The 115343-nt window shown below is 46.0% G+C and carries 124 protein-coding genes, 2 tRNA genes and 1 pseudogene (1 of these 127 running past the window's edge); 39 read left to right on the forward strand and 88 right to left on the reverse strand.

Features of this window, described 5'->3' with window-relative positions:
* Window positions 1–40: 40 nt before the first annotated feature.
* From CHH60_RS08880 to CHH60_RS08895, 4 genes are all read right to left on the reverse strand, one after another.
* Complete coding sequence (locus CHH60_RS08880) at window positions 41–1348, reverse strand: site-specific DNA-methyltransferase (protein ID WP_141236944.1); 1308 nt, start codon at window positions 1346–1348, stop codon at window positions 41–43.
* 62 nt (window positions 1349–1410) lie between these two features.
* Window positions 1411–2097, reverse strand: coding sequence for a hypothetical protein (locus CHH60_RS08885; RefSeq protein ID WP_095358903.1), 687 nt, complete (start codon window positions 2095–2097; stop codon window positions 1411–1413).
* A gap of 232 nt (window positions 2098–2329) precedes the next feature.
* Window positions 2330–3079, reverse strand: a complete 750-nt coding sequence (locus CHH60_RS08890; protein WP_095358904.1) for a hypothetical protein — start codon at window positions 3077–3079, stop codon at window positions 2330–2332.
* 452 nt (window positions 3080–3531) lie between these two features.
* Window positions 3532–4143: a restriction endonuclease gene (locus CHH60_RS08895; protein WP_095358905.1), complete on the reverse strand. Its 612-nt coding sequence runs from the start codon at window positions 4141–4143 to the stop codon at window positions 3532–3534.
* A 362-nt stretch (window positions 4144–4505) separates the two neighbouring features.
* Here CHH60_RS08895 and CHH60_RS08900 point away from each other — a divergent pair, with 362 nt between their 5' ends.
* The gene (locus CHH60_RS08900; RefSeq protein ID WP_095358906.1) at window positions 4506–5069 is read left to right on the forward strand and encodes a hypothetical protein; all 564 of its coding nucleotides are present in this window, start codon (window positions 4506–4508) and stop codon (window positions 5067–5069) included.
* 253 nt (window positions 5070–5322) lie between these two features.
* On the opposite strand, the gene CHH60_RS08905 is transcribed toward CHH60_RS08900, so the two are convergent.
* From CHH60_RS08905 to CHH60_RS29750, 3 genes are all read right to left on the reverse strand, one after another.
* Window positions 5323–5808, reverse strand: a complete 486-nt coding sequence (locus CHH60_RS08905) for an ArpU family phage packaging/lysis transcriptional regulator (protein ID WP_095358907.1) — start codon at window positions 5806–5808, stop codon at window positions 5323–5325.
* 85 nt (window positions 5809–5893) lie between these two features.
* Window positions 5894–6019 (reverse strand): hypothetical protein, encoded by a 126-nt coding sequence (locus tag CHH60_RS30210; protein WP_255247875.1) that lies wholly within the window; start codon window positions 6017–6019, stop codon window positions 5894–5896.
* A 2-nt stretch (window positions 6020–6021) separates the two neighbouring features.
* Complete coding sequence (locus CHH60_RS29750) at window positions 6022–6198, reverse strand: hypothetical protein (protein ID WP_176476019.1); 177 nt, start codon at window positions 6196–6198, stop codon at window positions 6022–6024.
* 200 nt (window positions 6199–6398) lie between these two features.
* Here CHH60_RS29750 and CHH60_RS08910 point away from each other — a divergent pair, with 200 nt between their 5' ends.
* On the forward strand, window positions 6399–6830 hold the full coding sequence (locus CHH60_RS08910) for a hypothetical protein (protein ID WP_095358908.1): 432 nt from the start codon (window positions 6399–6401) through the stop codon (window positions 6828–6830).
* Between the two features lie 59 nt (window positions 6831–6889).
* Here the strand turns inward: CHH60_RS08910 and CHH60_RS08915 are convergent, their stop codons facing one another.
* The 10 genes from CHH60_RS08915 to CHH60_RS30215 all read right to left on the reverse strand — a co-directional run bounded on the left by CHH60_RS08915 (window position 6890) and on the right by CHH60_RS30215 (window position 13372).
* Window positions 6890–7723 carry a hypothetical protein gene (locus tag CHH60_RS08915; RefSeq protein WP_095358909.1) on the reverse strand — a complete coding sequence of 278 codons (834 nt, stop codon included), beginning with the start codon at window positions 7721–7723 and terminating at the stop codon, window positions 6890–6892.
* A 27-nt stretch (window positions 7724–7750) separates the two neighbouring features.
* Window positions 7751–8164 carry a RusA family crossover junction endodeoxyribonuclease gene (locus tag CHH60_RS08920; protein ID WP_095358910.1) on the reverse strand — a complete coding sequence of 138 codons (414 nt, stop codon included), beginning with the start codon at window positions 8162–8164 and terminating at the stop codon, window positions 7751–7753.
* A 138-nt stretch (window positions 8165–8302) separates the two neighbouring features.
* On the reverse strand, window positions 8303–8539 hold the full coding sequence (locus CHH60_RS08925) for a hypothetical protein (RefSeq protein WP_095358911.1): 237 nt from the start codon (window positions 8537–8539) through the stop codon (window positions 8303–8305).
* Window positions 8540–8553: 14 nt separating this feature from the next.
* The gene (dnaB, locus tag CHH60_RS08930) at window positions 8554–9933 is read right to left on the reverse strand and encodes a replicative DNA helicase (protein WP_255247876.1); all 1380 of its coding nucleotides are present in this window, start codon (window positions 9931–9933) and stop codon (window positions 8554–8556) included.
* 13 nt (window positions 9934–9946) lie between these two features.
* Window positions 9947–10285 carry a hypothetical protein gene (locus CHH60_RS08935; RefSeq protein ID WP_095358912.1) on the reverse strand — a complete coding sequence of 113 codons (339 nt, stop codon included), beginning with the start codon at window positions 10283–10285 and terminating at the stop codon, window positions 9947–9949.
* Window positions 10272–11225, reverse strand: coding sequence for a hypothetical protein (locus tag CHH60_RS08940; protein ID WP_095358913.1), 954 nt, complete (start codon window positions 11223–11225; stop codon window positions 10272–10274). The genes CHH60_RS08935 and CHH60_RS08940 overlap by 14 nt, the downstream gene beginning before the upstream one ends.
* Window positions 11226–11230: 5 nt before the next feature.
* Window positions 11231–11425: a hypothetical protein gene (locus CHH60_RS08945; protein WP_095358914.1), complete on the reverse strand. Its 195-nt coding sequence runs from the start codon at window positions 11423–11425 to the stop codon at window positions 11231–11233.
* Complete coding sequence (recT, locus tag CHH60_RS08950; protein WP_095358915.1) at window positions 11422–12279, reverse strand: recombination protein RecT; 858 nt, start codon at window positions 12277–12279, stop codon at window positions 11422–11424. The genes CHH60_RS08945 and recT overlap by 4 nt, the downstream gene beginning before the upstream one ends.
* A gap of 9 nt (window positions 12280–12288) precedes the next feature.
* Window positions 12289–13236, reverse strand: a complete 948-nt coding sequence (locus CHH60_RS08955) for a YqaJ viral recombinase family nuclease (RefSeq protein WP_095358916.1) — start codon at window positions 13234–13236, stop codon at window positions 12289–12291.
* A gap of 13 nt (window positions 13237–13249) precedes the next feature.
* Complete coding sequence (locus CHH60_RS30215; protein WP_255247877.1) at window positions 13250–13372, reverse strand: hypothetical protein; 123 nt, start codon at window positions 13370–13372, stop codon at window positions 13250–13252.
* Between the two features lie 184 nt (window positions 13373–13556).
* Between CHH60_RS30215 and CHH60_RS08960 the strand changes: the two genes are divergently transcribed.
* Window positions 13557–14171, forward strand: a complete 615-nt coding sequence (locus tag CHH60_RS08960) for a hypothetical protein (protein WP_095358917.1) — start codon at window positions 13557–13559, stop codon at window positions 14169–14171.
* 5 nt (window positions 14172–14176) lie between these two features.
* On the opposite strand, the gene CHH60_RS30220 is transcribed toward CHH60_RS08960, so the two are convergent.
* The 7 genes from CHH60_RS30220 to CHH60_RS08995 form a co-directional block, all read right to left on the reverse strand.
* The gene (locus CHH60_RS30220; RefSeq protein WP_255247878.1) at window positions 14177–14560 is read right to left on the reverse strand and encodes a hypothetical protein; all 384 of its coding nucleotides are present in this window, start codon (window positions 14558–14560) and stop codon (window positions 14177–14179) included.
* Window positions 14561–14637: 77 nt separating this feature from the next.
* Window positions 14638–14868 carry a hypothetical protein gene (locus CHH60_RS08970; RefSeq protein ID WP_095358918.1) on the reverse strand — a complete coding sequence of 77 codons (231 nt, stop codon included), beginning with the start codon at window positions 14866–14868 and terminating at the stop codon, window positions 14638–14640.
* A complete protein-coding gene (locus tag CHH60_RS08975; RefSeq protein ID WP_095358919.1) occupies window positions 14865–15137 on the reverse strand; it encodes a hypothetical protein in 273 nt (90 codons plus the stop codon). The genes CHH60_RS08970 and CHH60_RS08975 overlap by 4 nt, the downstream gene beginning before the upstream one ends.
* Before the next feature lie 10 nt (window positions 15138–15147).
* On the reverse strand, window positions 15148–15663 hold the full coding sequence (locus tag CHH60_RS08980; RefSeq protein ID WP_062319444.1) for a hypothetical protein: 516 nt from the start codon (window positions 15661–15663) through the stop codon (window positions 15148–15150).
* Between the two features lie 92 nt (window positions 15664–15755).
* Window positions 15756–16001, reverse strand: a complete 246-nt coding sequence (locus CHH60_RS08985) for a hypothetical protein (RefSeq protein ID WP_095358920.1) — start codon at window positions 15999–16001, stop codon at window positions 15756–15758.
* Window positions 16001–16318 (reverse strand): hypothetical protein, encoded by a 318-nt coding sequence (locus CHH60_RS08990; RefSeq protein ID WP_095358921.1) that lies wholly within the window; start codon window positions 16316–16318, stop codon window positions 16001–16003. Before CHH60_RS08990 ends, CHH60_RS08985 begins: the two co-directional genes overlap by 1 nt.
* A gap of 34 nt (window positions 16319–16352) precedes the next feature.
* Window positions 16353–16598: a helix-turn-helix transcriptional regulator gene (locus tag CHH60_RS08995; protein ID WP_095358922.1), complete on the reverse strand. Its 246-nt coding sequence runs from the start codon at window positions 16596–16598 to the stop codon at window positions 16353–16355.
* 148 nt (window positions 16599–16746) lie between these two features.
* On the opposite strand from CHH60_RS08995, the gene CHH60_RS09000 reads away from it, so the two are divergent.
* From CHH60_RS09000 to CHH60_RS09025, 6 genes are all read left to right on the forward strand, one after another.
* The gene (locus CHH60_RS09000) at window positions 16747–17082 is read left to right on the forward strand and encodes a helix-turn-helix domain-containing protein (protein ID WP_095358923.1); all 336 of its coding nucleotides are present in this window, start codon (window positions 16747–16749) and stop codon (window positions 17080–17082) included.
* A gap of 30 nt (window positions 17083–17112) precedes the next feature.
* Window positions 17113–17808 carry a hypothetical protein gene (locus tag CHH60_RS09005; protein WP_095358924.1) on the forward strand — a complete coding sequence of 232 codons (696 nt, stop codon included), beginning with the start codon at window positions 17113–17115 and terminating at the stop codon, window positions 17806–17808.
* Between the two features lie 78 nt (window positions 17809–17886).
* Window positions 17887–18507, forward strand: coding sequence for an ImmA/IrrE family metallo-endopeptidase (locus tag CHH60_RS09010; protein ID WP_255247879.1), 621 nt, complete (start codon window positions 17887–17889; stop codon window positions 18505–18507).
* Between the two features lie 14 nt (window positions 18508–18521).
* Window positions 18522–19724 carry a tyrosine-type recombinase/integrase gene (locus CHH60_RS09015; RefSeq protein ID WP_255247880.1) on the forward strand — a complete coding sequence of 401 codons (1203 nt, stop codon included), beginning with the start codon at window positions 18522–18524 and terminating at the stop codon, window positions 19722–19724.
* A 155-nt stretch (window positions 19725–19879) separates the two neighbouring features.
* Entirely contained in the window at window positions 19880–21220 is a 1341-nt protein-coding gene (locus tag CHH60_RS09020; protein WP_095358925.1) for a multi antimicrobial extrusion protein MatE, read from the forward strand.
* A gap of 35 nt (window positions 21221–21255) precedes the next feature.
* Window positions 21256–22434, forward strand: a complete 1179-nt coding sequence (locus CHH60_RS09025) for an MFS transporter (protein ID WP_095358926.1) — start codon at window positions 21256–21258, stop codon at window positions 22432–22434.
* A gap of 129 nt (window positions 22435–22563) precedes the next feature.
* Here CHH60_RS09025 and CHH60_RS09030 read toward each other — a convergent pair whose 3' ends face one another.
* Window positions 22564–22761: a cold shock domain-containing protein gene (locus tag CHH60_RS09030; protein WP_056700251.1), complete on the reverse strand. Its 198-nt coding sequence runs from the start codon at window positions 22759–22761 to the stop codon at window positions 22564–22566.
* A gap of 163 nt (window positions 22762–22924) precedes the next feature.
* On the opposite strand from CHH60_RS09030, the gene CHH60_RS09035 reads away from it, so the two are divergent.
* The 5 genes from CHH60_RS09035 (at window position 22925) to CHH60_RS09055 (ending at window position 26999) form a co-directional block, all read left to right on the forward strand.
* Window positions 22925–23158: a hypothetical protein gene (locus CHH60_RS09035; protein ID WP_095288024.1), complete on the forward strand. Its 234-nt coding sequence runs from the start codon at window positions 22925–22927 to the stop codon at window positions 23156–23158.
* Between the two features lie 3 nt (window positions 23159–23161).
* A complete protein-coding gene (locus CHH60_RS09040) occupies window positions 23162–23347 on the forward strand; it encodes a hypothetical protein (protein WP_095288025.1) in 186 nt (61 codons plus the stop codon).
* Between the two features lie 197 nt (window positions 23348–23544).
* On the forward strand, window positions 23545–25335 hold the full coding sequence (pepF, locus tag CHH60_RS09045; protein WP_095358927.1) for an oligoendopeptidase F: 1791 nt from the start codon (window positions 23545–23547) through the stop codon (window positions 25333–25335).
* Window positions 25336–25473: 138 nt separating this feature from the next.
* Window positions 25474–25857 (forward strand): LapA family protein, encoded by a 384-nt coding sequence (locus CHH60_RS09050; protein ID WP_095358928.1) that lies wholly within the window; start codon window positions 25474–25476, stop codon window positions 25855–25857.
* 101 nt (window positions 25858–25958) lie between these two features.
* On the forward strand, window positions 25959–26999 hold the full coding sequence (locus tag CHH60_RS09055; RefSeq protein ID WP_095358929.1) for a M42 family metallopeptidase: 1041 nt from the start codon (window positions 25959–25961) through the stop codon (window positions 26997–26999).
* A 104-nt stretch (window positions 27000–27103) separates the two neighbouring features.
* Here the strand turns inward: CHH60_RS09055 and CHH60_RS09060 are convergent, their stop codons facing one another.
* The 9 genes from CHH60_RS09060 to CHH60_RS09100 form a co-directional block, all read right to left on the reverse strand.
* Window positions 27104–28042: a hypothetical protein gene (locus CHH60_RS09060; RefSeq protein ID WP_095358930.1), complete on the reverse strand. Its 939-nt coding sequence runs from the start codon at window positions 28040–28042 to the stop codon at window positions 27104–27106.
* A 149-nt stretch (window positions 28043–28191) separates the two neighbouring features.
* Entirely contained in the window at window positions 28192–30123 is a 1932-nt protein-coding gene (locus tag CHH60_RS09065) for an ABC-F family ATP-binding cassette domain-containing protein (RefSeq protein ID WP_095358931.1), read from the reverse strand.
* 67 nt (window positions 30124–30190) lie between these two features.
* Window positions 30191–30769: a TetR/AcrR family transcriptional regulator gene (locus CHH60_RS09070; protein WP_095288031.1), complete on the reverse strand. Its 579-nt coding sequence runs from the start codon at window positions 30767–30769 to the stop codon at window positions 30191–30193.
* Between the two features lie 13 nt (window positions 30770–30782).
* Entirely contained in the window at window positions 30783–31592 is an 810-nt protein-coding gene (locus CHH60_RS09075; RefSeq protein WP_095359220.1) for a DUF92 domain-containing protein, read from the reverse strand.
* A 225-nt stretch (window positions 31593–31817) separates the two neighbouring features.
* Entirely contained in the window at window positions 31818–32591 is a 774-nt protein-coding gene (locus CHH60_RS09080; RefSeq protein ID WP_095358932.1) for an ABC transporter permease, read from the reverse strand.
* Between the two features lie 17 nt (window positions 32592–32608).
* Window positions 32609–33385 (reverse strand): ABC transporter ATP-binding protein, encoded by a 777-nt coding sequence (locus CHH60_RS09085; protein ID WP_095358933.1) that lies wholly within the window; start codon window positions 33383–33385, stop codon window positions 32609–32611.
* Between the two features lie 25 nt (window positions 33386–33410).
* Window positions 33411–34457 carry an ABC transporter substrate-binding protein gene (locus tag CHH60_RS09090; RefSeq protein ID WP_255247881.1) on the reverse strand — a complete coding sequence of 349 codons (1047 nt, stop codon included), beginning with the start codon at window positions 34455–34457 and terminating at the stop codon, window positions 33411–33413.
* 21 nt (window positions 34458–34478) lie between these two features.
* Window positions 34479–35927, reverse strand: coding sequence for an aryl-sulfate sulfotransferase (locus tag CHH60_RS09095; RefSeq protein ID WP_095358934.1), 1449 nt, complete (start codon window positions 35925–35927; stop codon window positions 34479–34481).
* Between the two features lie 51 nt (window positions 35928–35978).
* Window positions 35979–36536: a MarR family winged helix-turn-helix transcriptional regulator gene (locus CHH60_RS09100; protein ID WP_095358935.1), complete on the reverse strand. Its 558-nt coding sequence runs from the start codon at window positions 36534–36536 to the stop codon at window positions 35979–35981.
* 354 nt (window positions 36537–36890) lie between these two features.
* On the opposite strand from CHH60_RS09100, the gene CHH60_RS09105 reads away from it, so the two are divergent.
* Window positions 36891–37298, forward strand: coding sequence for an SHOCT domain-containing protein (locus CHH60_RS09105; protein ID WP_095358936.1), 408 nt, complete (start codon window positions 36891–36893; stop codon window positions 37296–37298).
* A gap of 110 nt (window positions 37299–37408) precedes the next feature.
* Here CHH60_RS09105 and CHH60_RS09110 read toward each other — a convergent pair whose 3' ends face one another.
* The 6 genes from CHH60_RS09110 to hemE all read right to left on the reverse strand — a co-directional run bounded on the left by CHH60_RS09110 (window position 37409) and on the right by hemE (window position 43890).
* Window positions 37409–38041 carry a fumarylacetoacetate hydrolase family protein gene (locus CHH60_RS09110; RefSeq protein WP_095358937.1) on the reverse strand — a complete coding sequence of 211 codons (633 nt, stop codon included), beginning with the start codon at window positions 38039–38041 and terminating at the stop codon, window positions 37409–37411.
* A gap of 51 nt (window positions 38042–38092) precedes the next feature.
* A complete protein-coding gene (locus CHH60_RS09115) occupies window positions 38093–38836 on the reverse strand; it encodes a glycerophosphodiester phosphodiesterase (protein ID WP_095358938.1) in 744 nt (247 codons plus the stop codon).
* A 34-nt stretch (window positions 38837–38870) separates the two neighbouring features.
* Window positions 38871–40295, reverse strand: coding sequence for a CapA family protein (locus tag CHH60_RS09120; RefSeq protein WP_095358939.1), 1425 nt, complete (start codon window positions 40293–40295; stop codon window positions 38871–38873).
* A 163-nt stretch (window positions 40296–40458) separates the two neighbouring features.
* Window positions 40459–41883 carry a protoporphyrinogen oxidase gene (hemY, locus tag CHH60_RS09125; protein WP_095358940.1) on the reverse strand — a complete coding sequence of 475 codons (1425 nt, stop codon included), beginning with the start codon at window positions 41881–41883 and terminating at the stop codon, window positions 40459–40461.
* Entirely contained in the window at window positions 41883–42833 is a 951-nt protein-coding gene (hemH, locus tag CHH60_RS09130) for a ferrochelatase (protein ID WP_095358941.1), read from the reverse strand. Before hemH ends, hemY begins: the two co-directional genes overlap by 1 nt.
* Window positions 42826–43890 (reverse strand): uroporphyrinogen decarboxylase, encoded by a 1065-nt coding sequence (gene hemE / locus CHH60_RS09135; RefSeq protein WP_095358942.1) that lies wholly within the window; start codon window positions 43888–43890, stop codon window positions 42826–42828. The genes hemH and hemE overlap by 8 nt, the downstream gene beginning before the upstream one ends.
* Window positions 43891–44084: 194 nt before the next feature.
* Here hemE and CHH60_RS09140 point away from each other — a divergent pair, with 194 nt between their 5' ends.
* A complete protein-coding gene (locus tag CHH60_RS09140; RefSeq protein WP_095358943.1) occupies window positions 44085–45296 on the forward strand; it encodes an MFS transporter in 1212 nt (403 codons plus the stop codon).
* Window positions 45297–45385: 89 nt separating this feature from the next.
* Here CHH60_RS09140 and CHH60_RS09145 read toward each other — a convergent pair whose 3' ends face one another.
* The gene (locus tag CHH60_RS09145; protein WP_095358944.1) at window positions 45386–46591 is read right to left on the reverse strand and encodes a cytochrome P450; all 1206 of its coding nucleotides are present in this window, start codon (window positions 46589–46591) and stop codon (window positions 45386–45388) included.
* Between the two features lie 435 nt (window positions 46592–47026).
* Here CHH60_RS09145 and CHH60_RS09150 point away from each other — a divergent pair, with 435 nt between their 5' ends.
* Window positions 47027–48241 carry an asparaginase gene (locus CHH60_RS09150; RefSeq protein WP_095358945.1) on the forward strand — a complete coding sequence of 405 codons (1215 nt, stop codon included), beginning with the start codon at window positions 47027–47029 and terminating at the stop codon, window positions 48239–48241.
* Window positions 48242–48800: 559 nt separating this feature from the next.
* Here CHH60_RS09150 and CHH60_RS09155 read toward each other — a convergent pair.
* Complete coding sequence (locus CHH60_RS09155) at window positions 48801–49433, reverse strand: O-methyltransferase (RefSeq protein ID WP_095359222.1); 633 nt, start codon at window positions 49431–49433, stop codon at window positions 48801–48803.
* Window positions 49434–49674: 241 nt separating this feature from the next.
* Here CHH60_RS09155 and CHH60_RS09160 point away from each other — a divergent pair, with 241 nt between their 5' ends.
* The 4 genes from CHH60_RS09160 (at window position 49675) to CHH60_RS09175 (ending at window position 54463) form a co-directional block, all read left to right on the forward strand.
* Window positions 49675–50826, forward strand: coding sequence for a THUMP domain-containing class I SAM-dependent RNA methyltransferase (locus CHH60_RS09160; protein WP_095358946.1), 1152 nt, complete (start codon window positions 49675–49677; stop codon window positions 50824–50826).
* Window positions 50827–51029: 203 nt separating this feature from the next.
* Entirely contained in the window at window positions 51030–53024 is a 1995-nt protein-coding gene (locus CHH60_RS09165) for an LTA synthase family protein (protein ID WP_095358947.1), read from the forward strand.
* A gap of 81 nt (window positions 53025–53105) precedes the next feature.
* On the forward strand, window positions 53106–53510 hold the full coding sequence (locus tag CHH60_RS09170) for a cytidine deaminase (protein ID WP_095359223.1): 405 nt from the start codon (window positions 53106–53108) through the stop codon (window positions 53508–53510).
* Window positions 53511–53725: 215 nt separating this feature from the next.
* Entirely contained in the window at window positions 53726–54463 is a 738-nt protein-coding gene (locus CHH60_RS09175; RefSeq protein WP_095358948.1) for a DsbA family oxidoreductase, read from the forward strand.
* 147 nt (window positions 54464–54610) lie between these two features.
* Here the strand turns inward: CHH60_RS09175 and CHH60_RS09180 are convergent, their stop codons facing one another.
* The 3 genes from CHH60_RS09180 to CHH60_RS09190 form a co-directional block, all read right to left on the reverse strand.
* Window positions 54611–55516 (reverse strand): prenyltransferase, encoded by a 906-nt coding sequence (locus CHH60_RS09180; protein WP_095358949.1) that lies wholly within the window; start codon window positions 55514–55516, stop codon window positions 54611–54613.
* 300 nt (window positions 55517–55816) lie between these two features.
* The gene (locus CHH60_RS09185) at window positions 55817–56647 is read right to left on the reverse strand and encodes an aldo/keto reductase (RefSeq protein ID WP_095358950.1); all 831 of its coding nucleotides are present in this window, start codon (window positions 56645–56647) and stop codon (window positions 55817–55819) included.
* 179 nt (window positions 56648–56826) lie between these two features.
* Window positions 56827–57108: a hypothetical protein gene (locus CHH60_RS09190; protein WP_095358951.1), complete on the reverse strand. Its 282-nt coding sequence runs from the start codon at window positions 57106–57108 to the stop codon at window positions 56827–56829.
* Between the two features lie 228 nt (window positions 57109–57336).
* On the opposite strand from CHH60_RS09190, the gene CHH60_RS09195 reads away from it, so the two are divergent.
* Complete coding sequence (locus CHH60_RS09195; protein WP_141236945.1) at window positions 57337–57708, forward strand: hypothetical protein; 372 nt, start codon at window positions 57337–57339, stop codon at window positions 57706–57708.
* A gap of 79 nt (window positions 57709–57787) precedes the next feature.
* On the opposite strand, the gene CHH60_RS09200 is transcribed toward CHH60_RS09195, so the two are convergent.
* The 10 genes and pseudogenes from CHH60_RS09200 to CHH60_RS09245 form a co-directional block, all read right to left on the reverse strand.
* Window positions 57788–58009: a DUF1450 domain-containing protein gene (locus CHH60_RS09200; protein ID WP_095288055.1), complete on the reverse strand. Its 222-nt coding sequence runs from the start codon at window positions 58007–58009 to the stop codon at window positions 57788–57790.
* A 21-nt stretch (window positions 58010–58030) separates the two neighbouring features.
* Window positions 58031–58333, reverse strand: a complete 303-nt coding sequence (locus CHH60_RS09205) for a heme biosynthesis protein HemY (protein WP_095288056.1) — start codon at window positions 58331–58333, stop codon at window positions 58031–58033.
* Between the two features lie 149 nt (window positions 58334–58482).
* Window positions 58483–58734, reverse strand: a complete 252-nt coding sequence (locus CHH60_RS09210) for a hypothetical protein (RefSeq protein WP_095358953.1) — start codon at window positions 58732–58734, stop codon at window positions 58483–58485.
* A 148-nt stretch (window positions 58735–58882) separates the two neighbouring features.
* Entirely contained in the window at window positions 58883–60115 is a 1233-nt protein-coding gene (locus CHH60_RS09215) for a M14 family metallopeptidase (RefSeq protein WP_095358954.1), read from the reverse strand.
* 237 nt (window positions 60116–60352) lie between these two features.
* Window positions 60353–61162, reverse strand: coding sequence for a glutamate racemase (gene racE, locus CHH60_RS09220; RefSeq protein WP_095288100.1), 810 nt, complete (start codon window positions 61160–61162; stop codon window positions 60353–60355).
* A gap of 229 nt (window positions 61163–61391) precedes the next feature.
* Complete coding sequence (locus CHH60_RS09225) at window positions 61392–61787, reverse strand: YtxH domain-containing protein (protein ID WP_095358955.1); 396 nt, start codon at window positions 61785–61787, stop codon at window positions 61392–61394.
* A 182-nt stretch (window positions 61788–61969) separates the two neighbouring features.
* Complete coding sequence (locus tag CHH60_RS09230) at window positions 61970–62935, reverse strand: DUF4261 domain-containing protein (protein WP_176476021.1); 966 nt, start codon at window positions 62933–62935, stop codon at window positions 61970–61972.
* Between the two features lie 11 nt (window positions 62936–62946).
* Window positions 62947–63408 carry a DUF86 domain-containing protein gene (locus tag CHH60_RS09235; RefSeq protein ID WP_095358957.1) on the reverse strand — a complete coding sequence of 154 codons (462 nt, stop codon included), beginning with the start codon at window positions 63406–63408 and terminating at the stop codon, window positions 62947–62949.
* A gap of 175 nt (window positions 63409–63583) precedes the next feature.
* Complete coding sequence (locus CHH60_RS09240) at window positions 63584–63871, reverse strand: Dabb family protein (RefSeq protein ID WP_095288062.1); 288 nt, start codon at window positions 63869–63871, stop codon at window positions 63584–63586.
* A 250-nt stretch (window positions 63872–64121) separates the two neighbouring features.
* Window positions 64122–64505 (reverse strand): annotated as a pseudogene (locus CHH60_RS09245) (phage holin family protein); the annotation flags it as partial.
* A gap of 447 nt (window positions 64506–64952) precedes the next feature.
* Here CHH60_RS09245 and CHH60_RS09250 point away from each other — a divergent pair.
* Window positions 64953–65549: a helix-turn-helix domain-containing protein gene (locus CHH60_RS09250; RefSeq protein ID WP_095288064.1), complete on the forward strand. Its 597-nt coding sequence runs from the start codon at window positions 64953–64955 to the stop codon at window positions 65547–65549.
* A 220-nt stretch (window positions 65550–65769) separates the two neighbouring features.
* Here CHH60_RS09250 and CHH60_RS09255 read toward each other — a convergent pair whose 3' ends face one another.
* Window positions 65770–66918: a sn-glycerol-1-phosphate dehydrogenase gene (locus CHH60_RS09255; protein ID WP_095358959.1), complete on the reverse strand. Its 1149-nt coding sequence runs from the start codon at window positions 66916–66918 to the stop codon at window positions 65770–65772.
* A gap of 158 nt (window positions 66919–67076) precedes the next feature.
* On the opposite strand from CHH60_RS09255, the gene CHH60_RS09260 reads away from it, so the two are divergent.
* A complete protein-coding gene (locus CHH60_RS09260; protein ID WP_095358960.1) occupies window positions 67077–67268 on the forward strand; it encodes a hypothetical protein in 192 nt (63 codons plus the stop codon).
* A 116-nt stretch (window positions 67269–67384) separates the two neighbouring features.
* On the opposite strand, the gene CHH60_RS09265 is transcribed toward CHH60_RS09260, so the two are convergent.
* Window positions 67385–67469 (reverse strand) — tRNA-Leu (locus CHH60_RS09265).
* Between the two features lie 218 nt (window positions 67470–67687).
* On the opposite strand from CHH60_RS09265, the gene CHH60_RS09270 reads away from it, so the two are divergent.
* The 3 genes from CHH60_RS09270 to CHH60_RS09280 all read left to right on the forward strand — a co-directional run bounded on the left by CHH60_RS09270 (window position 67688) and on the right by CHH60_RS09280 (window position 70496).
* Entirely contained in the window at window positions 67688–68881 is a 1194-nt protein-coding gene (locus tag CHH60_RS09270) for an adenosylhomocysteinase (protein ID WP_095358961.1), read from the forward strand.
* A 41-nt stretch (window positions 68882–68922) separates the two neighbouring features.
* Window positions 68923–69915 carry a Gfo/Idh/MocA family protein gene (locus CHH60_RS09275; protein ID WP_095358962.1) on the forward strand — a complete coding sequence of 331 codons (993 nt, stop codon included), beginning with the start codon at window positions 68923–68925 and terminating at the stop codon, window positions 69913–69915.
* A 218-nt stretch (window positions 69916–70133) separates the two neighbouring features.
* A complete protein-coding gene (locus CHH60_RS09280) occupies window positions 70134–70496 on the forward strand; it encodes a winged helix-turn-helix transcriptional regulator (protein ID WP_095288069.1) in 363 nt (120 codons plus the stop codon).
* Between the two features lie 80 nt (window positions 70497–70576).
* Here CHH60_RS09280 and CHH60_RS09285 read toward each other — a convergent pair whose 3' ends face one another.
* From CHH60_RS09285 to CHH60_RS09305, 5 genes are all read right to left on the reverse strand, one after another.
* Window positions 70577–72196 (reverse strand): sensor domain-containing diguanylate cyclase, encoded by a 1620-nt coding sequence (locus CHH60_RS09285; RefSeq protein ID WP_095358963.1) that lies wholly within the window; start codon window positions 72194–72196, stop codon window positions 70577–70579.
* A gap of 165 nt (window positions 72197–72361) precedes the next feature.
* Window positions 72362–73105 (reverse strand): spermidine synthase, encoded by a 744-nt coding sequence (locus CHH60_RS09290; RefSeq protein WP_255247883.1) that lies wholly within the window; start codon window positions 73103–73105, stop codon window positions 72362–72364.
* A 232-nt stretch (window positions 73106–73337) separates the two neighbouring features.
* A complete protein-coding gene (locus CHH60_RS09295; protein ID WP_095358965.1) occupies window positions 73338–74240 on the reverse strand; it encodes a LysR family transcriptional regulator in 903 nt (300 codons plus the stop codon).
* Between the two features lie 57 nt (window positions 74241–74297).
* Complete coding sequence (locus CHH60_RS09300; protein ID WP_095358966.1) at window positions 74298–75035, reverse strand: SDR family oxidoreductase; 738 nt, start codon at window positions 75033–75035, stop codon at window positions 74298–74300.
* 19 nt (window positions 75036–75054) lie between these two features.
* A complete protein-coding gene (locus CHH60_RS09305) occupies window positions 75055–75339 on the reverse strand; it encodes an Atu4866 domain-containing protein (protein WP_095358967.1) in 285 nt (94 codons plus the stop codon).
* A 160-nt stretch (window positions 75340–75499) separates the two neighbouring features.
* On the opposite strand from CHH60_RS09305, the gene CHH60_RS09310 reads away from it, so the two are divergent.
* Entirely contained in the window at window positions 75500–76432 is a 933-nt protein-coding gene (locus tag CHH60_RS09310; RefSeq protein ID WP_095358968.1) for an AraC family transcriptional regulator, read from the forward strand.
* 74 nt (window positions 76433–76506) lie between these two features.
* On the opposite strand, the gene CHH60_RS09315 is transcribed toward CHH60_RS09310, so the two are convergent.
* A complete protein-coding gene (locus tag CHH60_RS09315; protein WP_095358969.1) occupies window positions 76507–76941 on the reverse strand; it encodes a MerR family transcriptional regulator in 435 nt (144 codons plus the stop codon).
* Window positions 76942–77149: 208 nt separating this feature from the next.
* Here CHH60_RS09315 and CHH60_RS09320 point away from each other — a divergent pair, with 208 nt between their 5' ends.
* A complete protein-coding gene (locus tag CHH60_RS09320; RefSeq protein WP_095358970.1) occupies window positions 77150–78031 on the forward strand; it encodes an SDR family NAD(P)-dependent oxidoreductase in 882 nt (293 codons plus the stop codon).
* An 87-nt stretch (window positions 78032–78118) separates the two neighbouring features.
* On the opposite strand, the gene CHH60_RS09325 is transcribed toward CHH60_RS09320, so the two are convergent.
* On the reverse strand, window positions 78119–78637 hold the full coding sequence (locus tag CHH60_RS09325) for a MarR family transcriptional regulator (RefSeq protein ID WP_095358971.1): 519 nt from the start codon (window positions 78635–78637) through the stop codon (window positions 78119–78121).
* Between the two features lie 137 nt (window positions 78638–78774).
* Window positions 78775–79335 carry a nitroreductase family protein gene (locus CHH60_RS09330; RefSeq protein ID WP_095359224.1) on the reverse strand — a complete coding sequence of 187 codons (561 nt, stop codon included), beginning with the start codon at window positions 79333–79335 and terminating at the stop codon, window positions 78775–78777.
* Between the two features lie 290 nt (window positions 79336–79625).
* On the opposite strand from CHH60_RS09330, the gene CHH60_RS09335 reads away from it, so the two are divergent.
* Together CHH60_RS09335 and CHH60_RS09340 are read left to right on the forward strand one after the other, a co-directional pair.
* Entirely contained in the window at window positions 79626–80789 is a 1164-nt protein-coding gene (locus tag CHH60_RS09335) for an oxalate decarboxylase family bicupin (RefSeq protein ID WP_095358972.1), read from the forward strand.
* Between the two features lie 78 nt (window positions 80790–80867).
* The gene (locus CHH60_RS09340) at window positions 80868–82007 is read left to right on the forward strand and encodes a zinc-dependent alcohol dehydrogenase (RefSeq protein ID WP_095358973.1); all 1140 of its coding nucleotides are present in this window, start codon (window positions 80868–80870) and stop codon (window positions 82005–82007) included.
* Between the two features lie 116 nt (window positions 82008–82123).
* On the opposite strand, the gene CHH60_RS09345 is transcribed toward CHH60_RS09340, so the two are convergent.
* From CHH60_RS09345 to CHH60_RS09380, 8 genes are all read right to left on the reverse strand, one after another.
* A complete protein-coding gene (locus CHH60_RS09345) occupies window positions 82124–82909 on the reverse strand; it encodes a class I SAM-dependent methyltransferase (protein WP_095358974.1) in 786 nt (261 codons plus the stop codon).
* A 162-nt stretch (window positions 82910–83071) separates the two neighbouring features.
* Entirely contained in the window at window positions 83072–85039 is a 1968-nt protein-coding gene (locus tag CHH60_RS09350; protein ID WP_095358975.1) for a PTS fructose transporter subunit IIABC, read from the reverse strand.
* Between the two features lie 86 nt (window positions 85040–85125).
* Window positions 85126–86037 (reverse strand): 1-phosphofructokinase, encoded by a 912-nt coding sequence (pfkB, locus tag CHH60_RS09355; protein WP_095358976.1) that lies wholly within the window; start codon window positions 86035–86037, stop codon window positions 85126–85128.
* A gap of 2 nt (window positions 86038–86039) precedes the next feature.
* Window positions 86040–86786 carry a DeoR/GlpR family DNA-binding transcription regulator gene (locus CHH60_RS09360; RefSeq protein WP_095358977.1) on the reverse strand — a complete coding sequence of 249 codons (747 nt, stop codon included), beginning with the start codon at window positions 86784–86786 and terminating at the stop codon, window positions 86040–86042.
* 266 nt (window positions 86787–87052) lie between these two features.
* Complete coding sequence (locus CHH60_RS09365) at window positions 87053–87427, reverse strand: hypothetical protein (protein ID WP_141236946.1); 375 nt, start codon at window positions 87425–87427, stop codon at window positions 87053–87055.
* A gap of 242 nt (window positions 87428–87669) precedes the next feature.
* Window positions 87670–89097 carry an NAD(P)-binding domain-containing protein gene (locus CHH60_RS09370; RefSeq protein ID WP_095358979.1) on the reverse strand — a complete coding sequence of 476 codons (1428 nt, stop codon included), beginning with the start codon at window positions 89095–89097 and terminating at the stop codon, window positions 87670–87672.
* 394 nt (window positions 89098–89491) lie between these two features.
* Window positions 89492–90445, reverse strand: coding sequence for an SDR family NAD(P)-dependent oxidoreductase (locus CHH60_RS09375; RefSeq protein ID WP_176476022.1), 954 nt, complete (start codon window positions 90443–90445; stop codon window positions 89492–89494).
* 120 nt (window positions 90446–90565) lie between these two features.
* Window positions 90566–91087 carry a TetR/AcrR family transcriptional regulator gene (locus CHH60_RS09380; RefSeq protein ID WP_095358981.1) on the reverse strand — a complete coding sequence of 174 codons (522 nt, stop codon included), beginning with the start codon at window positions 91085–91087 and terminating at the stop codon, window positions 90566–90568.
* A 395-nt stretch (window positions 91088–91482) separates the two neighbouring features.
* Between CHH60_RS09380 and CHH60_RS09385 the strand changes: the two genes are divergently transcribed.
* From CHH60_RS09385 to CHH60_RS09395, 3 genes are all read left to right on the forward strand, one after another.
* Window positions 91483–91902 carry a MarR family winged helix-turn-helix transcriptional regulator gene (locus tag CHH60_RS09385; protein ID WP_095358982.1) on the forward strand — a complete coding sequence of 140 codons (420 nt, stop codon included), beginning with the start codon at window positions 91483–91485 and terminating at the stop codon, window positions 91900–91902.
* Between the two features lie 28 nt (window positions 91903–91930).
* Window positions 91931–92581 (forward strand): nitroreductase family protein, encoded by a 651-nt coding sequence (locus CHH60_RS09390; protein ID WP_095358983.1) that lies wholly within the window; start codon window positions 91931–91933, stop codon window positions 92579–92581.
* An 89-nt stretch (window positions 92582–92670) separates the two neighbouring features.
* On the forward strand, window positions 92671–92967 hold the full coding sequence (locus tag CHH60_RS09395) for a putative quinol monooxygenase (protein ID WP_095358984.1): 297 nt from the start codon (window positions 92671–92673) through the stop codon (window positions 92965–92967).
* 188 nt (window positions 92968–93155) lie between these two features.
* On the opposite strand, the gene CHH60_RS09400 is transcribed toward CHH60_RS09395, so the two are convergent.
* Window positions 93156–95186, reverse strand: a complete 2031-nt coding sequence (locus CHH60_RS09400) for a YheC/YheD family protein (protein ID WP_095358985.1) — start codon at window positions 95184–95186, stop codon at window positions 93156–93158.
* Window positions 95187–95428: 242 nt separating this feature from the next.
* Entirely contained in the window at window positions 95429–96913 is a 1485-nt protein-coding gene (locus tag CHH60_RS09405) for an amidase family protein (RefSeq protein ID WP_095358986.1), read from the reverse strand.
* Between the two features lie 189 nt (window positions 96914–97102).
* On the opposite strand from CHH60_RS09405, the gene CHH60_RS09410 reads away from it, so the two are divergent.
* Together CHH60_RS09410 and CHH60_RS09415 are read left to right on the forward strand one after the other, a co-directional pair.
* On the forward strand, window positions 97103–98605 hold the full coding sequence (locus tag CHH60_RS09410; RefSeq protein WP_095358987.1) for a hypothetical protein: 1503 nt from the start codon (window positions 97103–97105) through the stop codon (window positions 98603–98605).
* A gap of 914 nt (window positions 98606–99519) precedes the next feature.
* Window positions 99520–100734 carry a helix-turn-helix domain-containing protein gene (locus CHH60_RS09415; RefSeq protein WP_095358988.1) on the forward strand — a complete coding sequence of 405 codons (1215 nt, stop codon included), beginning with the start codon at window positions 99520–99522 and terminating at the stop codon, window positions 100732–100734.
* A gap of 636 nt (window positions 100735–101370) precedes the next feature.
* On the opposite strand, the gene CHH60_RS09420 is transcribed toward CHH60_RS09415, so the two are convergent.
* Together CHH60_RS09420 and CHH60_RS09425 are read right to left on the reverse strand one after the other, a co-directional pair.
* Window positions 101371–101844, reverse strand: coding sequence for an NUDIX domain-containing protein (locus CHH60_RS09420; protein WP_176476023.1), 474 nt, complete (start codon window positions 101842–101844; stop codon window positions 101371–101373).
* A gap of 10 nt (window positions 101845–101854) precedes the next feature.
* Complete coding sequence (locus tag CHH60_RS09425) at window positions 101855–102700, reverse strand: AraC family transcriptional regulator (RefSeq protein ID WP_095358990.1); 846 nt, start codon at window positions 102698–102700, stop codon at window positions 101855–101857.
* 241 nt (window positions 102701–102941) lie between these two features.
* On the opposite strand from CHH60_RS09425, the gene CHH60_RS09430 reads away from it, so the two are divergent.
* Both CHH60_RS09430 and CHH60_RS09435 read left to right on the forward strand, forming a co-directional pair.
* Window positions 102942–103487 (forward strand): RNA polymerase sigma factor, encoded by a 546-nt coding sequence (locus CHH60_RS09430; RefSeq protein ID WP_095358991.1) that lies wholly within the window; start codon window positions 102942–102944, stop codon window positions 103485–103487.
* Complete coding sequence (locus tag CHH60_RS09435; protein ID WP_095358992.1) at window positions 103462–105111, forward strand: DUF4179 domain-containing protein; 1650 nt, start codon at window positions 103462–103464, stop codon at window positions 105109–105111. Before CHH60_RS09430 ends, CHH60_RS09435 begins: the two co-directional genes overlap by 26 nt.
* Before the next feature lie 217 nt (window positions 105112–105328).
* Here the strand turns inward: CHH60_RS09435 and CHH60_RS09440 are convergent, their stop codons facing one another.
* From CHH60_RS09440 to nrdR, 4 genes are all read right to left on the reverse strand, one after another.
* A complete protein-coding gene (locus CHH60_RS09440; RefSeq protein WP_095358993.1) occupies window positions 105329–105850 on the reverse strand; it encodes a MarR family winged helix-turn-helix transcriptional regulator in 522 nt (173 codons plus the stop codon).
* Window positions 105851–105898: 48 nt separating this feature from the next.
* The gene (locus CHH60_RS09445; RefSeq protein WP_095358994.1) at window positions 105899–106708 is read right to left on the reverse strand and encodes an alpha/beta hydrolase; all 810 of its coding nucleotides are present in this window, start codon (window positions 106706–106708) and stop codon (window positions 105899–105901) included.
* 296 nt (window positions 106709–107004) lie between these two features.
* Window positions 107005–107077: transfer RNA gene (locus CHH60_RS09450), tRNA-Ala, on the reverse strand.
* 186 nt (window positions 107078–107263) lie between these two features.
* Window positions 107264–107731 carry a transcriptional regulator NrdR gene (gene nrdR / locus CHH60_RS09455; protein WP_095288107.1) on the reverse strand — a complete coding sequence of 156 codons (468 nt, stop codon included), beginning with the start codon at window positions 107729–107731 and terminating at the stop codon, window positions 107264–107266.
* Window positions 107732–107844: 113 nt separating this feature from the next.
* Between nrdR and CHH60_RS09460 the strand changes: the two genes are divergently transcribed.
* A complete protein-coding gene (locus CHH60_RS09460) occupies window positions 107845–108069 on the forward strand; it encodes an alpha/beta-type small acid-soluble spore protein (RefSeq protein ID WP_095288108.1) in 225 nt (74 codons plus the stop codon).
* A 155-nt stretch (window positions 108070–108224) separates the two neighbouring features.
* Here CHH60_RS09460 and CHH60_RS09465 read toward each other — a convergent pair whose 3' ends face one another.
* From CHH60_RS09465 to pstB, 7 genes are all read right to left on the reverse strand, one after another.
* The gene (locus CHH60_RS09465; RefSeq protein ID WP_095358995.1) at window positions 108225–108788 is read right to left on the reverse strand and encodes a lytic transglycosylase domain-containing protein; all 564 of its coding nucleotides are present in this window, start codon (window positions 108786–108788) and stop codon (window positions 108225–108227) included.
* Window positions 108785–109381, reverse strand: a complete 597-nt coding sequence (gene coaE / locus CHH60_RS09470; protein ID WP_095358996.1) for a dephospho-CoA kinase — start codon at window positions 109379–109381, stop codon at window positions 108785–108787. Before coaE ends, CHH60_RS09465 begins: the two co-directional genes overlap by 4 nt.
* 9 nt (window positions 109382–109390) lie before the next feature.
* Window positions 109391–110146: a manganese efflux pump gene (locus tag CHH60_RS09475; RefSeq protein WP_095358997.1), complete on the reverse strand. Its 756-nt coding sequence runs from the start codon at window positions 110144–110146 to the stop codon at window positions 109391–109393.
* A gap of 192 nt (window positions 110147–110338) precedes the next feature.
* Window positions 110339–111169 carry a DNA-formamidopyrimidine glycosylase gene (gene mutM, locus CHH60_RS09480; protein ID WP_095288112.1) on the reverse strand — a complete coding sequence of 277 codons (831 nt, stop codon included), beginning with the start codon at window positions 111167–111169 and terminating at the stop codon, window positions 110339–110341.
* A gap of 114 nt (window positions 111170–111283) precedes the next feature.
* On the reverse strand, window positions 111284–113938 hold the full coding sequence (polA, locus tag CHH60_RS09485; protein ID WP_095358998.1) for a DNA polymerase I: 2655 nt from the start codon (window positions 113936–113938) through the stop codon (window positions 111284–111286).
* 222 nt (window positions 113939–114160) lie between these two features.
* The gene (gene phoU / locus CHH60_RS09490; RefSeq protein ID WP_095288114.1) at window positions 114161–114820 is read right to left on the reverse strand and encodes a phosphate signaling complex protein PhoU; all 660 of its coding nucleotides are present in this window, start codon (window positions 114818–114820) and stop codon (window positions 114161–114163) included.
* Window positions 114821–114884: 64 nt separating this feature from the next.
* Window positions 114885–115343, reverse strand: the 3' portion of a protein-coding gene (gene pstB / locus CHH60_RS09495; protein ID WP_095358999.1) for a phosphate ABC transporter ATP-binding protein PstB. The gene runs 297 nt beyond the window's last position; 459 of the gene's 756 nt are visible here — the last part of the coding sequence; the start codon falls outside the window, past its right edge; it ends in the stop codon at window positions 114885–114887.

Raw genomic sequence — 115343 nt, forward strand, 5'->3', positions numbered from 1 at the left:
GTTAGCTTAACAAGATTACTTTCAGCAATGACATAGTTTCTTATATAACTACATTTTCTCTTCGCTTAACCAAAGCAGGCTCAATGCCTGTCACTTCCTGGTACCGCTGTTTTATGACATCGCAGAACTTCGGATCGATCTCCATCGTTCTGCAAAGGCGGTCCATCTGATCACAAGTCATCAGCGTGGACCCGCTGCCTCCGAAGAGATCCACAACGATATTCCCAGGTCGGCTGCTGTTCTTAATTGGTATGGCCAATAGTTCCAGCGGCTTCTGCGTTGGATGAACGTACTTGCCAACATCCCCGCGGGATACTTCCCAAACCGTTGATGGTTCAGCTTCTTCAACGGGTAGACCTGCTCGCCAAACTGTGCTTTGCCGGCGATCCCCGTACCACGATGGGGCCTTCTTCTTCAAGTGGGCATAGAAAACAGGTTCATGCTGCCAACGATACTGCGACCAACCGAACGATGCCGCATTCTTAACCCATACACACTGACTCCGCACAACAATACCTGCAGCATTCATGGCATCTTCGAATTCTCTCTGATAGGACGAAGGATGGAAAACATAAATACCTGCTGCGGGATCCATCAAACTGGCATAACGTTCAAAAACGGCATGCAAAAAGCCCACAAATTCCTCTGCAGGCATATTGTCATTTTGTATGCTGCTGCGACCGTCGGCAGCCAAACGCGCCGAGTCACTCTCGATAGCAACGTTATAAGGTGGATCCGTCACAACCAATGCCGCCAGCTCTCCATCCATCAAACAGCCGACATCCTCTACACTGGTCGAATCTCCACACATCAATCTATGTGGACCAAGCTGCCAGATATCCCCCCGCTGCGTCTCAGGTACCTGGATATTATCCAATGCACCTTGAACATCGAAGTCATCCTCAACCACTGGATCCTCAATCTCTGTATCCGAAATCGTCCCAAACTCTGCGATTAGGTCCTCGAACTCCTCCTGGTCGAAGCCTGACAGTGTCAAATCTGCCCCGCTCTCCTGCAGCTCGTCCAACAACCTGCCCAACGCCTCATCATCCCAGCGTCCTGATACTTTATTCAACGCGATATTCAGGAGCCGTTCCTGTTGATCGTCGAGATCCACGACGGAAACCTGCAGCTCAGTGTGGCCCTGCTCATTAACCATGATCTTATAACGTTGATGGCCACCGACCATGTTTCCTGTACGTTCATTCCAGACGATCGGCTCCACATAACCGAATTCTTCGATGCTACGCTTCAGCTTTTCATACTCGGGATCGCCTGGCTGAAGGTCAACCCGTGGGTTATACGCTGCTGCATTAATCTGATCGATCGGCACGATTCTGATGTTCATGTCTTCGCACTCCTTTAAAAAGAGGTGACTCTTTTGAGAATCACCTCTGTTACGTTAAAAATTTAGTCAAGCCATCTTGTATATGTGTTATCTGGTATCCCGGGTTGCTTATCTTTATAGGCACGCATCATACACATACTTGCCTCACCAGCAAAATATGAAGTGTATTTACCAGCAGGATGTCGATATCCTTCTCGATGGAGCCAAGCATGATGTAGTGAGCCTGCAAGCGTTAATGTACCTACAGAGGTATTACTCAATGCCTTGGGATTTACAATAACCGATAGCGAGTTTGTTTCAGGATCAGAGGCATTTAGACCTTTTATTGTAAAGTTCTGCCCAGTAGGTTCCTGATATTTTATATAAGCCTTGGCTACTCTGTTAAATCCATTTGCTTGAATCTGAGTCGTAAAACCAGCCATCTGAACCTCTGCTGCGGCACGGCCGTTAGACAATCTGTCTTGGAACCATACAGGGGATAAATTAAAACGAGCATACTTATTAACGCAGTTTGCATAACTCGAAATCTCCCCTTCATTTATCTGCTCTTGATGCTCCAACCAAGCGAGAAGTACAATACCGATCATTTGTCTTAAACGCGTTACTTGGGTATCAGTAAATCGAGTGTCTACATAAAAAGTCATGCTTGCAGGCATAGGGTCTTCCGTTGGTGCAACAGGCACCGTAACACGTATAACCCTATACTCAGGATGTATAAAATCTGTTCCCTTATTAATTAGATCACCCATAACCTACCTCCACTTTCATGATAGGCCATTGTATGTTTAGTGTAGGATTTCGGGTTGGGCCGCCGGTCTATTTGTGTTGAGTTGGTTTCAACGTTTGGGTGACCATCTGATTCGTTCATACGCTCACTCAGTTGCTGTTCTCCGCTCGTCTATGGAATGATTCCTGTATTCGGTTAGGCAGGCTTAGCATGGCTCACATTCTGTTGTATGAGAGCAAAAGAGAAAAGCACCTTTAAGGCGCTAATTTCGAATGATCAATTTTGTTAGGATAAGTCCAGCCTACTTGTTTCATATCATATTCAAATAATACTGTTTTTAAATCATTGTTTATAGAATATAGAACTTCCTTTCTGTTTATATAATCTCTAAATATTTGTAACCTTTCACCTATAAGTGTTGAATAGTTGAAAATAACTTTTTCTAATATAATTTCTTTCCCCTGGTCTCCTCTTAAGGGTTGTAAGGGTATAAATATCTCTACGCCCTTCTCTATTACCCCGACGTTTACATTTAAAGTTTCTTCATCGTATACTCCGCTCCTACAAATAGAAGCATCTATAGAAATGCTACAGTTGAAAATTAATTCAGGAATACCAAAGTGAGCAATTTTTAAATAGCCTACTTTTATCCCACCGTATTGATCAATTTCAGCTTCTTTCAGAAGTAAATCATAACCTTCTGTTCTTATTACTCTGCTATTCTCATGAGTAGTAACACCTTTTAACATTAAAGTTGCGTTAAAATCCTGAATATCCACGTATGATCTGTTTTGTTCAATATTCTTTTCCTGATCAATCTCCCTTTGTTTTTTAAATTGATAAAGAGCAATCAACACCGCTCCAATCAAACCGAGGAAATTTGCCAAAAAGCCTAGCCAGTCACCTGTATCACCGTTAAGTCCCGGTGCTTTCCAACTAAGCAAACCATAATTAATGACTACTGGTATTAATAATATCAGAATGATTAATTTCAATAATTTCAAAGTAGACTTTATCCCCCTCGTATTATTATGAGGAATATTTTACCTCCCTAATACAAACTGGTCTACTGCAAAATTGTTTAACTCCATCCCATCTGCCCCATACACAACCTTTGCATTTCTCTGGCTGCTTGTTGGGTCGTGCTCGTTTCCTTTTACGTCTTCTGCTGCTAATCACTTCAATTCCTCCAATAAAAAAAGCCGATCCAGTGAAGGAACGACTTTAAATGTGATATGTATGTTGTTGGTGTTGCGTCCTAAAAGCACGCGCCCGAAACGGTCGCCGCAAAAACGCTGCGCTCTTTGCTTTAAAAGCATACGTACTTTGTAACTATAGAGAAAGAACAAGACCATTTTAACGAAGACACAAAATCAAGGTCAATTTTTGATTTGTCCTTCATCAGCGAAGAAACAAATACCATATATGTTTTACTCTTTATTGCTCATTAATTCGATTATGCACTCGTCTTTACACTTCCTGATTTCTTTGAAGCAGATAGTTTCTCTTTCATAACCAGAAGCATTTCTACCAGTTCATCCCGGCTAATAAGTCTGACTCCGTTTGACTTCGCAAGCTCATAAGCCTGTTGAGTAAAATTACTGTTGGTAATAACCCATGCACCAGATGCTTTATAGTGTGCCTTAGCCCCCTGAACTTCTTGAACAGCTTTCAACCCTACATTCTTTTTATAACGCTTGGCTTGAACCACAATCCGTTTCCCATCTTTGGACATAATCAGATCTGCTCCAAAGTCACCTGCTGCCTTTGTAACTTCAGCCTTGTAGCCCTGGGAGCGAAAAAGATGTCCAAGATAATGCTCAAACTGTACCCCATCCATTTTATCGATCTCAGCTATGCCAGACCGCTTCAGTCGCTCAGCACGTTTCTGTTGGATAACGACCATTATAACAATAACTCCAATGACACCCAGCAATCCGACAACCAATGATGCTTGCCATGATCTTGTTACCGAATAGGTTCCAATAATTCCTCCCAACATCGCCATACCAGCTAACCCTTGGAACAATTCTTCTTCCTGCTTCGCCTTACTCTTCCTTCTTGCCATCATTTCTTCCCCCAAGTATGTATATTGTCCTGAACACAATTCGACACTTGGGACTAATTTCCTGCCTTGTATAGAAAAAAGCGAGAAGAGGAACGCCCCAGTCATATGCCGCCTCGTGCGGCTGTGTGTTTCATTCTCGCTTAATTTCCACAATACAAATATATCACCTAAAAAGTCCAACGAAGTGCCATTCTTCATTCAAAAATAGATTATTAATCAGTCACTGATTTAATAGCGAATAGTTCCTTTATGTAAATTCTATGTAAATTTATATATGAATCTACCTAAATTTTGCAACCATAGATTTCTAATGCTATAATATTCCTGTAACAACCAAATTCTATGAAAAGAGGTATGAATCTATGAAAAAGGTTAAGCAACTGGGAATCGCATCATTATCTGCACTCTTGTTGTCCTCATTTACTCTACCCGCTTTTGCTAGCGCTCAAGTTGCGAATGGAAATTCTACTAATTCGGGAACACAAATCGAATTACCATCTGGCCCAATCAATCTAGACAAAAGAATTGAACTTGAACTTAGACAAGTAGATTACGATACTCTCTTTAGAACGGTTGGCGCTGAGCTTGGTATTACATCAACTTCAGGCGATGTTACTACACAAGGTTGGAAGACAAAACTAGCAAAAGAAGTAGCACAAGAATTGATCAAAAAACTCAAAAACGTTGGGTCACGTGCTTGGAATGAACAGATTAAAGTATACGTAGACAAATTGCCATTGACAGCTGGTGCAAAAACTACTCTTAAAACATATCTTAGTTACCAGGTACTCATGCAGGCATTGGATATTATGGTAGACTTCACAGGAACTGCAGAGGATGGCCTCTCTAACGCATTACAATCGGTTGGTATTCCGGCATGGTTAAGCGATCCAGCTGCTAGAGCTATTGTATTCTTCCTACTGTAAAACACCAATATTTAAGGGGGACTAAACGTGTACATACTTCCATTGATCATACTAATAATTACAGGTTTAGTATCCATAATTGATATTTTATTCGGCTTAAAAGAATCGGGCGAAGGTATCAGAATATTTGTCAACGTCTCGCAAGCTCTATTCTTCTTGTCGATACTATTCTTTGTAATAAAGATGCCTACCCGAAAGAAGTAAGCATCGAAAAAGGAGAGCTGGATAAACAGCTCTCCTTTTTTTCGATACGTTAACATACGAATTCTTGGCTTAGCTGAGTATCTTCCGCTACTTCCAATTTTAATGCAGCCGCTAAAATACTAATTGCCTCATTCTTTAATCTTCTGAATGTACTATCGCTAATTCCCATCTCTCCGCAGCTGATGTAATCAAACTCACCTTCATTATCGAGAAAGCTCCGCTGAATGACCTCTCGTTGAACTGATGATAGTCTCTCCATTGCCAAACTGAGGAGACGGTCTTTTTCCTTCAGTTCAGCTTCCTTGTCCACATTATAAATTGCGATTCGTTCGGTCTGTTTACTAATTGCATTTGTAGATTGGTGTTCTCTATATACATATGCCTGCGTGATCTGTGCCTCGCGACGGATGAAACCGATCTGCCGGTACTGCCGAACAGTTTCCAAATATTCCTCCACAGCGCGGCGAGTAGCTTTTTCGTCGATCGGCAGTATGTTAAACGTCAGTTGTAAGTTGTTTTTTCGTCTTTTCCCCATTATGATCCCCTCACCCGTGGTATAATTTGGTGAGGTATTTTCGATGTGTCCCCCGCCGTGCCGCCAAGCTTGCGGGGGATATTTGTTATTCCGGAATGACTTTACTGCAGAACAGATCCCACTCCGCTTCACAGTCTTCAGCACTCCATCCACTTACCAGTTCTTCCGGATAACCATATTCCAGAAGTAAAGCTCTATGATCTCGTTGCAAAACTACCACTCACCTCCGCGCCTGCTGTACTTCTGGCTGCCATTTAACTGCCTTGGTGCCGTTACGCTTTTTGGTCCCTTGCTTGGATGCTCAGGTGGATGCTCAGCCCCTATTGCCTTCAGGTGTTGCTCTATCCGTTCCTTGGTCCACGTTTCCGTCTTCACGCTTCTGTAATTCATCATTAGATCCTCCAATGCCTTCCTGCAGATCAGTTAGTAATGTATAAGCAACCGCATTGCGTTGATGATCGTTGCTTTTCTGTTTAATTCACTTTTAATTTTCAGAGACTTTTCTATTAATTCTAAAGAATTACCACATTGCGGAAGAATCTATCGAATTGCCACATAATATATACCAAAACTTATTGGGGGTATGTTTCATGGCGAGACTGCTAGATGCTCGAACCTCTCAAAATGCAAGCTATGGTAATACAATCTCAATCCCCTTACCAGCCAACACTCCTGTTGCTATCGGAGAGGTTGGCCTAGATGCAACTGACGCAGATGGAAACATACGCGTACAATTATCTGGTATAGCCGAGCTCGCGTTCCCTACGACCCCACCATTTGACTCCGTGATTGCATTTTCTATTGGACGAGGTACTGATTCGCTTGTTGCCTACGCCTTGTATTCGGTCAGTGTCTCAGAAGCAAACCCGAACGCTGTACAAGTCGTCACCATTAATGCATCTGATTTTGATGTCCCATTACCACCATCAAATGAATTGGTTTACACCTTATATCTTTTTTGCACAGCTGATGCCACTCGGATAGGTATGGAGAGTTTTAATGCTGTTGCATACTCGGATTAGTTCCGTCTAAACTAATCACCCCGGCCAACATTGCCGGGGGATTTTGTTATGCGGAGAGGTTACGCTACCCCGCTGCCTGCCATTGCTTCCTTAACACGTTCCTTATACTTGGTTAGCTTGCTGCTGAACTGGCCAGACGTTAGACCAACGCTATTCGCGATTTCGCGCCATGTAACACCTTGGTCCCGCTTCTGTTCAAAGAGATTAGGGAAATCAAGTGGCATATCAGGGAATGTAGGACGCTCTGTGATGATGTATTGTTCAAGAGCATCTTTGTCGATTTCACCCGAAGCCCCTTCTGGACCTCCTTCTGTTTCCTCAGAGGTAAAGTCCATTTCCTTCGGCTCTGATTGCCCTTGGCTGTCATCTTTCATCCATTCTGGAATATCATCACCGTATGGATCGTTCGGATCAGTAACGTAACCTTCAGAAGGCTGTTGTTCGGACGCTTCTGCGCCGTCTTCATCAGTTTTTTGGTCTTCACCTTCCGTTTGCTCCTGGGAAGCTCCTTCGGCTTGCTCAGCGCCCTTTTCGTCCTCCTCCTGCTGTTCTGGCTGCTTGTCTTCTCCGTTGAACAGTTCCGCTTGATTCTCATCCCGTTCTTCTTCGCCAGTTCCTTCAATTCGAGTTACTACTCCAGACGCATCTGTTGTTACGCGTCGTCCTCCATCCCATTTGCGATACATATCGTCCCGACCGTCCTCATCAAAATCAAACGCAGCCTGCGGATCTCCCAGAATAACGTGGATCTCTTTGTTCAGGCATCCAGTCAGGAACTGAAGGTTTTGCTGAGCCACTTTGTGAGGAATCGTTAATTTCAGTTCCACATCTTTATCACCGAATACAATTTTCTTGTCCGTAGTTGCCATAAATTTTGCGAAATCATTTGCCATGATTGTTCATCCCCTCAAATTTTATGATTATGAATAGTCCTTGATCTTCACTTCGATGCGTGGCCTGATGCTATATCTCTTTTGAGCAAACACCTCCACCACCTGGCTATCGTCCTTCCAGATAACGCCTTTGAGCGCGTCCTTTACGCCCTTCAGATAATTGTCCACGTCCGGCTTACTCACTGGGCGGATCTCACCGTTCTCAGCCAATGCTGCTTTCTTCTTGCTGAAGGACTTAGGTATTGAGCGATACACGGTAAGCACCATTCCAAGCGGCCCTTCCAACAATGTAGCGGGTGCATGTTTAGCTGCCGCTAGCCGTACATAGTCTTTGTAATCCTTGGACTTCTTTGGATCATAAAGCCGAACGAAACCTCCCTGCGTTGATGCTCTAGGTCGCCCCTGCGCAACTGGCTCTCCGTACACAGTGAAAGTGATCATGCGCGCCGCCGTCCTTTCATTCTTTCCTTCCTCCGTTGTCGTGCCGGCAACATGTCCCGTTTGATGACAAACACCTCGGCCAGCTTTCGCCCGTCATCGCCCCGGACAACGTAACTTAAATGCGTTTGGTGATGTGAATCAATTAGCTTTTGCATGAGGCGCCTCCAGCTCAGGCCATTTGCCTGCAATTGCACCAAACTCAGCAATCCCCTCCAGGAGCTCAGTTTGATCAATTCCCGCAAATTCGGTCTGCAGCTCGTCTTGATCGGGAACTTGTCCCGTCCGGACGAAGCGATGCTTCATGTATTCGTACACTGACCATCTGGTCCATGGACTTCCCATTGGGCACGGACTTGGTCTCGTTGAATTCCCCATATCGCCGTTCCTCCTTACGCATACTTCCGTTTCTCTATCTTTCGGGGCTGCTGCTGTGGTGGCGTTGGCCCAAATGAATCGTTATGAGTCCGTTCGTAATTCACAAACTTATTAAACTGCTTCAGGAACACCAGCTCCACGGTACCAACTGGGCCATTCCGCTGCTTTCCGATGATGATCTCGATGATGTTCTTCTTTTCGGATTCTTGGTTGTAGTAGTCGTCCCGGTACAAAAACGCTACGATATCCGCATCTTGCTCAATTGAACCCGACTCCCGTAAGTCGGACATCATCGGACGCTTGTCCTGGCGTTGTTCTACTGCTCGGCTGAGTTGAGAAAGGGCAACCACAGGAACATCTAATTCGCGGGCCAAATGCTTCAACGTCCGGCTGATCATGGACACTTCTTGTTGGCGGTTCTCGCCAGCCTTTCCACGTCCTCCAGCAACTTCAATCAGCTGCAGGTAATCAATCATGATCAGAGCTAAACCTTTTTCCTTTTTGAGTCTCCGGCACTTGGAACAAATGTCTTGAATGGTGATCCCTGCCGAGTCGTCCACATAAATATTCGTTTCAGCCAGTATGCCGACAGCTTTGGCCATATCGATCCAGTCCTTATCTTGCATGTCGCCCATCCGGATCGAACTGGCATCAATGTTTCCCTCGGAACTGACTAAACGCTGAGCAAACTGCCGGTCGGACATTTCTAAGCTAAAGAGTGCAACTGCTTCGTCTGTCTTCTTTGCCACGTTTTGTGTGATGTTCAGGGCAAACGCTGTTTTCCCAACAGAAGGTCTGGCTGCTACGATGATCAGATCACTACGCTGCAATCCGCCTGTGATGCTGTCCAAGTCTTTAAAACCAGTGTGCAACCCGTTGACGATACCGTTCTTGACGTTGTATGCCCGCGTCTCCACGTCATCCACAAACCTCATCAGCACATCCTTGATTGGCTTGAAATCATGCTTGGGTGCAGCACGATCAGCTATCTTGGCTTGCGCTTGTTGTGCGCTTGCCAGCAACTGTGGGACCTCTGTTCCGGAAGCAGCTTGTTGAACCTGCAGAAGGCTGGTCTGGATGAATTCTCTGCGGATCGCCATGTCTTGCAACTGCTCAAAGTAATAGCCGGCATTGGCTGTCGTCGGAACGCCTTGAGCCAGCTTGGCGAGATAACTGACCCCGCCTATGTCTTCCAGTTCACCTTTGTCTTTCAACCGTGAACTCAGTGTTACAAGGTCGACTGGCTGCTTAGCCTCGGCCAGCTCCGCAATCGCAATGTAGATTAGGCGATGAGCTTTGCCATAGAATGCATCGTCCGATAGTCCTTCTGCCTGCTGCATAACCTCATCGGGCTTTAAGAGCATCGCTCCCAGCGCTGATTGTTCGAACTCCATGCTGTGTGGGAGATCAATTCCCATTCCGAAGTTTTGCAAGTAAACCATCCTTCCACCCCGGTGGCGGCAGTGTCGCCTTTGCCCGGTTCGCTTCTCGTTGCTCCAGGTAAGTCCTAGTCGTTTCTAATTCCCGTTTCCGTGCTGCCTGATCTGCAGCAAATCCTCTGATCTCGGAGATCTTGGGATAAAAACTGCTAATTTTGATATGCCGCTCAACGTTTTGAACTGCCGTTTCAAATGGGAAATCCTCCAGCTCCTTCAGGTGCCGATCGATGTTCTCTTCACTGGTGATAAAATTCGGGTATTCATCGCTGATTAACATGAACAATCGAATCACTTCAGCCCTTTCCACGTGCCTCCTCCTCTCTCAGCATTTGTTGCAAACGATTCTTATTTTGCTGCTGCCGGTTTAATCCACGAGGACGAGCAGCTGATTGTGTTTGTGGGAAAGCAACGGTCTTGTTAGGTTGCTGCTGCATTGCCAGATGGTTTGCCCAGGCTTCCTCGATACCCTCGACGTAGTATAAAAAGCTCTTGGGGAGCTTGAAGCTGTCTCCCTCACGAATACGTTTTGCCTCAAGTAGGCTTGCCATAGTTCGGATGGTAAAAGGGTTAGGCGTACCTCCGGCGACCATCTTACCCATGGCTGAACGTTCGTTTGAAGAGACGTGAAATTCAAGCTTGTTGTGCATCTTGCAATAGGCATCTAGTAATCCGACCATTCCATCCTCTCCGGAAGGAACGGGATTCAAAATGTCATCCCACGATTCGTCATTAGTAGTTGTAGTAGTAGTAAGATCTTTAATATCTTTTAGATCGGACATATTTGTCTGATCACTATCCAAAATGGGTGGGTGATCGGACATTTCTGTCTGATCACTTTGCGACTGATCGGACAAATATGTCTTATCACTGCATTCGTGATCGGACACTTTTGTCTGTTCACTTTCGACTGATCGGACATTTTTGTCCGTTCTCTTTTTCGAATTTCGGACCTTCAATATCAATCCTCTGGGAGCGCGTGTCACATCAATGTACTGATGTGTTTCAAGTGCATCCATCCAGCGACTAACGGTTTTGTCATTGACTCCGAAGTATCCAGCAATCTCAGACAGCTTCATTGGCTTGCCACCCAGGACAATGCCCCAGACAGTTCCCTCCTTCTCCTGCTCCATTGTTGTGGAGCTGATGCACCAGAGGAAAAGCCAAATCGCGCTGCCTATTTTCTTGTAGTGGTCTGGCTCCAAGAGTCCGGAATACATCGGAAACGGGTAACTGCCTTGTTGAGGCATGTGAGTCATCCCCTGTCGTCCCTTAAGTAGATCGTTGGGTATTTAGCACGTACAACGGTAAATCCGGGATAAGCCCGTTCAAAGTAATCGCGAACCTCGCTCTTAAACTTTGTTGGATCCGAATCCATAAGCCTCCATATTCGATCACCGATCATACTGCGTAAGAACGGTTGACCGGTGATCGGTTCATGGTTACTCATTCAAATTCAACTTGCTTTGAATCAGTGTTCTCTCCCACACTTTCAGATGAGCTACTTTCATCTGGTTCGCCAGGCGTAATGTCGATGAATGAATCGTCAGAAGGTGTAATGTCCTTCCGGCTTGTTTCGTCCTGCGTCACAGCAGAAGCAATCTCTACACTGATCGGCAACCACTTCCAGCCAGCACGCACGACTGTCTTCTTGCACATTTCTGTGTAATCAGTCACCCATGGGCCATTGTTGGAAGCCTTAGAACGTTTCCGATGGGCTTCAATCTCGCTGATCGGCATGTAATGAATGAAATGACCACCGTCATTGAACTTGGCCACCATATAAGCTCCAATGATTTTCCCAGATTCAACTGGCTTGGAGTCCTTCCGCAAGAACCACGGCACGTGTTTCAGATTCTCTTCAAGACCGTATGTCAACTCTATGAAGTCATTTTCATAGACTTCGTGCGCAGAGATGGATTGAATGTTTCCTGACCGTCTGGCCAAATCTATCATGCCCTTGTAACCGATGATGAACGTTGCTTCTTTGCCGTATGGGATGATGTAACAATGACCGATCAGTCCAGGCTCCAGTCCCAATTGCGCGGACTGCATAACGGCTGCCATCAAAGAAGGTATTGAACATTCCAATAGTTTCGGATTAGTCCGGATCGTGGTAAGCGCGATTCGACTTAGCCGTTCGATGTTCATATGCTTTGGCATGGCTTCGGCTATCTGTGATTCCATCCTCTTCAGGTAAGCAGCGATTGTTTGTGATGGATTCGCAGCGGGAGTATTATTGCCCGCTGCCTTGCTCTGGATCTTACTCTCCAGTGATGTTCCGTTTCCTTGTGTCCGTGCCATAGGGCCTCCTTATTTCACCAAGAACCGTCTGGAAGACGTGGTGTTCGCGTATTTTTCGTACAGGTCCGGTTGATCTTTCTTCAACCGCTTGGTGTCTATTCTGGTGGATTCGCTCGACTTCCAGGTCAACAACGTTTCACCGTTGTGTATGGCCAGCTCATTCTCTCCCATAATCGACTTCAGCTCGTTCTCATACCTTTTGACTTGCTCTGCTGCAGCGGCAGCATCTTCTTTTGCCGCGAGTAGTTTGCGAACAAGTCCAGCTTGTTGATCATCTAAGATGACTTCGCTTGCCCGCGCGGATACTGGGTAAAGCTGATTCAGCAGATTTGCAGATGCTTCGCTGCCATCGATCATTGGCGGTATGCCAGGCACTACATGTCGGTTCCAAAACTCGTCCTCGATCTGTATGAGCGAATCAATAATCCGGTCATTTCGTTCGACCAACTTGTATTGGAACTTCTGGCCTCCAATAAGGACTGCAAAATACCCATAATCGACACCCAGAACAGCCATATAATGCTGCAATTGAATAGCATATTCATCAGGTACCTGCTCATCCTCCCACTCACTCATCTTGTAGGCACTGGCTGTCTTACATTCCAGAATCCCGAGTCCGCGTCCACCCTTATCCAAGATCAGCCGGTCCACGTTACCCAGCATGAACTTGTGATTCGGATGCTGATAAAGCTTGTTACTGCGTTGAACCCGTAATCCGGTCTGAACGGTGAATTCCCTGGCTACAACATCTTCAAGCACGTTGCCCCAATACGCTGCCTCTCCAGCCTCATCTGGCTCAATCTGTCCAGTTTTGTCCAGAAACACCCCAACGGGTGATTTATATCGATTTAGGCCAGCGACTGCAGATGCATCCGAACCGCCGATACCTTTACGGCGGATCTTCAGCCATTCATCACGGGCCATGTTCTTTGTACTAGCCGCAATATTCATTGTCATGTTCGTTCCTCCCTCAGATAAAATCGTGAATGCTCATGCCCCGATCAGCGAGTTCATCGCTAATTCTGGGATAATCAGAACCGTAGTCCTCAAGACTTTCACGTTCATCCGAATGAGATTCATCAAACTCAGACATGTGCATCCTCCTTGTTCAGAACAGCCACCCATGATAAGATGACCGTGTACTTATATTTAATTTTCAATGTTAGATGGCCGCCTGCACGCGGCCATTTTTCTTTTTTGTACTCAATGCTTGTCCTCCGAACTTCTGCTAAAATGGAGTTGTCACACAGTATCTTAGTAGAGAGGAAGCAATGCCTATGGACAAAATCCCAATCAGTTTTACACAATTCATGGAGTTCACTACAAAGCAATCTGGTCCGGCTAAAGTTTCAACTGTTCGTAGAGTCAAATACAGTGAGTATTCTCCCGCAACTGATTACTGGAGAGATTTAAGGCTTGCAATAAGAGAAGTTCATGAAAAAAACTATTCAATAGATTACTTAGATCACATAGTTCAGAAAGCCAATGATAAGAAAAAAGCTAATTATGCTGACACCGTTGAACAGTATAAGAAGTTCGTTAAAAACAAACATATTGAATGGTTTCAACCAGGAGATGCTCATTGGAGCTTCAATGATTTATTCATTCGCTCCACTCCTGAGCTCGGTCTATTCATAGACGGAAAACCTCATTTGCTAAAGTTGTATTTTAAAGAGCGAAGCGAAAAATTAGATAAGCGAAAAGCAGCTTCCCCGTTAACTCTCATGACAACTTCTGAACGAGCACATAATGATCAACAAGCATCGATATCATTGCTGAATGTTATGAAGTGTAGGGTGTTTGAATCGACGCCTAATGATGTAACCAGCGACCGTCTTCTTTCATTACAGGGTGAAGCAGCTCATTTCATTCAAATTTGGAATAGTCTTTAAACTTGTTACATTTCAGCCAATTCACCTTGAATTTGAGCGCAGGTACAACAGATGAAGCGACCATTTTCGAGTTCCAGTTCAGCAGCTTCTTCACATAAGCAACAACTTTGTTGGGCCGTCGTTCCAGTGGCGGCTTTCAACTCCTCCACATCCACATCTTCCGAATCATGAACCACAATCTGTCGGTAATCGACGATCACCGGAGCGTTCTCAACGCTAGTGATTAGATGGCTATTTTCATCCAAAACATAATATTCCGAATGAATATGATCCTCGTATTCCTCGCCGACCTGTTTGATCTCGATGACCTCGCGGCCATCAATCTCAGTACCCACTTCAAAAACACGAGTAGGGTTGCTTACTACAGTTAACCGATGAATGATTTGCACACATTGTCCTCCCTTCATATGTACTGCGGTTTCCCGCGACGCCTCACGGCGTTTCGTCCACTACCGCAGTGGACTCATCAGGCGGTAATTTGCTCTATTGCTTTGACTGCTTGGGCCTTGTAAACAAGCGGCAGCTCTTGTAGACTCTCAGCTGCATTCTGCCAACGAAGGAACACGGAAGTTCGCTCGATGCAATAAGCATCTAAGTCGGCCACCACTACTGCAGCAGGTATCTGGCTGTTTGCTCGTAGAGCCAAGGTGGAAGCTACATAATTATCGATGATCATTTTTGCCGTTTGTTCGCTCATACCGATTCCCCCTTGCGTTTTGAATGGGGAGACGATAAAATGTGTAACACAAGAGACTTCAACCAAGTTCTCAACGTAAGTGTCCGCCCTGCCAGGCGGGCATTTTTCATTTCTGCTTCCGCGAACCGAATCATTCGGTTTAGATATTCTTCTGCGTTCGTCATCTTTCCAGGTAACATTCTTTCAGGCTGTTTCTTGATTAGCTTCAGGTTATGCTTTGAATTTCTGCCAGCCTGCAATACCTCTTTTGCCAACTGTTCACGAGACATCCAATCAACCTCACTTCATATATTTTTTTGCCTTCAGATCGGCTCGATGTTCTTTCCAGGTAGCAAACCAGCTGAAGGAATACTCCTTGCACAGCACTGCAGCGAAATGCGTTAGTGCAGTGATCGCTTCGACCGTTTCCATCAGCAGCCGTTTCATGATCAATCGATCTGATTCAGTGAGCTGGTCGCCCGTCTTGTTTATAGGTGCCTCGGATGATAAAGCCAGGACTTCCTTTACTTCTTCCACCGTCTTGAACAAAACTGATGCTCTATGTAAATCCACGTTGTCCAGCCAGGGAGCAAAAGCACCGCCTGTGACTTCCCCCGCTGCTGCGATGTAAAGTTGGCCGTCATCGTAATGTTCGACTGCACCACGCATCAGCTCTTTTGAAGGCTTTCTAGTGCCTTTAATCACTTTTCCAATCTGTGAGCCATCCATGTGAACTGCTTCTCCTGCTTTTGCCAGAGTATCGCCAGTACGTTTGAGAACTTCGCCCAACGCACTGGGAAAATGTCCAATTGTCATACTTGTTATGTCTCCTTTGTCCGATTTAGTTAGATGAATCTGGACAGAGGGCTGATGTAATATTGTGTTGTAAGGTCTTCCCCCAATCCCCTTCATCGTCCGCCGGCAGCCGGTACAGCTACGGCGGTTTTTCTTATATGCTCAAGGTGAGCGTGGGTTGTTTCCTTTAAGGTGTTTAATTCGTCAAACGTAATGTCTTCCGGGTTGTCCGTATGCCGACCGTTATATAACGTTTGCTGGAGCGCTTCATCCGGTTCTATGCCTTTTAATAAGACTCGTATAGCTGCTCCTGCGGCGCATGCTGCAGGTGAGGTTTTCTTGTACCAATGTAGCGACATTAGGCCACGCCTCCTCGCTGCTCCCAATATCCTTTGGCATTGGCTTTCACCCACTCTGTGTGATCGTCGATCCAAGCCATGAGTGAATGAAACGGTACTCTCGGATGACCAAACTCTCTGATCACTGGGAAGTCTTCTCTGTTAAGAAGTTCAGCTGCTTTTGTGGCGCCGATTTTTAGAAACTCCATTAGCTGCTTCTTATCCATCAAGGTTGGATGCGTCTGGGAAGAAGCAAACGGTGATTGCTCAATTGCCTTTTGTACAGCCGACATAATCATCTGTTCCAGTTCACTCGGATTGACTTCAATCTTGAACATAGCTGTGAGTCTCCTTTCTTATTGAGCAACTAACTTAAGCACCTGCTCTTTTTGTAGAGTTTTTGTCCGAAACTTCGCGTAACGCGTAGCGACTAGCTAAAAAAATTTCCTCTTTTTCTTTTTTATAAAGTTGGGCTATTTGTTCAGCACGTTTCGAACTAACTTGTCGTAAACCATTTTCTATTTGTGATAAATATCCAGCTGAAATACCTAGCTTTTTAGCAGCATCTTCAAGGCTCATTTTGGTATCTAGACGAGCCATCTTTACGGAACTTTTCATAAAATGCCTCCTTTCAAAACTTTGCATAACGTGAAGTTAAATTTATATTACATCGCATTTCGCAAAGTGTCAACGCGTATTGCAAAGTTTTATATAATTTATTTTCATTACGCAAAGTGCAAAGTATAATGAATGTGGGTGATGCGCTATGTTCAACGGAAAAAGACTGCGTAATTTACGCAAAGAGAAAGGTCTGACAATGAAGGACCTTGGAAAAACATTTAGTTTGGCAGAATCAACTATTTCAGGATATGAAAATGAAACACGTAAACCGGATCTTGAAACAGTGGACAAGTTTGCTGATTTCTTCGAGGTATCGGCTGACTATCTAATGGGTCGTTCCGTTTCAAAAGCCCCCTCTGGTGGGAGTGCATACATGGATGGCGGTAAAGGTTGGACGGATGAAGAAAAAGAAGTAGCGAATGCAGCAATTCAAGCTTGGAGAGAAATGAAGAAAAAGCAACAGGAGCAGCAAGATAAATAGAATTATTGTAGATCGTTACGAGGTGAGATTTTGCAGGAACTATTCACAATTTTATTCTTAGTTGGTTTTATTGCATTTTTCATATTTTTTATTCTTACAGTTTTAGCAGTTAGAAAGAAGAACGGAAAAGCAAAACTACGTTCTATTCTCACAGGGGTATTTCTTGTGATGTGTTGCGTTGGCCTTTATGGTATTCCAATACCGGTTGAGAGTCCTACCAACGCCGGAAATGAACAATCTACTGTTATTGATCAGCAAGAAAACCAACCGCCCCTCTTCAATATGACAACAGATGAGTTCAAGACTGCATTCAATACAATCGTGGGTAAATACAGATTGAATGATCTTGGTATAACCAAACTCGATATAACAGAGTCACAAGAGACTGATACCAGTACTTTCAATTATAATTTTACTGATGAATTAAGTATGGTTGGTGTTCTAAGTCCAGATAAAAAGATACAAGAAATGATTCTCATCGGAACTGGTGGCTTCGGCGAGAAGACTGGTGCAACACTGATGACAGCGATGGCCACACTTATCATGACAAGCAATAGCGAATACACATATAACGATGCTCAAGATGTTATAAAAGATATGGGTTTACTTAATAGTGATATAGACCTTAATGACTTTGATGGAGCGACTGTTAGGAACGGTTATAAATATCGATATAAGATACAGGACAACAATATCTCTACTTTTGGTATCACAGCTGCTAAGTAAGTCTCTCAAGCCCTTCTGGGCTTTTCTTTCACACTACAGACCGAACATATGTACTGATTTATAAGGGGAAATGGCATTATGATTCCATATTATGAACCAACAGATACAGAACTGTTGATATGTGATTTATACCAAGTGTTAGAAATCAATCATCCACATGAACTGGATATTGATCAAATAGCCTCCCTGTGGGGAGCGGATATCATTTATTACAATGGGAAGCCAAAATCTCACTGGGAAGGTTGGGGAAGTGTTATTTTCCTGAACAAAGATGCGCCGGTTATACAGCAACGAGCTGATTTTTTCCATGAGCTCGCACACATTGTTCGGCACGAAGGGCACCAGGATGATATGCCAGAGCTCTTTGTAGATCTCCAAGAGGTCCAAGCAGCCAACTTCAGATTGATCGCCTCTATGCCCTATTATCTTCTTCCTACGCCGTTAGAGATGACTTGGGGTGAATATATCGGAATTCTTGCAGAAGAGTTCAGAGTGCCCCTTGAGCTCGCTGCAGACCGTGCTGAACAAATTGCCTCCAGGTTACACGAAGAATATCACACCTACCGTGAAGATGTTGAGATGATGAAAAGTAAAATTCAGATGGCCGTCTCTCTATTTCGTTCATCACAACCCAAGCAACCTTCAAACGAGTCAAGACGTCTCCTTCGGCAATTAAGAAGTCAGACTGGTGAATTTTAAGGAGTTGAAGTTCCGTGGCATCTTACACCAAAATTAAAGCAAATAATAAACAGGGCTATAAGTGGATTTGTACTTTGGAAGGTCCTCCGGATCCAATGACGGGGAAAAGAAAGCAAATACCTCGAAGAGGTGATACTCAGAAGGAAGCATTAGCGCGGGCACAAGAGTCTCTTAAAGAGTATATTAAGAGCCAACAAGGTCTAACGGTTCAAAACAAAATCACCTTTGAAGAAGCAGCCTATGAATGGTTAAGAGCTTACTCAAAAACCAAGGTTAAGAAGAAAACTATAGAAACTAGGCAAATCTCAATCAATGTACTACTCCACTACTATGCTAAAACACTAATTAATAAATTGACATATAAGAACCATGAAGACCTAGTTAATAATATGCATGATAGAGGGTACTCGATAAGCACAATCAAAGGAGCTCATTCTGTTGCAAACATGATAATGAAATATGCACTTAAAAATAAGTGGGTAACTGAGAATCCTTTCAAAGAAGTTCAACTTCCAGCAAAGTTGTTGACTGTAGAGGAAATTGAAAACGACCCAATTGAAGAGAAATTTTTAGAAAAAGATGAATTAGCTGAGTTTTTGTTGACAGCAAAAGAGCATGGTTTATACTTGGACAATGAAATCTTCCATCTGTTAGCCTTTTCTGGATTAAGATCGGGCGAACTATGTGCTCTAAAAGATAGTGACTTTTTCTTTGATACTAATGAGATACGAGTCACCAAAACTCTCTACTACCCAAAAAACAATATGCGCTTAGCTACTTTGACTCCTCCTAAAACTACAGGTTCAGTTCGGAGGTTTGATGTTATTGAAAGCGTGATGGTTGCATTACAGAATCATATTAATCGTTTGGTAGAGATTCGAGAGTTCAATAAAAAAAGCACAACAGATTATCATAATAATACTTTTGTCTTTGCACATTCAAACGGGTATCCGATCTTACCTGCTAATATAATTACTCGCATGCATAGATTATTAAAGAAAACATCAATTAAGAAAAAGGCCACTCCTCATATTTTTCGTCATACACATGTATCAATGCTTGCTGAGGCAGAGGTCGACCTGAAAACGATTATGGACAGAGTCGGACACGAAGATGCAAAAACGACTCTGAAAATATATACGCACGTCACTAAAAAAATGAAAAAGAACGCTACTGAAAAAATAAAGATGCATTATGCAGACATAGTTCAGATTTAATTAATTTGCAGGATTCGTGATTTTTTTCGTGATTTTTTATTCAGCTAATAGTAATACAAAGTCAATAAATGCTTATTATATAAGGTTTTTCACAGATCGTTATCATTTTTATGAAATATACTAAGCATATTTCATCCATCAAAGGAGTCGTTGACATGATGTCAAGTGAGCCTCTCTCGTGGAGACGGTTATTTGCTTTTTTTGTACCGCTCGGCATATCCGCCTCTTTGGTTACCATTTCTCACGTAATTATTAATAGTACACTCGCCAGATCCGCCCATCCGGAGACGGTCATCGCCAGCTACGCCATTGCAGGCAGCCTGCTGACCCTTACGGAACGCCCCTCCACTCTGCTGCGGCAAACCTGTTCCGCGCTGGTTCGGGACCGCCTGTCCTTTCAAGCCCTCACTTTCGTCACCAAAATATTTCTTGCCTGCGTACTTCTGATCGGATTCTTGATCGTATACTCTCCCATTGGTACAGTGGTTTTTAAATATCTGTTCGGCGTGAGTCCCGATTTATTAACCAAAGTAATTGATGTCTACGAAATCCTGATGTACGTCAGTATCTTCTCGGTCATTCGCAATATCTATCAAGGCATTATCATTACGAATAATCGGACCAAATGGCTGACGATAGGCATGTTATTCCGTCTTGGAGGCATGTATGGCCTATCTTTGTATTTCATCTATACAGACAGTATTAACAGTGGTCGTGTAGGCGCTATCATTTTTGCGGTAGGCATGATGATTGAAGCGCTCGTCAGTTTTCTTGAGGGAAACAGCATCAAGCGTAACATGCCAGCCAAGCTGGAGGATCATCCTGTCGAAAACAAAGGAGACGTTTTCCGCTTCTACAAACCGCTGCTGTTATCCAGTTTTGTCGCCTTGTTCATCGGACCTGTCATTAATATCGTCCTTGGCAAAACAACCGGTATTGCGCTGGCTATCTCTTCTTTTGCCGTAGCCAGCAGTTTGATGCAGCTCATGTTAAGCTTCTTCACCTACATCCATCAAATTGTGCTTAATTTCTATGAGATGGATGCCAAACTGGTGAAAAAATTCGCACTGGTGACCGGATTTATTCCTTTTGCCATGACAGCTGCCATAGCCTATACGCCTTTAGGTCCATGGGTACTGGAAAATGTAATGAGTGTTCAAGGAAACCTGCTGCAGCAAAGTTTGTGGACGCTGCGGGCCTTCGTGCTATTTCCGCTGATTTCGCCTTTTCTTGATTTCAGCAATGGACTAATCCTGCTGCGGGGACAGACCAAAACGATGTTCCGCTCCCAGTCAGCCAATGCAATCTGTACCGTGATCGTACTGCTCATTCTGGTTAGTATCTTCCCGGCTTGGAACGGCATGATTGGTGCGGTCGCCCAGTCCCTCGGTCTGCTGGCAGAACTGATCATTGTATGGCTTGTTATCCGGCGCACGCAGAAGGAGCCTACCATGTCTGCCCCACCGTCCCGCAAGTCATCTTCACTTAAAGGCTAAATACTGAAATGTAATGAAGAATGGAGTCTCTCAACATGAAATTAAGTCACAACGCCCGCCCGGATCAAAACTGGCTGCGGGCACTTATGTTTACAATCTTCGGTTCGACCGTGCTGGTGGTATCCTATCTCCAGCTCTACTTCAGTCATCTGGGATTCAGCCGGGCCGAGATTGGCTACTTGTACGGTATCGGTCCACTTGTCTCCGTATTCTCCAACATGTTCTGGAGTATGGCCAGTGACCGCTACAAAACCGTTCGCAAAGTCATGATCATTCTGCTCGGCGGACAATTAATTACAGGTGTCATGCTCGCCAATGCGACGTCCTTTGGCCAAGTATTTATCCTGGTGACGTTATTTTACTTTTTCTACTATCCGGTCTACCCGCTTGCCGATACGATGGCGATTACCACCGCAAGCAAATACGGTCGAAATTTCACGTCCATTCGAGTTTTCGGCTCCATTGGCTATGCATTTTTTGCATTAAGCATTGGTTATTTTCTTGGTTCTTTTGGACCCGGGTGGACGATGTGGGTGTGCGTTACACTTGCGGCCATTACCCTTCTGATCGGTTTCCGGTTGCAGGATCAAAATGAACCCTCTGGAAGCAGCAGTAAAATGGAACTCTCCGGGCTCTGGGCAATCCTGAAACGCAGAGATGTGTTGAGCTTTTTCGGGTGTGTCTTCCTGCTCGCATTAGGGCATCGGATGAATGAAGCTTTTCTCACCATCACGCTGAAGGATCTCGGTGCCAGTGAAGGCCTGATCGGCTGGTCGCTGCTCATCTCTTCCGTGAGTGAGATTCCTATATTCCTGCTGCTCAGCAAGTATGGCAATCGGTATAAGGAGCTTCCGTTACTCACCTTTGCTGCACTAATGTATACCCTTCGTTTATTGCTGATGTCTGTATCGGATACACCAGCGGCTGTTGTTGCCATTCAAACCATGCATAGCGTCACCTTTGGCATTTTCTACGTAACCGCCGTTCGCTATATTACCCGCCTTGTACCAGATGCGTATCGTGCGACAGGTATGGCCCTGTTCACCATCGTATGGTCAAGTGCCTCAGGTCTGCTCAGCGGAACCTTTGGCGGGTTAATATTGGATCATGCAGGCAGACAGGTCTTCTACCTTACAGCCATGGCCTTCTCACTCGCTGCACTTCTTGGCTTCATCCTGAAGCTGTTATCCAGCATGACCAAACGTGCACAATGAGCGCACCTCGCTCTCTTTTATAAAAAATGAACACAAAAAAGCACAGTCTCCGTAGGGGGACTGTGCTTGGGTTCTTTATATTCAGCTAAAAGCCAATCATTTATAAGAAATCCGTTGAACGGAAAAATCTTACAATTTAGTTACGTTAGCTGCTTGAGGACCACGGTTTCCATCAGTGATTTCGAATTCTACCGCTTGACCTTCTTCCAATGTTTTAAAGCCGTCGCCTTGGATTGCGGAGAAATGTACGAATACGTCCTCGCCGCCTTCAACTGAAATAAAGCCATAGCCTTTTTCTGCGTTAAACCATTTAACTGTACCTTTCAAATGAACAACCTCCTAAAAATATCGCCATCTATGGCGAATACCCTCATTATACTGTATGACTTTCCACTTTGCAATTTATCTTTTCAATAAATGCGGAAAAAATTTGCTTTGAAACGTAGGGTACGGTATCATTTTACCAAAACCGTAAGTTTGGAGACTATCTATGATTAAAAAACATGAAATATACAAAAGAGACAAGTGGAATATGATGACGGTAGAAGTACAAGGCAAATACCTCGTACTCCGTGAAATTTCAGAGGAATGGGGCGAAGAATGCCATACGTTCCTCAGCCGCCCTGCCTTGATGCACTGGGCTGAGCGCCGTTTTCCAAAAGCCGATTTCGAGAACCGCGAGGATGAATGGCGTCAGCTGATGGCTGCTTTCAAAGAGGTGTAATGAATGACGCTTGACTCAAGCAATGTTGTCATCTTCATTATCCTTGCCTTTTCGCTGGGAGTTGTGCTTATTCTGGGACGAAGTTCCATCCCGGATCGACTGCGACGGGGAATGGCCCTAATAGCCACACTGCTTATTTGTTTTGCTTTTTTCCTGATTGTCTATTTCCTGGCCAACATGGGAGCCTAGTGTTCTCAAATATTTCAACAGGCCCGAGGCCATACTATACCGAATTGCTCGTATAGTCAGGAGGAAGGCCGTTGAAATATCGAAAATCACTGTTTGTCATGCTAGTACTCAGTCTGATTCCTTCGTCTCTCTCCGTACAAGCGAGCGAGACGGGAGCAGATTGGTCTATACATCAACTTCATCAAAGGAGGATTCCCATGAGTCAATTATTGAAACGTTCCGAGGTGCCAACTGAACATACGTGGAAACTCGAAGATTTGTTCGTCGATCAGAAAGCCTGGGATCAGGAATACGAAGAAGTAACGTCTCTGACCAAGAAAGCCTCCGAATTTCAAGGTAAGCTGAACAAGCCGGAATCGCTTAAGGCCTGTTTTGAACTCGAAGATGAGGTAAGTCTCAAAATCGAACGCCTTTTTGTGTATGCACGCATGCACCAAGATGAAGACACAGCTAATCCTACATACCAAAACCTGTCCCAAAAAGCGCAAAAGCTGAGCGTGCGTGTCGGAGAAGCTCTTTCCTTTGTCACACCAGAAATTCTCTCTCTGCCGGATGATCAGCTGGATGCATTCATTGCAGATGAGAAACTGTCTGCATTCAAGTTCACACTGGAAGAGATGAAACGCGAGAAGGCTCATGTCTTGAGCAAAACGGAAGAAGCCCTGCTTGCACAGGTGGGCAACTTGTCCCAAGCGCCGCAAACCATATTCAGCATGCTGAATAATGCCGATCTCAAGTTTCCGAAAATTAAGGATGAACACGGCAACGATGTGGAGCTTACCCACGGAAGTTACATCCAATTCCTGGAGAACCCTAATCGCGAAGTTCGCGAACGTGCCTTCAAAGCGGTGTATGAAACGTACGCCAAACAGAAGAATACGATCGCCGCAGCCCTGAATGCCAATGTCACCAAAAACATGTTCTATGCGAATGTGCGGAAGTACCCTTCCGTAATGGAAATGTCACTGTATGGTGACAACATTCCAACAGAGGTTTACACCAACCTGGTGGACACCATTCATGAAAGCCTCCCGCTCCTGCACCGTTATATGGATCTGCGCAAAAAATTGCTCGGTGTGGATCAATTGCATATGTATGACTTGTTCGCCCCTCTGGTTGATGAGTATAAAATGGACATCACTTATGAGGAAGCGAAACAGACCGTCAAAGATGGCCTGAAACCGCTGGGCGAGGATTATGCGAATACATTGCAGGCTGGTTATGATGACCGCTGGATTGACGTATATGAGAACGAAAACAAACGTTCAGGTGCTTACAGCTGGGGTGCATACGGCACACACCCATACGTCCTGCTTAACCATAAAGACAATCTGAACAGCATGTTTACACTGGCACATGAAATGGGTCATGCTCTGCATTCCTATTATTCGGACACTACCCTTCCGTATCGGGATGCACAGTACACCATCTTCCTGGCAGAGGTTGCTTCCACAACCAATGAGGCATTGCTGATGGATTACCTGCTTAACAAATCCACCGATCCGAAGGAAAAACTGTATCTGTTGACCTATTATGCAGATCAATTCCGTACAACGGTGTTCCGTCAAACGATGTTTGCCGAATTTGAGAAAATCATTCATGAGCGTGCTGAACAGGGCGAAGCCCTTACACCACAGCTGCTGTCTGAAATTTATTACGACCTCAACGTCCAATACCATGGAAACAGCATGGCTGTGGATAAGGATATTGAGATGGAATGGGCACGTATCCCCCATTTCTACAACAGCTTCTACGTTTATAAATACGCAACCGGGTTCTCTGCAGCAACGAGCTTCTCCAAACAGATTCTCGAAGAAGGTCAGCCTGCGGTAGACCGTTATCTTGGCTTCCTCAAGAGTGGTGGAAGTGACTACTCCATCAATATTCTAAAAAAAGCAGGCGTGGATATGTCTTCTCCACAGCCAATTCGCGAAGCCATGAGTGTCTTCAAAGAATTGATTGAACAGATGGAACAATTGACTAAATAAGGTTGTCTCTCTGTTACATGCGACCTGCATCCCTTGCCCATTTTCGGGCAAGGGATTTTATAATCAGGCCAGATGCACAGCGCCTTCTATGGGGTAATGCATTTGTATTCCTGAATTGTTCAACAAGGAGGCACCACCATGAAAATGCAATGGACCCTCATCGCAGGTCTTGTTTTTGCACTTCTTACCGGAATCTTCGCTGTTATTAATGTGGATTCCGTGCAGGTTAATCTGCTGTTTAATACGGTTCAAATCCCCCTGATTTTGCTGATTCTGGGCTGTACTCTGATTGGCGGAATCATCGTTGGATCCTATGGCATTTTCCGTCAGTATCGATTGCAGCGTGAGAACAAGCAATTGAAATTGCGTGTAACCGAATTGGAGAACACGGCTTCGAGCTATTCTTCACCGGGTTCCACCGCGACAATGGGAGCCTTCGAAACAACTGAAACGGATCGCATGGCTGAGACGGATTCCATCCAGAGTCAGCAGCGCAAAGGAAATTCTGCAGATTCGTTGTAAGTAGAACAAGCAGCCTGCTGGCATAAGGAATGGATGTCCCATTCGACCAGACAGGCTGTATTCTTGTTTTGGGAACACTGATTATGAGGAGGAGTCTCTATATGAATTTTACAATTAATGAATCCTACGTCCTGGACCTTCTGAAAAGGCTGCTGGATACGCCGAGTCCAAGTGGCTACACACACCACATTATCGAGATGATCCGGGAAGAAGCCCAATCATTGAATATTTCGTTTGAATTAAATAACAAAGGCGGAGCCGTACTCACTTTGCCTGGGCAGGATGCCTCCAAGACCATTGGACTCAGTGCACATGTGGATACGCTAGGCGCGATGGTACGTTCCATCACGTCTTACGGTACGCTCAAGCTAACCTCTGTGGGTGGATTCACCATGCACAGTATTGAAAATGAGTATTGCACGATCCACACACGTGATGGCAAAACATATACCGGTACGATTCTCTCCCTGCATCCTTCCGTTCATGTCTACCCTGATGCCCGCACCTTTGAGCGTAAGGAAAGTCATATGGAAGTTCGTATTGATGAATTGGTCTCTTCGAAGGAAGATGTTCTTGAACTCGGTATCGGCGTTGGTGACTTTATTTCATTCGATGCACGTGCGGTTATTACGCCAAGCGGTTATATCAAGTCACGTCATCTGGATGACAAAGCTAGTGTAGCTGCCCTTTTCGGCATTTTGGAATCTGCTCATCGGGAAGGCTGGAAGCCTCTACATAACGTCTCTCTGCTTATTTCGAATTACGAAGAAGTTGGACATGGCGCCTCGTATATCCCGTCCGAGATCAGTGAATTGATCGCCGTAGATATGGGGGCAATGGGTGACGATCTCAGCTGTAAAGAAACGGATGTATCCATCTGCGCCAAAGACTCTTCAGGTCCATATGACTATGACATGACGAGTCGCCTGATTGAACTTGCCAAGCAAGCAAATCTTGATTATGTTGTTGATATTTATCCACAATACGGGTCAGATGGCAGTGCTGCCTTGCGAGGTGGAAACAACATTCGCGCTGCACTGATTGGTCCTGGTGTGCATGCTTCCCATTCGATGGAGCGCACGCACAAGGATGCCGTTTTGAATACAGCCAGACTGCTCGCTTCATACATCACAACCAAGTAATCACCCTTTTATACTTAAGGTATATAGGAAGATGCCAGCAACAGCTCACATCGCTGCCTGGCATCTTTTTTACCCTATCATGTTCTCCTAACTCGACATCAACCTTAGTCAGCCTGCTCCACATACTGACGATATTGCTGCTCGATTTGTGTTACTTCCCTCTCATGATCACGAATTTCGTTTTTCAACACATGTAATGTACGACGGACGGTAAGACGGCCCTCCTCCACCTGGGATTCGGCTTTTCGGATTTTGTCTTGCACCATCCAGTCCACGAAGAGATTATCGAAGAAATAATCTGCAAAGGATAATAATCCCCCAAGCTCCAAGTCAGCGTGTACCGCCATTTTCACATCTTCAAGCTCCTTCTGGAATCGCTTCAAATGTCTTCCTGCTTCAGTTAAGGCAGATTGAGCGTCATCCATGCGACCGCGTTTGATATGAGTGGATATCATACCTCCGCCCATCATGTCGTATACTCCCCAATTCCCTGCAGACTTGAGCGCATCCCCTGCACGGCCTAATGCACTTAGCAGGCGTTCCCCTTCGCGGTCTGCCTCCTTAAGCTCCTTCATTTCTCCGCGTAAATGCTCCAGATCCTCTGCCAATTGCCTAAGTTCATCGTGATTCGCCAGTAGTTGATTTTCCTTTTTGCCCCACAGCACCTTGTAATCATTTTCCCAGAATCGATATTTACTCTGCTCATCCAGTTCGCGCTGCACTTCTTTCCTCTGCTCGTGAATGTCTTGTAACATTTGGCAGGCTGTATCATACTCAGCCTTACTCTCCATCAATTCCAGTTCTTCCTTCTCCAGCTTCTCCTGCTTTTTGCCAATCAAGTTATAGAAAAATGCAGATAAGGTCATGCCATTCAGCCGGTCCACATCATTCTGCTCCTTCTGGAGATGCTCCAGGCGCCGCTGTACTTTTGCCTTCCACTCAGCTTCTTCCTGGTTCAACTTCTCCAGGCGATTGTTCCATTTCTCGTAAATTCTCCCCTTTTCCTTGAGCACAGCCAGTTGTTCATTCAATTCTTTATACATAAATGTGGTGTTCTCTCCTTTCGCTGGAATTAATGCCTTACTACTTACAACGTAATGGATATGGCTAACGTTTCATATAAAAAAAATCGCCATCCTTCAAAACAAGGCGTTAAGCCTTATTTCAAAAGATGACGATTTGTACTTTTCAATTAGGATTTGCTTTTCTCAATCTGTTCTGCAAGCTCATTCAGGAACGTCCAACGTTCCATCAGTTCTTCCAGATGACGCTCTGCTTCAGCCTGCTCTGCCATGAGTTCCTGCAAACGGGATGAATCACTGAAGGATTCCTCCATCGCCGTGTTGATCCGCGCAAGGTTAGCCTCCGCTTTCTCAATATTCTCGTCGATCTGATCATACTCCCGTTGTTCCTTGAAGCTAAACTTCAACTTCGGCTTAGCCGTAGATGCAGCAGGCTTAACCTCATCTGTTTTTACTTTTTTCGCTGCTGATCCAGTATCGCTCACCTGAGAAGCTCCAGGTGCATTCTTCAGCATCCATTCCGCATATTCACTGTAGTCGCCAACATGTACCCGAATGGCTCCATTGCCCTCGAAGGCCAGCACTTTATCCACTGTACGATCCAGGAAATAGCGATCATGGGAGACAACGAAAACAACACCAGGGAAGTCATCCAGGTAATCTTCGAGTACCGCCAGCGTCTGAATATCCAGATCGTTCGTAGGCTCATCCAGCAGCAATACATTGGGCGCAGCCATCAATATACGCAGCAGATATAGACGACGTTTCTCCCCACCTGACAGACGGGATATTGGCGTCCACTGCGACGCAGGAGTAAAGAGAAACCGCTCCAGCATCTGGGCTGCCGTGATCAGGGATCCATCCGCCGTCCGCACATTCTCGGCCACTTCCTTGATATATTCAATGACACGCAGAGATTCATCCATCTCCTGATGCTCTTGCGTAAAATAGCCCAGATTAACGGTTGGACCAAGGACGACTTCTCCAGCATCCGGTTCCAATTTACCTGAGATCAGCTGCAGCAGTGTCGATTTACCACTGCCATTCGGACCCACGATACCTACCCGGTCACCAGGCACGGCGATATAGTTCAGTTCCTCAATTAATTTGCGTCCACCTGCGGATTTGGATAAGTGCTCAATCTCCAGAATCTTCTTGCCCAAACGAGTAGAGCCTACTGAAACCTCCAATGAGCCAGAGCGATTCGGCCCCTGTTGATCCTTTAGCTGTTCGAAACGGTCAATTCTTGCTTTTTGTTTCGTGGTCCGCGCCTTGGCCCCGCGACGGATCCAGGCAAGCTCTGTACGAAGCAGATTTTGCCGTTTTTGCTCTGAGGCTGATTCGCGCTCTTCCCGCTCTGCCTTGAGTTCAAGGAAGCGGGTGTAGTTTGCTTCATAACGGAACAAACGCCCATGATCCAGCTCCAGCATCACATTCGCCACACGATCCAGGAAGTAGCGATCATGCGTAATCATGAGGAGTGCACCACGACGTTTTTGCAGATATTGCTCCAGCCAAACAACGGAATCATTATCGATATGGTTCGTCGGCTCATCCAGAATAAGAAGCTCGCAGGGATGAATCAGCGCAGACGCAAGAGCTACCCTCTTACGTTGTCCTCCGGACAATGTTCCCATTAGCGCGTCAAATTGACGGATACCCAGTTTGGACAGAATGCTTTTGGCTTCACTTTCCATCTGCCAGGTCTGAAGCTGCTCCATCTGTTGATTCAGACGCAATAACCGCTCTTGCAAGGCAGGATCGGATGGATTCAATTCCAACAGTTCCATCGTCTCCGTGTATTCACGCACTGTTTTCATCTCTGGGCTATCGCCCTCGAAAACTTGCTGCAGTACGGTATTGTCAGGGTTAAAATCGGGATTTTGTGCCAGAAACTGAATGCGGACATCATTCCCGATGGCAATCTGTCCCTCATCAGCCGGTTCCATGCCTGCAATTACACGCAGAAACGTGGACTTTCCCGTTCCGTTTACGCCAACGACGCCGATCTTATCCTGATCGCCCATGCCAAACGAGGCGTCCTTGAACAATATTTTTTCGCCATAGCTTTTTGAAATTTGCTCTACCGTCATTATGTTCATTGCTCGTTACCCACTTCTCTGTAAATTGAGGTTCAAGATTCTCTTGATTCCATGCTCATGATGATACTTATACTTGTAAAAAAGAACGACAACCGTCCAGAAATAGTGCCGCTGCAAAAGCAATCCGTTTATTCAGATCTTCCTCATTGAACTCCGGATTCAGCATAATATCCATCTTCAATCGATCCAAAATTCCGATATAGGCTTCTGCTAAAAGCACAGGCTCAGGTACACTTGCACTTTTCAACACCTCACACACCATGCTCATATACTCATTCATAAAGGCCTTCATGAATTTCATTAGATCCGGATCGTTATTAGGTGCCATAAAAAACAGCTTCGTATGATTGCGCCGCTCGTAATAATAAGTCAGGTGCGTCTTGGCGATTGCGCCAAGCTTTTCACCTGTATTCTCCTGAGATTTCAAGGCATAATCAAGCCTGCTGATAAAACTGTTACAGTCCCGCTTGGAAACCGCGACAAATAGTTGTTCCTTGCTCTTAAAATATAAATAAATGGTGCCTTTTGCAATGCCAGCTTCCTCAGCAATATCGGACATTTTTGTCTCATAAAATCCTTTCGATCCAAAAATACCATAAGCCGCATCCAAAATAGCCTCCGATTTGTCTCCCTGCACAGTGCTCAATTGCACTCCCTCCCTACAGCGCCAAAATAATACCCAAACCGATAGCCACACATCCGCCGATCACCGAACTCAGCACGTTGACCAGATCGTTGCTCATCCATGTCCAGCCTCGTGCGCGAACGGTCTTGTGGCCACAGTGTTCACTGACCTCAACTTCACGTCCGCATTCAGTACAGCGATACATCAACTGGACTGTTGCTCCCAGGTAGGAATCGGCAAATGCTCCAGCCAGTCCACCTACAAGACCAACACACGTCCAGCTTAGAAATCCGAGCGTTTCAAAGTCTGCGATCCAAGAAAAGATAAATGCCCCTGCTCCAATTAATGCTCCGCCTATTGCCGCCGCTGTTGTCCCAAGTAACGACACACCACCGGAAGCGCCCGGGGTCAGCACCCTCCAACTCACCACAGAACGTGGCGGCTTGCGGCTCAGGCTTCCGAGTTCGGTAGCCCAGGTATCGGATGTTACGGTTGCCATTACACCAATGAAAGCATAGATCCAGGCCGGGTGTGGAAATATCCAGTATCCCAAACATAGAAGCATGCCCATTCCCCCGTTGGCAAACACCTGCCCTGCATCCCGATTGCCTGTCTTGGCATACGATTTCTCCAGCTCCTGCTTGCGTTCCTTACGATACTTGGACAACAAGGTTGAAGTTATGAAAAACAACAGCAGTGTGCCAAACCAAAACAGGTTGCCTGCCCCGTAATAGATCGTTCCCATCAACACAGCTGCCAAGCAACCGGACAGGGTTAGCGATTTCTTCGCGTAGGCTGCACCCGCCACAATAAAAGCGCATACGGCGCCGATAATCCAGTCCATAATCTCTCCTGCATGTGGCAGCATCTATGGTCCACATGACGTTAATGTTATTTTTGAAATTCAATTATACCACGGTTTGAGCCCAATGCCGAAACTGCCGTTGCAGGCATGACAAAAACCTGATCCGACAGCTTAGTAAGCTGCGAATCAGGTCTGCTGGATGAAATATAATCGATCAAAACTGCCCTATTACAACAATCATCGCATCGTCGGCTCCGTATAGTGTCAGCCTCTCTTAACCCCGCCGATGACGCCATAACGATACAACACACGGCGACCAAACCAGTTGAACAAACGATCCGTGAGAAAACCCATGAATCCCAAAGAAATGAGGCCAACAAAAATCCAGTCCGTCCGGAAAAACAGCCGTGAATTCCAGATCAGATAACCCACGCCTTCATTAGAGGCAATCATCTCTGCGCCGATAATGGCCATATAGGAAGTTCCCATCGCCAATCGAATACCTGTGAAAATGTATGGGGTCGTAGCAGGGACAACCACATGCAGCAAAATCTGCCACTCATTCGCTCCCATACTGCGGGCTGAACGAATCTTATCCTCTTCAATGGACAGGACACCCGTCAGTGTATTCAGTACAACAATGAAAAATGTCGCATACATGATCAGTGCAATCTTGGACTGTTCCCCAATGCCGAACCAGACCAGGAACAATGTAATGAAAGCAATTGGCGGTATAAATCGAATAAAATTAAGAAAGGGTTCGGCAAACAGACGGATGATGTGAACCTTGCCGATAAGCAGCCCTACCGGAATGGCAATGACACTTCCCAGCACCCAACCGGCCAGTACACGTGTGAAGCTGATCCCGATATACTGCATGAGCGTGCCATCCGCAATTAATTCGCGAGCACCCTGCACAGTATCCCATGGACCAGGGATCACGTCCGGCCCGTAGAGCAATGCACCAAGCTGCCATATCAGAATGACTGTAATCCACAATATCGGTACAGACACCCACTTTTTCTCCAACCATTTCATGGTCCAGATCACCTCAGTTATTCTTCAAAATGGCTTTGAATCTGATCGTACAGGCTATTGAATTCAGCCGAAGCAATATTTCTCGGATAAGACTGAACGTTATGGTAAATATCCGTTATATTCGACGAAGGCCCCACTGACATGATTCCGATCCGTTCACCGAGCAATAGAGCCTCCTGGATGTCATGGGTGACAAAAATAACCGTCTTATGTGTTTCCCTCCAGATATTCACCAGTTCCTTCTGCATGACTCTTCGAGTCATGGCATCCAGCGCACCGAAGGGTTCATCCATGAGCAGAATCGCCGAGTCATTGGCGAGCACCCGCGCCAGTTGTACCCGCTGCTTCATGCCTCCCGACAGCTCCTTTGGATACTTCCCTTCGTGTCCTCCCAACCCCACAAGCTGAATGTATCGGTCCGAAACCGTACGGCGTTCAGACTTGGGCACCTTGGACATCCGAAGCCCGAATTCAACATTTTCCCTTACGGTAAGCCACGGAAAGAGTGAGGAATCTGCCTGTTGGAACACCATTGCACGATCCCTTCCAGGTCTGTCGATCTCCTTGTTATTCACTTTAAGCTGCCCACCCGACTTGGAGATAAAACCCGCGATCATATTAAGTAACGTTGATTTTCCGCAGCCGCTGGGACCAAGCAGAACGAAGAATTCGCCGCCCTTGATCACCAGATCAACATCCTTGATAATGTAATGCACTTCTCCATTGGTTGGAGCGTTGTAGGTTTTTCGAAGCTGTTCAATATGAATCGTGTGACGATCCGCGGGTAAGGACATAAGGACACCTCCAGTACGTTTTGGGTTACTCGGTATATGTTACTTTATCCGGCAATGCCTGTTTCAGAAGTTCCAGGTGTAACTTGCCTTTGAGATCAAAATCCTGCTCAATGATTCCGTTATCCACCATGTATTGCTTCTGTCCCGCCAAACTATCATAAGCTTCCTGGGTAAATCCAACGACCCACGGATTGATGGGAAGATCCTTCAAAGTTGCTTCCTTGGGTTGTTTTGTCTCCTTGTACATTAGATCCGCTACCTCATCAGGATGAGCTTGGGCATATGTTGAAGCTTGATCCAGCGCCACAAGAAATCCCTTTACCGTTTCCGGATTCGCTTCAATGAACTCATTGCTTGCAACCAATCCCATGCCAAGCCTTACTGGAGTCTGGGACATATCTGTCAGCTGATGCACGCCTTCGAGCGTATCGAACTTGTCGGTTAATGCAGATCCGATAACCCAAGTGGCATCCAGTTCCCCTTGCTTCAATGCAATATAGGACTCATCGAAGGCCCCTTGCCCAATCTGCTTCACATCACCAAGAGCAAGCCCCTGATCCTTCAAATACTCATCCCACAGATAAGGAATGAATGTTCCGCGAATAAAGCTTACGCTCTTGCCCTTCAAGTCTGCACCCGTCTGGATCTCATCCTTGGCATACAGCTTCCATGCTGCTGCTGCTTCATCCGTTGTCTGACCCGCAGAAGCGATAATCGAATAATCCCCTTTGGCCAGAGCGTTCAACACCGGGAAGTCAGCACCGTAGGCAATGTCCACCTGTTTGATAAACAGTGCATTCACGCCTTCAGCCGGAGAACCAAACGTGATGCTCTCTGCATCAATGCCTTGGCTTTCAAAGAACCCTTTGGCAATGGCTACCCTGAACGTCGGGTTGGTGCTCGTATCCGCTATGCGGATCTTTACCTTGATGGCACTACCTTCGGAGCCGCCCTTCGCTTCGGACACCGTTCCGTTTGAAGAACATCCGGAGATGATAAAAGTTATGGAAAGGAGCAGCAGGAATGCTCCCTTTAAAATGGCTGTTTTTTTCACAACATGCACCCCGTTCAATCAATTTATCCTCGGCTACCGTTAACTGCCTTGTTTTCCCTCATCCGATGTTGCTACGCAAGCTGCTCCTTCAACAAACGGCAGTGTTGTCTCTACACTGACTACCGAGTCAGAGCCTTTGGCTGCTGCTCCCGGCACTCTGTAGACCGATACATCAATGGCTTCGATCGCCACCTCTTCCGGCTTCTCCAGTTGAGGAACCCATTGATATGGAACCCGATACGAACGGTAAACCATATTGGTATTACGCCCATCCTTGTATGGAGAAATATACTCCCACACCAGCTCGTGCTCTGCTGTAACTTCAAACAATCGGCCATTGGACCCTTCGGTAATCAAGGTGTTACCGTTAGGCAAGCGCTGGGCTGAGCTTATATATGGGCTGTAGAATTTATACGAATCGGTTGGTACGGAAAACCCTGCTTCGGCAGAGGTATACTGCCACACAATCTCCAATGTCAACGGGTCAATCTCGAGCACACGCGAATGATCACGAATAGCGTGTTTCAAGCCGTATGGAGAAGCCGGATTCGGAAGACCATAACCTGCCCATCCTCCATTATCAAACACCAGCAGATTGCCCTCGCCCGGCAGTCCTTGAGGAATGATATGCGCATGATGCTGTCCGATAATGGTGCCGATATGCTTCGCTTCAGGAGAGGAATAATCCGGGCCGAGCTTCCAAACAATTTTGCCGCTCTGTCTGTCCGTAATGGCAATAATGTTGGCTTCTCTGGCATCCCATATGATGTTATCCGGGTTAAAGCGCTCGTCTCCCGCTTCATAGAACCGGTTGGGGCCAACATAGGAAGCCGAGTTAATATGCAGCCAATCACCTACACCTCCACCAAGGTGACCAAATGATCGTGTGTTCGGGTCACGGTACAATACATTGCGAGCTGCCTCGTCAAAGCCCAGTTCTTCAAAATGCTCGTTCGGAAGCCATTCCCACAACACATTACCTTCCCAATCCACTTCAATAATGGCGTCATCGAGCAAAGGTTTATCCGAGATTTGCGGATTGCTTACGTTTTTGTGAGCCAGGATCAGTGTCTTGCCACCCTGCGTTTTCGGAGCAAGACCAGGAGCATAATACCCTACCGGATTGCCCTCACGCTGAAAATCATGGTGCTGGCGGGCATACCACAATGGTTCGTATCCCGGATCTTCAATATGTTCGTAGCTATTGTATTTCCACACGATGTTGCCATCCCAGTCCACCTGCACCAGGTCCACATTATCCTGAATACCGAACTTTGGATCTCTTCTGCCCGTGCTTCCCAGCACATAACCACCGGGGAAAATCTTGGCCGGAAATCCGAGCAGTCCTTTCCACAAGTGGACTTCCTTCCCGTTCATATCAATTAAGACAACGCCTTCTTCACCTGCCTGGTACACGGTGTAACCACCCCAAGCCTTTTCCGGATTATACAGCGTTGCTCCCGTTGGATAAATTGTTGAGTGTCCCATCGTTCTCATCTCTCCCTTGGATTGTTAAATTCATTCACTACAGTTCAAGCATTAATAACTGAGATAGTTGTTCTTTCCGGAATTCCCCATTCGCTTCTGTTCAAGGTCGTTGTCCACGGACGGATTTGTCTCATCTCTCATGTTGCTCTCGGCAAGCTCCAGCAGTGTATCTGAGAATCCTTCCAGATTCGCGATCACCCGCTCATACAATTGGCTTTGCTGTTCCAGTTCCGCAGTGGTAAATCCCTCAAACAGAAGCGTGATACATCGGGCACCGATATTGCTATTACGGGTATACATCTCCCTACCTTTGGCGGTTATATCGAGCAGAACGGTACGGCGATCGTCTTCCTTGCGTCTGCGGATCGTTAATCCCTTTTTCTCCAGCTTGTCAGTCAGTGCAGTAATGGCACCGGAAGTGAAATCCAATTGATCGGCCAGGTCGCCGAGCCGCTGTTCTCCTTCACGAATGATTTTGTGCAGGATGAGCATACCCGGCAGGCTAATGCCTTCCACCGTTATGCGATCCCGCTCCTTGACGAATCGTCTGACCATCTTGCGAAACAGCCAATCCGTTTTCTCCAACGCATTCCAATCTCTCTCGTTCATTTCATTTCCTCCTATCCAACCGAAACGTTAGCAAGTACGCAAAAAGGCTCCCGAAGACATTCCATATGGAGTAGTCCCGGGAGCCTTTGGTGGTCCAATCAGCTCGCATCCGTATTTAAATTTATTTCACTGTTCATTTAATGAGTGTTAAAATAATTGAGTTCATCATATAACCCACTAACCCAAGCTGTCAAGTAAGATTTAAAATTTTTATTCTTTTTTTGCCTGTTAGGATTTATTTATGTCATTTTAAGTTTCACTTCAGCTTCTCCGGTTAAACTAATCTCAGATCAAAACAACAAGATTAAGGTATGATTCCCTTCGTACTTAAATACAGAAGCGAGGATGACAAGAATGAATATAAAACGTGTAATGTTTGTGGGTACGATGATGGTAACCATGTCTTTTGCGGGAACTGCCTGGAGCAAATCAGCCATTTCGCCGATTCCCTTAACGGAGTGGTCCATCGTAAGTATAAATACCAAAGATGATAACAAGGATGAGCTGCTGACTGCACTGAACCACTCCTCCGAGGAAGATCTGTATCAAGATCTGTATGCAGGCAAATCACTCAAAACCATTGCAGACGAAAATGATGGAGATTTCAGTCAGGTCGTGGCTTTGCAGGTCAACCAACTCAGGCAGCAGCTGGGTGATCGTCTGGCAAGCGGAAGTATCACCCAAGAGCAATATGAGGCACAACATGCGGAAATCGAACAAATTGTTCTGGAAAGTGCCCGCACCTCTTATGAATGGGCATAAACTCGTATAGATGCGTGTTCATTTATCTTCTATGATCACGTCAAAAAGGAGCGGTTTCCCGCCCCTGAATGGATGAGTGTATAATTATAATTCATACGAAACTTACAGAATTATTTCGCTGCTGCAATGGTACATTTCCCAACGGATTGACCATCCCAGGCGAGTTCAAGCACATCTCCCTCTACGGTTGGTCCCACACCCTCCGGTGTCCCGGTGAAGATGATATCGCCTGCGCCAAGACCATAGTGATGTCCTACATAATCAACAATGTGTTGAAGGTCAAAAATCATGTTGCCAATGTTGCCTCGCTGCACTTCAACACCATTTTGGGTTAGCGTAAAGTCTTTTTCAAGCAAAGCTTCCGTACCGGAAAAAGCCTGAAAACCACTTACAGGTGCGGAATTTTTGAATCCTTTGGCCGCAGTCCACGGGTGTCCCTTCTTCTTGATAACCGACTGCACATCGCGCAGCGTAAAATCGATACCAAATGCATACGATTCGATCAAATCCTCTACAGCAACCCCTGGTTCATAACTCCGGCCGATTTGAACGACCAGTTCAGCTTCATAGTGAACTTCGCCACGGGAAGCAGGCAATTCAATCGCCTCTCCGTTCAATGGTACAACCGCATGCGAAGGCTTCATGAAGATCATCGGTTCATCCGGAACTGCGTTACCCAGCTCTTCCGCATGAAGTTTATAATTGCGTCCTACACAGTATACGTTACGAATCGTTGAGAGCATCGGAATACGACCACCTTTATTGGATTAATTAGCAAATATGAACCCTAATATTTATGCCCGGTTGCTCGACTTTTGCAATGCCTGATACCAAGCGTCCGGACGATTTGTACACAACATGAGCTCAGGATCAATCGCAGCGAGGCGCTTCATGATGATCTTGTCATCTATAGTCCAGGCCATCACCTGAATGCCATAATTCTTCATTTCCCGCATCAGTGATTTGTCCACATTCGTATAACCGATCGATAGGAACCCACATTGCAGCTGACGAAGTCTGGCTAATAGATCTCCTGGACGTGCATCAATGATGAGACCTGTAGTGATTTCGGGCGCAAGTTTTTTGGATTCAGTCAGCGCAGCAGGTTCAAAGGAAGTGAAAACGACTTCGTCTTGCATATTTCTTTTTCGTACTTCCTCAATAACGGCTGCTGGCAACCCCGGATACATGTCTCCCTGTGTTTTCAGCTCAATGTTCAGACGTACTTTGCCCTTGCAGCTGTCCAACACTTCGCTCAGAGCCGGTACGCGTTCCCCCGCATATGCCTTGGACTTCCAGCTCCCTGCATCCAGCTTCTGAATATCAGACCAATTGGTTCCCCGTACAAGCCCTTCTCCATTCGTCGTCCGGTTGAACGAAAAGTCATGGATGACTACAGGCACGCCGTCGCGGGACAATTGCACGTCCAGTTCGATCCAGGTTACATAAGGCTGCTCCATGGCCAGCTGAAAAGCTGCCATCGTATTCTCAGGTGCGGTGGAAGAAAATCCACGGTGTGCTACACATAGGTTACTCATGTATTTCCACTCCTTAGACGTATTCATTCTTGTATCAGCTTGTTGAGGCTACTCCATTCGCATCAAACCGAATGCCTGGTGAGAGCTTGGTCATCTGCTCCAATAACAGCTTATTGGCTTCACCTAACATTGGTATGGCCTGACCAAGCCCCGCCTCATATGGAATAACCTTCATGCTGCACTTCGCTTCTGCGCTGCATTCTGCCTGAAAAACAGCTGTTTTCCAGGTTTCTTCCGTCGTTGATTTCGAAAAAATAAAATTGCCTGTGCTATATGCGATCCACTTGCCCTTATAATACTCTACTCCTTGAAGCACGTGAGGATGCCCACCAATGACGAGATCAGCCCCAGCATCCACAAATTCATGTGCCAGCCTGGTCTGATCATCATTGGGTGTACTGACTCGCTCTTCTCCCCAATGTGCTACCACGATTACAAGATCCGCCTTCTGACGAGCTTCTTGAATCGCGTTTACCGCCCCTGTAGAATCATAGGTTTCTGCAACACCAGCCCGATTCCCTTCCGCTTTCCAGGTCGATTCCGGCACAACCCGGCTGAAGCCAAGCAGTGCGATCTTGATGCCTTTCCGTTCCAGATAGGCAGGCGCATAAGCCTCGTTCCTGTTCATACCGGCCCCAGTATGCGCAATACCATACTCCTGAAGGTAGGTTAGCGTGTCGACGAGCCCTTCAACACCCTGGTCCAAAATGTGATTGTTGGCCAGATTTACTGCGTCAAATCCGGCAGCAGCCATCGCTGCCAATGCTTTTGGCGAAGATTTGTAAACATATGTTTTGTTCTCAGCCGCTGATCCGCCCAGGGTGACGGGTGTCTCCAGGTTGCCTACGGTCAGATCATCATTCTTGAACAGGCTGCCAAGCTTGGCATAAGGGTAATCGTAGCCATTCTTATCCAGCAATTCGGCCACCTTGCCAGAGAACTGAATATCACCAACAAAATTAATGGTTACGTTCTTCCCTGATCCTGTAGGCTGCGGAACCGTTGTTTGGACTCCGGAACTTTCATTGTCCTTCGGATTTGATGGTTTGGCTGTTCCCGTCCCTTTTTGTCCTTCTTCGGACCCTTTAAGAGACTCCTTACTGCCTGACTCCGTTGTTTCACCGCCGGCTGAAACGCTCTCATCTTCAGCAGTTTCTGACTCCGGACTGGTTGCTTCCATAGAATCTTGTTCTGCATCCGAATCTGCATCTGACTCCGCTTCAGGCGAATTCAACTCAACACCACCTTTGGCATCCTCCTGATCCGCAGGTTGTTGCTCTTTTACTGCAGCTTCATTTGTCGCCGGCTCCGCTTGCTGCTTCTGCACCTCTACTGCGTAATATATGCCTACCCCTCCGATTGCAGCAATCAGAAACAGATTGATCATCCAGATAATACGTCTGCGTGCACGTTTTTCTTTTTTCTTTTGATTACTTCGATTTGATCTTGGGGGATACATAGGCAGCTCCTCTTCTTCTACAGCAATCCTTTATCATTATATCAGGCATATCTTGGATTTCCATCATTCAATTCACTTGTAAATAAATATCCTGCATGAAAAAAGCTGCCTCTCCTGCAGAATGAATTCATTCCGCGAGAGAGGCAGCCTTATATTGATTGCATTAGTGCACAGCCAGCTTTTGAACTGCCTGAAGCGACATTTCTTTTGCCTGTTTGATACAGTCCGGCAAACCTACTCCTTCATAACCAGCACCTGCAATGTAAACACCCGGCAGCTTACTGCCAAGTTCCTCACGCAGTGCGGCAATATGCTGAAGATGACCTACGGGATACTGCGGCATGGATTTGCGTAGGCGGGTAATCTCCGAGAAGATCGGAACGGCCTCTACACCCATGGTTTCCCGCAGATCCTTGAGCACCAGAGCTGTCAGTGCATCATCGGGAAGTTCAACATTTTGCTCGTCTCCCGAGCGGCCGACATAACAACGCAGCAGCACTTTGTCATCTGGACTGGTGTGCAGCCATTTGGTCGATGTCCAGGTACAGGCTGTAATATTCCGCCCTTCCTTGCGTGGAACGAGGAAGCCTGAACCATCAAATACATGTTCAATATCCTTTTTCTCAAAAGCAAGGACCACATTGGCTACAGATACGTAATTAATTGCATCCAGCGCAGAGGTGTCCACATGCGGTTTGAGCAGTTCGGATGCCACATACGTCGGGACTGTAACAATCACGTCATCCGCTTCAATACGTTCCCCGTTATTGAGCTGCACACTGTACCTCGTTTGACCACCTTGCTGAACATCCAATGATAGAACAGACGTATTCAGGCGTTGGTCCACATCCTGCATATCGTGAACCAAGGCGTGAACAAGACTCTGAAGTCCTTGGCGAAAATTCAGGAACGCGCTTTTCTTCGTTCCCGTATGTGTCTCCGCAGGTTTACGACCTGTCATCATGCCGCGGATCAGACTACCATAATCCCGTTCCACTTCACCGAATTGCGGAAATGTCGCCTGAAGACTCAGACGACGCATATCCCCGGCATAAATACCGGCAAGCAGAGGCTCGGTCAGGTTTTCAAGTACCTCCGGACCGAGACGCCGTTCGATCATGTAACCGAGGGATTCATCTTCCGCTGTACGGCGCGGTGGAATAAAGAAATCCATCAACGCGCGCAGCTTGCCTGCCGGAGAAACCAGGCCACTTCTCAGAAATGGCTTCAACTCTGTTGGTATTCCCAGCACAAGTCCAGCAGGCATTGGGTGAAGCTTACCCCGCTGCATAATATACGTTTTTTTGGATTCCGGATTTTGGCTTACCAGTTCATGATCAATTTCCAATTCCTTGGCGAGATCAATCATGGCCGTTTTGCGGGCCAGGAATGAATCGGGTCCTTTTTCAATGACAAATCCATCCCGGTGCAGCGTCTCAATCATTCCACCCATGGACGAACTTTTCTCAATCAGTGTAATTTGCGGTTCAATCCCGGCTTCCCGGTAATGCTTGCGAATATAAAATGCCGCGCTGAGGCCTGTCAGGCCTCCGCCAACGACAACAACACGACGTTTCTGGTCTTCCATTACACATCCGACCCTTGCTGCCACTGGCTAATGATGACGTCACTTAACGTCTCCATATAGAGAGGATCACTGTTGAGCGAATCAATCCGCATTAAGCGCATGTCGATCTCCTTGGCAATCGCTTTGGCCTCAATATCCAGATCATAGAGTACTTCAAGGTGATCAGAGACGAACCCAATGGGTGCGACCAGCACATCCTCAACTTGTTCGCGGGACAGTTCCTGAAGTGTGTCCAAAATATCCGGACCAAGCCACGGTTCAGCCGTACGTCCAGCACTTTGCCATGTAAATTGCCAGTTGCTAATACCTTCACGTGAAGCAATGACTTCGGAGGTTTCGAGCAATTGCTGCGGATAAGGATCACCCAGACTTACGATCCGCTCAGGCAAGCTGTGTGCACTGAACAGGACTCGTACATCACCGCGCTTCGCACCAGCCTCTTCGAATTCATCCAGCTTGGCACTGACACGGGAAGAGAGAGCCTGGATCAGCTTAGGATGCAGGTGGTAGCTCTCAACAAATGTCATTTGAATTCCCAGTTCCTCTGCTTTTTCACGAGCACGCTTGATGTAGCTGCCTACACTCATTGTGGAATAGTGAGGAGCAAGTACAATACCGACTGCTTTCTGAATTCCGTCCTTCGCCATCTGTTCCACACCATCTTCAATAAATGGATGAGCGTGCTTCAGCCCTTGATAACAACGGAACTCCACTCCGTTCGTACGCTCATCTTGGCTCAGCGTCTCCTGCAGGGCCTTAACCTGATTATCCGTATTTTCACGCAGCGGGAAAACACCCCCTACGATAGCCTCATACCGGTCCGTCAGTTCCTTCAGTTGTTCCGGCTCAGGCGGCCGTCCTCTACGAATATGTGTGTAGTACGCTTCAATACTTTCCATATTTTCAGGTGTGCCATAAGACATCACCAGTACACCTACGGTATTAGTCATTGCTAACCGTCACCCCCGTCTTCAAAACTTCTGCAGAATATTCATGAATATATGCCGTAAGTTCTCTCAATTTTTCAAGAGAAGCTTCCGGGAACAAGCCATGTCCCAGATTGAAAATATAACCTGGCTCCTTGATACCTTCATCAAGAATGACTTTTGCCTGCTGCTTAATCAAGTCCATCGGTGCTGTCAGCACATAGGGATCCAGATTGCCTTGTACAGCAAATTTGCCACCCAGTCTCTTGCGGCCTTCTGTGATGGAAACTCTCCAGTCCAGACCGATCACATTGGCTTGCAGATCCGTCAGAGTCGGAAGCAGTTCACCGGAGGCCACACCAGGGAAATAGATTTTCGGTACATTCAAATCCGATAATTCGGTAAAGATACGGGTAATCGTCGGCAACACATACGTTTTGAAATCATTTGGAGAAAGGGCTCCAACCCAGCTGTCGAATAGCTGAAAAGCCTTGCCTCCATTAGCAATGTGTGCACGGACATATGTAATTACCATATCGCCTAGTTTTTGCATGAGCTTATGCCATACTTCAGGCTCGCTGTACATCATGGTTTTGGTGCGAATATATCCCTTTGAAGGACGACCCTCGATCAGATAACTGGCAATGGTAAACGGTGCGCCCGCAAATGTGATAAGGGGAACATCCAATTCCTTGTCCAGAATCCGAATGGTTTCCAAAATATGCGACAGGTCCCCTTCGACATCAATCGGACGCAGACGGTCCACATCTGCCGCCGAACGTATAGGGTTATCAATAACGGGACCAATATTTTTTACAATATCAAAATCAATGCCCAAAGACGCAACCGGATTCATAATATCGGAGTACAAAATAGCCGCATCCACACCGAGTTTACGTACCGGCATGAGTGTAACTTCAGCTGCTAGCTCTGGCCTGCGGCAAATTTCGAGCAAAGAGTACTTTTCTTTAATTTTACGATATTCAGGATCATAACGCCCAGCCTGACGCATGTACCATACAGGAACACGGTCTACTTGCTGCTTGAAGCTGGCTCGAATCAAACGATCATTATAGCTCATGTAAGAAGCCTCCAATAGTTTTTGGACTCATAACTCTCATTATGCCCTTTTTGAAGAGCTGTAACAACCACGTGCCGTTCTGTTCCGATGACAATACTATGACATTCCTTACATCGAATCATCCATATGCCAATTATGGTATAATGAAAGAATGGTGTTTTTTCCACGAATTACAGAAAGGAAGTGAAAGCACTTTGAAAACTTGGAAAGTAAACCTCATTGTGCTTTGGTTTGGACAGTTCTTGGTCAATTCGGGCATGACCATGATTACGCCTTTTTTATCCCTATACCTTGCCAAGGATTTAGGCGTTGTCGGTGAGCACGAGATTGGCATATGGGCGGGATTTATATTTGCTGCCAATTTCCTCACTTCATTTTTGTTCCAGCCCTTGTGGGGCAAACTGTCCGATAAGTATGGACGTAAAATTATGCTGCTGCGCTCCGGATTCGGGATGGCGATTGTAATCGCGCTCATGGGATTTGCTCAAAATCCGTGGCAACTCCTCTTGTTGCGTTTGCTCAACGGTACCATCTCCGGTTTTAATCCGGCAGCCGTTGCCCTGATCTCGGGAACAACGCCCAAGGATCGCATGGGTTTCGCCATGGGTATAAGTCAGTCGGGACAGGTAGCCGGAACGATTCTCGGTCCGCTGATCGGCGGATTGCTTGCGGATGCCGTAGGCTTCCGGCCCATATTCTACATTACAGGCGGCCTGATCTTCGCTGCATCATTGCTGGCCATGTTCCTTGTTCGAGAAAAATTCGACCGCAAGGAAGCAGCCAAACTACCTGAACAATCCGTATTGTCCGGGCTGAAGGAATTGAACAAGTCCCCACAGCTTCCCGCATTGTTTGCTGTTACGTTCCTGCTGCAGTTTGCGATGATTAGTCCCATGTCACTCTTGCCGCTGTATGTACAGAAGCTGCATGCATCGGATGTAAACGTGGCATTCTGGGCCGGTCTTGTCGGTGCTGTCACCGGACTATCCAACATGGCCATGTCTCCAATTCTCGGCAAGCTCAGTGATCGTATTGGCGCACATAAGGTACTGACCTTCTCTCTTATAGGAACGGGACTGCTGCTAATACCACAAGCCTTCGTACAATCGGTATGGCAGCTCATTTTGGTGCGTTTCGCCATGGGTGTGTTCATGGGTGGTTTGCTGCCTAGCGTCAACGCCCTGATACGAAACTATACGCCAGATGGTATGATCAGCCGTGCATTCAGTTTCAATACGAGTACGCTCGCTCTCGGGAATATGCTCGGAGCCGTAATCGGAGGTTTTATGGCAGGATTCATCGGCATTGAGGGATTGTTCATTGTCTCCGGTGGGCTGCTGTTAATCAATATGGTATGGGTCCGATTCAAACTATACAAAAAGCCTGCTCTCGTCAGGGAATCCTGAGCAGGACAACCGTTCACTTGGAACGCATCACAAAAGCCGCATTCATTGCCCTAGGGACAAAGAATGCGGCTTTTTTCGTTATCACTTTGTTAAGACTGCTTAAGGCTTTCAAATTGGATAGGGTACTCCTTCACACCAAATACGAAAGCACTCTGGATCGGCTGCAGTGTCGTTCCCGGAACCAGCTTGATATTCTGCATCTGCTGCAGCATGGTGTGGAGTACAACCCTCGCCTCCAGACGGGCTAGAGGGGCTCCAAGGCAAAAGTGAATGCCAAATCCAAAACCCATGTGCCGGTTGGGTTTGCGATCCTCGACAAATTGTTCTGCATCGCCAAAGACTTCGCTATCCCGATTGGCTGAACCTACCCAAGAAATAACCTGAGTCCCCTCTTGAATGGTCTGCCCATTCAATTCAACCGTTTCTTTGGCTACGCGTCCAATCGCAACAATCGGCGGGTAGTAACGCAGCGTCTCCTCAACAGTTGATGCAACGTGCTCAGGATGTTCACGCAGCCGCTGCTGCAGCTCGGGTTGTTCTGCAAGAATGCGAACTGCATTGGTAATCAGATTGGTCGTCGTTTCATTACCTGCTGCAAGCAGCAAGATGCAAAAACCAACCAGTTCCTCCTCGCTCAGCTTCTTCCCTTCAATCTCTGCTGCCAGCAGCAAAGAGATTAAATCATCCTGCGGTTGCTGCCTGCGTTCTTCCATAATGGCTGTAAAGTAGATGGCCAGTTCCTGTTGATTTCGTTTTTTCTCTTCCATAAGCTCCTGGAAAGCTTCATCACTGTCATCGCGCGCCCCCTTAACCAAGGCGTCCGACCATACTTTAAACTTCTGCCGGTCTTTTGCAGGGACTCCCAGAAGTTCCGCAATGACGATAACAGGCAGCGGAGTCGCCAGATCATCGACCAGGTTCATTTGACCTTGGGACAACCGGGGAGTGATTAATTCATCGGCAATCTCCTGAATGCGCGGAGCAAGCGATTCTATGGCCCTCGGTGTGAATGCCTGATTCACCAAGTCCCTTAACTGCTTGTGTTTGGGCGGATCCGTTGTAAGCATACTGGTGTTTGCACGATCACGTGCGGAAGAAAACAACTTGGGATTTTTCAGTACGTACTGCACATCTTCATAACGAAAGATATCCCAGCATTCACGGTGCTCATCGTATCGGACTGGAGTATTCTCACGAAGTTCGGCGTACACCTGGAAGGGAGATAGCTGCTGCTCTACTGCTTCCAGTTCCCGGATCGGAATATAATTGGCATACTTTCTGGGTGCTCGGTTCATCGTCATTCCTCCAATCGCTAATATATATTTATTTACATATAAGAAACACCATATATTATAGACTTTACTGTATACTCATACAAATATTTGGCAATAATTGAGCCTCTTCTCCTAGGGAATGCCATTTAAATCCCACGAACCTCTTTTTTCAATCAGGATAAAAGTCTTATACGTCGTTTCGAATGTCATCTTAAATAACATGCAAATCCCTACTGAGCTATATCTCTCCTTTCAATTCTACTTTTGGCGGTTTATATTTATTCATTTAACCTTATAAATAATAGTTTTACTCTGAATATCTATCGATATAGTCTTATAATCTCCGTTTTTCTACTATTGTCATATTAATTAACATCAAATACAATCATCTCAATTCATTTACATAATCTTCTGAACAAACATCACATGTTACTAACCTGAAGGAGAGTGCTAATTATGAGTAAACATTCAAATCTTCGTCCCTGGGCTGTATGGAGTACTGCTGCTTTAACCGCTCTGACCATCTCTTTGTCCCCGGTCGGAACCTATGCCGCTCAAGCAGCTACTGTTGAAGTAAGCGGAACAACAAGTGCGGTACAGTCCACTTCACCTACAACTCCAGCACGGAATACGTCCATTCCGGCCTTGCCTCAATCTTCCAAACAATCTGCATTACCTAATGTACTTGTCATTGGAACAGGCGGAACGATTGCAGGTCAATCCGAGGATGCGACCAGCTTCCAAAATTACAAGGCAGGCACACTCCCCATTGAAGAAATGGTTGATGCGCTACCCGACAAACAGAAGATAGCAGATGTTAGCACACTTCAATTCGGCAACTCAGGTTCGGGTTCATATACAATGGCAGATCTATACGATCTATCCCTTACTGTAGACAAGGCACTTGCGCAGTATGACAGTGTCGTGGTTACGACAGGTACGGATACCATGGAGGAGATCGCTTATTTCCTTGACATGACGGTGCAGAGCGATAAGCCTGTGGTCATTACCGGCTCCATGCGACCATGGACCGTTATCGGTTCAGATGCCCAAGCGAACCTGTACAATGCCATCAAACTTGCGGGCAGCGGACGCACTACCTCGTTCGGAACGGTATTGATGCTGAACGATACGATCCAACTTGCACGTGGTGTAACCAAAACAAATGACTATCGTACGGATACATTTGAGACGCCAATGCTCGGTGCTGTTGGTTACATCGATGAAGAGAATATCCGAATCTACCGTGCTCCGGCACGTGCACTGAAGCCTGAAGGCACAGCTAAGCCGGCATTCGATCTGAGCAAGATTACGAAGGCCGATCTGGCGAAAGTTGAAATTGCCATCTCCTATCAAGAAGCTGGCGGGGAAGCGATCGAAGGTTTCGTACGCGGCGGAGCTAAAGGAATCGTAACCTCCGGTACCGGAGCAGGCGGCATCTCCAGAGCAATGGGACAAGCCCGTACGAAAGCAATTGAAGAGGGCGTCATCTTCGTAACCACGACCCGTACAGGTTCAGGAAGCGTATATGGCGGCGGCAACGGTGTCATTGCCGGGGACAACCTCAGCCCTCAACAGGCACGTATTTTGCTCATGCTCGGCCTGTCATTCAGTGATGACTTTGACACCATCAAAAAATGGTTTGAAACATACGGCACACCTGAAGTTTAGTAGCTCTCATACCGTTATCCTTATTTTATAAAATGGCAAAAAAAGAGATGAACCCGGGCCCTGTGATCAGGGATGTGTTCATCTCTTTTTTTGTGTTTCCAGAATGTGTGTATTACTTTCTCTGATTCATTTTAAATACATTCTATTTAATAAAATAATACTTAAAAAGATAACAAATCAAAAAAACCAACACCGCAATAAGTACAATATAAACTGGTAGTATTAAAAATGGCGTGTATATGTTAAGAAAATGAAATACGAAACCTGAGATCAGAAGCAAAGAAAGAAAAATGAATAAAGGTCTCAAATTAACACCTCTATAGATAGAAATTCATAACTCCTTTTATACAATATTACCATAAGATTTCCTGAAAGGAGTTTTGATACCTTCTTCGCTAAAAAGGAATTCATATTTATATAAAACCTCAATAAAAACTCATTCTTAACGATCAATATATTTCAAACTAAAAAAACTCCGAACTGAATCAAGATTTCCTCACAAACACAAGAGTGTGAGATCATGATTCGTCGGAGTTTGATCTTTAGGAAATTTCTACTTTTACTTCACCCAAGCCAGCGCCAAGCCATCATAATCCGGCAGCATGGTGGTGACAAGGCGCGGGTCACTCGCCATCTGCTCATTGAAACGACGCACAGCAAGCACAGCGGGACCTTGCTTGTCCGGATTCAACGTACGACCACGCAGGAAACAATTATCGCCTACAATGACAGCCCCCGGACGGGCCAGCTTGATGGCATAATCGAGATACACCGGATAATTCTCCTTATCTGCGTCAATAAAGAAGAAATCGAAAGTGCGACCCTCCAGTTCCAATTGCTTCAGGCTGTCTGCCGCCGGGCCAATGCGATACTCTACTTTTTCGCCGAAGCCACCTTCCTCCAGATGCCCACGGGCCATCGCCGCGTATTCTTCTTTCAACTCCAGCGACGTCAGAGTTCCTCCTTCCCTCATACCGCGAGCAAGGCAAATTCCGCTGTAACCGCCCAATACGCCAATTTCCAGCACTGCCTCTGCCTTTGATGTCTTGGCGAGAAACGTAAGTAAACGGCCATAAGCCGGTGCAACCGACACCTCCGGCATGTTGTTTGAACGGATGGCCTCTTTTACCTTTAATAACAGCTCATCCTCTTGAAATAATTGATTTACATATTCGTCAGGGGTAAGATTCACCACGTATATCCTCCTTGGACACTTGGACTGCTTTCCTTATGGATGCCAATGTTCTATAATGAATGTTTGTTATCAACACAGGCGGTTAGACTACAGTATCACCTGCTTCTTAGCGAGCATAGCGCTCACCGCATTTCTCATTGTAAGTTTTTTCACGGAATGCGGCAAGGCCGCACCGTTACTATACAGCTGGATGAAGGCATCGTCCTCTTCCGCTTGAAATGGAGTTGAAATGAAACACATGGCTCAATTGCAATTAATTGCGACCTCAGCAATGGGACTTGAGGCTGTTGTAGCTCGGGAATTGAAACAGCTGGGGTATGAGGATGTTACGGTCGAGAACGGCCGGGTTGTATTTACTGGAGACTATATTGATATTTGCCGCTGCAACTTGTGGCTGAGAAGTTCTGACCGTGTCCTTATCAAGATGGGTGAATTCCCGGCAACCACATTTGACGAATTGTTTGAAGGTACCAAGGCACTCCCTTGGGAAGAATGGATCCCAGCGAACGGTGAATTCCCTGTTGAAGGCCGCTCCCACAAATCCCAACTGAGCAGCGTCCCTGCCTCGCAAGGTATCGTGAAAAAAGCAATCGTTGAGAAGCTGAAGCTGACACATAACACCGAATGGTTCCCCGAGAACGGGGCTCGTTATGTCATTGAAGTGATTTTGCTGAATGACCGCGCCCTGCTTACGCTCGACACGACCGGACCAGGACTTCACAAAAGGGGTTATCGTAAACTGGTGACTGAGGCTCCGCTGAAAGAAACACTTGCCGCAGCGCTTATTCAGCTCAGCCGTTGGAACGTATCTCGCCCCTTCTATGATCCGTGCTGCGGTTCAGGCACCATGCTGATTGAAGCAGCCATGATCGGGTGGAACATCGCACCAGGACTGCGCCGCTCCTTCAACTCCGAGAATTGGGATGTCATCCCTAAAGAACTGTGGGAACAGGCTCGTGAGGAGGCATTTGATGCGGTTCGTGACGACGTTCCATTGCAGATTTCGGGTAGTGATATTGACCCTGAAGCGATCGAGGTAGCTCAGGCAGCGATCAAAAGTGCCGGTTTTGCCAAGGATATTGAAGTCAGCGTACTGCCTGCGCACCGTGCCAGACCTCAAGGGCAGTACGGTGTAATTATCACCAATCCGCCATATGGTGAACGCCTGAGCGAAGAGAAGGACGTCTTGAAGCTGATCCGCTCCTTAGGCCGCAGTTATCTCGAGATGCCGACCTGGTCCTTTTTCGCCATCACTTCAACCAAATCCTTCGAAGAAGCTTTTGGCCGTAAAGCGGACAAACGCCGCAAACTGTTTAACGGACGCATTGAAACCCAATACTACCAGTACTTGGGGCCGTTGCCTCCGCGAAATTCATCACCGAAACAGTAAAATGATACGATTTAAACAGAACGCCCCTGCCTTCAAGGCTGGGGCGTTTTTTTGTACGGTTATGCAACCAACGATCTGCATGAAGCACTTCCGCTAGGGGTATAGTTGAAATGCCATGAAGGAGAGCTATAATGAATGGAGCCCTGTTTTTACACTCCGTTAACATTAGATGAACAAAACACTGCAACTGGGAGGGAACCGAGATGGTCATCTCACAGCCTACACGCAGCATGACGCCGCGTAGGCTTCTTAATCATCCACTTACGTTATATCTCATTTTTCTAGTGCTGATGCTGCTGAAACTCATGTGGCTTCATCACAACCTGCATGCCTATAACATCACCATGGGTCTTCTGGATAAAGTCATTGCGATCGGCTCTTTGCTACTCCTGTCCTTCTGGACCTGGTGGCTGCCTAGACGGGGTATGATATTATCTCTTGTCGTGCTCAATCTGCTCCTCACAGCGCTGATCTATGCCGATATGGTTTATTATCGATACTTTCAGGACTTTCTAACGATCCCTGTGTTAATGCAGGCCAGACAAGTTGACGCTCTGGGCGACAGCATTGCTACGCTCATACACGCCAGTGACTTGTGGTTCTTCGCTGACTGGCTTGCCATCATTCCGTATGGGGCCATCCTGCTATTCAGCAGGCGTAATCGTATATCCCGTTTGTCTACAACCAGTAACGGGTTGGGGAATTACTCCAATGACCACGGCAAGAAAAAAGGCATACGCAGACTCACTGCAGGCGGCATTGCCTTGGTGCTTGGACTGTGTCTTGCGGTGGGGCCAATCTATTTTTACAGTAAAACGTGGGCCAAGGGGCTGTTCGACAATAATTGGTGGAACGTCTCCATGTACAACGTGACCGGACTTCTCGCTTTTCATGGATATGATCTGTACAACTATGCAAAAGACCATATCGGTTCCGGCCCCGAAGCCGATCCTGCAGATGTCGAGCAAGCCAAATCCTTTTTTGCTGACAGACAGAATAACGCTTCTAGTGAAAATGCCCTGTTTGGCAAGTACAAGGATAGTAATCTCATCATCGTTCAAGGAGAAGCCTTCATGAATTTCATGATCGGGCAAAGTATCGGTGGTCAGGAAATCACGCCGCATTTTAACGAACTAATGAAGGAAAGCCAATATTACAGTCATTTTTATCACCAAACAGGTCAGGGCAGAACATCGGATGCTGATTTTGGAGCCAATATCTCACTCCACCCACTGCCTGTTGGATCAGCTTTTGTTCGTTACGCAGACCACGCGTATGATTCTTTGCCTTCAATACTGAAGGACAATGGTTACAGCACCAATGTTTTTCATGCGTACGAGAGTGGATTTTGGAACCGTTATACGATGTATCAGAACATGAACTACGACAAATTTTACAGCAAAAATGATTTTGAACAGGATGATCCACTGGGCTGGTCCCTGTCCGATGAGTCTTTTTTAAGGCAATCCGTTCAGAAGATGGACAGCGAGGTTACCGAGCCGTTCTATTCCTTCCTCATCACACTCAGCAGTCATCATCCTTACGCACTCCCGCAGGATAAACAGCAGCTTGATGTAGGTGAGTTCGAGGGCACGATGTTTGGTGATTACCTGCAATCCGTTCATTATGTGGATTCTGCGCTGGGCAGTATGGTGGAAGATCTGAAGAACCGGGGATTATGGGACAAAACCATCTTCATGTTCTATGGGGATCACGATAATTCGATCAAAGAACAAGCGCAGTATGAACAGTTCCTTGGACGGTCCCTGAATGAACTGGATATGGAGCAAATCATGAATGAGGTCCCGCTGCTGGTGCATCTGCCGGACGGAGCCGAAGCAGGAACCGTAGACCAACCTGCCGGACAACTGGATATCACTCCATCAGCGCTTCATTTGCTCGGCATCCCAGATGAATATTATCACATGGGGAACGACATCTATGACGGATCATCCCGAACCGTTGTATTGCGAAGTGGTGCATTCACTGACGGTTCCGTATTTTATATCCCTTCAGACGATTATATTTACGAGAACGGTTCATGTTATGATCTGTCCACCCGCAACAAGACAGACATCAGTGCGTGCAATTCCGGACATGACGAAGCTTCGAAGAGATTGCATGTGTCCGATACCGTCATAACGTATGACCTAATCCGGCGATTCCGTGAAGAGAACAGCGCAGAACCTGCATCCTAGATGAAACTACTGCCAATGTCTTCGTTTAGCAGCTTTTGATAAAAGGAGAAACATAGAATCATGACAATTCAATCAGAACCCTTGTCCATTGAACAAAAATTATATGATGAAGCAGCGAACTTTGTGAAGCATCGTTACCCTCAGGGTTGGGGTGGTGCAGCAGCAGTTTATACCGCAACGGGTTCGCTGTTAATCAGCATTGCTCCAGAAGTGATCAATGATGCCACACACCTGTGCATGGAGACGGGCGCCTACCTCGAAGCACATAAATTAAACGAGAGAGTTACTCACTCCATCTGCGTGGCACGAGATGACGAACATTCGGAATTCAAAGTTCTCACTCCTTGCGGGGTGTGTCAGGAACGTTTGTTTTTCTGGGGTGAAGATGTCAAAGCCGCTGTATATGACCCGGATGGAAGGTTAATTTATAAAAGACTGGACGAAATCCAGCCTTACCACTGGTCCCAGGCATACCGGGATAAATAGTGATATTATTCCGCTTCTTTACGTAATTCAAGTATTCAGGCACTTTCGAATCGCAGACTTCCACCTTTATTTACCACAAAAGTGTTAAGCGTGCAGCCCACCGCATGTTTAACACTTCTTTTTTGGGGACCGGTCCGATACCTGCCTTGCGTTATTCAGAAAGTCGCTTTATAATTGTAACTAAAATAGTTTCATTTATATGGAGGTTTAAAAAAATGATTATTGAAATATGGTCCGACTTTATGTGTCCTTTCTGTTATATTGGCAAACGCCGTTTGGAAAATGTATTGGCTCAGTTCCCACACCGTGACGAAGTGAAACTGCAATTCAAAAGCTTCGAGCTGGATTCTAATGCTGAACTGAACAGCGGCAAAACGAACGCGGAATATCTGGCTGCCAAATACAATATGAGCGTGGAACAGGCAAAAGGCATGAATGCTCAAATGAATGCCAATGCTCGTACGGCCGGATTGGAATATAACATTGATGAGATGATTCCAACCAACTCGTTCTCCGCACACCGCCTGACCCACTGGGCAGATACACAAGGTAAAATGCTTGAACTCAGCGAGCGTTTGTTCAAGGCCATTTTCATGGAAGGCAAACATGCTGGTGACACGGATGTACTGATTCAACTGGCCGAGGAAGTGGGTCTGGATCGCCACGCAGCTGCCGAGGTGTTGGCCAGCAATCAATTCGCGGAGCAGGTTCGTGCAGATCAGGCTGAAGGCGAGCAATTAGGCATTCGCGGCGTGCCATTCTTCGTATTCGACCGCAAATTCGCGGTATCAGGCGCGCAGCCGGACGACGTGTTCCGGGATGCCATTCAGAAGGCATGGGATGAGCGTTCCCCTTTTACCATGGTTGAATCCAGCACAGCTAACGCTGATGCCGGCGGTGTGTGCACTGATGATGGATGCGTAGTCCCGCAATCCGATAAACCATCCAAATAACACAAAAGCAGCAGGAACAGGGGCACTCCCCCTGAACCGCTGCTTTTTTTCAACTTAAACCTGATTAATTCATACGAAAAATTCATCCATATAGTATAAAAAATCCGGTCTGCCTAATGCAGAACCGGACCCTATTTACTCCCTCTTTTAGAGCAGCAGCCCTACGCACATGATCAGACCACAGAGCACAGATGATTGCTGGGAAGCTCCCATAAGGGGAAGATACGTCTCGGACGGATTAACTTTGCCCAGTGACTTATAAACCTTATACATTGGAATAACGGAAATAATCGCGACAAGACCATAAACGGGCAAAGCATGGAACACTACACTTATGATCAAAAGAACATAAGCAAGAATTGTCATCAGCTTGGATAGACGAAGCGCCCGCTCTTCCCCCCACATAACAACCAGCGTCTTCTTGCCAATTTCACGATCCGCACGCCAGTGCAGAAAATGATGGTTAAATAGCAGCATGGTGGTCAGCATGCCGACCGGCAAGGACAGCAGCAGCGGCGAAAGCGCAAACTCTCCTGTCTGTACATAGTAGGCACCCAAAACTGGCAGGATACCGAAGGAAATAAATATCCCAATTTCACTATAGCCTTTACCGCGGTAGCCGAATTTAATGGGCGGCGCAACATAGAAATAAGCAATCAAAGCACCGATCAGCGCAATAGCCAGAATCGGCCAACCGCTGACGATCGTAAGAATGAGACCACAAGCCCCAGCCAGCACAAGGAATCCCCAGGTAATTGCCGCAAATTTCTTCTCGGTCATGGTTCCCGAAGTCAGAAACCCGGAGTGCGTCGAAATCGCGCCTTCAGTCTCCGTTGCTTGGGTATCGGTTCCGTTTCGATAATCCCATAAATCGTTTACCATATTGGAAAAAATATGAGCTGACACCGCGCCTACTAGCGTTAGCAAAAACAAAAGAATACTAAATTCCTTCTGCATGGCGTAGGCAGAGATGGTACCTAGTATTACTGGAACAACCATTACCGTTACGGAATACAGTCGGGTCATATTTTTAAATAAAGCCCAATTACTCATGATGTATATATGCCTCCTATGATGCTAAATCTTTAACACTTTGTGACGACGTTCACATAATATTAGATTATACACCAAATTGACATTGTTGTGATAGGAAATTTTTGTTCGTTATTAGGACTGAATCTTCAGTTACCTGCGTTAAACGTTTTTCTTTATCAAAAGCCTCACATAGGCAGCTTCCCTCTCGAATCCAAGTTAGGCAGCAATGATGAAAGATAGAAAAGGCCCTCTCCTTCTTGAAGAGGACCTTTCAGTCTATGGCACGGTGCATGATTTAGATATTCCTTATATCCTCACTCAATCCCAAAAGAGTTGATCCGGATGCGGCCCGGTTCTCTTATCAGAATCCAAGGCATCAATCGATCTGAGCTCATCCGGCGTTAACTCAAAATCAAAAATGTCTGCATTCTCTCGAATCCGTTCGGGTGTAACGGACTTCGGTATGGTCACAATCTGATTTTGAATATCCCAGCGCAAAATGATCTGTGCCGGTGTCTTTCCATATTTTTGGGCAAGGGCCTTCAACGTGGATTCATTGTTCAGTTTCCCTCGCATGATGGGGCTCCAGGCTTCCAGCTGAATCCCCTGTTCCCCGCAGAAATCCTGCAATTCCTGCTGAATCAGACCCGGGTGCAGTTCCACCTGATTGACTGCAGGTACCGTTCCACCTTCATCTATAATTTCGCGCAAATGATGGATTTGGAAATTGCTCACACCAATCGCCCGTACGCTTCCTTCGCTATATAGACGTTCGAATGCTCTCCACGTCTCCTTGTACTGGTCTCTTCCCGGCCAGTGAATCAAGTATAGATCAATGACGTTCAATCCCAGTGCCTTCTGACTGGCCTCAAATGCTTTGAGTGTTGAATCAAAACCCTGATCTTCATTCCAGAGCTTAGTTGTCACGAACAGCTCATTGCGGGCAATTCCACTGCTTGCTATGGCTTGTCCCACTTCTTCTTCATTCCCGTAGACCGATGCCGTATCAATACTGCGATATCCTACTTCCAATGCAGTCTCAACTGCTTGCTGCACTTCCTTACCCTTTGCTCTATATGTTCCAAATCCTAGCCAAGGCATCGTTACCCCATTATTCAGAATCGTGCAATCTGTAATATGTTTGGTCATCCTGTACCTCCCGTATGGAATTTGGCTGCTCAAGGTTTATTAACCTTCTGACAGAAATTTAAGCGTTTCCTTATCTTCCTGTACAGGCGACCTATTTCCGGAAGATTCTTGAAAAGGCAGCATGAGAAAAAGAACCCGCAAGGCTCTATGGCATGCGGGTTCTGGTGTGACAGGATCAGCTATTGATTCCCTTGCCCGTTCTGACTCTGGATGGAGTTCAATCTTCTCTTCTCCTCAGAGAACATCTCTTCTGCCAGCTCAACACCCTGTCCTCCAAGCGAACGTTCAGCCTGAAGCATCGCCTGCTCCGTATGCGCCAATCGGCGCTCGGCCTGTTCAATGGTCTGCTCTGTTGGATGTGACATGGCCTGAGATACGGCAAAATGAAGTTTGTTCACTGCATTCTGCGCCTGAGATACGGTCGTATTCGCTTGCAAACTGGAATCATAACGCTTCGGCATGAGTATTCCTCCTTGGGATCATGTTCCTGTTACCCCTTTAGGATGGATGATGAGGTCCTGCCTTATTCTTCTTTTGCATAAACAATTTATGAATGTCATGTCGTGACTCCATTTAAACCTTCATAATCCCATGGTTGTAACCTTCTCCTAACTCACTGCGTTTATCTTATAGATGACTTTTTAGAAGAAAGAGGTGGTTGGTTGAAAAACCTGAGGATTCCGGTCATCATGTTGACTTTGTTATTGATAACCAGTGGCTGTGCCTCTGCAACGTATGAAATAACGGGTTATACAAGTTCTCCCATTATTGATGATATTCCAGTTCCAACGAATGCCAAACCATTAAAAGTCACGACAGATTCAGCAAACCCCAATATCAAAATAAGTGAAACGTATGAATTGAAACATATCGGAGGTGAACAAGGCCTTTATACACCTGCTGATTATTTTCAGAAATTACACGATGAAGGATGGGTAGAGTTGGAGGAGAACCGAATGGGACATGTTCATTTCCTCAAAAAAAACGACACGGTAGTCGCTATCGAAATACGTGAGGATACCTTTGAAATTCATGAAATGGAAAAAGACGCTCCCTTATAATCCTCCCTAAGTGTTCTTGGAACATTGAAATACTACCAAGTTATCACTGCGCACAAAAAAAGAGAGGCATCAGCCTCTCTTACTTCACGAATTTCGCAACTTTTGCCAGCACTTCTTCTTCTGTCGGCGCACTAATGTACCGACCGTTGATAAACACAAAAGCACGCTTCGCACACGGACCACAGTACGATTTGCACCCAATCTTGATCTCCGTATCCGGAGCCATTTTCTCCAGCTTGGGTACAATCGACTTCAGTCTGATATGATTACACTTTTCGCATACGCGGATATCGTTAGCCATGAGTTCCCCTTCTTCGCGGCCTTAGTGGTCGCCGTGGTTGCCTTTGGAAGGGTTCGTGATGACAAATCCTTCTTGAGGAAGGTACAGGTAGTCAATTTTAACGCCATCCAGAAGCGGTTGATCATTCTCTAGAATAACATCGATCTCTTTGTCCGTAGATACTACGGTATCGTTTTCTTTCGGCGTGTCCAGATCAAGACCGTAGTGAGCGTGGTCACCGTGAGCATGCGTGATAACTACACGAAGTTTTTTCCCTTCGTTTTCGGGCTTGTCCAGCTCCAATTTCAATACTTTGGCAGCATTACGAGTAATTTTGCAGTTCATTTCGACTTCATCTCCTATATTGTAATTGCTGGTTCCAACAATTTCAGCATTTCTAAACTCCAGCATCTATTGTAAAGAAAGTTACTCCGCTTCGCAATAACATTGATGCAAAATCAAAGGTAAACCGTATCGATTCACCTTGTGCCCCTTTAGACGCGGGAGGGCAGCACCGGATATTTACGCTCCGCACGGCTGACAAACCAGTTCATCAGCAGCAAAGTAACACCAATATCATCAATAGGCATAAATGGCATGACATCGGGTAGAACCCAATACAGTATGACCGGGATGATGAACAGCAGTTTCTCATGCAAAGGGATCTGCGGAGCCCGCAACAGGCGGGGCAGTCTCTTGAACACTTCAGTCCATCGTTTGAACGACAGCAGTCTTCTCCACTTCATGTGAACCCCTCCATATTCTTCATGAGCCAATAACGGCACATGATCGTATTCCTCTCATTACCCTTTTAAGAATGGTATGATAACCCAAAAAAGACGGGACGCTGTCACAGCGCCCGTATGTTTTATACGAAATGGGATGCTAGAAGTTTCATGACAGAGCTTCGTTTCCGGTCTCCCCATCCGACAGCAGCTCAGCCAGCAGCAGACCTACCTCGACACAGATATCATCAAACTGTTCAACAGGTAGTGGGTTGACGCCAAGTCCGACTTCCACCGTGAAGCCCGGCTTCCGAAACTGTTGAATAAACCAGTCCTTGTATCCCGCATCGCTTCCACCTAATTTAACGGCTTTGTAACCCGAGGCCCGTGCCAACCTGCGCGATAACGGCGCACTCTCTCTGGGCTCTAAATCACGGTAATTCCAATAGATCTCTTGCCCCTGACTGTGCAGGGAAACGACAGCAGCGAAGCGGTGTTGTTCTGTCCACTCTGCAAGTGCCTTTGCTTCTGGCTCAGATAACGGTGCCTTGCCTGCATAATCTCGGGGACCGGGTGATGTAATGCCTCTCCGCGCAGCCTCTTCCTCCCAGTGAGCCGGAAATTGATCGTTCAGATCAACCCCTCTAATATTGGCTTTCCAATGGGTAAAATGCGGACGACCGGCATTCCATGCAAGCAGCTGCTTGGCATGTGGATGTCTATTCACTACACCCTCCTGGACGAGCTCCACGCCATCCGGATTGACCATAGGCACGACCCACAACGTCGTTTCCTGCATCCAACGCTCTGTCCTGAATTGCTGCCAAGGCACACTGTCAGTGTATGCCCTCGCATATTCTTCAATAAAGCGCATGATTACCGCACTCGTAAGCCATTCATTGGCATGGACGGACGCATTAACATGAATATGGCGCGGTCCTTCACCAATCCTTACGTAGGGTATAGCCTTCCCCATGACGCTTGCACCGATTATACCTGTGGAGATGAACGGATATCGCTTCTCAAGCAAAGCGACATCCCGGCTCAATTCACGGTAACCGTATTCACCCTGTAACCTGACAATAGTTTTGCCATTTGAATCCGGAATATGAATACATCGCCCACACCAATCCTCAACGTTCGCAAACTCGGGATTGGCGTCACGCAGCTCTTTTTCATTCAGGCCAAAACGTTTTGCGATCCACCCCACGTTTTCCCCAGGCTGAACAGCATATCTGCGACCGGTTCCCGGCAGGATTCGCAGCATCTGCCCGGCAAACAAGTAGGGTTGTGCCGCTGCCTCCGGGTTCAGGGCAGCCAGCAACGCCCTCGTCATGTGGTGAGCAGAAGCAATACGGGATAAGGTATCCCCTGACTGAACAATAATCCACTGAAGCTCCATGGTGTCTCCTTTCCCGGCAGGAGAATGCAGTTCTCCCCGTCCTATGCTCTTATTGTGCTACCCTAATATGTATGCGAACCCGGTTGTCCGTCATGTGACATGAATCACGCGAGCCTTTTCCAAGCGCTGTTATCCGTATAAATAAAAAACCGGAGCGCCAGGGCTCCGGATGACTGATGAGTGCAGTGGGTTAAGCTTCAACCTCAACTCCAAATATGAAAGGGTAATACTGCTAAGTTACGTTAAACGGGTGACCTGCCACACGACAGGTGTTTTCGAGATCTGTTCTCCCAACCACTGGCGGGTAATATTCTGGAACATGCGCGGGTCTCCCGTACAGAAAAATTGATGCACCGGTGTCTCATCCCCACTTGCCAGCTTTCGTTTATCATACAAAATCGTACTGATTTCCCTCGCCGTCTCATCTGCCGAACTGATCAATTTCACTTCCTGTCCCATGACTTCCTGGATTGTTTCCATGAGAAATGGATAGTGGGTACAACCCAAAATGAGACAGTCAATTGGCTGTTGTTTGATCTGACCCAACGACTGCTCCACCGCAAGTGTTGTTTGTTCGGAACGAAATTCACCCTGCTCTACCAGGGGCACCAATGCAGGGCAAGCCTGACTGACGACATCAATATAGGGGGATAACTGCTTAAGTGCTGAAGTATATGCACCACTTCCTATCGTTCCCACTGTACCGATTACGCCAATGCGTCCTGTTCGAGTAGCCGTAATGGCAGCACGCGCCCCGGGATGGATGACCCCAATGACAGGCACATTCACCTTCGCCCGGATATAGTCAAGGGCTGCAGCCGTGGCTGTGTTACAGGCGATAACGATAACCTTCGGATCGAACTGGATCAAGAAATCAACGATTTGTTCCGTAAATTGTTTAACTTGTTCGGACGAACGGGGTCCGTACGGTGTCCGGGCAGTATCTCCAAAATAAATGATCTTTTCCCGCGGGAGCTGACGCATCACTTCCTTGGCGACGGTCAATCCCCCTACACCGGAGTCTAATATAGCGATTGCTTGCTGCACGAACACACCGCTTCCTTCTTCATTGAATTGGTTCTGATAACGATTTGGGTTCCAGAGCTTTCTTCCTACCGTATGATTATTCCGGCAAAAAGGTACCTACATCTTACCCGATTTCATCTTAGGGTTCAAATAAAACAACGCACGCTGCGGCTTCCACATCATTGTCGCACACAAACAAGCAGGCTCCCCTCATTCTTCGAGGAAAGCCTGCTTATTGCCCAGCAATGTTTCAGCTATTATCTTTCGAATCATCTACAGGCAGCTTCGCAACAACGTTAATGCCAGACTCATTATCATCATTATTCACAGCAGAGTCTGCAGACGTATCCGAGTCGGTAATGACTGCAGATACGCGTAATTCCTTCCCTTCAGCGCAATTCCGCCAGGATTGGATATCCTGAATGACAACGTCTGCCGTTTCTTTCACTTTGGATACGATCTGTGAGCTTTGTTCGCCGACCTTAACGGCCAGTTCCTGACCTTTCTCGGTGACCTGACGCGCACCTTCTGAAATATCCTGACGCAGCTCACGTCCAGATTTTGGCGCCAACAGCAGTGCTGTAACAGAACCCACTACCGAACCGATCAATGCTCCCCACAACAAACTTTTGTTTGAATCCTTCACGTTGCATCTCTCCCTTTACCTTAATGAAGTACCGGATACCACCAAGCAACAAGACATCTTGATGCTTATTGATCCGGGCGAATGCCTACTCTGTTGATGCAGTATAAGCAGCAAGGGCTTGACCTGACACTCCAGATAGCAAAAACTTTTTAAATCCCGTATTGGGCATTAGAATGTCAGCATTAATGATGCCGAGATGATTCGAGCGGCTGTGCAGCATGTGCATCTCCCGGGTCAAGATCAATGACATAACGGCCAGGCGCAATCAGCGCAGTCTGATGCTCACAGCGCCAGCGTCTTCCTCCAGAAGAGCCCAGTGTTTGTCCGTCCTGCAGAACATCACCCTGATCGAATATGTAATAGGCCGCCCCAAGCAATGTCTGAGCTACCGTATCCGGATCCAGTCCCGTAAAGTGACACTGCACATCGGGAACACCAAGTGCAGACAACCCAACGGTATCCATAACCAGTTCACGCTGTTCTTCGGTTCCACCTGCCTGATACATGCGGACATTCATTGCTCCATAGAGATGTTCTTCCCGCTTCTGTGACTGAATGTAAGCCTCCGGCTCGACCAGCTTGTCGCTGCCGTACCAATACATTCCATCACAAGGCAGAACTTCCATGACTGCCTGGAGCGTATTCTGGAACAATTCCAGACGCTGTTTGCGAGACATGGCTGCAGAGAACATATCATGAAGACGGATCGAATACTGCGCTGACTTGACGGCATCTCCTGCTTCCGGCCAGTGCCAGGCTTGCTGAACCGCCCCACCGAATCGGGAACGATCCTTGATCTCGTTCACAGGAAGCATGCAGGTCTGTGCAGGTATATTCCCTTCCTCAAATGAAACCGGATGATCCATATGATAGAAAACAAGCATGTCCAGGTTATTCTCTGAAGGTTCACTTTTCCCGATCTCCGTCTCGGTTTCATCCGTCTTATTCTGTGAGGAGCGTTGATCATTGACCTGCTTCACAGCCAGACGCACTTGTCCGGTATAACGGGTAAGTGCATTCTGCAACCGCATCCGATCTATTATAGGTTGCTCTCGAAATAACAGCTCCACCATATAAACAGGGTGAAAGCCGGAAGGAATATCATTCGCTTCATTTTTCTCTATTTCATCTTGCCTTTCATTTGTCATGCTGGTTCCCCTCATTCCTTACTCTGTCCCTCGGTCTGACCTTGCTGAAATGGACCAAGTTCTTTTTCCACATAGATACTAACCTGCTCAGCAAACTGTTCCAGAATAGATGGTACCTCTACAGTTAACGGGTGCAACACTCCCCGCTCCCAGCTGAAGTAATCCTGTACCAGCGGCTTGCGCAGCGACACGAGACGCTTCAGCACCTCATAAGTCGAAACGTCAAATACCTTCTCTTCGTGATTGATTTGAATGATGTCATCATAACTGCTGGCATCCCGCATAATGAAACCATCAATAAGATAGCTTCCCACATCTGTTACAATCTCAATAGCCAGATGAAGACAGCGCTCCTGGACCAGACCAAGCATAAGACTGCCATCCCAAGCCTGCGCTGCCCGGCGGAGCCCTTCGGCTACTTCCGGCACGGCAGCAAGTCTGCGGGCAATCTGTTCTCTGTTTACGTAATACAATGCAGTCACTTCCCGTTCAGTGAATTATCGATTCCGTTTTCCTCTTCGCTTAAGCCAGAAAAGCATCACCGGACAAGCGATCAAAAACACGATAAAAATATATAAAAATTCCATAACGTCTCTTAAATCGCTCATGCCCAGTCTCCTTTAACAACTGCAGAATGAAATGATTAAATTAGATCTCGTAATCCACTGCGACAGACTGTTCTCTGACCTCGTTCATGTACTTGATGACTTCCTGATGAAGCGGGTGGACCTGGTAGGCCTGCAGATCTTCCAGTGATGCAAATTCAGCTGTCAATGAGATGTCGAAAGATCTGTCAGAGCGAAGCACATCCACGCCAACTTCCAATGAGATCAGGACATCAATTTTGCCTTGCAAGTTGCGAAGAACGTTTGCAGCAGCCTCAATGGTTTCTGGAGAACGATCTTTCATTTTGAAAAGAACAATATGTTTAATCATTGAACAAGCACCCCGTTTGCATATATTAGTGGAAATGAATGAATTTTCGTGTAACCAAAATATATCATAACGTTAGTTATTGCGAAAGGATACTTGTAAACGTTCTCTAAACGATTAAAGAATGCTATGCTGAACTGTTCTTTTTTGTATTATCATCTTCCTGAGCTGGAGATGTCTCTTCTGAAGGGGGTTTCGAATCAGCTTCAGGTGCTTTTACTTGCGGTTTGGACCACTCCCGATCCGAAAGGTCTTCCTGTTTCTTCAGCACGGCAATGGCTTGTCTGAGCTTATCAGGCAGCGGAAGACCAATCCTGGCATAGTTTTCTGTAATGGAAATTAACTCGTTAACCAAGTAGAAGTAGATGGCTCCTCCCTTGATAATGTCTGTTCCCATAAGCAGATCAATACGGTGAGCAAGAAGGATAACGGTCAGCATTAGCCCCTTGCGGGCAAGTCCCCAGAACCCGATGTTGCTATTTAAACCTGTTCCCGACCTCACCGCTGCAGCGAGACCTGTAACATAATCCACAGCCATCGCAATGACAAGCAGACTCAGCAGTTCATCCCAAACGCCAAAAGCAAACGTTACGAACGCTCCGGAAATTGCAGCAAAGGTATTTACGGCTGGACTCACGTTTTCACCCCTCTCTCTGAATTGATCATTATACAAAATATGTAAGAGTTAGAGATTTTGACAGACCAATCGCCTGGTTCAACTTGCGGATTTTATTTTCGGATTTGTGCACATCATTCCGGGATAAGAATTAGTACCGCCCCAATTTTTTGGTGGATTTTAGGTAATAATCCGCATCATATCAACTAAAATCAGAGAAAAGTATAAAAGTCCTATAAATAGTATTTAAGACCTATTTTATTGGTTTTCATGTTCTCTTTGATCCCTGAAATTTAGTGAAACATTGTAATCTAGGAATATACTAGGAAATGAATTGCACATACCCTAGTCCATAATTCCCTCCTTTAACATTCTCACAGGATTGAGCCCAATCCAAACCAGTGCACCTGGCACTTGAAAGTACCCCGGTTCTTATTGTAGTATTTGGTTAAAAAAATCGGAGGAAATATGCCTAATCAACCAGAACAACATTCCATCCAGGCGTGGTCTCTGATCAACCGTAAATACTTGGGAAAAGGCGTCCGTGTTAAACGATTCCGTAAACCGACACGCTGTCAAATCCGAAACCGCGTTCTTCTAGCCGTGCTGATGGCCAATGATATCAAGTTGTCCCAGCTTGCCGAAGATCTATCCATCTCATCACGCAGCGTGAGCGCGTGGGTGTATGAGGGGCGGATACCCGGCAGTACCAATTTGGACAAAGCGTGCCAATTGCTAGGCTACCCGCGTCACATCCTCTTCAATGAAGAAGTTGTACGCAAAAGCCCGGTCATTTGTCAGCCCGAGCCTTCCCGTTTCATGAAGCGTACGGTGACCCGATCTCCGGTTAGCAACCGTATTCTGACAGGCTTGTGTATGGTCCATGATTTGTCGGTGACAGATGTCAGCCACTGGATCGGGGTTCATCCCGGCACTTTCCGCAAATGGCTGCATCAGGGAACGCTGCCTTCTGCCGCGTTTCAGGAACAAGCGGAACAATTTTTCCGCATCCCGAAAACCATCTTGTTCGCAGATGTCATCCTGAAAGACCGTCGCAACAACTAAATAAGCGAACAGACAAAAGGCTCTGTTCTTCCCACACGGGAAGACAGAGCCTTTTTAAATGAAACATACCTCTGGATACACCTGTGACGTGCATCCTCTTCAATTTGCTCCAGCAACTTGTTCGAACTTATGATAAAAAATGTATGATTTGTACGTACAAATCAGAGTAAAACACAGATCCATTCCGATAATTTTATCCAATGTACAAGTTGGTTTTATTTTAAACTACATTCAGAGATTCATTAATATATTTGAGTCCGGTATATCGCTCTCTAAGTGTATGTGCCGTTGCAAATGCATGTTCCACCATATCCGGTGTAACCCCAAGCTGATCTGTTGTGGTCGGACCCCCAACCTGCTCAAGCCATGCCGTAAGCTGTGAAGCATCAGGTAAAGTAGCATACACATCAAAAACAGGTTCTCGGGACAGACTCGCAAGTTCCTTGTATCGCTCTGTAAGAAGCACGCAAGCTACGCCGACTTTGGCCCCATGCAGAACAGGTTTCCGGCCCGCTACCATCAATTCCATCTCCCAACGATGAGAAATGTGATGCTCACCGCCGGATGCCGGACGGGAATGATCAATAATTAGCATGGAGGCACCGGAAATGATTAGCGCATCCATCAATGCGGTTATACCCTCAGCTCTTCCTTCGGCGATGGCTTGCACATTTTCGATGCAGGCCTTCAGCGCTTCTTCCGTCATCCGATAAGCAACCGGACAGAATGGCTCCCCGCCCAGATCACGCGACACAATCCAATCTGCCAGAGACGTATATTTGCCTAACATATCACCGAATCCCGCGGCCGTCATTGCTTGGGGAGCCTGCTGGGTAATGTCAATATCCGCAAAGATGGCTTCGGGCGGAACAGCCTGAAACGTCTGCTTGATGCCGCTTACAATGAGCGGCGCTCCCGCTGAAGTGAACCCATCAACCGATGCCGCTGTTGGGACAGACAGAAATGGCTTGTTCATTTTGGCACACACAAATCGCACCAGATCATGTATGGTCCCCGATCCCACTGCGATGATGGCCTGAGTCATTTGTTTTACACCAAGCAGTACCTGCACAATCGCAGCCTCATCGGCAATGATATCCCCCGCACTGTTCTCCGGCATCTGGAATTCATCTGCTACGAGCCCCGCATCCTGTAGGCTTTTTACCACCTCATATCCCGCAGCCGGACCTGTCTGGCCATCATATACCACAGTAACCTGGTTATAGCCCTGTTCCAACAGGTACCCCGGTAATCTACGAATTGCACCATGTTCCAAAAAGACCTGCATTTGCACCAGCCGATGATCATGTCCACAGGTACACTGCTGCGCTTCCGCATTCCAAGCTGCAATGCGTTCGTTCATATTCATGTGTTCGTAACCTCCCGTTTCTAAGTTCATGCATATTTGCACTGGAAAAGCCAAACAATGAGTATAGGAAAAATTTCAATGATTTTCCTGTTCACACTTTACTTCTTGTACCCGCATTTTGCAAATGTTTTGACAAACTATTTGAAGCAGGTGATCCAATGCAGCTCGGCAAAGATACAGGCCTATCTCTCGGTTTTCTTGCAGGAACGACCCTGGGCAGCGGGATTGCATTCTTGTTCCAATTTCAGGCGTATGAAGTGGTCGGCAGCGTTTCCTTTTTCGGCATCATTGGTGCCTTGTCCGGATTATGGACAGCGATTTTCTTACGCCAGCGCCAGCGTCAACACTAACAACTAAACCAAGAGGACACATTACCAAAGCCTGTTTCAGAACATTTCAATTCGTAGAAAAATAAAAAAAGGTTCGAGAGATTGCAAAAGCAATCTTCGAACCTTTTTCTCTTGGATGCGGTCGAGAGGACTCGAACCTCCACGGGGGGTTAGCCCACACGGACCTGAACCGTGCGCGTCTGCCAATTCCGCCACGACCGCATAATATGTATCTTCTCATCGTTGATGAAAAGCACCCGGTTAATCCATTTCTCGTTTCACCGTAATTAAGAGTATACAGGCTCTGGAAGAAGAATGCAATACTTTTTTTATGATCTGAAATTGATAGGACATATGTCCTTTTATAGAAATTCAAAACCTCCTATCCTAAGCATCAGCAACTGTCCTCAAGGACAGACAACCCATGGATAGAGAGGAATATGAGCAAACCTATGAACATGACACCTGAAATTATTGAAGAAGGAAGACGACATATTCATTGGACAGAAATGCATATGCCCCTCCTCGCTGCACTAAAATCCCGATTTACCAAAGAACGCCCCTTTGCTGGCCTTACTATTGGAATCTGTATTCACGTAGAGCCTAAGACGGCCGTTCTATGCCGAACCCTACAGGCTGGTGGAGCCAACGTTGTACTAACAGGAAGCCCAGGCACAACCAAGGATGCCGTTGCTGCTGCACTTATCGCCGAAGGCATTCCCGTGTATGGACAACGTTCAGATGAACGCCATCAGCATATTCACAATATTCATCGCGTGCTTGAACACCAGCCGCACCTTCTCATGGATAATGGTGCCGATCTTGCTCGCACTCTCATTCAGCACTATGACCGTAGTGCACTCATTGGCGGAACAGAAGAAACCACGACAGGAGCCAATCTGCTGCGTGAGGAAACAGGGGCGGAAGTGACCTTCCCGATTATTGTCATTAATGATAGTCCCCTCAAGCGCATCATGGAAAATGAACATGGCGTGGGTCAGACCATTATTGAAGGATTCATGCGCACCACGAATCTGATTCTGCCTACAAGACGCTTCGTTATCGTAGGATATGGTTCCTGTGGACGCGGGATTGCCCGATATCTGCGTAATCTAGGCAGCCAGGTTATTGTGGTTGAGACCGATCCTATCGCTGGACTCGAAGCTGCTTTGGATGGATTTCGCGTAGCGAAACTGGAAGAAACGTTCGCTTTTGCCCAGGTTTACATCACGGTTACAGGTCGCCCCAATGCCATCTCAATGGAACATTTCAATCAGATGAACGATGGTACGATTCTTGCCAACGCTGGACATTTCTCCTGGGAATTGGACCTGGACGGACTTCGGCAGGAAGCTGCAGATACCGAACGTCTTACAACAGATATCGAACAATTCACCCTTGCGAATGGCCGACGGCTCATGCTGCTTACCCAAGGTGAGATGCTTAATCTTGCAGGTGGAAGCGGAAATCCTGCCGAGACGATGGATCTGGGCTTGTCCCTCCAAGCTGCTTCCTTGCTCTATCTTGTTCAGCAGCGTCAGCATCTGGTGAACGGACCACAGCCTGTTCCTCATATCGTCAATTCAGAGATTGCAAGCCAGATGCTGTACCACTTGAGCGAGAATCCTGTTTAGATTGACAAAAATAGTTCGATCAACAATGAAGGAGAATGGTTATGACTCAAACGAATCTTTGTTTTATCGGTGCCGGATTTCATGCAACGACCAATATCTACCCTTCTGCTGTAGAAGCAGGGGCTACCATCCAGGCCATCTCCACTCGCAGTATCGAACGCTCTCAAGCCGCCTTGCTGCGATACGGCAGCACAGGGTCAGCATATGATAACGCAGCTCTCATGCTGCAAAACGAAGACTGCAGCAACGTTGTTGTAGTAGCTCAACCTCAGGATCAAACATCTCTCGCCTTGGAATGCATCAAGGCAGGCAAGAATGTCTATGTTGACAAACCCCTTGGCTGGACTGCCAGAGAAGCTGCAGAAATTGCAGATGCAGCCGAAAAGGCTGGCGTTGTACTAATGGTAGGATTTATGAAACGCTATGCGCCTATATATATGAAATTAAAGGAACTGATTGATGGTGGTTCAATGGGTAGAACGCGTTCGTTTCAGATAAAATTTGCGGTTGACAGTACTCCATTTTGCAAGAATGAAGAACAGTTTATGAAGCTCGCTGCCATTCACATGGTCGACCTGATGCGTTTCCTCTTCGGCGAAGTACAGCACGTGACGGGTACCACATTCAAGGATGGGGAACATATTAATCAGAGCATCTCTCTAAAATTTGATAATGGTATTGTGGGCAGTGCCTACTTTGCAGGCATGAGTGCATGGTCACGTGAAAGCGAAAGCGTACTGGTTACATTCGATCACGGTTTTGCGTCAGCAGATGAAATGGATACACTTACCGTCCATCACTCTCGCACCTCGGACAGCCTTCCCTGGAAGGCTCTTGAAGAGCAGGATACGGTCTATACTCCTTCCAGCTCTCCCATGTCAGGCGCATACCGCGATCTCTACCTTCGTGGATTTGTAGGCGAGATGGCGCATTTTATGTCATGCTGCCACAATAATTCGCTTCCGCTTTCAAGCGGCAAGGATAATGTCGGAACGATGGCCCTGTGTGATACCATCTTGTCTTCACTGGTCTAACAACTAAATGTTACTGTATACCCTCAATCTTACATCAACCCGTTGTTTCGTATAACGAAACCGGGTTCTTTACTATACATTGCACCTTTTCATTAATCCGATATCCAGGGTTTATAATCCGAATCAGACATGGTATGCTTTGAAGAGAATATACACACATTTTGGGTACGTAGTACTTAAATTGATACTATACACATAGCTGACGGAGGTGCAGATAGATGAAAAAAATCTCAACCGAGACATGCCCCAAACCTTATGGCTGCGCCGTAGAAGTTACACTTAGCGTTATTGGAGGCAAATGGAAAGGTGCCATTCTGTATCACTTGTTTTCGGGTTCCTTGCGATTCAATGAACTCCGAAAGTTATTTCCCGACATTACGCAGCGAATGCTCACCTTGCAATTAAGAGAATTGGAGAGCAGCGGGATTGTACACCGGGAAATCTATCCTCAAGTGCCACCCAAAGTGGAATACTCACTTACGCCATTTGGGGAAACGCTCCGTCCGATCATATTCAGCATGCGGGACTGGGGAGAAACCTATACGAATGAAGTTGTCCAAGCCAAATCACAGGAAGTATAGTGAACGCAAAAAAAGCTGATTCCTTCTCATAAGGGATCAGCTTTTTTATAGTTATTTCATAGGCGATCTTCCCGGCCAGTTTATAACCTTTCTACGGTCTGAATGGTCACGGTACGATTGCGCCCTTCTTCCTTCGCCTGGTACAGAGCTGTGTCCGCGAGATGGAACAGCTCCGTCGCTGAAGATGAATGCAGCGGATATTCGGCAATCCCTGCCGAGATCGTCACGGAGCGATCGATCGGCATGATACTTTCCTCAACCGATACACGGATAAATTCGGCAATCTGATAGGCGGTTTCAGCTCCGGTATGGCGGAGCAGCACGACAAACTCCTCCCCTCCGAAACGGGAACTCACATCCTGCGGCCGAACGGCCAACCTGATCAGACCTGCAATATGCTTCAGAACCTCGTCTCCAGCATGATGCCCGTAAGTATCGTTAATGGATTTGAAGCGGTCGATATCCAGAACAATAATCGAGAATGGCGTCTGTTCATCAATCCATTGCTGAATGACTTCTTCAAATGTCCTGCGATTCGTCATGCCTGTCAGCACATCCGTTCTGGCATCATAGGTAAGCTGATCCGTTTGCTTGCGAAAATTCACCAATGCACCCAAAACCGTGCGGGTTAACAAATCGGCCTCCCTGTTCCAATGCGGTTTCATCGTTGGCAGGTCCACTTTGCCCTGATCCACCTGATTAACCAGATCGGCCAAATAGACAAACGGACTCGCCAATTTCCGCGCTACCCGAATGACAATCAGGGTCAGGATAAGAAACGGTACCGAAGTATACAGCAATAACATGCGAATATGCTCATTCAACTGATCGTACACGGTCTGGGTTGGAGATACGACCACGACCCCCCAATCGGTAGCAGGCACCTTCTGATACCCGGCAAGCGAATCTATGCCAGCCAGATTTTTGTACTGCTCCTTACCGGTTTGATCATCCAGAAGCTTTTGTACAATTTCATTTTTACTGATGTCCTCACCAATTCTTTTGGTATCTGGATGAAATAGAAGCGTACCCTTGGAATCGACAATAAAAAAATAAGAACCATTGCTTGTCCTCAGCTGACTTCCAAAAGAGAGGTTCAGGATATTATTTTCCTGCAGATAAATGTTACCGCCAATGGTCCCCTTAAATTGTCCAGCTGCATCGAAGATCGGTTCACTGACAAAAACATTTCTGCGCTTCGTCCTTGGGGTCTGATAGGCTTCGGAAATATAGGGCGCCTTAAGCTCCATCGCTTTTTTGGCTGCATCAGATGAAACCTGCACCCCGGCGGATAAACCCGAATATGGCGATATGCTGCGTACTATACCCTGATCGTCCACAAGGGCTACAGAGTTAAAATAATTGCTGCTGCGTTGGATTAATTCCAGCGTCGAATCCAACTTTTCCGTATCTGAATAGTCCATCTGCGGAAAATAGTCTGCAGCATATTTCAAGCTGCTCTGCATGGACTGAAATAGCGAATCCAGTGTCTGACTCATTTGAGCTGCGCTTGAATAATTAAGAGACAAGGTATTATCAATGAGAGACTGCTTCTGCGTTGTGTAAGACGAAATAAACATGATAGTTAAGGTCATCAGCACCGAAATGGTGACCAGCCCACTGAGCAATGCGGGAAGGCTGATTTTTTTATAGGTTCTCGCTTTTCTTCGCCATCTGGATGCTTTGTTCTTTGCGATCATTAGTGCTTTCCCCCGGATTTTCATGAAAAGGCATATTCTCACTATTCTATACGAAAGTTGTTATGAATGTATTAATTTTGTATGAATATTTTACAGTTTCTTCAATTAAAATTGACAACTCCATGACAAACCTCATAAATCAGGCGTCTGTCTTTTTCTCCAGGATCAAAGCTCGTCCTCGATGATGTATCCTTCCCCAGGCTCCTGCTCCACAAACCCAGCCATATAGCGCGATTGGAACTCAATAGGAGCATCGCTGCCCACCAGAATTCGATTCTGTATCTCATCCTGCGTTTCCGTAGGTAGAGCAAATGAACGTGTGTAATCAAACTGGTCAGCCATCGTTGCATATATCGCGTTTACAAGTCTGTCATTGCCCGCACGCCCGAATACATTCAACAGTATGCTTCCACCAGAACGCAGCTTGCTTTGAGCCATCGTAAAGAAAGATCTGGAGGTAAACTGCTTCGGTGTTCCTTCTGCGGTAAATGCATCGATAATAATATAATCATATGTCCCAGGCAGTTCCTGCTGCAGCAGCTTCCGGCCATCTCCCACCATGACTGCACTGCCCTCATATCCAAATAGCGTCTTGCTTAATTCAACCACTTCCTCGTCCAGCTCGGCGATCTTCACCTGGCGGTTTGACAGATAAGTCGAGAGCGTACCAATTCCGTGCCCTACAACAAAAACCTTTTCGTATTCAGGCGTATTGCGCTCCATTAGATGAACCATTGCCCTTGGGTATTCAAGCAGCATTCGTGAAGGCTCATCGAGGTCCATGGCTCCCTGAACAGCCTCGTTCGAAAACTCCAAAACCCGGAAATGCCCCTTTTCCCCATAAAGCCTGGATGTATCATATACGGTTAACGCATGCTGCTCACTTATATTCCGATATAAAACTCTCACGAGCTGTACTCCTCTCAAGTTCCATCCATTTCATGCAAATAAACTATTTTTCATTATAACAATTCTCTATCGCCGTACTCCATAAAAATGAGAAAAAAACCGTTCACGGTTACCCGGAAACGGTTTTGAATGGCTTGAGATAAGTTCACAAATTTTAATAGTGACCAAACCCCAATACGGGATTGGAATAAGTGTGCACATTTTTTAGAAAAATACCAACTTGTCCGTACAGTCAGGGCCCTATGGCCTCATGCAAAGCTTTGACATATTCCACACCCAGATTGGAAAGAGAGGTGCTTTTGTGGCTGATCCAGCCCACATTGATCGATTCCTCGCACTCCAGCGGAACAGGAATGATCTCATTTCCGTTCAAATCAGCGCTGAGTACACCTGTTGAAATCGTATACCCATTCAGACCAATCAGCAGGTTAAACAACGTTGCCCGGTCATTGACCTGGATGCTCTTGGGATGGGATAACGTACTCAGAATCTCTTCGGAAAAATGAAAAGAGTTGTACTCCCCTTGGTCAAACGACAGGTAAGGATAGTCCTTCAGCTGCTCAATCGCCACGGATGCTTGCTTAGCCAGAGGATTCTTCACGCTGATGAAGATGTGCGGTTTGGCTATAAAGAGGCTTGTGAATACCAGACCGGCATCCTTTAACAATTTGTTAATCACCTTGGCATTGAACTCGTTCAAATACAGAATCCCAATTTCACTTCGCAGGCTCTTTACATCCTGGATAATTTCATATGTCTTTGTTTCCCGCAGTGCGAGCTCATATTCATCTTGACCATACTGCTGTACCAGACGTACAAAGGCATTCACGGCAAACGCATAATGCTGGGTGGATACCGAGAAATGCTGTGGAGAAGGCTTGGCATTCAAATAACGATTCTCCAGCAATTCTGCCTGCTCCACGACCTGCCGGGCATAACTCAGAAATTCCACGCCTTCTTTGGACAGCGAGATTCCCTTGTTTGTACGTTCAAAAATGGTAATGCGCATCTCTTGTTCCAAATCGCGAATCGCGTTCGAAAGGCTCGGCTGAGAAATAAATAGCCGTTTGGCCGCTTCATTCATGGAGCCGCGCGTGGCAACTTCAATCACATATTTTAATTGTTGCAGAGTCAACGTGTTATTCCTCTTTTCGTATAGTTGGTTCTATTATATACCAAAAGAGTATTCGCCTTAAACGAGACTTGCTGTTGGTCTGACGACAATTTCATTGACATCCACTTCAGCAGGTTGGCTAATTGCATACAAGATGCTCTGTGCAATGGCCGATGCTGGGATGGACACTCGCCGATAATCCTTCATGAACTCACGCGCTCCGACATCCGTGATCGTCTCGGCAAGCTCCGATTCGGTTACCCCTGGAGAAACAAGCGTTACCCGAATATCTCCACCCACTTCCAGACGTAAACCCTCCGTGATCGCACGGACTGCGTATTTGGTTGCACAATAGACAGATGCTGTCGGTGTTACGGCATAGGCACCTATGGAAGCGATGTTGATAAATTGGCCAGCACCCTGCTTTCTCATAACAGGTAACCCAGCGGCAATCCCGTGTAAAACTCCACGAATATTGACATCAATCATTCGATTCCATTCATCCACTTTTAAGGCTTCAAGAGGAGACAAAGGCATCAAACCCGCATTGTTGATAACGACATCCAGACGACCGTAGCGGGTAAGCGCAAGATCCACAATGCTCTGCATTTCTTCCAGCCGGGTGACATCGAGTGCCTGAACCTCCACGGATCCACCCTCAGAACGGATGGAAGATGCGAGTGCATGCAAACGTTCGACGCGTCTAGCCCCAATAACCACGTGAGCCCCTTGCTGTGCCAGCAATCGAGCCGTCGCTTCTCCAATTCCGCTGCTAGCACCTGTAATGACAACGACTTTTCCTTTTACATTAAACATATGAAATCCACTCCCTTTATTATTGGTTATTGATGTTTGTTTCTCTGTACAAAACCATGCCTGCGTGATATAAGATACCTTCTACAAAGTCTCCATCCGCTGTAAAACCCGTATCATCCACATATTCAATATGATTTCCTTCCACGACATAACGTCCTTGATATGCACTTTCCCTTTGACCTCTGGCTTCATCATATCGACCATTCGAGAGCAGTTCATGCCGGATATAACCATCCTTTGTCACCCACATGCCAACATAAGGGTGTCCATGTTCCTCTCTGTTATCTGATGGATTGTATTCCATTTCCCAACCTCCTTGCTGTTTTTCAAAAGCTTCAATTGCTTATCCTTATTATGGAGGAGATCATCTTACACCAGATAGAAGATTCCCCCAACAATCTTGCCTATTCCTCCAGAACATTCTAGAATAAAATAAACCGATTCGATTAAAGGAGGATGAAACCATGGTTTCATCACTACATATGGATAACGATGTCACTCGTCAGATGCAGGAAATGGCTCATCTTATCGGGCGTTTTGCCCTAAATGACGGAATTCATGCTACGGCTATCCCTTCGCTTTCTTTGATTCGTGCTTCGGAAATATCGCAACCCATCTATTCTGTTCATCAACCTGCTCTCTGCATTGTCGCTCAAGGATCCAAGTTAGTTGTACTCGGACGAGAGAGTTACACCTACGACCGCACACAATATTTAGTCGCTTCAGTAAACTTGCCTATTTCAGGACAAGTTGTTCAGGCTACTGCAGAGAAGCCGTATCTATGTGTGCGACTTGATTTTGACTCTAACCAGATTTTTGATCTGATACAGAGTCCAGCTACGATGCCATCCAAACCGGACAACTCCACCCAGCGTGGGTTATTTGTCAGTTCTATCAAGGTCCCGCTTCTTGAAGCCATCATCCGACTGGTTCGATTGCTCGACACACCTGAAGATATTCCTATACTCGCTCCCATGTTTATCCGTGAAATCTTATATCGAATTATTCAGGATGAACATGGACACTCGATCAAACAATTTGCCGTTCAAAACAGCCACGCCCAGCACATCGCCAAGGTGATCGAAGTCATCCAATCCGAATATGACAAACCGCTGCGCGTGGACCAGCTTGCCGCCATGGTTAATATGAGTTCATCCTCACTTCACTACCATTTCAAAGCCATCACCGCCATGAGCCCTATTCAATTTCAAAAACAAATCCGGCTGCAGGAAGCCAGAAGTATGCTCATCGCTGGTTCAACTGATGCCGCCGATGCTGCATTTCAGGTTGGATACGAGAGCCCTTCCCAATTCAGCAGGGAATATGCACGAATGTATGGCCTTCCACCAAAAAGTGATATCCAACGTCTTCGTCATACACTTCAAATGGAGTACTAATCGCAAACAAAAAGAACCCGCGTCGTCCAGACGTGGGTTCTCGGCTTTAATGAATGTTATTGGGATGGTGCCCATCAGGAGAATATGTTCTTTTTTTCAAAAACCGACATCTGATTCTCTCCAGTTATAGGACATTCATCAGGAAACAAGCTCTGCTTGTTCAGCTTCTCATCGATAAAATCAACGACCTGCTGCAGCGAGGCTATCTGCGCTTCTATTTTCATTCGATGGCTCACCAGCATCTCACGCTCTTCCGGGAATTCGTCCAGATTCGAATCCATCGACATGTGCAGGTAAGGCTTCATATCCTCCAGAGACATACCTGTCTTCTTCAGACAAGAAATGAGTTTCATGGTTCGAATATCCTCTTGGCGGTATACACGGTGCCTGTTCGCCTTCCGATCTGCCCGCGGCAGAAGCTGAATCTTCTCATAATATCGAATGGTATCTTCCGATAACCCTGCCTTCTCCGCTGTTTCCTTAATGGAATATAGTGCCTCATTACTCATCCGTCTCAGCCTCCCTCATCCTCATACCTACCTTCATCTTACAACTTGGAGTCAGCTCCAAGTCAAGCCAAATTCAGCCCTACAACCAATCAACATGAACGTTCAAAATTCATTCGATCCAACCGCTTGACTTGGAGTCGACTCCAAATTATAGAATGAGCGCAGCATACAGATTCGTTCTGTAATTCCCAACATACTGGAGGTAACTATGAATAAACCAAACAAACTACACACCGCGCTGATAACGGGCTCAACCTCAGGAATTGGCCTCGAACTGACCCGCTCGTTATTGGCCGAAGGATGGCAGGTCATCGGCCTCAACCGTTCCCCTTTTCCGGCAGAGCACGGCGATATTCAACGTGCATTACGTTCAGGGCAGCTTCATTGGGTTCAGGCTAACCTGACCAACTACGAAAGTCTGAAAATCGCGCTCGATCAGATTAAACTCCAATTGGATACGATTGATGTCCTGTTTAATAACGCAGGGGGCAGTGCGGCAGAGCTTCGTTATTCTGACCAAGGGCATGAAATGCACTTTGAACTTCAAACCATCGTTCCTTATATCATTTATATGGAGTTATATGATCTTATACGCAGGAGCACCTTCAAGACCGTTGTTAATACTTCAACGAGTGCATTCAGTATGGTCCGACAGTTCAACCTGGACATTCTGGAACGTCCAACGGAATTCAAGAAGCTGTTTGGTCCATATGCCACCTCGAAGCTTGGCCTCTCCTTATGGACACGCGAGGCGGCTGAGGCGGCGAAGTCCGATGGCATTCGTCTTCTGAGCGTAGATCCTGGAGGCAACAATACTTTACGCGGCAGCAAAAAATCCGGTTTGCCCTTTTACATCAAGCCTGTCATGAAACTGTTCTTCCCTCCTCCAAGTCACGGTGCTTCGTTACTCTATAGAGCTGCATTCTCACAGACCAATCACGAATCAGGTACGTTCCTGATTAAAAATAAACCGACTGAACTTCGTTTCAAAGAGCAAGGTCCCTTCATTTTGAAGCGGGTACATGAAATTTATGAGCAAGAGTTTCTATGTTCAATCCCTGCAGGAAGTGGAAATCAAAAAAGCGAGTAACAACTGGAAAGACTGTATTTTGGCAAATAACAATTCTCCCCGTGTCACCACGGGGTTCTTTCTATTCCAGTTTTGTTCCCTGTCAAATCACTCTTCCTCCAGGCCGTCCATTAAACTTCGAGTGTCCAACTGCTCATAGAAACGTGTCAGATCCAGCACAAATCTTTTTAAAAACTCAAGCTCCATTTTGTTATATTCGCCCAGAAAACGGAGGAATTGATTTTCAATCTTTTCGTGCAGATCGGCATGAACATGAAACAGCTTTTTGCCTGGTGATGTTAGCCGGAAATAAATCTCTTTTTTGTTGTCATTTAACTGTGTTTTTCGAAGCCATCCTTGCTTCAGCAGTTTATGGGCCACTTTGGAGGTGTTCCCCTTGCTGAGCTCCATACGTTCAGCTATGGAAGTCAGATTAATGGGTTCGTGTTCCCCAATACACGCAATCACATGCACATCCGTCATGTTCATAGCTGCGTCTGATGACAGAGTGTTGCGAATAATATTCATGAAAAATAGATTTTCCTGATCATCCTTTTGTTCTTTTTGATGCAAAAGCTTAATAAACAATCCATAAATGTAACGCAGATCCGTCTGTTCCTGATCCATAGTTTCCCCAACCTTTTCTAGTCTCGGTCTATTATGCAAGCTAGGCTTGAATAACATGTATTATACACCGAAGTTTGTTTCAATAGAAACAATATAATCAAAATTAATTTGATATATAGTAAATTCCTGTTCCGGGACTACAGCAGGGTAAGCTTTTGCTCAGCTGAAGTGCGCGACTTGGGTTTCGGTGTTTTGTCGAAGTATCCCATATGCAGCACACCGACTATTCGCTCATCAGACTTCACGCTCAAACCCTCGCAAAAAATGGGAGAATGAATGTATTCCATCGTGGACCAAATCATACCTAGGCCCTGTTCCCAGGCAAGTAGTTGAAAATTCTGAATAACGCAGCTTACAGCCGCATAGTCTTCCTCCTGCTTATGGTGATCCTTTTCATTCTTCATTACCACAATAAGGTGCGCAGGCATGCGGCTGATCTTATTTTTCAGCGCCTGCTGCAGTTTGCCGGGCATCAACTTCATCAATTTCATGTTTTGCACCGATTCCAGCATCAGACTGGCCACATGTTCTTTTGCTTCTGCACGCTCAGCGAGAATAAAACGCCATGGTTCTCGCATGCCATGATTAGGTGCCCAGACCGCATCATTAAGCAGTTCAACAATTAAGTCCGTGGACACCGGTTGTGTATTAAAGCTGCGGATACTTCGTCGAGAACGAATCGTATCGGCTATTGTCATATGAACTTCCTCATTTCCGAATAAGTATGTATACCGCTTGTATATATTTTGTTTCGTACGAAACAATATCAGGGTACTATGAAATGCGACCAACGTCAATCCATATGTTTCAAACCACAAACGAGCACATGCCAGAAGCGTCCTCCTTCATGTCTCAAGAGTCTATTGCACAGTCAAGCCATGGATCCCGTCTATCCCCCTGTCTTTCATAATATCCAGGCCCTGGTTCATACATGTATGAATGACGACCAGGTCTGCATCGGCATGATCTAAACTGGAGGGATAAACGAATGACAAAAGGATCACAAACTAATGGTAAACCAACCATTGTTCCACAACCAATCCGAAGAGATGGGGCAGGCGGGCCTGATTTGGGTCCACGTGATGTCATGAGAGACCTTGAAAATCCGGATATGCTGGTTCCACCTGCAACGGATGCAGGGCTGCTCCCCAATCTGAAAATGTCCTTTTCCGATACACATATGCAGTTAAACCATGGCGGATGGTCACGCGAGATTACAGTACGCGATCTGCCCATTGCCACGACTCTGGCTGGGGTCAACATGAGTTTGACTCCAGGCGGTGTACGGGAACTCCACTGGCACCAGCAATCCGAGTGGGCTTATATGATCTGGGGAACGGCAAGAATCACATCCGTGGATCAGGTGGGCCGGAATTTTATCGCTGATGTCGGACCAGGAGATCTGTGGTTCTTTCCCAAAGGTCTGCCCCATTCCATTCAAGGACTCGAAGAGGGCTGTGAATTTCTGCTTGTTTTTGATGACGGTTCCTTCTCCGATCTCAATACGTTATCCATTTCAGACTGGTTCGCGCACACCCCTGCAGAGGTATTGTCTGTCAATTTCGGAGTACCCGAATCTGCATTTCAGTCCAGGCCGACAGATCAGGTTTATATTTTTCAGGATCAGGTTCCAGGTTCACTCGCGAGTCAGGAGATTCCTTCCCCCTATGGTACAGTCCCCTTTTCATTCAAACACCGCTTGCTGGCTCAGGAGCCGCTTATAACGCCGGGAGGAAGTGTACGCATCGTGGATTCCACCAACTTCCCTATCTCTACAACCGTTGCTGCTGCGCTGGTCGAGATTAAGCCTGGTGGCATGCGTGAATTACACTGGCATCCGAATGCGGATGAATGGCAGTATTATCTCACGGGACAAGGAAGAATGACGGTGTTCGGCGGCAATGGTACGGCACGCACATTCAATTACAGAGCCGGAGATGTAGGGTATGTTCCTGTGGCCATGGGACACTATGTTCAAAACACGGGCAGCGATACCTTATGGTTTTTGGAGATCTTCCGAAGTGACCGTTTCGAAGATATCTCATTGAACCAATGGATGGCACTTACACCTCGTGAGCTTGTCCGCGACAATCTGAACGCGCCAACGGAGCTGCTGGATGCCCTGCGCAAAGTAAAATGGCCTGTCGTTTAATTTCATATGTACCTCTATCAAATGGTCTCAAACGGGGTAATTCTCAGAGAACTACTATACGATAGGAGGAATATGATGATGAGAGCCGTTACTTTTCAAGGGACCAAGGATATTCAGGTAAAGCAGGTTGAAGATCCAAGACTGCAACAAAAGGATGACATTATCGTTCGTATTACTTCTACTGCCATATGTGGATCAGATCTTCATATTTATCAGGGAGCATTACCCGCTGAAAAGGATTATGTCATCGGTCATGAACCGATGGGGATCGTGGAGGAAGTCGGTCCTGAAGTGACACGCGTAAAAAAGGGGGACCGTGTGGTCCTGCCTTTTAACATTTCTTGTGGCGAATGCTTCTATTGCAATCACGACATGGAAAGCCAATGTGACAATTCCAACGGTAATCCGGATATTCACACCGGTGGTTATTTCGGATTTACGGAACGGTATGGCAATCACCCTGGTGGTCAGGCGGAATTCCTGCGTGTGCCTTACGGAAATTTCATGCCGTTTGTGATTCCGGAATCCTGTGAACTGGAAGACGAAGCCTTGCTGTTTCTATCCGATGTTCTTCCTACCGCCTACTGGAGTGTCGAAAATGCCGGTGTTAAACCTGGAGATACGGTAACCGTACTGGGCAGTGGGCCCATTGGCCTGATGACCCAGAAGTTCGCCTGGATGAAAGGCGCGAAGCGGGTTATCGCTGTTGACCGCCTTCCGTATCGCCTTGACAAAGCTAAGCGCATGAATGATGTGGAAACCTTCAATTTTGAAAATTATGATGATATGGGCGCACATATCCGCGAGATCACGGGTGGCGGTACCGACGTGGTCATCGACTGTGTGGGCATGGACGGCAAAAAATCCACGTTGGAGGAAATCGGACAGAAGCTGAAACTACACGGTGGTGCGCTGAGTGCCATTGAAATTGGTATGAAAGCCGTACGCAAATTCGGTACATTCCAACTTACAGGTGTGTACGGTTCGTCCTACAACATGTTCCCACTGGGCAGTATGTTTGAACGCAACATCAATCTTAAAATGGGACAGGCTCCTGTCATCCACTATATGCCGGAATTGTTCCGCAAGATTACAGCAGGTGAATTCGATCCGACCGAGATTGTCTCCCATCGCATTGCGCTGGAAAATGCCAGTGAGGCGTATCGGATCTTCAACGATCATGAAGACGAATGTACCAAAGTTGTGCTGAAACCTTAATGTAGGAGAATGGCACAGTAATAAGGCAGATGCCCTTGTACAGGTCATCTGCCTTTTGTGTTGTTATTCATAGGCCAGACTGGATGAAAATGGGTACCCTTGTTGCATCTCTTGAACTATCTCGCTTTTGAAGCCTGAATAAGTACACTCTCTCCCCCGAAGCTTGACAGCTTATTCGGTACTGCCTCTTCGAACCGGAAGAACTTTTTAATGACCGAAGGTGCACATAGCATGCTTGCTTCAAGTTCCCGTCCATCTGCTTCCGGCAGTCCGGCACGCTTGCACCAATCTTCAAAGAGGAAGGTTTTCTCGAAGGAAACCATCGCTTCCACGCGATATTCCGCCACTTCCATCATTCGAATCCACTCCGACTTGCGCCATGCACGAACATGACTGGGATCGCGACGCTTCTCTACTTCATTGTAGAATTGATCATATTCATCACGCTCCGGTGCCACGTTGTCTATCAGCAGCAGTCTTCCGCCTGGTTTCGTTACCCGGAACGCCTCCGTTAGAAAAGAAAAAACATCGGGAAAATGGTGCGCAGCGATCCGGCAGGTGACGATATCGAAGACATCATCTTCGAAGGGTAAATGCTCAGCATCTCCCGGTACAAAATTCACGTTCTGATGACCGCTCTCCCTAATAAAGCGTTCAGCCACCTGGAGCATCTGCTCTGTCAAATCCAAAGCTGTTACCTGCTTAACAAGAGGGGCCAGCGCACACGCAACATGCCCTCCTCCCGTTGCTATATCAAGTACATGCATATCAGGACTTGCCCCAGATGAAGCCACCAGCACATCAAGATCCTTGCCCTTGGCATGCAGGGGACTGGTCACATACTTCTCGGCATTTTTGCCGAATTGCTGCTGCACTTGTCCTTTCATTCCGTCATGAGTCATACTGCTTCCTCCTTGCCTAATGTTCCGATAGATGAAACATCGTTTCAAAAGTTAAATTATTGTAACTATTTTAGCACAGATCAGGGCCAAGCGAAAATAAAAAGCATTCCCTGAATGAAGCCACTCAGGAAATGCCTTGGTATTGTTACATTAGAACACTGCTTATTTTACAACCGTTGGTGACTTTTTCCACAATCCCAATATCAGACCCGAGATTACTGCACCAATCGCAACGGCGAGCAGGAACAGCAGAGCATGGTTAGCCAGTGCTGCTACGAAAATCCCTCCGTGCGGAGCCGGTACGTTAATGCTCCAGAGCTGTGTCAGTCCGCCTGCAACGGCCGAACCAATAATACAGGATGTCAGTACACGCAGCGGATCTGCCGCAGCGAATGGAATGGCACCTTCCGTAATGAAGGATAATCCGAGTACATAGTTCGTTAAGCCGGATTTGCGTTCTTGTTCCGTGAATTTGGACTTAAAGAACGTGGAAGCCAGAGCGATGGCCAGAGGTGGCACCATCCCGCCTGCCATTACGGCGGCCATCCAGGCACCGTCCGTGTTGCCGCTTGATGTGAATACACCAATGGCAAATGTATAAGCTGCTTTGTTGAACGGTCCACCCATATCAATGGACATCATACCGCCAAGAAGCAATCCAAGCAATACCGCATTTCCTGTTCCGAGATTTCCAAGTGCATCTACAAGCCATGTGTTAAGCGAGCCAAAGATCGGATCGAAGACATAGTAACTGATTGCACCAACAATGAGCAGTCCGAGTACAGGATACAGCAGAATGGGTTTCAGACCGTCAATGGCTTTAGGTAAGCCTCTGAGCAGCTTACGCAAACCGATAACAACATAACCAGCAAGGAAACCGGCTGCAAGTCCGCCAAGGAAACCGGCATTGGAGTTCACGGCCATCAATCCACCAACCATACCCGGCATCAGGGCTGGACGGTCACCAATACTCATTGCGATAAATCCGGCCAGTACCGGAATGAGGAAGTGGAATGCACCCGTTCCGCCGCCGATCGTCTGCAGCAGCTGGAAGAGAGGATTATCCTCGCCCGCAAGCTGTTCGATCAGGAACGAAATAGCAAGGAGGATTCCTCCACCCACGACAAACGGAAGCATGTGTGAGATCCCGTTCATCAGATCCTTGTAGATCTTGCTACCTACGCTCATTTTGTTCGCACTCGCTCCGTCTTCCTTCACATTGCTGCCGCCTTCGCTGCGATAGATCGGAGCATCTCCATTCACCGCTTTGCGAATCAGCTCTTCAGACTTACGAATTCCGTCGCTTACCGGTCTTTGCAGTACCGGCTTGCCGTCAAATCGGGCCATCTCCACATTTTTATCTGCCGCGACGATAACCCCTTTGGCACGAGCAATCTCATCTGCGGTCAAAACGTTCTGGGCTCCCTCGGAACCATTGGTTTCTACACGGATATTAATGCCCATTTCCTGAGCTTTCTTCTTGAGTGCATCCTCAGCCATGAAGGTATGTGCAATTCCCGTTGGACATGCTGTAACAGCTACGACGAAATCTTCGGAATTCTCATTACCTACAATGATGCCAGGAGTTTGCTGCGGTGCAGAACCCGCTTCGCTTGCGGCTTTTGCAGCCTTTTCGGCTTTCGCTTTTTCCTTGGCAGCTTCTTTCTCCGCTGCTTCCTCCTGCTTCGCATCAAATAATGCACTTACTTCTGCAGGCGTATTCGTACTCATCAGCTGAGCAATGAAATCGCTATCAATCAGCAACCTGGAAAGAGCCGCGAGTGTGCGAAGATGGGTATTACCTGCACCTTCAGGAGCAGCAATCATGAAAAAGATATGAGCCGGCTCGTCATCAAGCGCTGCAAAATCCAATCCATTTTTGCTTTTTGCAAATACTACGGTTGGTTCATTCACTGCAGATGTCTTCGCATGGGGCATGGCAATACCGCCGCCAATTCCTGTGCTGGATTCTGCTTCCCTTTTATAGATCATTTCCTTAAACAGAACTGGATCATTAATGCGTCCACTTTTGTTCAGACTTGCAATGAGTTCATCAATTGCTTCATCTTTGGTTGTGGCTTGCAGGTCCATGATCATCGTTTCCTGGATCATCAGGTCTGTTATTCTCATCTGTTACACTCCCCTTGAGTTCAGTCGGCCTGCGCTTGTCAGGCCGAATTTATAAATTACAATTGGCTTGGCTTTGAAATGTCGATCTACAATTTGGTGATGGTAACCTCGCCTCGAAGCTCTTCAATGAATTCGCGTGTAGCAAGATCATCCGAGAAAGCCGTTGCACTACCGGAAGCGACTCCCGTACGGAAGGCTTCAAGGATGTCACCATTTAATACATAAGTGCCTACGAATCCTCCGATCATGGAATCTCCAGCCCCAACCGAATTTTTCACCATTCCTTTTGGCACACTTGCGTGGTACACATCTGATCCCGTAATCAACAGGGCTCCATCTCCGGCCATGGAGATTAATACTTGCTTGGCCCCTGCTTCCAGAAGCTTGCGACCGTACAAGACCAGCTCTTCCCGAGTTTCAATATTAACCCCGAAAAGTTCAGCGAGCTCGTGATGATTCGGCTTCACCAGCAATGGCTTATGCACCAGTGCTTCCATTAATGCCGGTCCAGTGGTATCAATGACAAACTCTGCACCCGTCTGCTTGCAGACCTGAATGAGACGATCATAAAAATCAGTTCCCAGGGATGGCGGAATGCTTCCCGATAGAACGACGATATCTCCCGTTTGCAGCGAGGATAGTTTCTGCAGCAGTTGTGCTGCTTCTTCTTCACAAATGGCTGGGCCAAGACCGTTAATCTCTGTCTCGTCTCCATGCTTCAACTTGATATTGATCCGCGTATCATCCGCAATCATAACAAAATCAGTCTGTATCTGATCTTCCTGCAACTTGTCATTAATGAAACGACCTGTGAATCCACCAAGGAATCCAATCGCCGTGTTACCTGCTCCCAGCTGATTCAGCACACGTGATACATTGATGCCTTTACCACCTGGAAGCTTCAAATCCCGATTCATGCGATTCAATCCGCCGAGCTTCAGGTCATCCACTTCCACGATGTAATCAATGGAAGGATTAAGTGTTATCGTATATATCATTGTTATCCCTCAATTATTTTAGTTTTCTGCTCTATTACGGCTCGCCAGTGATCTGGCATCTGCTCGGTAATCAGATCTGCCTCCTCCAGCTCAAACAACTTGGCAAACGTAATTTCACCGATCTTGCTGGAATCTGCCAGCACGTAAGATTTCCCGGACAATTGATGCGCCCTTCTCTTAATCAAGGCTTCCTCCGGGTCCGGAGTCGTATACCCCATCTCGGGATCCACACCGTTGGTTCCAAGAAAACATTTATCAAAACGAAAGTTGTCCATATTTTGTAATGCAATACTTCCGATGACGGCTTTGGTATGGATTTTCATCATGCCACCAAGCAAATAACTTCGAATCCGCTTGCTAACGAGTGCTTCCACATGGGATAGACCGTTGGTCACCACGGTTACGTCCTTGGCTTCAATATAGGGAATCATGGCCAGCGTCGTCGTACCTGCATCCAGATAGATACAATCGCCATTTTCGATCTCCAGTGCAGCCAAACGAGCAATCGACACTTTTTGTTGAATGTTTTTGGATGTTTTCTCTTCCATGCCTGGCTCGAGCGTCTTTTCATTCATCAGTGCTGCCCCGCCATGGATGCGTTTCAGCATCTGACGGCTCTCCAAGTCAATTAAATCGCGTCTTATCGTTGATTCGGAAGCACCAAGCACGTCGACAAGTTCCTGTAATTTAACTATCCCTTGTTGATGTAAGCGCTCTATAATTGCAGCATATCGTTCTTCAGTCAGCATCTTCATTCCTCCAACTGCTTCTATAGTAACATAAATTCCGCAAAAAACAATCATTTTCGTTCAAAATGATTTATAAACCTTCAGAAACTTGCATCTTTCGACTTTTGCACTCCATTATCTCCCATAATATTAACTAAAACGTTCACAATCATCCAATACTAAAATCCTATATCTGTGTCCCTGTATCTCAGCAGGTCTATCCCTTGCCTATTTACATTCAAAAAATCCTGCAAAGCCGTTCATCGCATGCAGGATCATCTCAGGCATTACTGGTTTATTCCCGGTTTGGGTTTAAGCCATTTCCCTTCTTCATTTATAAACGCACCCTTGAAACGCCCCATTTCGAGCTGTTCAATCAGCTTCTGCTCATCGGTAGCCAGAATCTCAGCGAGCTGTTCAGAGGTATAATAGTCATTGGGGTCATATTCCAACCAGAGTGGAACTGCCGTATCATACAATTCCTTAATCATATTCTCAAACGATTGTCTTCCCAGATCCTCCATATCCTTATAAAACTGCAGAGGATGAGATACCATATTTCGAAAAGACTTGTTCTCCAGATTCATCCAAAGTGTATTACAAGCCTGTACACTCATATAATTTTGCTCGACATCGAAGAACTGAATATCTTCGATCTTCATGTATTTCTCCTGAAACGCAACTATCTTGATTATGGGTACACCCCGCTTACGTGAAGCTTTCTTCACATGAGCTCTAAACTGTTCGTAGGTCATTTCTTTCATCAACGTACACCTGCCCTTTACATGTTCCATTCGACATTTTACAACAAAACCATGCAGAGTGTAAGTTCTCCAGTAAAATAAACAAACCGCACAGCAGAAACTCACTGTGCGGTTGGTAATGTGGCTACAATAAGGTTGGTTCAGCTGGGAACGCTGCTTTTTACCCAGGATGCTGTGAACTCCCGCTCATCGTAATCAAAAAATTGCTGTAAAATCGTCTCCCGATCATCCAAAAACAGCTGGTCCGCTATGGCTGACACCAGTTTGGGAACTGCGCTTTTGGTACCCGAGATGGCAGAAGCGGACAGACCACAGCTTGCAAGGGCAGAGTAATTGAAGACAAACAGCCCGTGCAGTTGTGACTCGCCTGCTTCACTTCGGCTCGTCATCGCAAATCCGGAAGTAAGGAAGGGATGTGCATCCAGCAGCTCATTGCGCTGCTCAGCCGGCGCTTCATAACAATCCGCCCAACGAGCAATATGACTTTCCACCAGTTTAAGTTCCGGCCGCAATGCGGGATCACTTAGCAGCCCCGTACTAATCACCAGAAAATCAAAAGCAAATTTCCCCTTGGCTGTCGTCACTACGGCTCCATCCTCGTTTGCTTCCACACCGAGCCAAGGTGAATTCAAATGCAGTTCAAAGCCCGGCCAGGCTGCTGCCCGGTTGAAGGTATCATTGGTTGGAGGTTGATTATATTGAAAAAAGTGTGAAATTACCGCGTATTTATCAGCTGCCCCTAATGCATGAAAACGTTCAATCATCCCGGATTGCTCCATCTGGCGTATGGGATTGACACTTGGAAGTTGTGCTCGCCGCACAAACACATGTGCTTCAGCAACTCCTGCAGCAAGCGCAAAACTTGCATTATCAAAAGCGGAAGCTCCTCCCCCTAATACGGCAATTCTTTTGCCGCGCAACCGTTCAAAATCAATAGCCTCAGATGTATGAGCATACAGTTCTCTCGGCAGTCGTTCTGCAATCAAGGGAGGTACGTGCCATTCTCCCCCTCCCTGTATGCCGGTAGCCAGCACGACCTTTCGCGCCAGCAGCGTGCCGCAATCGATACTGGAACCCTCCACATGAAGTCGGTGAAGCCCCTCAGATGCGGGTTCGATCAATTTTAGCTTTACTTCATTGATCACAGGCAGATTCAGCACGTCCCGATACCACCGCAAATAATTCATCCAATCCCCGCGTGGAATCTTGTCCACCGCTTCCCAGCCTTCCAGTCCAAACTGAGCCTCCCACCAGGAACGAAAGGTTAGCGATGGAATACCAAGATCAATGGACGTCAGATGTTTAGGGGTACGTAGAGTTGTCATACGGGCATATGTTTCCCACGGGCCTTCCAGTCCGGCTTTATTTTCATCAATAACCAAAATGTTAGAAATCCGCTCACGCAGCAGGCCAAAAGCTGCTCCAAGGCCGCTCTGTCCTCCTCCTACAATAATCACGTCATATACATGACCCTCCGCATGTTCCGTTGAACGCACCCAGTTTGCACCGCCATAGGCCAAATATGCGAGATCTTCTTTTACTCGTTGATTCAAAGCTTCCAGGCTCATGATCCCAACCCTTTCAAGGTACATTAATCGATTTCGATACACTCTCAGCCTAACGTTAAGTTTATGTCATATTTAACTCTTTTTTCAGTTACATCACTGCATCTACGACATTATATTAGCGTTAGTATATGGGTTGCCTTTACTTTTTTGAATATGACGGAAGCTTTATTGTCACCCAATCTAAAAATAGCTAACATGCTTGTTGACCGTTACGAAATGCGCCCTCAGATAAATGTTGTCCGTTACTGAAAGTTGGATGTCATCGTTATGACCAAGGCGTACAAATATAAAAAAGACCCGGGTAATGCTTCCGGATCTGTCTGTCATTCATAAGCAGTATTCATTTATTTGATTTGTTAGTGATTAATCAATAACTAAACATCGAAAATATAATTTACATTTTCTGAAGCTGTGCAATGGTTTCAGCAATTCCTTCTGCGAAAGGCGTCGCCTGCACAGGACCAATGCTGCGTTCATACTTCTGCCTGCTGAAAACGAGAGGCTCCTTGGTTAAGTATAACATCTCTACGACTTCCTTCATGACCGGCACCCCCAGCCCAATCAGGGACAGTCCTATTTTCCCAAGTGCCATGACTGGTTTCGTTACACCCGCCGCCCTCTGTGCGATCCTAACGATCTCTTTGCCTGCAATAATGCCAGCACCGGGTATATTCCAGTTCTGATTGTATGTGTTCTCCCTGCTTGCCAGTTCCACTACCATTACCGCTGCATCAGGCAGGTAGATGTATTCCCGTGGTGTTTCCATATTACCGATGAAAAAAGCCATTTTTCCCTTGGCGATGGATTCAAGTGTTGAACCCAGATAAGAGGCTTCATTCGCGGTCGGACCATAATAATCAGGCAAACGTACAATCATGACCTGCGCTCTGGACCACCTGCTGCTGAATAACATCTGCTCGTAGGCAAGTCTTGTTTTCCCTTTGCGGGTATGCGGCTGCTTCGGATGTTCTTCCGTTACTTCGTTCATTTGCCTTCTCCCGTAGGGGTAGATCCCATCAATGACCACCACTTTCAGACTCAGCTGTTCAGCTGCCTTCATAACGGATTCACCCAGTGGTAGGAGTCTGCTCTCCATCTCATGGTAAGGCACGTTGGCACAGTGGAACATCACATCTGCATTCTGGGAAGCAGCGACTATTTCATTCGGGTTAAATGCATCACCCACAGCGAGCTGAAGATGACCCGGGAAACCCAGCTTAGCAGCAAGCTGTTCCAATTTGTGCCGTGAACGTCCATAGGCAACCGTTGCGATCCCCCGCTTAATCAATTCCTGTGTAATGGCAGCACCCGTTCCGCCTGTTGCACCAATAACAATTGCCTTTTTCATCTCCATACATCCTCTCATTTCATTTAGTTATTGATCAATTACTTACAACTCCTGAACACAATATAACGCATACTTAGTGATTGATCAATAACTAATTTTGAAAAAGGGCATTTACCCTTCCTATCTTTCTTTGAGCTCAGGCATATCCAGTGCTATCGAGACATTGCATAACATGCCAATCGCCAGGAAAACCAACGTTCTTTGCTTCGCTTCGGCAATGCCGGCATGGCTAAAAGCATTCAGAACCATGGTTCTCACTTCACTAAACCCTTTCTGCATCGCCTGACGAATCACATCCTCCTGAATGGTCTGAGCTTGCATCTGAAGCAGGATTTCACTTTGGTGCGATTCCAGAATTTTCTCGTATGCGTCTATCAATTCGCGCTCCAGTTGATCCGATGCTGCTGTCTCTACAACCTGTCGAAATGAATCAATGACTCGCGTCCATGATACTTCCAGTGCAGATAGCAGCAGGGCTTCCTTCGTTTTGAAAAAACGAAAAATATAAGGCTGCGAAATCTGCGCTCTCTCAGCAACTTGTGCTGTCGTTGAACGGTAGTATCCGATTTCTGCAAATACATCAATTGCCGCTGAAATAATGTCGTTCCGCCGATTAACTGAAGCCGTTGTATCTTTGGCCATGTTGTTCACCTCTAACTGTAGTAATTAATTGATCAATAGCTTGAAGTATATAGGATAACAGCTGTCTTTGTAAAATATAGCCCTTTTCTACTTCATTTTATAGTTGATAGCCATTTTGACTTAAATATAATCTCAATATTTATGGCTATAACAGGACATCCTACTGCATAGCGTGATTACGAAGGATCCGATTGATGTGCATATTTTTTCATATTATTTTGGGTTGCAAAACAAAAAGAGGCATGATATATTAATTGAGCGGTCAATGATTGACATGTCAATTGTTGAGGCATCCACTATTTTCATCAACACTGGCTTCGCACTTAAAAGGCCGCAATCGGATTGTGTGAACATAAGCCGTTGTTCATGTCCAGATTCACCCGGGAGGTCTAGTCATGACACGTATCGTTTCAAAGGAAGAGCAGATTATCAATCTGCTTAATGCCCTTGGCAACAAAGTTAGCCCGAAGTTCGAGCGGTGCACAGGAATCAGTTCATCTCGCTTTGAGATTCTGTATGAATTGGATCAGGTCGACGAGATTAACCAATCGATGCTGCAAAAAATCATCAATATCGACAGTGCTGCCATCACCCGCCATTTGAAACAGCTCGAAGCGGACGGCATGGTGACCAGACGCAAAAATCCGGAAGACAACCGGGTTACCTTTGTTCGTCTGACCGATGATGGCCGGAAACATATTGAGGGTTACAAAGTAGAGAAGAAAAATTTTATTCATCAGATTCTACATGATTTCAGTGAAGATGAAATCCAGGATCTTGCAAGTTATCTGGAACGCATGCAGAACAATTTTTGATACCTTATATAGAGGAGAGATCCACTGAATGAGTAGCTTTCAAAGTACATTTCAAAAAACGAACGATTTTAACGAGATCACTTACGGCCGTCGTTCCGTTAAACTTTATGATCCAGAGGTAAAAATCAGCCGTGAAGAGATGACCGAAATTCTGGCAGAAGCTTCTCGTGCCCCATCCTCCATCAACCTGCAGCCTTGGCGCTTCCTGGTTGTGGACACCGCTGAAGGTAAAGAGAAGCTTGCTCCTCTTGCCAGATTCAATCAAAATCAGGTGTTGACTTCTTCTGCAGTTATCGGTGTATTTGTTGACATGAACAACATCGAATATATGGAAGAAATCTTCGGCAAAGCGGTAGAGCTTGGTTATATGCCACAAGAAGTAAAAGATATGCAGTTGGCTAAAGTAATGCCTTATTACAAGGTTATGCCAGAATCCGCTCTTCGCGATGTCAACCTGATTGATGCAGGTCTGGTTTCCATGCAATTGATGCTGGTTGCCCGTGCTCACGGTTATGATACAAACCCTATTGGCGGTTACGAAAAAGATCAAATCGCTGAAGCGTTCGGTATGGACAAAGAACGCTATCAACCGGTTATGCTGATCTCCATGGGTAAATCAGCCAAAGAGGGTCATCCATCCTACCGTCTGCCAGTTGATACGATTACAACTTGGGCATAATTGATGTATCACACTTTTCATTGAACTGCGTCACCATTAACTATTGGCAACAATCAAACAATTTATATACATTACGGAGGTAAACACACATGATTATCATTCACGCACACCTGTCCATTAAACCGGATCAAGAGCAAGCATTCCTCGCAGCAGCCAAAGAACTCGTTGCAGCAACTCGCAATGAAGAAGGCAACATCAGCTACACTCTGAACAAAAGTACTGAGCAAGAACATCAGTATGTCATGATCGAATTGTGGAAAGACGAAGCCGCTACAGCAGCTCACAACACAAGCGCTCATTTCCAAGGATTTGTTCAACAAGCAGCAGCATTCATGGCTGCACCGATGAACGTTGAAGTGTTTGCTGGCGAAGCAGTTAAACACTAAGATAAGATTCGCATCGGGTCATTAGTTGAGTTTATAAGCTTAAGCTCCCTTGTGGCCTAACAAACAATAAGAAGCCGTCTCCAAAGTCATTTGATTTGGGGGACGGCTTTTTGTCTTGGAGAAGACAAATGTATTGATCATGCTCCTAAGGTTGTCGGGTACGTATTGAACTGGATTCAGATTGGAATTCATTGCAAAGAAAGGGCAAATGGTACTATATTCTGCGCAACTTCAAACTCTCTATGTGTTGATCCAATTTTGTTCATATTCGCTTCAAATAACCATACTTTGCATAACGGGTCGATACCTACATCGATTCCTAATTCACATATTCGTTCCGATATATTGGCGGAAATAGAATTGGCGATTCTCAATCCGAGCTGTTGGAGTGTGGCAAACATCGCTTCTTGCTTATCGGGATACTCATGCCTAGAGAGCCAGTCCCAGGTCGTAAACGCACGCAGTGATCCCGGATGATTGACCACCTTATGATCACTTTGCGTGGACAAAAAGGGACTTGCGGATAGGAATGACCATGCTCCTTCTCCGTTACGAACAAGATGAAGCCTTAGATGGAAAGGCAGGCCATTCTGCGTTTCACTTCGGATAAACTTTTGAATAAGATGACTGTTCTTAGCTGCGATCATCGTGATCAATTCGGTAAAGTCCTTCTCACTCATTAGGCGGTTATGCACGTGATCCTTAACGGTGTAACCACCTTCTTCCCTCTGAACAATGAGTATGTCTTCGCCAAACGAGCCTAAAGAGGGCTTGATGACAGAGGTACCGTGCCTGTCTATAAAATCCAAAACTTCGTCGCTATGTTTCACCGCTTGATAAGGAGTAAGATGCTCCAATAGCTCCGGATCCATTTGTATCATTTCATATATGTTTTTCTTGCTAAAGGATCCTCCTTTTCGTTCATCCGTGAAAGGTACATGTCTCAAGGCAGCATAGACGTTACCAAAATTCGCATCCCCACGCTCCTTCAGCCGGTCGTAAACCACATTCGGAAAAGGACAGTACCTTGCTTCCCACTCTCCATTCTGGTAGACGTATCCTTTAATAAACCGCCATTCCGCGTGCACGGCTGTTGGACCAAAATAATAGAACTCTGCATCATTCCACTTCGCAGCGTAAGCACAGGCAGCTGCGAGCGGTTTGTCGGCAGGGTCAGCTGTCAGCATGGCCACAACGGGACTCGGCACCATGCGTCCTGCGCTGGCCACATATTGAGCATATTCAATCATATTTGCAGCGCGCTCTCGTTCATGAAACCTCGTTTGAGGACTTATATTCGCTTCCAAAAACAATAACTTACCATCAGGTTTCACGATAAAATCCATGCCAAGCTCATCAATCAGAAAGGGATACGAACAATTGATTTGCTCTGCCATTCGAATCGACAGCTGTTCCATTTCCCGAATCTTCAGATCAGCCTCGTCCAAGAGCAGCTGCTGCAGCACATTTCTTGTATCACCGGTACGGCCGCCTTTGCTTAAATTACTAATGACGGAATTCGGAGCCCCAATTCTTGGGTACACCTTGGTTGGCACCCACCCTCCTGTACCATTGCGCTGAATATGTACTCGGAAGTCCACAACCTCCTGCATTTCATTCATTAAAGGAACATAAGGTTGCATAATACTTGGACCTTGCGCCAGAACATCCTGCACATGCTTCTCCAGAGCAGAATAGTTCAGCTGACGCTCTGTAGCATGCTGACGGCATATGTAATTCTGATCCTCTTTCTTCACAGTAAAAATGGAATTACCTCTATGGCCCTGATTAGGCTTCACTATAATCTCGTTATATTCATCCAAAAATGCCAGCAGCTCGTTTAGATCAAGCAGCCGCTCGGTTGGCACCATATGTTCTTGGAAGTGAGTCTCCAGTTTCTGCTGAATCTCGTACTTGCCGTGGATCAGAAATGTCGTAAAAGGAACTCTGCGGCGCAGCCAGTTCTCACTCTCAGGTCTGCTCTCAACCGGATCAGGTGCTTCATTCAAAATAACATCCGGGAGAGACACCTTTTTCTCCATCCAGAAATCTCCTACCTGAAATTTCCCCTTGATGCTTTCCTGCTCCATATCAATGCTGCTCGCGTCAAAGAAAAATACGTCCACGCCCTGTCTCCAGCCCTCCCCAACGATCGCGCTGATACGTCTCTCGGGCAGCATCTGCAGAGGGTCGTTTTTGCAATATACACCGATTAACAACGAACCACCTCATATCCCAAAAATTCTAACGTCGATTATACAGGGCAGAGTTGAACATATTCTGAACACAGAAAGGGCGATCATCCACGTAGGTGAATGATCGCCCTAAACTTCACTGGGGAGAGGGATTCCGATAACTGTAACTTTCTTAACCTTTGCATGACAAACCTGTTGTGGTTACCGTGTATTGGTTTTTAGCTGTAATGTAAATTTCAGATATTTTGATTGATTGTTCAAACGGATTAGAGCTCCTCGTTAGGCGCAAAACGATATTTAGTCGCTTGTTCATAGGCGTAAGCTATCCTGAAAAGGATCGGCTCACTGTAGGCGGTTCCGACAAATGTAATTCCCTGTGGCCCTTTGGTCGTATAACCATCTTCACCAATAATACCTGTGTCGACGTACTCGCCGGGAACAGTAATTACAGGATACCCAGCGCGTGCAGACAAATCGAGCCCTTCCTCATTGCCCAGGAAGATCAATGCATCTAATTGATTCTCACGGATCGCGTGATCGATTCCTTGGTCCCGTGAAAGCTGACGATTAAGCTGCAAACTCTTGGCGTACTCCGGTTCAGACAAGGTACCACTTGTTTCATTCGACCAGATCAGCGTATCCTGTCCATATTTAAGCGCAGCATCAGCATTTTCCTCATTATAGGTGATAAGTTCATCTAACGTTTTAACGTAAGCACCCGGACCCGCTTTGACGAGATAGTCATTTATCCCTTTTTTAAATTCATATCGCATCACGTCCCAGTCCCACTTCGCACTCTCACAAGGCAATGACACCGGGTCAATCATGATCGCTCCCTGTTCTCTGCATACACGGATGGCTCGTTCGATAACTTCTGCTCGTGCTTCATCCAGATCCTCATAGTAGAACCGCGGAACGCCGATTCTTGCTCCTTGCAGTCCGTTCGCATCCAGAAAGGGCGTATAATTTGTGTAGGCTTTCCGTCCTTTCTCGTGCATCGCCGCATCATCCGGATCCACTGCAGTCATTGCACCGAGCAAAAGGGCTGCATCTCTGACCGTACGTGTCATGGGGCCAGCTGAATCCTGGCTATAGGTGATGGGGATAATCCCTGTACGACTGACCAGACCGATCGTCGGCTTAAGGCCAACAAGGCTGTTTTGCGAGGCTGGACTTATAATTGAACCTGATGTTTCTGTCCCTATGGCGGCGGTACACAGATTGGCGGCCACGGCTGCTGCGGAGCCCGAACTCGATCCCCCAACGAACAGCTCTCCAGGACCGTAAGGATTCAACGTCTGTCCGCCCCTTGAGCTGTATCCGGACCACATGGTGCTCGACATGAAGTTCGCCCATTCTGTCATGTTTGCCTTTCCCAGAAATACGGCTCCAGCCGCTCTTAACTGTGCAGCCACCATTGAATCTGACTGTGCAATATGTTCTGCTAGCGCGACCGAACCCGCACTGGTATGCATGTGATCTCCTGTATCGATATTATCCTTGAGCAGGATGGGGATACCATGAAGCGGTCCTCGCACTCCCTGTTCCCTCCGCTCCGCGTCAAGCGAGATAGCTTCCTCTATTACATGCGGATTGACTTCGAGTACCGAATTCAACTTGGGGTCGAGTCTCGCAATTCGCTCCAAATACCAACGAACGCAGACTTCCGATGATAACAATCCGGATTCCATCGCAGACTGCAGAGAAGTGATGTCTGCCTCTATTAGAATCTCATCTAATGTTCTATCCATTTATTAGTCTCCCCTTTTGTCCAACTACTACTAATGGTTCGACGAAGCTGGCAGTTGTCCTCTAGCCTCATAGAATAGGAAATGGTTTATTTTCCTAAACTAAATCCTTTTCCATGATAATCCCTGCCCTAATGGATATGAAGTTATGATATATTTTTAAGGAGAAGTTTTTTTTAAGGGAGAATGGTTATGGTTAAACTTTCGCTTTTTGCAATTACCAAGACAATTGAGTGCTTACCACCAAGAATTGTCGATCATCTATACATGTACGTATACAAAGAAACGACCAGCACCTCGAAAGAGACGTGGCTGTTTGAGCTAATCAAGGAACTCTTAATCCAGAATTTTGGATTTGATACGCCTCATCTGGAAGATCACGTTGAGATTCGGGATAAAAATTATCGCAAAAGACAACAGAGCAAAAAATATTGGCTTAAGAAATTTAAAGAGGAACTGGATTCGGTGCCAAACAATCCTGTTCTGATTGAGATTAGCTCTTGGAAACTTGCGCTGGAGCAAATGAAAGCATCGAATGCGGGGCTGGATATCGTTGCGGAATCCGAAAGATTGATTGGCGTAAAAGACCTGAATGATTTACCCGCTTTACGTTTGCAACAAATTAGTGAGTGGGCAACCACCAGCTCCACCTACCTCACGGACTATCGTTACTTGTCGAGTAAAAAAACCAATCAGATCAAAAAGGCCATCGAAACCGATCTGCACTTTATTGTGGCTGATATTATTGATAAACACGATTTAACCAATGCAGTGGATGTGCAGCCTCATGGCCTGATCGAAGATGTCGTTTTTGCCGAAAAATCAACAAACCTGAAGATTCGAATGGAATTAGACGAAATCACCAACAAACAAACCTATTTTGATGATTATGAGATCAGTGACAATGAGTTCCTGCGCACCATTATCAAGGTTGAGGATGGAGATTTCCTGCTCGCGGATAAGAGCCTTACGAAATCACTAGATGGTACTGATCGGGATATCATTTTCTATGTCCTTTCCCAGAAGGATGAATCCTTTTACACCGATCGAACGATCACGGTTGATATATCCAAGCTGGTCAGCAAAGCTTATAACTCTTCTGGGGTTAAAAACTACGTTGAAATTGAGAAAAGATTGCGTAAAATCAGGTCGTTTGGCTTCCAGGCCGTGATTAAGAAGAAGTCTGAAAAAGCAAGATCTGGTTCTGCCGACTGGTCCATATTTGACTCGGTTGTCATCAACTCCAATCCCAATGGCAGACGTTATGCCGAAATTGTTATCGGTACGTACTTCCACCAGCAATACATTAATCAACAGACCGTCAAAATCTATAGAGACAGCCTCAACTCCATTGAAGGAAACATCTCTAAGATTTTGGTCCATGCATTACAGAAGGAGCGTCTGGAGCGGTATGTACAAGGGAACCAATTCATCGATATCTTTCCGCTCAGCTATTTCTTGCGTAAAGTCCGAATGGACAAAAGAAAAACGGAACAAAACATGAAAAAGATCCAGGACGCGCTTGAGGAGTTCAAAAGCCTGAATTTCCTGATTGCCGATTATAAAAGACTTCATTCCTCTTTTGAGATCTCGTTTATTCCATTGACACATACGGAAATGCATGACTTTTTCGATCAAGCCGAGCCGCCTATTCAGCTTACCTTTCCTATACAGACTGAACTTATTGGAGAATGAACCTCATTCTCCAATTTTTTTTGCTTATTTAGGTTTTCTAGCAGCCCATCTACGCTGATGATTAGAAATGTTAACTTTTTGTAGTGCTGCTTGATTGAATTTTTATTACTCATTTCTCGTACTGGCATTATATTATTACTTTTTTTTCGTACTTCATTTCGTAATAAAAATAAATATCCCACTACAACGCCATTCGTGCAATTCCCCCACATTATTTTATTACGAAAACAACGTACCTAATTTCATTTTCTTACTTTTTATTCGTACTTTAATTGATTATTCACAATATACAATGCTCTGAAAAGAAGGTCTCATTTTTATTACGAAAAACTCGTACTTCGATTCGCTGTTTCAAGCTTTACGCTATAGGGTACCGACGTAAATATTAACGTAATTCTCACTTATTTTTCGTACTTTCTAATAATTATTACTCAAAACTCGTACCTTAATAAATTTATTACGAATTCCACGTACTAAAAAGACCAAAAAAAAGTTCTAGATGTGTCGAGTACAACCTAAATGCAAGCTTGTAGCCCTATTTTTAATTTTCTAACTTTTTTCTCGTACTATATGTATGGTCGTCAAATTACGTTTCATTCTTCATTTCTATTTTTATTACGCATTTCTCGTACTTTTCATGGTGTTCCCAATTAAATAGTCGGATGCTATAATCTATTTATAGTAAATGGAAAGCTAATAAAAATCTCTGTTAAAATAAAAAAAAGAACCCAACGATATCGTTCTAATAAGTGGATAGTTTGGCGACTGGCACTTATTAAAACCACGAAAAGTCGGGGTCTTGGTCTTGCTTCTTTTTTGATGTGTTCATTATAGCATGTCTTCTAAAAAAACAAAAGCCAAAACCCTTATTTTCCATACCCATTTTTACAGTTGGGAGTTAAGGAGAGGCGCAGATGAAACACCATCCTGATCTATTCGATGCACAGACCTTACATCATGATACTCGTTTGCTTTTCAAACTTAAACTCCTGCTGGGTACCGTTTGCGCATATGGCGGAGAAGTTCCTCTTTCTCAGACCGAACTCGCTAAACGAATGGGTACCTCCACTTATCGAATCCGAATTCTTCTCCACAAGTTAGAACACGAGGGTATTATTCACTACAATAACGCTGGTACATTGTTCTTTGACCGTTATATCTTTGTACGTGATCAAGCAGAAGTTTCACAGGAAACGCTCTATGCCAAAAATTTTGCCTTCTTTACATGCGATGAGTTTTTGTCTGAGGACCGAAATGTTCAACGCTTTGTGCTTCATTACGTTGGCAAAGAGCTTATCTACATTCCAGGCAATTTCCGCTGGGGTTACATCAATGATCTTTATGGGCCAACTGGACTTCTTAATATACGTACGCCAAAAGAAGCGATCACGATTCTTAAGAAGGCTTCCAAATATCTGAAAATCAAAATACATACGGAAAACTTCCAAGTACTGAACGTTCACTCCAAATGGATTGACATGGGTGAAATCTATTCTGAAGGTGCTGAGCTGTGGGTGACCAAACAGCTGATCAAGCATCGTTTTTGTTGTGACTTTATATCCCGGAAAGCGGTTTGGCAAATAGCAAAAGTCATGGAAGATTACTATGCGAAATTTGGATATGAGTATGCAACTGAAATTTTCGACCATGCCCTCTTTAGCATTCAAAATTATAAAAGACGGTCACAGACCTTCTTTAACATGATCTACAGGGAAGATTCGTCCTATATTGTGAATGAAGAACAGAATGAACTGAATGAGATCAGTGCCTATTTTCGGTCCGTTATGGAATCAGCCGAGTTAAACTATGCGGTACAACTATCTGTGGAGCTTGAGCAGATCAAGCAGAAAAAACACATGGCGGAGACCAACCTCTCTGCGAATGATGAGATCTCCATGATGAATCAAGAACTAATTGAAGCAGCGCATAGCCAACAAGTTAAAGTGTGGGACAAACTTCGTCTCATCCATTCGTGCTGGCTTAATCGTTTCAGACAACATCCGGAATGGTTTATCCAGCATTATTACCGAATCAGAACTCTTCCAGCTCCAATTCTGGAGATCAAGATGGAAATTGAGAAGTATATGAATAGACAAAAAAATACTCGATCCCAAGCGCACATCGTCTAATTTCTATAGGATTAGATTTATTTGTGCATCCTTATCATTCATTTCAGTCTATCTTGTGTTGCAGTGGTTCTACGAATTAGTAGAATGACTGCTATTTGTTTTTTCTACTCTACCGTTAATGCGAGCTTATAGTTGGATTTAGTTAGATTTGCACTTTCAATAGCGGAATAAAATTGATCTCATAACTTCCTGTGAATCCCAATTTCGCCACTAAAACTGTGGATAACGTTTTATCTCATGTGTTTTAGTAATATAGGTAATGTTTATATTGATTTTGTTCATTTGGATGCATAGATCATTAATGTGTATTTCAATTCATGTAGTGTTGGTTTGGCGTTTCCTGATGTGTACCTTAGCGTTATCATTTTGCATAAAAATAAGGGCTTTCCATATCTAAATTTATCCAGATACAGAAGCCCTTATGGATCAAGCCTTTTGAGGCACTTTTGTTGCTTGTAAAAAGGTATTAATTAAAGGTGTTAATCTATGGTTTTAAAAAATGGTGTTGAACTAAGATATTGAACTAAGGTGTTGATGAAGGGTATTGAAAGGCTTTGGAACACCTCCATCTTCATAATATAGAAAACAACATTGAACGGTGTGAACTCCTCACGCTTCCCTAACTAGAGTAGAACCTTATTCGATATTATCCGTTGTTATACCATCCTTCAACGTACTTTCCCACCATATGGATGTATCTCCTCTGACAAGCTGTGGAATTAGCTTACGGAATGGATAAGGCTGCAAATGATGCCCAGCCAGCTCATACACAGACGCCCAATAGAATTCAATATGAGACTCGAGAGATACAGGAGATTGTAACACATCCAGTTCAGGGACTTTCACTCTGAAAACCTGGTTCATTTCGCAATGTAGCTCCTTATTTTTCTCCCACCGATGCTCTACTGATCCTAAATATCCATCGATGTAACATGACAACCCCAGCTCCTCTTCGATTTCTCTTTTTAGGGCATCCGGTGCGCTCTCACCAAATTCAATGTGACCTCCTGGCAAGAACGTATTTTGATGACCAATGGCATGGGCGAGCAGAACCTGATCCTGACTGATTATAATTCCGCTTGTCAGATGATGAAATTTCGAAGTTATCACCTTCACCCCCTTATTTAATCGGTATCCAGATTTGTGGCGCATGATGAGGACCTGCATAAACCTCTAATTCGGGTGTCCCGGCATGCTCATAAGGATTAGATGGGAACCATTCGGAAACAATCTGTTTCCATAGATTCTGCAAGCTCTCAGGCAGAGGCCCCTTTACTTCAAATACACTCCATTTGGAAGCAGGGATGGTGAGGGAAGACAAACCTTCTGGTATTTCACCATGATAAGCTGTACCAATCCAGTACTCCATTTGCTTCCCCTTGATCTCGGTCTGATCTACACAGACTCCAAGTAATCCTTGAATAGCTCCATTATTCAATGCTATTAAACGATCTTCTGTTCCGTTCGCATAGGCTTTTTCCCACATTTTAGGGATTTCCCGTAAATTCTCTCCATCTGCATAAGAGTAAGCTTGCTTAATTCCAACTAACGAAAATTCAGCCTGTTCAACAATTTTATAATCCATCGGTTCCGCTCCTTTTAAACTTACTTGAATAGCCAAGCGATTATACGATTTAACTGAGGTGCTGCTTTTTCGTACCTCACTTGGTGCAACCCCATGCTGTCTGCGAAAAGCTTTGGAAAAAGATTCAGGAGTGTCATACCCGTATTTGTACGCTAGATCAATAATTTTCTGTTCACTCTGTACAAGTTCATGTGCTGCCAGTGTTAATCGTCTCCGCCGTATATATTCGAATACGGTAACATCTGTTAAGAGCGTAAACGTACGTTGAAAATAAAAAGGCGAGCTATGAGCCTGTGCTGCGATCTGCTCTATCGTTACATTTTCGAGTAGATGCTCTTCGATATACTGTATAGCCTTCTGCAACGATTCAATCCAGTTCATACGGTTGACCACTCCTTGATTTCTATAATAGAGGAATACTTGTTTTGCGGCCTGTCATTATTTGCTTTGATCTGTCCGGTCCGAGTCTTTTATGGTAACTGTTAATCTGTTCAACTCACGAGGAATCAACCATAATGGATTATCTTAACATGTTCTTTATCAAGAGACAGGATAAAAAAAGTGAATCATTTTCGGCGCTCACTTGTCTATTATATATCCCAACAAGAAAGGAGCAGCGGAAGTGACCGAGCACGAACTCTTCTATTCTTACAACAAAGATGTATATCGTACCTGCTTGTATATGCTCAAAAACATTCAGGATGCCGAGGATGTATGCCATGATGTGTTTGTAACTGTGTTTCGGCAGGACTGGAGAAATGTTACACACCTCAAGGCCTGGATTATGCGAATCGCCATGAATCATTGCCTCAACGTCATTCGTAAAAACAAAGTCAAAAATGACAAACAAGACCATCTACAGAAGCAGCATGAACACGAGGCTCTTACTAGAGATTTGGTCGATGGGATGGTTATAGCTAAGTTATCCTTCGCTGAATTGGAACAGCAATTGCGCCAATTGCCTGACAAGCTGCGAAGTGTTGTAACCCTGCGGTACATTGGTGATCTATCTGTTGCGGAAATCTCGAAAATCCTCAATATACGTCAGGGTACCGTTCGATCCAGATTGCACAAGGCTCTTAAATTAATGCGAAAGAAACTGGAGTACTACGAGAAGGTTAACATGAGAGGAGAGAACCGTTTTGAATACAGTAGAATCCAAAATTAAGAATCACATGAAACATTCAGATCACATTGAATATCCAGATTTTGATAAGATGTTTAACAGCATACAGATGGACGAGCTTCGGGTAGCAGATCAGCTCACGGAAAGATCGCAACGCGGTAAGACGAAAGTTGCTATTGTCCTGGGTGTCTCTATAGCGGTAATGGCAACTCCGGTATATGCAGCCTTTCAATATGATTGGAGTGATGTCCTATCCCATAAGTCTGGAATTGAATCAGCTCTCCAAGCGGGATATGGTCAGTCTATTGAACAAAGCGTCACAGCTCACGGAGTGACCTTAACGGTGCATAACGCTTTTGTGGATGATAACCGAACAGTCCTTCTCTATACGATTAAACCCGGCATGGAAACAGACGGAGCAGAAATCAGATATGATCAGATCGTTTTGAAAGACAGTGAGGGTACACCTATTGAAGGACACTATTATCAACAATGGAACGAAGAGCAAGGTGTGTATCAGGGATACTTCGAAACGGACTGGGTGATGTCAGAGAACCTATCCCATCTACAATTTTCCATTACAGGTGTACGATATTTGCAAGACATTCAGGAGGACATTACACTCGATCCCAAGGACACGAATACTCAGAAATTTAATATACAGAAGGACGGAATCGAAACGGTAGAAGTACAGTCCTTCCAGCACACGGAAGATCAAATCATGATTCGTTCCAACGTGACTTTCACAGATGCGGAGTTGAAGGAACAGACTTGGGCCCGAATTACAGCTTATGATCCAAACGGGAACATGATTAAAGAAACGGAAAGCCCAGTCTACGGTATAGCAGGTGCAACCGGAGCATACTCCAGCACGCAAATTTTTAACGAGCAGCAGTTCAAAGAGAGAACAGATCATTTCACCTTCACCTATACACATGAGAAAGAGCGAACAGATGGAACGTGGAACGTCGATCTCTCCTTGTCTAAACAGCAGATGGAAACAGGGGCAGTCAAGAAAGAAATGGATATTCCACTGAATTCATTAGATGGAGAGGCTAGAATCAGTGGAGTAGTGGTGACACCAACCCAGGTTCGTTTAACTATTGATCACCAAAAAGACTACTACAGAATGCCATACCGGACTTATCAGTTGGAAGTGGACGGCAGAGTGTTGGAAGGATACGTTTCCCTCGAAGGCACGTTGAATCCTAACCAGACCGAATTGCGATTTGAACAGTCCGACTCGTCTGTCATAGATGTAAGTTCTGTGGCTAACAAACCCATAACCTTAATCGCGAAGGACCGCGTTGATGAGCATGCTGGTGACCAGACTTCTATTCGTCTAGCGAATATTTCGACTCAGCCACAAACGATAACAAGTGATTATGAAGGGTTCCTTATCAACTGGACTTATTATCTCAAGGATGGGAACCTGTACGTTGGATCGTCCAGCCCTGAGTCTACATTTGGCGGGATCAACCAAACGTATTTCCTTGATGCGGGAGAAAAGCAATACCTAACGCCGCTGTATTTCAACGACTCTGATAATAAACATATGGAAGTATTTCATGATTTTAAAGGTAAGAACATCGATCTATATGTATGGAATTATACAACTAAAGAGCCGGATGGAGAATTACGAATTCCACTTAATAGCACTAAATAGTAACCAAACCTTAACCAAGATGAAAAAACTATTGCGCAGAAAAATGCCCTTGTTCAAGGGCATTTTTCTTATTCCTATACTAAGCTGGTTAATTTAAAAAAGGGAATATCCCTTAATATCCCTTCAAGTTTAATACCTTGAAAGTTAATCCCCTTTTGTTAGGCTCAATCCATACAAGCTAAACTGAATGATACATGTACATCGATAACCCTAGAATTTAATCGCTGCCCGGATCAATTTTAATGAGTTTGCGCGGTTCCTGTTCCTTCTCACCATACCAAACCAGCACATCTGCGAACAGATCCATAATGCGAATAAAACTCTCCTTGTCGGCTGTTGAAATTTGGTCAGCATGCTTAAAGATATCGTCAAAGCAAAGCTCACGGACAAAATCAGTGTACTTTGCGTATACCTCGCGCCCTTTCGCCGAAGGTTTGACATAAATGTCTTTGCGGTTACCGCTTAAATGATATTTTTCGAGCAAGCCTTTTTCCGTCAGATTCTTCACATTCTTGGAGAATGTACTGCGGCTAACGCCCAAACGTGCGGCCATCTTTGACATTTTCTCCTCCTTATCCTCTGCTTCCAGAATGTATTCCAGGGTCTGGATCTGAGAGGCGGAGAACATCACGTCCGTACCATAGCTTCGCTGCAGCTTATAGGTGTTCGAGTATGCATTGCCGTATTTGATTATTTTCTCAATCAGGGTCCGATGGTCGCCCATCCAATCTAATTTCATGAGTAATCCCTTTCATTTTCAGATTCTCTTTCTTTTACTCTACTGAAATTAGATGTGTTTTTCAATCCATGTAATGGCTTCTTCTATGACTTCATGTCTAGTCGGTTCATTAAATATTTCATGCATGAGATGTGCATAGATCTTCAACGTTTTGTCAGTCGAGGCAATGTCTCCATAGAATTCAAGTGAATCCTGCTCGCTCACCAACCCATCATTTGCTCCATGCAGAACGAGCACCGGGTCCACAAACTGCTTGGCATGTTCTTTTAGCCACGCCACGCCGTTCCCTAGGCTATTAAAAAGATCCACAGAAATTTGTTTCTCTACCAGCGGATCACTCGCGTAAGCGGATACAACCTCAGGGTCACTGCATACGCCACTGCCAAGCTCATTCGGGAAATACGTCCCTGTAGGAAGATCAAGCGGCAGTTCACCAGCAACCTTCGTATTGTAACGGGTAAGTGCTCCTGATAAAACAATGCCTTTGACCTTGCCTGGATATTTCGTGCCAAATGATGAGGTTGCAAATCCACCCATGCTATGTCCAATGACGAATACTGGGAGGTCACTGCTCTCTTGCAAAGCCCTCTCAACTACGACATTCACATCCTCGATGATTTGATGAAAATCACTGTAGAATGTACGCTTTCCTTCAGATCTCGCATGACCACGATGGTCGAATCGATATACGTTACAGCCTCGTTTGTTTAATTGCTTCGTTAACTCATCATAACGCCCGGCATGCTCGCAGAGTCCATGGACAATGATCACCGCTGCCTTCGCATCTTCGGCTGTATCCTTGCTGAAATAAAGCTGTGTTCCGTCAAATGATTTAATCGTTGTCTCACTGTGGTTCATACTCATCCCATCCTTTTCATGGTGCTAAAGCATTCAAGAGATCACAACATTGAACCTTGAGCACATTTAGTAAGCATTGTCATGTCCACTCATCCAATAAAATTTAGTGTCTTATGAAGATTATATTGTTTCTTATAGAAACAATATAACATTAGCCTTTCGCTCTTGTCCATCAATCATTTAAGCGTTTACATAAAAATTTGGTGTAAGACAATATGTGCATTTTGGCTACAGACATGGGAAAAGAAATTCATAAAAAGCAAAAAACCTCTTGGATACCAAGAGGTTTTCGAGTATGGAGCCTAGGGGGATCGAACCCCTGACCTCATCGCTGCCAGCGATGCGCTCTCCCAGCTGAGCTAAGGCCCCACATTAATATATGTACTTGTCCGCTTCAGCGATGTTCCACAGGCGACTCCTATATCATATAAAATGCAGCTTTAGCTGTCAATAACTTTTTCAGAATGCAAAGTGTTTGGAGAAGAACAACCTCTGTACAGACATGAACACTCATAATTACAAGCCTAGACTGCTCTTCTCCCTTAACCCACTTCTTTAATCGTCGAGATCCTCTTTGGACAACAACGATTTTAGTTCTTTCATGAACATATTGATGTCTTTGAATTGGCGATACACGGAAGCGAACCGCACATAGGCAACTTCATCAACCGGGAACAATTGCTCCATCAACAGCTCGCCAATCTGGCGGCTTTCCACTTCAGCTTCCGCAGTGTTGCGCAGTGACTTCTCCACCTCGGAAACCATCATCTCCAGCGTCTCTACAGAGACAGGACGTTTCTCACAAGCCCGGATAAGACCACGGAGAATTTTGTCGCGACTAAACTCTTCACGGCTGCCATCTTTCTTAATGACGATCAACGGGGTCTCTTCGACCATTTCAAATGTTGTAAAACGGCGGCTGCACTGCTCGCACTCACGACGACGGCGGATGGATTTTGATTCATTAGCAGGCCTAGAATCCAGCACTTTTGTACCTAGATAGGCGCAATAAGGACATTTCAACTCAGATCACTTCCCATGTTTTTCTTTTACCATAAATTCCCTGTCACTTCTAGTTATGAAAATCGCATTGAAGACACATAATACTTTTACCAACCGCGAGGAGGTGAACAGCAATGGCCCAAAACAGCAACGGTAACTCCAACAACTTGGTAGTAACTCGCGCTTCCGCAGCACTGGAGCAATTGAAATATGAAGTTGCTCAAGAACTCGGAATCAGCATCCCACAAGACGGATACCAAGGTAACATGACTTCTTACGAGAACGGTTCGATCGGTGGATACATCACGAAACGTCTGGTAACAATTGCAGAACAGCAATTGGCAGGTCAATACCAATAATATCTGCATTGTAATACGTTTAGACAGAGGAGCATGGAGCGGCCGGTGAATAACCGGCCTGCTCTGTGCTTCTACTATTAGATAAGACATACGATATCAAAATTCAAATCAAACCGATTGTACTCTAAACTACCGCATAATCCATGCAATTAGCATTAGAACGTATTATAGATCTTTACATACTGATTATAATAATAAATGACTCGTTGTACATAGTGCCGGGTTTCTCCAAAAGGAATATCTTTGACTGTCTCGAATGAGCCGTCCCAGACACCATCTCTGATCCATCCACTTACTTTGCCTGGTCCGGCATTGTAAGCGGCAATCATGGCCGTCTCATTGCCGTCAAACTGTTCTGAGAGGTTACGCAGGTACCATGTGCCAAGCTGAATGTTCCTGCCGGGTTCATGCTTCAGCTCCTCTAGCGAGGTCCCGGGAATTTTGGCCTGCTCCATGATCCAGTTGGCCGTATCCGGCATCAGCTGCATCAGCCCGATGGCACCTCTTCTGGATTCCTTGCTTGTCTTGAAATTGGTTTCCACCTTGATGATGGAAGCGATAAGGAATGGGTCCACCTCATAGCTCTGAGACTGCGCACGAATCTCTTCCTTGTAATGAATCGGATAAAACCACGCCATCCAGTTTGTATTCAGGAACAGCACCAATACAAATGAAACAAACATCAACAGCAGTACCCGTTTCTTGCGCAGTAACTTCATATCAGACCCTTATGATGCAAAAATGAAATAACTTGCTGCTCCGTCTCCGACCATAAGCCGCTGTTGTCAATGACCACGTCAGCACGCTGCTTCTTATGTTCAATATCCATCTGCGCATTAATACGGGCGTCAGCCTGTTCCTCTGTCATACCATCCCGACTCATCAGCCGCTCGCGCTGCACAGATCTCGGGACGTAAACAACGATAACCTCATCAAATTCTTTTTCCAGACCGGATTCAAACAATAAAGGAATATCCGATACCACAAGCTTGTCCGGATAGGTCTGTTCATATGCAGCAGCACGTTCCCGCATCTCCTGGCGAATAGCCGGATGTGTGATTGCCTCGAGGGCTTTACGCTCATCGGGATTTTGAAACACAATGCTGCCCAGCTTTTTCCGGTCCAGTGTCCCGTCTTTATTTAATATGGCTTGTCCAAACCGCTGAACAGCGGCAGCCAAAACAGGATGCCCGGGCATCATGACCTCCCGGGCAATCACGTCTGCATCAATCAGCAGCGCTCCCTTACTGGCAAGAAGGGCGGAAACACTGCTCTTTCCCGTTGCGATCCCGCCGGTTAAGCCAATATTCATCGTTTCACCTCATAACAGCTTCATTATTCCCATAATCATCAGTAACAAAGCAGGCAGTACGGACAGTCTTCTCATCCAGCGTAGAGCTGAAAAGCGCAATCCAACTTTCATGCCTATTAACAGAAATGCGCCACTGAACAGCGCGATGACAAGCGCAGTCCACAATGTGGGGAAACCGAGCAAAGCAGCTCCGAGCCCTGCACCAAAGGCATCCAGTGACAGAGCAATTCCAAGCCACATTGCCTCCTGAGCAGATATGCTTCCCGAATTGTCCATATCCGCTTTGGAAGGACTGCGTAATATTTGAATGACAACACCTAATTTCCGCAGTTCCAATGTAAATACCATGCGTTCCAGTGATCCGCCGGATGCAGATGGTTCAAGATCAAGTGCCAGCACTTGATTTCTGCCTTTGACCGGCGCTGCATTGAGTGCTTGCTCTTCATCTCCGACTGCTTCCGTTCCCTCTTCCGATTCGAGGCGATCCTTCCCCTGCTTACGAATCAACTGAATTAATGACCACGCACCGATGGCAATCAGAATAACCGCACCAACGAACGAAGCCAAATCAGGAGATACCACATGGGATAGGAGTACTCCCACCTGCATGGACAACGCAATGACCAACCCCGAACAAATGGAGATGACAGCAATGGATAACAGCGGGATCTTCGTCCTGCGCAGCCCGTATGTAATCCCGACACCAAAACCATCTAAACTAAGCGCCAAAGCAAGCGCCAGCAATGAAATAAAATGATGCAGCACCCTGGATTCCTCCCCTGTGCGGGAACTCGTTTCCACCTACGGTTACAGGTAGGTATTCGCCCGCTTATTTCTGCCATATCAGTATATGGAGGGAGTAATCCATGGGTGCTACGTTTTAATCATTTCGTTCTTTCGGCACAAATTAAAACCGTAAACGTGTAAAAGACAATTTCAATTTGTATCTTCCTTGGGTTATTTTAATGGTTGGCACTTCGGACAGTAATGCGTCCCGCGACCGCCAACAACGCTTTTCTCAATCAATGTACCACACGTTGTACAAGGCTCGGATTTGCGACCATAGATTTTCAGTTGATGCTGAAACATGCCCATCTCACCTTGTCCATTAACATACGATTTGATGGAGGATCCGCCTGCATTCACGGCATCCTGCAGCGTAGCTACAATAGCCTCGTGCAGCACCGTCAATTGGGCTTCAGTCAGCGTCTTGGCAATGGTTTCGGGGTGAATGCCTGCGCGAAAAAGGGCTTCGTCCACATAAATATTCCCGATGCCAACGACATATGCCTGATTTAACAACACAGCCTTGATTTTGGTTGTCCGTTTACCAACAGCTTCACGAAATGCAGCCACGGTAAATGCCGGATCCAGCGGCTCAAGGCCGAGCTTCAACAAAGGTTTGGATACGAGCTCTTCGCCCGCTGCAAACAAATGCATGGTTCCAAACTGTCGTACGTCCTTGTATCTCAATTCCGTACCATCTGTGAAGTGAAAGATAACATGGGTATGCTTCTCCACTTCTTCGTGCTGCTCGTATACGCCGTATCTACCTTCCATCCGCAGATGGGAGACCAGTACCAGCCCGTCCAACAAAATCCGTAAAAACTTCCCTCTGCGCTCCACTCCGATGATGGTGTGTCCTGCGAGTTCCAGTGCAAATGCATCTATATCGTCCGGCCGCTGAATGATGCGCGGCAAGTTAACGGTTACGCGTTCAATGGTCTTACCTACAACAAGTTGATTCAATGTTCTTCTGACTGTTTCGACTTCCGGTAATTCCGGCATGATGTTCTCACCTCCCCTATATTATAACGGAAGTTGAGCTTCAGCGGGACCCCTTCTTATGTCGAATCGTTGTGAGGAAATGTTTGTAAATAAACGGAAATACATACCGGTTGGTTATTTGGCTTCGTACCAATTTTCCCCGAAACTGACTTCTGCCTTGAGTGGTACCGAGAGCTCCAATGCTTTTTCCATAACGGATGGCACCAGCTCCTTCATCAGCTCCAGCTCATCCGCAGGTACTTCAAATACAAGTTCGTCATGTACCTGAAGCAGCATGCGGCTCTTCAATTGGCGTTCACGCAGCGCTTCATCCATCTGCACCATGGCCAGCTTGATGATATCAGCCGCTGTTCCCTGAATAGGTGTATTCATCGCCGTACGTTCTGCGAAGGAACGCAGATTGAAGTTGCTGGCATTAATCTCTGGCAGGTAGCGACGTCGTTCCAACAACGTTTTAACGTATCCATCCTGGCGAGCTTCCTTCACAATGTCATCCATATATCGCCGCACACCCTGGAAGACTTCAAAATACTGATCGATAAACTGTGCAGCCTCTTTACGCGTAATATGCAGATTCTGAGACAATCCATAATCACTTATTCCATACACGATACCAAAGTTAACTGCCTTGGCGGAACGACGCATATCCCCATCCACATCTTCAGGATTCACACCAAATACATCCGAAGCGGTCTTGGTATGAATATCCATATCATTGACAAACGCTTCCTTCAAGCGCTCATCGTCCGAAATATGGGCCAGTACACGCAGTTCAATCTGGGAATAGTCTGCTGCCAGAATGGACCATCCTGGCTCGGAAGGAACAAATACCTTCCGGATTTTGCGACCTTCTTCCATCCGAATCGGAATGTTCTGCAAGTTAGGGAATTGGCTGCTAAGTCGTCCCGTTGCAGCAATGGTCTGACGATAATACGTATGCACCTTGCCATCCCGATCAGAAATCTCTTTAAGCAAGCCCTCCACATAAGTGGATTGCAGTTTGGCAAGCTGACGATATTGCAGAATATGCTTGACCACATCATTATAAGGAGCCAATTTCTCCAAGACTTCCGCATCTGTGGAATAGCCTGTTTTTGTTTTTTTCACCACTGGCAAACCCAGTCTATCAAACAAAATCTCACCCAGCTGCTTCGGTGAATTCAGATTAAATTCCGTTCCTGACAACTTGTAGATCTCAGCCATCAATCTGCTGATCTGTTCTTCAAACTCACTGCCCAGTGCTTGCAGATCGGCTGTATTGGCCTTGATGCCCTGCTTCTCCATGTCCGCCAATATACGTGACAATGGCATCTCAAGCTCGTGGAAAAGCGAGTTCATCTCATCGCCCGCCAGTGCCTGCTCCTGAAGTGGAATAATGGCTGCGACTGCAGCAGCTTTGCGGCACAGGAAATCGCCCAGTATCTCTGCTTCCGGCACCTTGTACTTGGCCCCTTTCCCCATAACCGTGTCATCTTCCACGAGTGATGGCAGACCATACTTGGTTGTGAGTCCACTAATTGTCTGGTTGGATTCCGTTGGATCAAGCAAATACGCTGCCAGCTGTACATCGAAAGATGCGCCAGCGAATTCAATACCATGTGCATGAAGGGCCAGGTCTACACGATGAAGATCATACCCGCGTTTCGGTTGTTCTGAATTACCGAGCCATTCCCGCACTGGAGCCGCTGCCTCGGAATGAAGCACTTCGGGAGATATGAACGTATAGGTTCCAGCGGAACCTACAGCAAGTCCAATCAATTTTGCTTGGTGCGGGTTATCCCCATGTGTCTCCACGTGCAGTACATCAATGGAACCCAGGGAACTGAACAGCTCACTTATGTTCTCCTCTGTTGCAATAGAGGACTCTACCTCGGCAGCAGGGACCGCTTCCTGTTCAGAAGCAATGCTGCCACTGAACGACAGGCGTTCGAGCAAGGATTTGAATTCCAGCTTGGCCAGTGCAGGACCAGCCTGTTCTTCTTTTAATCCAGCGAACTGCATGTCATCCCAGGTTTGCTCCAGTGGCACTTCGCGGTGAATGGTCGCCAGTTGTTTGCTCATCCGAGCATCTTCGGCGTGGGCCTCAATCTTTTCTTTCATCTTGCCTTTCAGTTCACTTGTCCCGTTCAACACATCTTCTACCGATCCGAACTGATGCAGCAGCTTCAACGCTGTTTTCTCTCCAACTCCCGGAATACCCGGAATATTATCCGACGCATCGCCCATCAGGCCTTTGAGATCGATAATTTGGAGTGGCGTCAGACCATACCGTTCCTTAATTTGAGCAGGGTCATACAGTTCGATATCCGTTACCCCTTTGCGCGTGAGACCGATATGTACATGTTCGGAGGCAAGCTGCAGCATATCCTTGTCACCCGATACAACCAATACCTGTCTTCCAGCCTCGTCTGCGCGTTTGGTTAACGTTCCGATGATATCGTCCGCTTCAAACCCGGCCAGCTCAAACTGGGCAATACCCAATCCTTGTAGCAATTCTTTGAGTAATGGAAACTGTTCCGACAGCTCGGGTGGTGTTTTTTCCCGGCCACCTTTATACTCCTGATAACCTTCGTGACGGAAAGTGACTTTGCCGGCATCAAATGCCACCATAACATGAGTCGGCTTATGCTCTTCCAGCAATCGGAGCAGCATGGTGGTGAAGCCATACACCGCATTGGTATGCAATCCTTTTGAATTCGTCAGAGGAGGCATTGCAAAAAATGCCCGGTAAATAATGCTATTTCCATCTATGAGAATAAACTTTTCCATTCCAGCACCTCACGTATCGTATGGTCAAACCCTCAAGTACATCTACTCTCATGATAACATACACACCTGTTACTACAAAAAAGATTGCTCATCTTTTTACACATTCTATCCAGCAAAAAAAGAACTCTCTCCACAGACAGCCTGTCGCTTGCAGGCCGCCGGGAGAAAGTCCCTTGTTTTTGCAGCAAATCGTCCCCAATTCCAATGATTTGCCGTTAATGATTATTGGTTCAAATCCGGACGTTTACCTGTTACCAGATAAACCGTGCTCTCCCCAATGTTGGTTGCATGATCACCTATGCGTTCAATATACCGTCCTACCAACATGAGCAGCATGGCCTGAGAGGCCTGAGTTGGATGAGAGGTCATGAAACTGTATAGATCGCCAATCATATGACTGTACAGCTGGTCAACCTGGTCATCCGTTTGTGCCATTTTGTAAGCCAGATCCGTATTTTCCTTCAGGAATGACTCGATGGATTCATCAATCATCTCTTTGACGATTTCCGCCATACGCGGGATATCCACAAGTGGTTTAATCAGCTCCTGGCCTTCCATACGAAGCGTAACTTTGGCAACGTCCAAGGCGAGATCGCCCATACGCTCGAGATCACTTGAGATTTTGAACGCCACAATAATACGGCGCAAATCCTTCGCGACTGGCTGCTGGGTAATAATCAGCTTGGAGCCAAGTTCCATGATTTTGTCTTCCAGCGCATTCAGATTCGCATCATTCTTGATGATGACCTGAGCTTTCTCAGCATCCAATGTCCGTAAACTCTCAATAGCACCATCCAATGCCGTTCCTACATGCTCACCCATTTGCCGAAGCAAAATGCGAAGCTCTTCAAGCTCCTGATCAAATTCTTTTCTGCGAATCATAGGTTTCCATGTCCCCCTTGTCCATCATCTCCGGATACGCCGGGTTCGTTCGAATTCAGCTTGCTTAACCGAACCGTCCGGATATATAATCCTCGGTCCGGGAATCCTGGGGCGTGGAGAACAGCGTTTCTGTATCAGCGGCCTCCACAACCTCACCATTCAGGAAAAACACAGTCTTACCCGATACGCGGGCAGCCTGATGCATGTTATGGGTTACCATGACGATGGTGTACTTGTTGTGCAGTTCCTTGACCAGTTCCTCGATCTTTAATGTCGAGATGGGATCCAGGGCCGAAGTGGCTTCATCCATCAGCAATACATCAGGCTGTACCGCGAGGGCTCGTGCAATACAGAGACGCTGCTGCTGACCGCCCGACAGACTAAGCGCCGATTTTTTAAGTACATCCTTGACTTCATCCCACAATGCAGCGTGTACAAGACTTTGCTCAACCAACTGATCCAGCTCCGCCTTCTGGGTAACGCCGTGCAAACGTGGGCCGTATGCGACATTATCATAGATTGA

This window comes from Paenibacillus sp. 7523-1, from assembly GCF_002276415.1.
GTDB classification, from domain to species: Bacteria; Bacillota; Bacilli; order Paenibacillales; family Paenibacillaceae; genus Paenibacillus; species Paenibacillus illinoisensis_A.

Excerpts from the sequence above, each read along its gene's own strand:
- phoU (WP_095288114.1), bottom strand. The coding sequence starts at position 114,820 with ATGATTCGCAGAAAAGAATTTGATCAGGAGCTTGAAGAGCTTCGCATT.
- CHH60_RS09205 (WP_095288056.1), bottom strand. The coding sequence starts at position 58,333 with ATGAACTGCAAAATTACTCGTAATGCTGCCAAAGTATTGAAATTGGAG.
- CHH60_RS09025 (WP_095358926.1), top strand. The coding sequence starts at position 21,256 with ATGAAATTAAGTCACAACGCCCGCCCGGATCAAAACTGGCTGCGGGCA.
- pepF (WP_095358927.1), top strand. The coding sequence starts at position 23,545 with ATGAGTCAATTATTGAAACGTTCCGAGGTGCCAACTGAACATACGTGG.
- pfkB (WP_095358976.1), bottom strand. The coding sequence starts at position 86,037 with ATGATATATACGATAACACTTAATCCTTCCATTGATTACATCGTGGAA.
- CHH60_RS09120 (WP_095358939.1), bottom strand. The coding sequence starts at position 40,295 with ATGTATCCCCCAAGATCAAATCGAAGTAATCAAAAGAAAAAAGAAAAA.
- CHH60_RS09425 (WP_095358990.1), bottom strand. The coding sequence starts at position 102,700 with ATGAACTGGATTGAATCGTTGCAGAAGGCTATACAGTATATCGAAGAG.
- CHH60_RS09410 (WP_095358987.1), top strand. The coding sequence starts at position 97,103 with ATGGTTAAACTTTCGCTTTTTGCAATTACCAAGACAATTGAGTGCTTA.
- CHH60_RS08945 (WP_095358914.1), bottom strand. The coding sequence starts at position 11,425 with ATGAGTAACCATGAACCGATCACCGGTCAACCGTTCTTACGCAGTATG.
- CHH60_RS09445 (WP_095358994.1), bottom strand. The coding sequence starts at position 106,708 with ATGAACCACAGTGAGACAACGATTAAATCATTTGACGGAACACAGCTT.
- CHH60_RS09080 (WP_095358932.1), bottom strand. The coding sequence starts at position 32,591 with ATGAAATGGTTGGAGAAAAAGTGGGTGTCTGTACCGATATTGTGGATT.
- CHH60_RS09180 (WP_095358949.1), bottom strand. The coding sequence starts at position 55,516 with ATGAGTAATTGGGCTTTATTTAAAAATATGACCCGACTGTATTCCGTA.
- CHH60_RS09230 (WP_176476021.1), bottom strand. The coding sequence starts at position 62,935 with ATGACAAATGAAAGGCAAGATGAAATAGAGAAAAATGAAGCGAATGAT.
- CHH60_RS09345 (WP_095358974.1), bottom strand. The coding sequence starts at position 82,909 with ATGACTCATGACGGAATGAAAGGACAAGTGCAGCAGCAATTCGGCAAA.
- CHH60_RS09010 (WP_255247879.1), top strand. The coding sequence starts at position 17,887 with ATGATTCCATATTATGAACCAACAGATACAGAACTGTTGATATGTGAT.
- CHH60_RS09145 (WP_095358944.1), bottom strand. The coding sequence starts at position 46,591 with ATGAACCGAGCACCCAGAAAGTATGCCAATTATATTCCGATCCGGGAA.
- CHH60_RS09325 (WP_095358971.1), bottom strand. The coding sequence starts at position 78,637 with ATGGATCAGGAACAGACGGATCTGCGTTACATTTATGGATTGTTTATT.
- CHH60_RS09160 (WP_095358946.1), top strand. The coding sequence starts at position 49,675 with ATGGCTCAATTGCAATTAATTGCGACCTCAGCAATGGGACTTGAGGCT.
- CHH60_RS09165 (WP_095358947.1), top strand. The coding sequence starts at position 51,030 with ATGGTCATCTCACAGCCTACACGCAGCATGACGCCGCGTAGGCTTCTT.
- CHH60_RS08970 (WP_095358918.1), bottom strand. The coding sequence starts at position 14,868 with ATGAGCGAACAAACGGCAAAAATGATCATCGATAATTATGTAGCTTCC.
- CHH60_RS08955 (WP_095358916.1), bottom strand. The coding sequence starts at position 13,236 with ATGACAATGAATATTGCGGCTAGTACAAAGAACATGGCCCGTGATGAA.
- CHH60_RS09390 (WP_095358983.1), top strand. The coding sequence starts at position 91,931 with ATGAGTAGCTTTCAAAGTACATTTCAAAAAACGAACGATTTTAACGAG.
- CHH60_RS08905 (WP_095358907.1), bottom strand. The coding sequence starts at position 5,808 with ATGGGGAAAAGACGAAAAAACAACTTACAACTGACGTTTAACATACTG.
- CHH60_RS09370 (WP_095358979.1), bottom strand. The coding sequence starts at position 89,097 with ATGAGCCTGGAAGCTTTGAATCAACGAGTAAAAGAAGATCTCGCATAT.
- CHH60_RS08900 (WP_095358906.1), top strand. The coding sequence starts at position 4,506 with ATGAAAAAGGTTAAGCAACTGGGAATCGCATCATTATCTGCACTCTTG.
- CHH60_RS09110 (WP_095358937.1), bottom strand. The coding sequence starts at position 38,041 with ATGCTCTCAACGATTCGTAACGTATACTGTGTAGGACGCAATTATAAA.
- CHH60_RS09020 (WP_095358925.1), top strand. The coding sequence starts at position 19,880 with ATGATGTCAAGTGAGCCTCTCTCGTGGAGACGGTTATTTGCTTTTTTT.
- CHH60_RS09195 (WP_141236945.1), top strand. The coding sequence starts at position 57,337 with ATGTTGACTTTGTTATTGATAACCAGTGGCTGTGCCTCTGCAACGTAT.
- CHH60_RS09085 (WP_095358933.1), bottom strand. The coding sequence starts at position 33,385 with ATGTCCTTACCCGCGGATCGTCACACGATTCATATTGAACAGCTTCGA.
- CHH60_RS09065 (WP_095358931.1), bottom strand. The coding sequence starts at position 30,123 with ATGAACATAATGACGGTAGAGCAAATTTCAAAAAGCTATGGCGAAAAA.
- CHH60_RS09460 (WP_095288108.1), top strand. The coding sequence starts at position 107,845 with ATGGCCCAAAACAGCAACGGTAACTCCAACAACTTGGTAGTAACTCGC.
- CHH60_RS09405 (WP_095358986.1), bottom strand. The coding sequence starts at position 96,913 with ATGGATAGAACATTAGATGAGATTCTAATAGAGGCAGACATCACTTCT.
- CHH60_RS08980 (WP_062319444.1), bottom strand. The coding sequence starts at position 15,663 with ATGACAATTGGACATTTTCCCAGTGCGTTGGGCGAAGTTCTCAAACGT.
- CHH60_RS30215 (WP_255247877.1), bottom strand. The coding sequence starts at position 13,372 with ATGTCTGAGTTTGATGAATCTCATTCGGATGAACGTGAAAGTCTTGAG.
- CHH60_RS09115 (WP_095358938.1), bottom strand. The coding sequence starts at position 38,836 with ATGAGTAACCTATGTGTAGCACACCGTGGATTTTCTTCCACCGCACCT.
- CHH60_RS09060 (WP_095358930.1), bottom strand. The coding sequence starts at position 28,042 with ATGTATAAAGAATTGAATGAACAACTGGCTGTGCTCAAGGAAAAGGGG.
- CHH60_RS08940 (WP_095358913.1), bottom strand. The coding sequence starts at position 11,225 with ATGCCTCAACAAGGCAGTTACCCGTTTCCGATGTATTCCGGACTCTTG.
- CHH60_RS09275 (WP_095358962.1), top strand. The coding sequence starts at position 68,923 with ATGACTCAAACGAATCTTTGTTTTATCGGTGCCGGATTTCATGCAACG.
- CHH60_RS09310 (WP_095358968.1), top strand. The coding sequence starts at position 75,500 with ATGGTTTCATCACTACATATGGATAACGATGTCACTCGTCAGATGCAG.
- CHH60_RS08880 (WP_141236944.1), bottom strand. The coding sequence starts at position 1,348 with ATGAACATCAGAATCGTGCCGATCGATCAGATTAATGCAGCAGCGTAT.
- CHH60_RS09305 (WP_095358967.1), bottom strand. The coding sequence starts at position 75,339 with ATGGAATACAATCCATCAGATAACAGAGAGGAACATGGACACCCTTAT.
- CHH60_RS09320 (WP_095358970.1), top strand. The coding sequence starts at position 77,150 with ATGAATAAACCAAACAAACTACACACCGCGCTGATAACGGGCTCAACC.
- CHH60_RS09095 (WP_095358934.1), bottom strand. The coding sequence starts at position 35,927 with ATGGGACACTCAACAATTTATCCAACGGGAGCAACGCTGTATAATCCG.
- CHH60_RS09385 (WP_095358982.1), top strand. The coding sequence starts at position 91,483 with ATGACACGTATCGTTTCAAAGGAAGAGCAGATTATCAATCTGCTTAAT.
- CHH60_RS09300 (WP_095358966.1), bottom strand. The coding sequence starts at position 75,035 with ATGTTTAATGTAAAAGGAAAAGTCGTTGTCATTACAGGTGCTAGCAGC.
- CHH60_RS09280 (WP_095288069.1), top strand. The coding sequence starts at position 70,134 with ATGAAAAAAATCTCAACCGAGACATGCCCCAAACCTTATGGCTGCGCC.
- CHH60_RS09415 (WP_095358988.1), top strand. The coding sequence starts at position 99,520 with ATGAAACACCATCCTGATCTATTCGATGCACAGACCTTACATCATGAT.
- CHH60_RS09340 (WP_095358973.1), top strand. The coding sequence starts at position 80,868 with ATGAGAGCCGTTACTTTTCAAGGGACCAAGGATATTCAGGTAAAGCAG.
- CHH60_RS09360 (WP_095358977.1), bottom strand. The coding sequence starts at position 86,786 with ATGCTGACTGAAGAACGATATGCTGCAATTATAGAGCGCTTACATCAA.
- CHH60_RS08960 (WP_095358917.1), top strand. The coding sequence starts at position 13,557 with ATGGACAAAATCCCAATCAGTTTTACACAATTCATGGAGTTCACTACA.
- CHH60_RS09380 (WP_095358981.1), bottom strand. The coding sequence starts at position 91,087 with ATGGCCAAAGATACAACGGCTTCAGTTAATCGGCGGAACGACATTATT.
- CHH60_RS09050 (WP_095358928.1), top strand. The coding sequence starts at position 25,474 with ATGAAAATGCAATGGACCCTCATCGCAGGTCTTGTTTTTGCACTTCTT.
- CHH60_RS09210 (WP_095358953.1), bottom strand. The coding sequence starts at position 58,734 with ATGAAGTGGAGAAGACTGCTGTCGTTCAAACGATGGACTGAAGTGTTC.
- CHH60_RS09395 (WP_095358984.1), top strand. The coding sequence starts at position 92,671 with ATGATTATCATTCACGCACACCTGTCCATTAAACCGGATCAAGAGCAA.
- CHH60_RS09190 (WP_095358951.1), bottom strand. The coding sequence starts at position 57,108 with ATGCCGAAGCGTTATGATTCCAGTTTGCAAGCGAATACGACCGTATCT.
- CHH60_RS09105 (WP_095358936.1), top strand. The coding sequence starts at position 36,891 with ATGAATATAAAACGTGTAATGTTTGTGGGTACGATGATGGTAACCATG.
- CHH60_RS09215 (WP_095358954.1), bottom strand. The coding sequence starts at position 60,115 with ATGGAGCTTCAGTGGATTATTGTTCAGTCAGGGGATACCTTATCCCGT.
- CHH60_RS09375 (WP_176476022.1), bottom strand. The coding sequence starts at position 90,445 with ATGAAAAAGGCAATTGTTATTGGTGCAACAGGCGGAACGGGTGCTGCC.
- CHH60_RS09285 (WP_095358963.1), bottom strand. The coding sequence starts at position 72,196 with ATGATCGCAAAGAACAAAGCATCCAGATGGCGAAGAAAAGCGAGAACC.
- CHH60_RS09075 (WP_095359220.1), bottom strand. The coding sequence starts at position 31,592 with ATGGACTGGATTATCGGCGCCGTATGCGCTTTTATTGTGGCGGGTGCA.
- CHH60_RS08975 (WP_095358919.1), bottom strand. The coding sequence starts at position 15,137 with ATGTCTCGTGAACAGTTGGCAAAAGAGGTATTGCAGGCTGGCAGAAAT.
- hemE (WP_095358942.1), bottom strand. The coding sequence starts at position 43,890 with ATGAGCTATAATGATCGTTTGATTCGAGCCAGCTTCAAGCAGCAAGTA.
- CHH60_RS09250 (WP_095288064.1), top strand. The coding sequence starts at position 64,953 with ATGCCTAATCAACCAGAACAACATTCCATCCAGGCGTGGTCTCTGATC.
- hemY (WP_095358940.1), bottom strand. The coding sequence starts at position 41,883 with ATGGAAGACCAGAAACGTCGTGTTGTTGTCGTTGGCGGAGGCCTGACA.
- CHH60_RS09270 (WP_095358961.1), top strand. The coding sequence starts at position 67,688 with ATGAGCAAACCTATGAACATGACACCTGAAATTATTGAAGAAGGAAGA.
- mutM (WP_095288112.1), bottom strand. The coding sequence starts at position 111,169 with ATGCCGGAATTACCGGAAGTCGAAACAGTCAGAAGAACATTGAATCAA.
- CHH60_RS08915 (WP_095358909.1), bottom strand. The coding sequence starts at position 7,723 with ATGGCAAATGATTTCGCAAAATTTATGGCAACTACGGACAAGAAAATT.
- CHH60_RS09040 (WP_095288025.1), top strand. The coding sequence starts at position 23,162 with ATGACGCTTGACTCAAGCAATGTTGTCATCTTCATTATCCTTGCCTTT.
- CHH60_RS09440 (WP_095358993.1), bottom strand. The coding sequence starts at position 105,850 with ATGAAATTAGATTGGATGGGCGACCATCGGACCCTGATTGAGAAAATA.
- CHH60_RS08910 (WP_095358908.1), top strand. The coding sequence starts at position 6,399 with ATGGCGAGACTGCTAGATGCTCGAACCTCTCAAAATGCAAGCTATGGT.
- CHH60_RS09185 (WP_095358950.1), bottom strand. The coding sequence starts at position 56,647 with ATGACCAAACATATTACAGATTGCACGATTCTGAATAATGGGGTAACG.
- coaE (WP_095358996.1), bottom strand. The coding sequence starts at position 109,381 with ATGAATATTGGCTTAACCGGCGGGATCGCAACGGGAAAGAGCAGTGTT.
- CHH60_RS09240 (WP_095288062.1), bottom strand. The coding sequence starts at position 63,871 with ATGATTAAACATATTGTTCTTTTCAAAATGAAAGATCGTTCTCCAGAA.
- CHH60_RS09350 (WP_095358975.1), bottom strand. The coding sequence starts at position 85,039 with ATGAGAATAACAGACCTGATGATCCAGGAAACGATGATCATGGACCTG.
- CHH60_RS09335 (WP_095358972.1), top strand. The coding sequence starts at position 79,626 with ATGACAAAAGGATCACAAACTAATGGTAAACCAACCATTGTTCCACAA.
- polA (WP_095358998.1), bottom strand. The coding sequence starts at position 113,938 with ATGGAAAAGTTTATTCTCATAGATGGAAATAGCATTATTTACCGGGCA.
- CHH60_RS08920 (WP_095358910.1), bottom strand. The coding sequence starts at position 8,164 with ATGATCACTTTCACTGTGTACGGAGAGCCAGTTGCGCAGGGGCGACCT.
- CHH60_RS08995 (WP_095358922.1), bottom strand. The coding sequence starts at position 16,598 with ATGAAAAGTTCCGTAAAGATGGCTCGTCTAGATACCAAAATGAGCCTT.
- hemH (WP_095358941.1), bottom strand. The coding sequence starts at position 42,833 with ATGACTAATACCGTAGGTGTACTGGTGATGTCTTATGGCACACCTGAA.
- CHH60_RS08925 (WP_095358911.1), bottom strand. The coding sequence starts at position 8,539 with ATGGGGAATTCAACGAGACCAAGTCCGTGCCCAATGGGAAGTCCATGG.
- recT (WP_095358915.1), bottom strand. The coding sequence starts at position 12,279 with ATGGCACGGACACAAGGAAACGGAACATCACTGGAGAGTAAGATCCAG.
- CHH60_RS09055 (WP_095358929.1), top strand. The coding sequence starts at position 25,959 with ATGAATTTTACAATTAATGAATCCTACGTCCTGGACCTTCTGAAAAGG.
- CHH60_RS09255 (WP_095358959.1), bottom strand. The coding sequence starts at position 66,918 with ATGAATATGAACGAACGCATTGCAGCTTGGAATGCGGAAGCGCAGCAG.
- CHH60_RS09200 (WP_095288055.1), bottom strand. The coding sequence starts at position 58,009 with ATGGCTAACGATATCCGCGTATGCGAAAAGTGTAATCATATCAGACTG.
- CHH60_RS09365 (WP_141236946.1), bottom strand. The coding sequence starts at position 87,427 with ATGAAGATCGAAGATATTCAGTTCTTCGATGTCGAGCAAAATTATATG.
- CHH60_RS09175 (WP_095358948.1), top strand. The coding sequence starts at position 53,726 with ATGATTATTGAAATATGGTCCGACTTTATGTGTCCTTTCTGTTATATT.
- CHH60_RS09100 (WP_095358935.1), bottom strand. The coding sequence starts at position 36,536 with ATGAACGAGAGAGATTGGAATGCGTTGGAGAAAACGGATTGGCTGTTT.
- CHH60_RS29750 (WP_176476019.1), bottom strand. The coding sequence starts at position 6,198 with ATGAATTACAGAAGCGTGAAGACGGAAACGTGGACCAAGGAACGGATA.
- CHH60_RS09465 (WP_095358995.1), bottom strand. The coding sequence starts at position 108,788 with ATGAAGTTACTGCGCAAGAAACGGGTACTGCTGTTGATGTTTGTTTCA.
- CHH60_RS09150 (WP_095358945.1), top strand. The coding sequence starts at position 47,027 with ATGAGTAAACATTCAAATCTTCGTCCCTGGGCTGTATGGAGTACTGCT.
- CHH60_RS09330 (WP_095359224.1), bottom strand. The coding sequence starts at position 79,335 with ATGACAATAGCCGATACGATTCGTTCTCGACGAAGTATCCGCAGCTTT.
- dnaB (WP_255247876.1), bottom strand. The coding sequence starts at position 9,933 with ATGGAGTTCGAACAATCAGCGCTGGGAGCGATGCTCTTAAAGCCCGAT.
- CHH60_RS09000 (WP_095358923.1), top strand. The coding sequence starts at position 16,747 with ATGTTCAACGGAAAAAGACTGCGTAATTTACGCAAAGAGAAAGGTCTG.
- CHH60_RS09315 (WP_095358969.1), bottom strand. The coding sequence starts at position 76,941 with ATGAGTAATGAGGCACTATATTCCATTAAGGAAACAGCGGAGAAGGCA.
- CHH60_RS08895 (WP_095358905.1), bottom strand. The coding sequence starts at position 4,143 with ATGGCAAGAAGGAAGAGTAAGGCGAAGCAGGAAGAAGAATTGTTCCAA.
- CHH60_RS08885 (WP_095358903.1), bottom strand. The coding sequence starts at position 2,097 with ATGGGTGATCTAATTAATAAGGGAACAGATTTTATACATCCTGAGTAT.
- CHH60_RS08985 (WP_095358920.1), bottom strand. The coding sequence starts at position 16,001 with ATGTCGCTACATTGGTACAAGAAAACCTCACCTGCAGCATGCGCCGCA.
- CHH60_RS08990 (WP_095358921.1), bottom strand. The coding sequence starts at position 16,318 with ATGTTCAAGATTGAAGTCAATCCGAGTGAACTGGAACAGATGATTATG.
- CHH60_RS09260 (WP_095358960.1), top strand. The coding sequence starts at position 67,077 with ATGCAGCTCGGCAAAGATACAGGCCTATCTCTCGGTTTTCTTGCAGGA.
- CHH60_RS09035 (WP_095288024.1), top strand. The coding sequence starts at position 22,925 with ATGATTAAAAAACATGAAATATACAAAAGAGACAAGTGGAATATGATG.